108 protein-coding genes and 1 pseudogene (2 of these 109 running past the window's edge) are annotated in these 113,332 nt (G+C 71.9%); 69 read left to right on the top strand and 40 right to left on the bottom strand.

What is annotated here, in order from left to right; genetic code table 11:
• On the bottom strand, window positions 1-502 hold the 5' portion of the coding sequence (locus ACFE7W_RS01570; RefSeq protein WP_375423011.1) for an APC family permease. Its footprint begins 1,151 nt before the window's first position; 502 of the gene's 1,653 nt are visible here — the first part of the coding sequence; the start codon lies at window positions 500-502; its stop codon lies off the left edge, out of view.
• A 258-nt stretch (window positions 503-760) separates the two neighbouring features.
• Between ACFE7W_RS01570 and ACFE7W_RS01565 the strand changes: the two genes are divergently transcribed.
• Window positions 761-2,254, top strand: a complete 1,494-nt coding sequence (locus ACFE7W_RS01565; RefSeq protein ID WP_375423010.1) for a hypothetical protein — start codon at window positions 761-763, stop codon at window positions 2,252-2,254.
• A gap of 30 nt (window positions 2,255-2,284) precedes the next feature.
• On the opposite strand, the gene ACFE7W_RS01560 is transcribed toward ACFE7W_RS01565, so the two are convergent.
• Together ACFE7W_RS01560 and ACFE7W_RS01555 are read right to left on the bottom strand one after the other, a co-directional pair.
• A complete protein-coding gene (locus ACFE7W_RS01560) occupies window positions 2,285-2,947 on the bottom strand; it encodes an MBL fold metallo-hydrolase (protein WP_375423009.1) in 663 nt (220 codons plus the stop codon).
• A 36-nt stretch (window positions 2,948-2,983) separates the two neighbouring features.
• Window positions 2,984-3,742 (bottom strand): maleylpyruvate isomerase family mycothiol-dependent enzyme, encoded by a 759-nt coding sequence (locus ACFE7W_RS01555; protein WP_375423008.1) that lies wholly within the window; start codon window positions 3,740-3,742, stop codon window positions 2,984-2,986.
• A 27-nt stretch (window positions 3,743-3,769) separates the two neighbouring features.
• Between ACFE7W_RS01555 and ACFE7W_RS01550 the strand changes: the two genes are divergently transcribed.
• Window positions 3,770-4,600 carry a class I SAM-dependent methyltransferase gene (locus ACFE7W_RS01550; RefSeq protein WP_375423007.1) on the top strand — a complete coding sequence of 277 codons (831 nt, stop codon included), beginning with the start codon at window positions 3,770-3,772 and terminating at the stop codon, window positions 4,598-4,600.
• 51 nt (window positions 4,601-4,651) lie between these two features.
• A complete protein-coding gene (gene uvrA / locus ACFE7W_RS01545) occupies window positions 4,652-7,660 on the top strand; it encodes an excinuclease ABC subunit UvrA (RefSeq protein WP_375423521.1) in 3,009 nt (1,002 codons plus the stop codon).
• An 88-nt stretch (window positions 7,661-7,748) separates the two neighbouring features.
• Here uvrA and ACFE7W_RS01540 read toward each other — a convergent pair whose 3' ends face one another.
• Window positions 7,749-9,206: a hypothetical protein gene (locus ACFE7W_RS01540; protein ID WP_375423006.1), complete on the bottom strand. Its 1,458-nt coding sequence runs from the start codon at window positions 9,204-9,206 to the stop codon at window positions 7,749-7,751.
• 145 nt (window positions 9,207-9,351) lie between these two features.
• Here ACFE7W_RS01540 and ACFE7W_RS01535 point away from each other — a divergent pair, with 145 nt between their 5' ends.
• The 10 genes from ACFE7W_RS01535 (at window position 9,352) to ACFE7W_RS01490 (ending at window position 19,583) form a co-directional block, all read left to right on the top strand.
• The gene (locus ACFE7W_RS01535) at window positions 9,352-10,290 is read left to right on the top strand and encodes an EamA family transporter (RefSeq protein WP_375423005.1); all 939 of its coding nucleotides are present in this window, start codon (window positions 9,352-9,354) and stop codon (window positions 10,288-10,290) included.
• 94 nt (window positions 10,291-10,384) lie between these two features.
• On the top strand, window positions 10,385-12,406 hold the full coding sequence (gene uvrC, locus ACFE7W_RS01530; protein WP_375423004.1) for an excinuclease ABC subunit UvrC: 2,022 nt from the start codon (window positions 10,385-10,387) through the stop codon (window positions 12,404-12,406).
• A gap of 85 nt (window positions 12,407-12,491) precedes the next feature.
• Window positions 12,492-13,376 (top strand): RNase adapter RapZ, encoded by an 885-nt coding sequence (gene rapZ / locus ACFE7W_RS01525; RefSeq protein WP_375423520.1) that lies wholly within the window; start codon window positions 12,492-12,494, stop codon window positions 13,374-13,376.
• Complete coding sequence (gene yvcK / locus ACFE7W_RS01520) at window positions 13,373-14,338, top strand: uridine diphosphate-N-acetylglucosamine-binding protein YvcK (RefSeq protein WP_375423003.1); 966 nt, start codon at window positions 13,373-13,375, stop codon at window positions 14,336-14,338. Before rapZ ends, yvcK begins: the two co-directional genes overlap by 4 nt.
• Window positions 14,339-14,543: 205 nt before the next feature.
• Entirely contained in the window at window positions 14,544-15,530 is a 987-nt protein-coding gene (whiA, locus tag ACFE7W_RS01515; RefSeq protein WP_375423002.1) for a DNA-binding protein WhiA, read from the top strand.
• 160 nt (window positions 15,531-15,690) lie between these two features.
• Entirely contained in the window at window positions 15,691-16,695 is a 1,005-nt protein-coding gene (gene gap / locus ACFE7W_RS01510; protein WP_375423001.1) for a type I glyceraldehyde-3-phosphate dehydrogenase, read from the top strand.
• Window positions 16,696-16,779: 84 nt separating this feature from the next.
• Window positions 16,780-17,979 (top strand): phosphoglycerate kinase, encoded by a 1,200-nt coding sequence (locus tag ACFE7W_RS01505; protein WP_375423000.1) that lies wholly within the window; start codon window positions 16,780-16,782, stop codon window positions 17,977-17,979.
• 3 nt (window positions 17,980-17,982) lie between these two features.
• The gene (gene tpiA, locus ACFE7W_RS01500) at window positions 17,983-18,771 is read left to right on the top strand and encodes a triose-phosphate isomerase (protein ID WP_375422999.1); all 789 of its coding nucleotides are present in this window, start codon (window positions 17,983-17,985) and stop codon (window positions 18,769-18,771) included.
• Between the two features lie 113 nt (window positions 18,772-18,884).
• Complete coding sequence (gene secG / locus ACFE7W_RS01495; RefSeq protein WP_375423519.1) at window positions 18,885-19,130, top strand: preprotein translocase subunit SecG; 246 nt, start codon at window positions 18,885-18,887, stop codon at window positions 19,128-19,130.
• 96 nt (window positions 19,131-19,226) lie between these two features.
• Complete coding sequence (locus ACFE7W_RS01490) at window positions 19,227-19,583, top strand: RNA polymerase-binding protein RbpA (protein WP_375422998.1); 357 nt, start codon at window positions 19,227-19,229, stop codon at window positions 19,581-19,583.
• On the opposite strand, the gene ACFE7W_RS01485 is transcribed toward ACFE7W_RS01490, so the two are convergent.
• From ACFE7W_RS01485 to uidA, 5 genes are read right to left on the bottom strand one after another with little or no spacing between them, the layout of a single operon-like run.
• Window positions 19,577-20,290 (bottom strand): trimeric intracellular cation channel family protein, encoded by a 714-nt coding sequence (locus tag ACFE7W_RS01485; protein WP_375422997.1) that lies wholly within the window; start codon window positions 20,288-20,290, stop codon window positions 19,577-19,579. The two genes, ACFE7W_RS01490 and ACFE7W_RS01485, sit on opposite strands and share 7 nt — an antisense overlap.
• A gap of 13 nt (window positions 20,291-20,303) precedes the next feature.
• Window positions 20,304-20,894, bottom strand: a complete 591-nt coding sequence (locus tag ACFE7W_RS01480; RefSeq protein WP_375422996.1) for a gluconokinase — start codon at window positions 20,892-20,894, stop codon at window positions 20,304-20,306.
• The gene (locus tag ACFE7W_RS01475) at window positions 20,881-21,792 is read right to left on the bottom strand and encodes a sugar phosphate isomerase/epimerase family protein (protein ID WP_375422995.1); all 912 of its coding nucleotides are present in this window, start codon (window positions 21,790-21,792) and stop codon (window positions 20,881-20,883) included. Before ACFE7W_RS01475 ends, ACFE7W_RS01480 begins: the two co-directional genes overlap by 14 nt.
• Window positions 21,785-22,612, bottom strand: a complete 828-nt coding sequence (locus ACFE7W_RS01470) for a sugar phosphate isomerase/epimerase family protein (RefSeq protein ID WP_375422994.1) — start codon at window positions 22,610-22,612, stop codon at window positions 21,785-21,787. Before ACFE7W_RS01470 ends, ACFE7W_RS01475 begins: the two co-directional genes overlap by 8 nt.
• Before the next feature lie 43 nt (window positions 22,613-22,655).
• Window positions 22,656-24,452: a beta-glucuronidase gene (gene uidA / locus ACFE7W_RS01465; RefSeq protein WP_375422993.1), complete on the bottom strand. Its 1,797-nt coding sequence runs from the start codon at window positions 24,450-24,452 to the stop codon at window positions 22,656-22,658.
• Window positions 24,453-24,595: 143 nt separating this feature from the next.
• Here uidA and ACFE7W_RS01460 point away from each other — a divergent pair, with 143 nt between their 5' ends.
• From ACFE7W_RS01460 to ACFE7W_RS01425, 8 genes are all read left to right on the top strand, one after another.
• Window positions 24,596-25,615: a LacI family DNA-binding transcriptional regulator gene (locus ACFE7W_RS01460; RefSeq protein WP_375422992.1), complete on the top strand. Its 1,020-nt coding sequence runs from the start codon at window positions 24,596-24,598 to the stop codon at window positions 25,613-25,615.
• A gap of 64 nt (window positions 25,616-25,679) precedes the next feature.
• A complete protein-coding gene (uxaC, locus tag ACFE7W_RS01455; protein WP_375422991.1) occupies window positions 25,680-27,095 on the top strand; it encodes a glucuronate isomerase in 1,416 nt (471 codons plus the stop codon).
• Entirely contained in the window at window positions 27,092-28,480 is a 1,389-nt protein-coding gene (locus ACFE7W_RS01450; RefSeq protein WP_375422990.1) for a mannitol dehydrogenase family protein, read from the top strand. Before uxaC ends, ACFE7W_RS01450 begins: the two co-directional genes overlap by 4 nt.
• Window positions 28,477-29,676, top strand: a complete 1,200-nt coding sequence (locus ACFE7W_RS01445) for a Gfo/Idh/MocA family protein (protein WP_375422989.1) — start codon at window positions 28,477-28,479, stop codon at window positions 29,674-29,676. The genes ACFE7W_RS01450 and ACFE7W_RS01445 overlap by 4 nt, the downstream gene beginning before the upstream one ends.
• Window positions 29,673-30,680, top strand: coding sequence for a Gfo/Idh/MocA family protein (locus ACFE7W_RS01440; protein ID WP_375422988.1), 1,008 nt, complete (start codon window positions 29,673-29,675; stop codon window positions 30,678-30,680). The genes ACFE7W_RS01445 and ACFE7W_RS01440 overlap by 4 nt, the downstream gene beginning before the upstream one ends.
• A 129-nt stretch (window positions 30,681-30,809) precedes the next feature.
• Complete coding sequence (locus ACFE7W_RS01435) at window positions 30,810-32,309, top strand: glycoside-pentoside-hexuronide (GPH):cation symporter (protein ID WP_375422987.1); 1,500 nt, start codon at window positions 30,810-30,812, stop codon at window positions 32,307-32,309.
• Between the two features lie 13 nt (window positions 32,310-32,322).
• Window positions 32,323-34,068: a glycoside hydrolase family 3 protein gene (locus ACFE7W_RS01430; RefSeq protein WP_375422986.1), complete on the top strand. Its 1,746-nt coding sequence runs from the start codon at window positions 32,323-32,325 to the stop codon at window positions 34,066-34,068.
• Between the two features lie 22 nt (window positions 34,069-34,090).
• Window positions 34,091-35,404, top strand: coding sequence for a lactate racemase domain-containing protein (locus ACFE7W_RS01425; RefSeq protein WP_375422985.1), 1,314 nt, complete (start codon window positions 34,091-34,093; stop codon window positions 35,402-35,404).
• Window positions 35,405-35,503: 99 nt separating this feature from the next.
• Here ACFE7W_RS01425 and pgl read toward each other — a convergent pair whose 3' ends face one another.
• Genes pgl through tkt form a run of 3 tightly spaced genes read right to left on the bottom strand, consistent with a single transcriptional unit; the run spans window position 35,504 to window position 39,683 of the window.
• Window positions 35,504-36,244, bottom strand: coding sequence for a 6-phosphogluconolactonase (gene pgl, locus ACFE7W_RS01420; RefSeq protein WP_375422984.1), 741 nt, complete (start codon window positions 36,242-36,244; stop codon window positions 35,504-35,506).
• A 12-nt stretch (window positions 36,245-36,256) separates the two neighbouring features.
• Window positions 36,257-37,417: a transaldolase gene (tal, locus tag ACFE7W_RS01415; protein WP_375422983.1), complete on the bottom strand. Its 1,161-nt coding sequence runs from the start codon at window positions 37,415-37,417 to the stop codon at window positions 36,257-36,259.
• Window positions 37,418-37,445: 28 nt separating this feature from the next.
• Entirely contained in the window at window positions 37,446-39,683 is a 2,238-nt protein-coding gene (tkt, locus tag ACFE7W_RS01410) for a transketolase (RefSeq protein WP_375422982.1), read from the bottom strand.
• 160 nt (window positions 39,684-39,843) lie between these two features.
• Between tkt and ACFE7W_RS01405 the strand changes: the two genes are divergently transcribed.
• The 3 genes from ACFE7W_RS01405 to ACFE7W_RS01395 all read left to right on the top strand — a co-directional run bounded on the left by ACFE7W_RS01405 (window position 39,844) and on the right by ACFE7W_RS01395 (window position 42,431).
• Window positions 39,844-40,812 (top strand): heme o synthase, encoded by a 969-nt coding sequence (locus tag ACFE7W_RS01405; RefSeq protein WP_375422981.1) that lies wholly within the window; start codon window positions 39,844-39,846, stop codon window positions 40,810-40,812.
• Window positions 40,813-40,825: 13 nt separating this feature from the next.
• Entirely contained in the window at window positions 40,826-41,341 is a 516-nt protein-coding gene (locus ACFE7W_RS01400) for a 2'-5' RNA ligase family protein (RefSeq protein WP_375422980.1), read from the top strand.
• An 82-nt stretch (window positions 41,342-41,423) separates the two neighbouring features.
• Window positions 41,424-42,431, top strand: coding sequence for a LacI family DNA-binding transcriptional regulator (locus tag ACFE7W_RS01395; protein WP_375422979.1), 1,008 nt, complete (start codon window positions 41,424-41,426; stop codon window positions 42,429-42,431).
• Here the strand turns inward: ACFE7W_RS01395 and ACFE7W_RS01390 are convergent.
• Entirely contained in the window at window positions 42,422-43,024 is a 603-nt protein-coding gene (locus ACFE7W_RS01390; RefSeq protein ID WP_375422978.1) for a hypothetical protein, read from the bottom strand. The genes ACFE7W_RS01395 and ACFE7W_RS01390 overlap by 10 nt on opposite strands.
• 72 nt (window positions 43,025-43,096) lie before the next feature.
• On the opposite strand from ACFE7W_RS01390, the gene ACFE7W_RS01385 reads away from it, so the two are divergent.
• The gene (locus ACFE7W_RS01385; protein ID WP_375423518.1) at window positions 43,097-43,798 is read left to right on the top strand and encodes an L-ribulose-5-phosphate 4-epimerase; all 702 of its coding nucleotides are present in this window, start codon (window positions 43,097-43,099) and stop codon (window positions 43,796-43,798) included.
• Complete coding sequence (araA, locus tag ACFE7W_RS01380) at window positions 43,795-45,297, top strand: L-arabinose isomerase (RefSeq protein ID WP_375422977.1); 1,503 nt, start codon at window positions 43,795-43,797, stop codon at window positions 45,295-45,297. The genes ACFE7W_RS01385 and araA overlap by 4 nt, the downstream gene beginning before the upstream one ends.
• A gap of 73 nt (window positions 45,298-45,370) precedes the next feature.
• Here the strand turns inward: araA and ACFE7W_RS01375 are convergent, their stop codons facing one another.
• Entirely contained in the window at window positions 45,371-46,342 is a 972-nt protein-coding gene (locus tag ACFE7W_RS01375) for an epimerase (RefSeq protein ID WP_375422976.1), read from the bottom strand.
• A gap of 34 nt (window positions 46,343-46,376) precedes the next feature.
• Window positions 46,377-47,240 carry an alpha/beta fold hydrolase gene (locus ACFE7W_RS01370; protein ID WP_375422975.1) on the bottom strand — a complete coding sequence of 288 codons (864 nt, stop codon included), beginning with the start codon at window positions 47,238-47,240 and terminating at the stop codon, window positions 46,377-46,379.
• A gap of 42 nt (window positions 47,241-47,282) precedes the next feature.
• On the opposite strand from ACFE7W_RS01370, the gene ACFE7W_RS01365 reads away from it, so the two are divergent.
• Window positions 47,283-48,533: a kynureninase gene (locus ACFE7W_RS01365; RefSeq protein WP_375422974.1), complete on the top strand. Its 1,251-nt coding sequence runs from the start codon at window positions 47,283-47,285 to the stop codon at window positions 48,531-48,533.
• A gap of 6 nt (window positions 48,534-48,539) precedes the next feature.
• Here ACFE7W_RS01365 and ACFE7W_RS01360 read toward each other — a convergent pair whose 3' ends face one another.
• Window positions 48,540-48,803: a peptide methionine sulfoxide reductase gene (locus ACFE7W_RS01360; RefSeq protein ID WP_375422973.1), complete on the bottom strand. Its 264-nt coding sequence runs from the start codon at window positions 48,801-48,803 to the stop codon at window positions 48,540-48,542.
• The gene (locus ACFE7W_RS01355) at window positions 48,796-50,073 is read right to left on the bottom strand and encodes a serpin family protein (RefSeq protein WP_375422972.1); all 1,278 of its coding nucleotides are present in this window, start codon (window positions 50,071-50,073) and stop codon (window positions 48,796-48,798) included. The genes ACFE7W_RS01360 and ACFE7W_RS01355 overlap by 8 nt, the downstream gene beginning before the upstream one ends.
• Window positions 50,074-50,263: 190 nt before the next feature.
• Here ACFE7W_RS01355 and ACFE7W_RS01350 point away from each other — a divergent pair, with 190 nt between their 5' ends.
• Entirely contained in the window at window positions 50,264-50,764 is a 501-nt protein-coding gene (locus tag ACFE7W_RS01350; RefSeq protein WP_375422971.1) for a hypothetical protein, read from the top strand.
• Between the two features lie 82 nt (window positions 50,765-50,846).
• Here ACFE7W_RS01350 and ACFE7W_RS01345 read toward each other — a convergent pair whose 3' ends face one another.
• From ACFE7W_RS01345 to ACFE7W_RS01335, 3 genes are read right to left on the bottom strand one after another with little or no spacing between them, the layout of a single operon-like run.
• A complete protein-coding gene (locus tag ACFE7W_RS01345) occupies window positions 50,847-51,803 on the bottom strand; it encodes a heme A synthase (protein ID WP_375422970.1) in 957 nt (318 codons plus the stop codon).
• The gene (locus ACFE7W_RS01340) at window positions 51,791-52,552 is read right to left on the bottom strand and encodes an ABC transporter permease (protein ID WP_375422969.1); all 762 of its coding nucleotides are present in this window, start codon (window positions 52,550-52,552) and stop codon (window positions 51,791-51,793) included. The genes ACFE7W_RS01345 and ACFE7W_RS01340 overlap by 13 nt, the downstream gene beginning before the upstream one ends.
• Window positions 52,552-53,268 (bottom strand): ABC transporter ATP-binding protein, encoded by a 717-nt coding sequence (locus ACFE7W_RS01335; RefSeq protein WP_375422968.1) that lies wholly within the window; start codon window positions 53,266-53,268, stop codon window positions 52,552-52,554. Before ACFE7W_RS01335 ends, ACFE7W_RS01340 begins: the two co-directional genes overlap by 1 nt.
• 269 nt (window positions 53,269-53,537) lie before the next feature.
• On the opposite strand from ACFE7W_RS01335, the gene ACFE7W_RS01330 reads away from it, so the two are divergent.
• The 4 genes from ACFE7W_RS01330 (at window position 53,538) to ACFE7W_RS01315 (ending at window position 58,658) form a co-directional block, all read left to right on the top strand.
• A complete protein-coding gene (locus tag ACFE7W_RS01330; protein WP_375422967.1) occupies window positions 53,538-54,074 on the top strand; it encodes an RNA polymerase sigma factor in 537 nt (178 codons plus the stop codon).
• Window positions 54,071-55,771: a hypothetical protein gene (locus ACFE7W_RS01325; protein WP_375422966.1), complete on the top strand. Its 1,701-nt coding sequence runs from the start codon at window positions 54,071-54,073 to the stop codon at window positions 55,769-55,771. Before ACFE7W_RS01330 ends, ACFE7W_RS01325 begins: the two co-directional genes overlap by 4 nt.
• 199 nt (window positions 55,772-55,970) lie before the next feature.
• Window positions 55,971-57,491 (top strand): DEAD/DEAH box helicase, encoded by a 1,521-nt coding sequence (locus ACFE7W_RS01320; protein ID WP_375422965.1) that lies wholly within the window; start codon window positions 55,971-55,973, stop codon window positions 57,489-57,491.
• A gap of 81 nt (window positions 57,492-57,572) precedes the next feature.
• Window positions 57,573-58,658, top strand: coding sequence for an ATP-dependent DNA ligase (locus ACFE7W_RS01315; RefSeq protein ID WP_375422964.1), 1,086 nt, complete (start codon window positions 57,573-57,575; stop codon window positions 58,656-58,658).
• Between the two features lie 4 nt (window positions 58,659-58,662).
• On the opposite strand, the gene ACFE7W_RS01310 is transcribed toward ACFE7W_RS01315, so the two are convergent.
• Window positions 58,663-59,724, bottom strand: a complete 1,062-nt coding sequence (locus tag ACFE7W_RS01310) for an alpha/beta hydrolase family esterase (RefSeq protein WP_375422963.1) — start codon at window positions 59,722-59,724, stop codon at window positions 58,663-58,665.
• 175 nt (window positions 59,725-59,899) lie between these two features.
• On the opposite strand from ACFE7W_RS01310, the gene ACFE7W_RS01305 reads away from it, so the two are divergent.
• From ACFE7W_RS01305 to ACFE7W_RS01245, 13 genes and pseudogenes are all read left to right on the top strand, one after another.
• Entirely contained in the window at window positions 59,900-60,598 is a 699-nt protein-coding gene (locus ACFE7W_RS01305; protein WP_375422962.1) for a helix-turn-helix transcriptional regulator, read from the top strand.
• The gene (gene sufB / locus ACFE7W_RS01300) at window positions 60,595-62,088 is read left to right on the top strand and encodes a Fe-S cluster assembly protein SufB (RefSeq protein ID WP_375422961.1); all 1,494 of its coding nucleotides are present in this window, start codon (window positions 60,595-60,597) and stop codon (window positions 62,086-62,088) included. Before ACFE7W_RS01305 ends, sufB begins: the two co-directional genes overlap by 4 nt.
• A 67-nt stretch (window positions 62,089-62,155) precedes the next feature.
• The gene (sufD, locus tag ACFE7W_RS01295) at window positions 62,156-63,406 is read left to right on the top strand and encodes a Fe-S cluster assembly protein SufD (protein ID WP_375422960.1); all 1,251 of its coding nucleotides are present in this window, start codon (window positions 62,156-62,158) and stop codon (window positions 63,404-63,406) included.
• Window positions 63,403-63,756 (top strand): non-heme iron oxygenase ferredoxin subunit, encoded by a 354-nt coding sequence (locus ACFE7W_RS01290; RefSeq protein WP_375422959.1) that lies wholly within the window; start codon window positions 63,403-63,405, stop codon window positions 63,754-63,756. The genes sufD and ACFE7W_RS01290 overlap by 4 nt, the downstream gene beginning before the upstream one ends.
• A gap of 4 nt (window positions 63,757-63,760) precedes the next feature.
• Window positions 63,761-64,567, top strand: a complete 807-nt coding sequence (gene sufC / locus ACFE7W_RS01285; protein ID WP_375422958.1) for a Fe-S cluster assembly ATPase SufC — start codon at window positions 63,761-63,763, stop codon at window positions 64,565-64,567.
• Between the two features lie 104 nt (window positions 64,568-64,671).
• The gene (locus ACFE7W_RS01280; RefSeq protein WP_375423517.1) at window positions 64,672-65,928 is read left to right on the top strand and encodes a SufS family cysteine desulfurase; all 1,257 of its coding nucleotides are present in this window, start codon (window positions 64,672-64,674) and stop codon (window positions 65,926-65,928) included.
• A gap of 10 nt (window positions 65,929-65,938) precedes the next feature.
• On the top strand, window positions 65,939-66,406 hold the full coding sequence (sufU, locus tag ACFE7W_RS01275; protein ID WP_375422957.1) for a Fe-S cluster assembly sulfur transfer protein SufU: 468 nt from the start codon (window positions 65,939-65,941) through the stop codon (window positions 66,404-66,406).
• On the top strand, window positions 66,403-66,777 hold the full coding sequence (locus tag ACFE7W_RS01270) for a metal-sulfur cluster assembly factor (protein WP_375422956.1): 375 nt from the start codon (window positions 66,403-66,405) through the stop codon (window positions 66,775-66,777). Before sufU ends, ACFE7W_RS01270 begins: the two co-directional genes overlap by 4 nt.
• Window positions 66,778-67,110: 333 nt before the next feature.
• Entirely contained in the window at window positions 67,111-68,100 is a 990-nt protein-coding gene (locus ACFE7W_RS01265) for a Gfo/Idh/MocA family protein (protein WP_375422955.1), read from the top strand.
• Window positions 68,097-69,110, top strand: coding sequence for a Gfo/Idh/MocA family protein (locus ACFE7W_RS01260; protein WP_375422954.1), 1,014 nt, complete (start codon window positions 68,097-68,099; stop codon window positions 69,108-69,110). Before ACFE7W_RS01265 ends, ACFE7W_RS01260 begins: the two co-directional genes overlap by 4 nt.
• A 303-nt stretch (window positions 69,111-69,413) precedes the next feature.
• Complete coding sequence (abc-f, locus tag ACFE7W_RS01255) at window positions 69,414-71,012, top strand: ribosomal protection-like ABC-F family protein (RefSeq protein ID WP_375422953.1); 1,599 nt, start codon at window positions 69,414-69,416, stop codon at window positions 71,010-71,012.
• Window positions 71,013-71,117: 105 nt separating this feature from the next.
• Window positions 71,118-71,330 (top strand): annotated as a pseudogene (locus tag ACFE7W_RS01250) (helix-turn-helix domain-containing protein); the annotation flags it as partial.
• Window positions 71,331-71,611: 281 nt separating this feature from the next.
• Window positions 71,612-72,382: an enoyl-CoA hydratase/isomerase family protein gene (locus ACFE7W_RS01245; RefSeq protein WP_375422952.1), complete on the top strand. Its 771-nt coding sequence runs from the start codon at window positions 71,612-71,614 to the stop codon at window positions 72,380-72,382.
• Here the strand turns inward: ACFE7W_RS01245 and ACFE7W_RS01240 are convergent.
• From ACFE7W_RS01240 to ACFE7W_RS01225, 4 genes are read right to left on the bottom strand one after another with little or no spacing between them, the layout of a single operon-like run.
• Entirely contained in the window at window positions 72,348-73,211 is an 864-nt protein-coding gene (locus ACFE7W_RS01240; protein ID WP_375422951.1) for a putative RNA methyltransferase, read from the bottom strand. The genes ACFE7W_RS01245 and ACFE7W_RS01240 overlap by 35 nt on opposite strands.
• Window positions 73,208-73,975 carry an SDR family oxidoreductase gene (locus ACFE7W_RS01235; RefSeq protein ID WP_375422950.1) on the bottom strand — a complete coding sequence of 256 codons (768 nt, stop codon included), beginning with the start codon at window positions 73,973-73,975 and terminating at the stop codon, window positions 73,208-73,210. Before ACFE7W_RS01235 ends, ACFE7W_RS01240 begins: the two co-directional genes overlap by 4 nt.
• Window positions 73,976-74,023: 48 nt before the next feature.
• A complete protein-coding gene (locus tag ACFE7W_RS01230) occupies window positions 74,024-74,797 on the bottom strand; it encodes an SURF1 family protein (protein WP_375422949.1) in 774 nt (257 codons plus the stop codon).
• 9 nt (window positions 74,798-74,806) lie between these two features.
• Window positions 74,807-75,058: a DUF6457 domain-containing protein gene (locus ACFE7W_RS01225; protein WP_375422948.1), complete on the bottom strand. Its 252-nt coding sequence runs from the start codon at window positions 75,056-75,058 to the stop codon at window positions 74,807-74,809.
• Between the two features lie 14 nt (window positions 75,059-75,072).
• On the opposite strand from ACFE7W_RS01225, the gene fdhD reads away from it, so the two are divergent.
• Together fdhD and ACFE7W_RS01215 are read left to right on the top strand one after the other, a co-directional pair.
• Window positions 75,073-75,924 carry a formate dehydrogenase accessory sulfurtransferase FdhD gene (fdhD, locus tag ACFE7W_RS01220; RefSeq protein WP_375422947.1) on the top strand — a complete coding sequence of 284 codons (852 nt, stop codon included), beginning with the start codon at window positions 75,073-75,075 and terminating at the stop codon, window positions 75,922-75,924.
• Window positions 75,925-75,959: 35 nt separating this feature from the next.
• Complete coding sequence (locus ACFE7W_RS01215; RefSeq protein ID WP_375422946.1) at window positions 75,960-76,511, top strand: DoxX family protein; 552 nt, start codon at window positions 75,960-75,962, stop codon at window positions 76,509-76,511.
• Window positions 76,512-76,538: 27 nt separating this feature from the next.
• On the opposite strand, the gene ACFE7W_RS01210 is transcribed toward ACFE7W_RS01215, so the two are convergent.
• The 3 genes from ACFE7W_RS01210 to ACFE7W_RS01200 form a co-directional block, all read right to left on the bottom strand.
• Complete coding sequence (locus tag ACFE7W_RS01210; RefSeq protein WP_375422945.1) at window positions 76,539-77,213, bottom strand: response regulator; 675 nt, start codon at window positions 77,211-77,213, stop codon at window positions 76,539-76,541.
• Window positions 77,210-78,943, bottom strand: coding sequence for a GAF domain-containing protein (locus ACFE7W_RS01205; RefSeq protein ID WP_375422944.1), 1,734 nt, complete (start codon window positions 78,941-78,943; stop codon window positions 77,210-77,212). The genes ACFE7W_RS01210 and ACFE7W_RS01205 overlap by 4 nt, the downstream gene beginning before the upstream one ends.
• Window positions 78,944-79,202: 259 nt before the next feature.
• The gene (locus ACFE7W_RS01200) at window positions 79,203-81,758 is read right to left on the bottom strand and encodes a right-handed parallel beta-helix repeat-containing protein (RefSeq protein WP_375422943.1); all 2,556 of its coding nucleotides are present in this window, start codon (window positions 81,756-81,758) and stop codon (window positions 79,203-79,205) included.
• A gap of 330 nt (window positions 81,759-82,088) precedes the next feature.
• Here ACFE7W_RS01200 and moaA point away from each other — a divergent pair, with 330 nt between their 5' ends.
• The 3 genes from moaA to ACFE7W_RS01185 are packed head-to-tail and all read left to right on the top strand — an operon-like array spanning window position 82,089 to window position 83,813.
• The gene (gene moaA / locus ACFE7W_RS01195) at window positions 82,089-83,123 is read left to right on the top strand and encodes a GTP 3',8-cyclase MoaA (protein WP_375423516.1); all 1,035 of its coding nucleotides are present in this window, start codon (window positions 82,089-82,091) and stop codon (window positions 83,121-83,123) included.
• A gap of 33 nt (window positions 83,124-83,156) precedes the next feature.
• On the top strand, window positions 83,157-83,387 hold the full coding sequence (locus ACFE7W_RS01190; protein ID WP_375422942.1) for a ribbon-helix-helix domain-containing protein: 231 nt from the start codon (window positions 83,157-83,159) through the stop codon (window positions 83,385-83,387).
• Window positions 83,388-83,405: 18 nt separating this feature from the next.
• The gene (locus tag ACFE7W_RS01185; RefSeq protein WP_375422941.1) at window positions 83,406-83,813 is read left to right on the top strand and encodes a TA system VapC family ribonuclease toxin; all 408 of its coding nucleotides are present in this window, start codon (window positions 83,406-83,408) and stop codon (window positions 83,811-83,813) included.
• A gap of 18 nt (window positions 83,814-83,831) precedes the next feature.
• Here the strand turns inward: ACFE7W_RS01185 and ACFE7W_RS01180 are convergent, their stop codons facing one another.
• Window positions 83,832-84,056, bottom strand: a complete 225-nt coding sequence (locus ACFE7W_RS01180) for an acetone carboxylase (protein WP_375422940.1) — start codon at window positions 84,054-84,056, stop codon at window positions 83,832-83,834.
• A complete protein-coding gene (locus ACFE7W_RS01175) occupies window positions 84,049-84,513 on the bottom strand; it encodes a DUF3099 domain-containing protein (RefSeq protein ID WP_375422939.1) in 465 nt (154 codons plus the stop codon). Before ACFE7W_RS01175 ends, ACFE7W_RS01180 begins: the two co-directional genes overlap by 8 nt.
• A gap of 55 nt (window positions 84,514-84,568) precedes the next feature.
• Between ACFE7W_RS01175 and fabG the strand changes: the two genes are divergently transcribed.
• The 3 genes from fabG to ACFE7W_RS01160 all read left to right on the top strand — a co-directional run bounded on the left by fabG (window position 84,569) and on the right by ACFE7W_RS01160 (window position 87,953).
• Window positions 84,569-85,327, top strand: a complete 759-nt coding sequence (gene fabG / locus ACFE7W_RS01170; protein ID WP_375422938.1) for a 3-oxoacyl-ACP reductase FabG — start codon at window positions 84,569-84,571, stop codon at window positions 85,325-85,327.
• A gap of 72 nt (window positions 85,328-85,399) precedes the next feature.
• Window positions 85,400-86,170: an enoyl-ACP reductase FabI gene (fabI, locus tag ACFE7W_RS01165; protein ID WP_375422937.1), complete on the top strand. Its 771-nt coding sequence runs from the start codon at window positions 85,400-85,402 to the stop codon at window positions 86,168-86,170.
• A 4-nt stretch (window positions 86,171-86,174) separates the two neighbouring features.
• Window positions 86,175-87,953, top strand: coding sequence for a Mur ligase family protein (locus ACFE7W_RS01160; protein ID WP_375422936.1), 1,779 nt, complete (start codon window positions 86,175-86,177; stop codon window positions 87,951-87,953).
• Between the two features lie 69 nt (window positions 87,954-88,022).
• On the opposite strand, the gene ACFE7W_RS01155 is transcribed toward ACFE7W_RS01160, so the two are convergent.
• Entirely contained in the window at window positions 88,023-88,241 is a 219-nt protein-coding gene (locus ACFE7W_RS01155) for a hypothetical protein (RefSeq protein WP_375422935.1), read from the bottom strand.
• A gap of 209 nt (window positions 88,242-88,450) precedes the next feature.
• Between ACFE7W_RS01155 and ACFE7W_RS01150 the strand changes: the two genes are divergently transcribed.
• From ACFE7W_RS01150 to ACFE7W_RS01135, 4 genes are read left to right on the top strand one after another with little or no spacing between them, the layout of a single operon-like run.
• The gene (locus tag ACFE7W_RS01150) at window positions 88,451-89,464 is read left to right on the top strand and encodes a YihY/virulence factor BrkB family protein (RefSeq protein ID WP_375422934.1); all 1,014 of its coding nucleotides are present in this window, start codon (window positions 88,451-88,453) and stop codon (window positions 89,462-89,464) included.
• Window positions 89,465-89,524: 60 nt separating this feature from the next.
• Window positions 89,525-89,968, top strand: coding sequence for a phage holin family protein (locus tag ACFE7W_RS01145; protein ID WP_375422933.1), 444 nt, complete (start codon window positions 89,525-89,527; stop codon window positions 89,966-89,968).
• The gene (locus ACFE7W_RS01140) at window positions 89,965-90,351 is read left to right on the top strand and encodes a DUF3618 domain-containing protein (protein WP_375422932.1); all 387 of its coding nucleotides are present in this window, start codon (window positions 89,965-89,967) and stop codon (window positions 90,349-90,351) included. Before ACFE7W_RS01145 ends, ACFE7W_RS01140 begins: the two co-directional genes overlap by 4 nt.
• Window positions 90,348-90,623, top strand: coding sequence for a DUF4235 domain-containing protein (locus tag ACFE7W_RS01135; RefSeq protein ID WP_375422931.1), 276 nt, complete (start codon window positions 90,348-90,350; stop codon window positions 90,621-90,623). The genes ACFE7W_RS01140 and ACFE7W_RS01135 overlap by 4 nt, the downstream gene beginning before the upstream one ends.
• A 204-nt stretch (window positions 90,624-90,827) precedes the next feature.
• Here ACFE7W_RS01135 and cphA read toward each other — a convergent pair whose 3' ends face one another.
• Window positions 90,828-93,617, bottom strand: a complete 2,790-nt coding sequence (gene cphA / locus ACFE7W_RS01130; protein ID WP_375422930.1) for a cyanophycin synthetase — start codon at window positions 93,615-93,617, stop codon at window positions 90,828-90,830.
• 104 nt (window positions 93,618-93,721) lie between these two features.
• On the opposite strand from cphA, the gene ACFE7W_RS01125 reads away from it, so the two are divergent.
• Both ACFE7W_RS01125 and ACFE7W_RS01120 read left to right on the top strand, forming a co-directional pair.
• Window positions 93,722-94,105 carry an ArsR/SmtB family transcription factor gene (locus tag ACFE7W_RS01125; protein ID WP_375422929.1) on the top strand — a complete coding sequence of 128 codons (384 nt, stop codon included), beginning with the start codon at window positions 93,722-93,724 and terminating at the stop codon, window positions 94,103-94,105.
• Window positions 94,102-95,025, top strand: coding sequence for an SRPBCC domain-containing protein (locus tag ACFE7W_RS01120; protein ID WP_375422928.1), 924 nt, complete (start codon window positions 94,102-94,104; stop codon window positions 95,023-95,025). The genes ACFE7W_RS01125 and ACFE7W_RS01120 overlap by 4 nt, the downstream gene beginning before the upstream one ends.
• Window positions 95,026-95,104: 79 nt before the next feature.
• On the opposite strand, the gene ACFE7W_RS01115 is transcribed toward ACFE7W_RS01120, so the two are convergent.
• A complete protein-coding gene (locus ACFE7W_RS01115) occupies window positions 95,105-96,067 on the bottom strand; it encodes a cyanophycinase (RefSeq protein ID WP_375422927.1) in 963 nt (320 codons plus the stop codon).
• Between the two features lie 67 nt (window positions 96,068-96,134).
• Entirely contained in the window at window positions 96,135-96,845 is a 711-nt protein-coding gene (locus ACFE7W_RS01110; RefSeq protein WP_375422926.1) for a hypothetical protein, read from the bottom strand.
• Between the two features lie 97 nt (window positions 96,846-96,942).
• Between ACFE7W_RS01110 and ACFE7W_RS01105 the strand changes: the two genes are divergently transcribed.
• From ACFE7W_RS01105 to ACFE7W_RS01090, 4 genes are all read left to right on the top strand, one after another.
• Window positions 96,943-97,725: an ABC transporter ATP-binding protein gene (locus ACFE7W_RS01105; protein ID WP_375422925.1), complete on the top strand. Its 783-nt coding sequence runs from the start codon at window positions 96,943-96,945 to the stop codon at window positions 97,723-97,725.
• Between the two features lie 111 nt (window positions 97,726-97,836).
• Window positions 97,837-98,313, top strand: a complete 477-nt coding sequence (locus ACFE7W_RS01100; protein ID WP_375422924.1) for an NfeD family protein — start codon at window positions 97,837-97,839, stop codon at window positions 98,311-98,313.
• 70 nt (window positions 98,314-98,383) lie between these two features.
• The gene (locus ACFE7W_RS01095) at window positions 98,384-99,583 is read left to right on the top strand and encodes an SPFH domain-containing protein (RefSeq protein WP_375423515.1); all 1,200 of its coding nucleotides are present in this window, start codon (window positions 98,384-98,386) and stop codon (window positions 99,581-99,583) included.
• Window positions 99,583-100,356: a sulfite exporter TauE/SafE family protein gene (locus ACFE7W_RS01090; RefSeq protein ID WP_375422923.1), complete on the top strand. Its 774-nt coding sequence runs from the start codon at window positions 99,583-99,585 to the stop codon at window positions 100,354-100,356. Before ACFE7W_RS01095 ends, ACFE7W_RS01090 begins: the two co-directional genes overlap by 1 nt.
• 26 nt (window positions 100,357-100,382) lie before the next feature.
• Here the strand turns inward: ACFE7W_RS01090 and ACFE7W_RS01085 are convergent, their stop codons facing one another.
• Window positions 100,383-100,925 (bottom strand): YbaK/EbsC family protein, encoded by a 543-nt coding sequence (locus ACFE7W_RS01085; protein WP_375422922.1) that lies wholly within the window; start codon window positions 100,923-100,925, stop codon window positions 100,383-100,385.
• A gap of 66 nt (window positions 100,926-100,991) precedes the next feature.
• Between ACFE7W_RS01085 and ACFE7W_RS01080 the strand changes: the two genes are divergently transcribed.
• Complete coding sequence (locus ACFE7W_RS01080) at window positions 100,992-101,870, top strand: TrmH family RNA methyltransferase (protein ID WP_375422921.1); 879 nt, start codon at window positions 100,992-100,994, stop codon at window positions 101,868-101,870.
• Here ACFE7W_RS01080 and def read toward each other — a convergent pair.
• A complete protein-coding gene (gene def, locus ACFE7W_RS01075) occupies window positions 101,843-102,445 on the bottom strand; it encodes a peptide deformylase (RefSeq protein ID WP_375422920.1) in 603 nt (200 codons plus the stop codon). The two genes, ACFE7W_RS01080 and def, sit on opposite strands and share 28 nt — an antisense overlap.
• 63 nt (window positions 102,446-102,508) lie before the next feature.
• Here def and ACFE7W_RS01070 point away from each other — a divergent pair, with 63 nt between their 5' ends.
• Window positions 102,509-103,504, top strand: a complete 996-nt coding sequence (locus ACFE7W_RS01070) for a tyrosine recombinase XerC (protein ID WP_375422919.1) — start codon at window positions 102,509-102,511, stop codon at window positions 103,502-103,504.
• 23 nt (window positions 103,505-103,527) lie between these two features.
• Here ACFE7W_RS01070 and ACFE7W_RS01065 read toward each other — a convergent pair whose 3' ends face one another.
• From ACFE7W_RS01065 to ACFE7W_RS01050, 4 genes are all read right to left on the bottom strand, one after another.
• Window positions 103,528-104,547: a peptidoglycan DD-metalloendopeptidase family protein gene (locus ACFE7W_RS01065; RefSeq protein WP_375422918.1), complete on the bottom strand. Its 1,020-nt coding sequence runs from the start codon at window positions 104,545-104,547 to the stop codon at window positions 103,528-103,530.
• Window positions 104,548-104,803: 256 nt separating this feature from the next.
• On the bottom strand, window positions 104,804-105,781 hold the full coding sequence (locus ACFE7W_RS01060) for a glycoside hydrolase family 43 protein (RefSeq protein ID WP_375422917.1): 978 nt from the start codon (window positions 105,779-105,781) through the stop codon (window positions 104,804-104,806).
• Entirely contained in the window at window positions 105,778-108,093 is a 2,316-nt protein-coding gene (locus ACFE7W_RS01055) for a family 43 glycosylhydrolase (RefSeq protein ID WP_375422916.1), read from the bottom strand. The genes ACFE7W_RS01060 and ACFE7W_RS01055 overlap by 4 nt, the downstream gene beginning before the upstream one ends.
• A gap of 94 nt (window positions 108,094-108,187) precedes the next feature.
• A complete protein-coding gene (locus tag ACFE7W_RS01050; protein WP_375422915.1) occupies window positions 108,188-109,216 on the bottom strand; it encodes a LacI family DNA-binding transcriptional regulator in 1,029 nt (342 codons plus the stop codon).
• Window positions 109,217-109,353: 137 nt separating this feature from the next.
• On the opposite strand from ACFE7W_RS01050, the gene ACFE7W_RS01045 reads away from it, so the two are divergent.
• The 4 genes in view from ACFE7W_RS01045 to ACFE7W_RS01030 are tightly spaced (at most 2 nt apart) and all read left to right on the top strand, a layout consistent with a single transcriptional unit that may run on beyond the window.
• Complete coding sequence (locus ACFE7W_RS01045; RefSeq protein WP_375422914.1) at window positions 109,354-110,700, top strand: extracellular solute-binding protein; 1,347 nt, start codon at window positions 109,354-109,356, stop codon at window positions 110,698-110,700.
• Between the two features lie 2 nt (window positions 110,701-110,702).
• Window positions 110,703-111,647: a carbohydrate ABC transporter permease gene (locus ACFE7W_RS01040; RefSeq protein WP_375422913.1), complete on the top strand. Its 945-nt coding sequence runs from the start codon at window positions 110,703-110,705 to the stop codon at window positions 111,645-111,647.
• Window positions 111,644-112,552: a carbohydrate ABC transporter permease gene (locus ACFE7W_RS01035; protein WP_375422912.1), complete on the top strand. Its 909-nt coding sequence runs from the start codon at window positions 111,644-111,646 to the stop codon at window positions 112,550-112,552. Before ACFE7W_RS01040 ends, ACFE7W_RS01035 begins: the two co-directional genes overlap by 4 nt.
• Window positions 112,549-113,332: the 5' portion of a family 43 glycosylhydrolase gene (locus tag ACFE7W_RS01030; RefSeq protein WP_375422911.1), read on the top strand. The gene runs 302 nt beyond the window's last position; 784 of the gene's 1,086 nt are visible here — the first part of the coding sequence; the start codon lies at window positions 112,549-112,551; its stop codon lies off the right edge, out of view. Before ACFE7W_RS01035 ends, ACFE7W_RS01030 begins: the two co-directional genes overlap by 4 nt.

Below are 113,332 nucleotides of genomic sequence, written 5' to 3'. Positions count from 1 at the left end.
TCGCGCCGCCCAGGTTGATGAACGAGAACAGGGCCATCGCGAGCACCCCGATCACGATGCCCCGGAGGGTGAGCGTGCCGTCCACGTTGACCAGGGGGAAGTTGTTCTTGACCGCGTCCACCGAGTTCACGTAGCTGAGCGACGCCTCGACCTCGAGCGGGGCGATGGCCACCGCCTGCAGGTAGGTCGTCCAGCCGGCGGTGAAGCCGGCGAAGCTGCCGAACGCGTAGTTGGGGTAGCGCGACGTGCCGCCGGCCACCGGGTAGGCGGCGCCGAGGTCGGCGTGGATCAGCGCTAGCACCATCAGCATGATCGCGGCCAGCACCCACGAGATCAGCGAGCCGCCACCACCGGCGTAGCCGGCCGCGGTCAGGGCTCCCAGCAGCCAACCGGAGCCGATGATGGAGCCGAGCGAGACGAAGCTCAGGCCCCAGAAACCGACGGTACGGCTGAGCCGCCGCGGTTCGGTGGACGTGGGGACAGCATCAAGGGTCTTGGACACCGAGGACCTCCAGGGGCACAGCGGACCGTCCCCCGACGGGGCAGCCGAATCTGACCATAGGCTTACTATGTGTGCTTGTCACGGCCTCGACACGCGGAGTTCACGTCGTACTCACGGTTGTAACACGACGGTCCTACGAGCCCGGCTGGCAGCCACCACCGCTCCCAGCAGCGCACCCGGCCGACCATCCGGCAACGGTCCGGTCACTGTGTCGGTGATCGGACCCGCCCGGCGGCGGCGACTGTCAGGATCCACACCGTGAGCCACCGACGACGTTGGGCCCTCGCCGCGGGCCTTGCCCTCTGCCTGACCGCCATCCTTCCCCGCCCCGCCGGAGCAGCTCCTGCCCCGGCACCAGCGGCTCGTCAGACGCAGCTGCGGTGCGGCCTGCCTGGCCTCAGGGACGAGCCCTCCGACAGCTCGGCCAGCTTCACCGGGACCCCGGACGGCAACGACGTGGCCGTGGGGGCACCGGGCACGCCGCGGGGGAGGCTGACCCAGGCCGGGATGGTGGAGGTGCGCTACTCCTGTGCCGCCCGGTCGGGGGTGCAGAACCTGCGGTTGCCCACGTCGCACCGCGGCGACCGGTTCGGGGCCGCCATCACGGCGGCCCACCTCAACGGGGACGTCTACACCGACCTCGTGGTGGGCGTGCCCGGCCTCGACGTCGGGAAGGCCAAGGACGCCGGCGGCATCGCCATGTTCCTCGGTTCGCCCGCGGGGCTGGTCTACGCCCGGACCCTCACCCAGGCGTCGCCGGGGATGCCGGGAGGGGTCCAGGCGGGCGCCCACTTCGGTGCCGTCCTCAGCTTCGAGGCTGAGCGCTGGTGGGACGACGAACCTGACGGCGTGCTCGGGATCGGGGCCCCGGACAAGGACGTCGGCGGCGTGGTGGACGCCGGAGCGGTGGTCGAGATCAACACCCTGTCCTCGTCCGAGGGCGTGGTGCGGCAGGAGCTGACGCTGGACAGCCCTCGGGTCCCAGGGGCTCCGGGCGTCGGGGACCACCTGGGCGCGGCCATCGACCTCTCGACGGGCACGTTCGGCATCGGACTCCCGGGCCGCAAGGTCAACGGTCACCACCAGGCCGGCGCGGTCCTCGTGGCGCGTCGCGACGACGACTCCCCCTACGGCCTCCAGCTGGTCACCCAGGACACCCGCGGTTTCGCCGGCACCGCCGAGACGGGCGACCGGTTCGGCGCGGCCCTCGCCGGCGGCTGGATCGGCGTCCCCGGCGAAGACGTGCGCGGCGTCCGCGACGCCGGCCTGCTCCAGTCCCAACAAGGGGACTCCGTCCACCAGGAGACCGACCGGTTCCCTGGTCGCGCCCGCGCCGGGGACCAGCTGGGCGCTGCTCTCTCGGTCTGGGTCCCGCCGACGGAGAACGGCACGCAGACGGTCAAGATCCTGGCCGGCATGCCCGGCAAGGACGTGGCCGGGGTCGAGGACGCAGGCGCGGTGCTGTCCTTCCGCTTCGCCCGGTCGACCTACCCGAGGATCTTCGCCGTCTCGGTCGCGCCGGCACCCGACCCGGAACCGAACGGTCACTTCGGCTCCGCCATGCTCCGGGCCGGCACCCAGGTGCTCGTCGGGGCGCCAGGAGCAGCGGCCGGTCGAGGGCGGGTCGCCGTGTACGACTGCCTGTACGAGAATGTCCCGCTGGCTCTCCGCGGCCAGTGGACCCAGGCCACCGCCGCAGCCCGGACCAACCGCTACGGCACCGCCCTCGGCGGCATCCCGAACCTCACCTGACAGCGTGACTGCTACCTCCCCACGGGGGGCCTACCAGCCGCGGGCGCGCCACTCCGGGAGATGGGGCCGCTCGGCGCCGAGGGTGGTGTCGTCGCCGTGGCCGGGGTGGACCACCGTCCGGTCGTCGAAGCGGGCGAAGACACCTCGCTCCAGGTCGTCCAGCAGGGACGTGAAGTCGGCCGGGCCGGAGGTCTTGCCCGGGCCTCCGGGGAAGAGGCTGTCGCCGGTGAAGAGGTGGGCCACGCCGTCGGCACCCTCGTAGGCGAGGGCGATGGAGCCGGGGGTGTGGCCGACCAGGCCGATCACGTCCAGCACCTGGTCGCCGACGGTGACCGTGTCCCCGTCCCAGAGGCCGGTCAGGTTCTCGACCCAGGCGCCGGTGGCGATGGCGTGCACGTCGGGACGGCCGCAGTGCAGTGCGGCGCCGGTGGCCTCGGCGACGTCGCTCAGCGCCTGCCAGTGGTCAGCGTGCCGGTGGGTGGTGACGATGGTGTCCAGCGAGCTGGCGGTGACGGCCAGCAGGCGCGGGGTGTCCGCCGCGGCGTCCACCAGCAGCCGGCCACCGTCGGCGCTGGTCAGCAGGTAGGCGTTGTTGTCCATCGGTCCGACGCTCAGCTTGGTCATCGTCAGACTGGGGGAGAGCGGCAGGATCAGCGGTTCGCCGCCGGGGTCGACGTGGTTCAGTCCGGACATCGTGGTGTCCTCTCGGGTGGGGGTCGAGGAAGGTCCTCAGAAGGCGGGCAGCCGCAGCCCGTCCCCGCCGGTCAGGGCGGAGTCGTCGCAGCGTCCGGTCAGCCAGCCCAGCAGGTCGGCGCTGCGGCCGCGGACCGTACGGGTCTCCCCGGAGCTGCCCACGGTGAGCGACGTGGTGTCCGACACCAGCTCCAACCGCGGGAACTCATCGCGCTCCCGCAGCCGGAACGCCGACAGCTCCAGGAGCCAGTCGGCGGTGGCGGGCCTGACGTCGTCCAGCGTGAAGCCGGTGTCCAGGTCGACGTGGTGCAGCACCACCTCGAGCAGCCGGGCCAGCGGCAGCATCCGGGCCGGCGTCTGGAGGCCCCCGCGCAGGGTCACCACGGCGTCCCAGCCGCCGTCGGTGTCCAGCTGGTCGAACCCGCCGTCGAGCCGGCCCGCCGTCGCGTCCAGGTCCTCCTGCAGCTCGAGGCCCGAACGCAGCGCACCCGCCTCGATCTCGCTCTCGCGCTGCTCGGGAGAGCCGTACATCTCCTGCCGCCGGCCGGTCCGGGCCCAGTCGACGAGCCGGCTCAGCCCGTCGGCCTGTCGGGCGATGTGGGTGGCGACGTGGCCGCGGCTCCAGCCCGGCAACCGGCTCGGCCCCCGCCAGTCCTCGTCGGTGACGGTGATGGTGTCGCCGAGCAGACGGCCGGTGGCCTCGACGAGCTCGGCGCGCAGGCCGGCGAGCTGACCCTGCTGGTCCGGCCGCCCCTCCTGGTCCGGTGGCTGGTCGGCGGTCGGGGCGTCGGGCACGGTCTCACCGTAGAGGATGCTGGCGGCGTGAGCGATCTCCGCACGGGCGCCGTCGCCCGGCTCTTCGACGACCTCAGCCCGACCTACGACCAGAGTGGGGTGGCCTTCTTCTCACCCGTCGCGGAGCGGCTGGTCGCGCTGGTCCGGCCGGTGCCGGGCGAGCAGGTGGCCGACTTCGGCTGCGGCCGGGGTGCCGTCGCCCTGCGGATCGCGAGCGCCGTCGGGCCGGACGGCTCGGTGACCGCGATGGACCTGGCTCCGGGGATGGTCGCCGCGACCGCGGAGGAGGCGGAGCGCCGCGGCCTGACGTGGCTCCGGGCCGTAACCGGCGATGCGGGCGGTCCCGACCTGCCGGCCGCTTCGCTCGATCTCCTCACCGCGTCCCTGGTGCTGTTCTTCCTGCCCGACCCGCTCGCCGCGGTGCGCTGCTGGCTCGACCTGCTGGGGCCCGGAGGCCGGATCGGCATCACCACCTTCGGCGAGCAGGACGAGGTGTGGCGAGCCGTGGACGACCTCTTCGACCCGTACCTGCCGCCCGGGATGCTCGACCCCCGCACCGCCGGCCGCCGGGGCCCGTTCAGCAGCGAGTCGGCCCTGGCCGCCCTGGTCAGCGAGGCCGGGGGGCAGGTGACGGCCTCGGTCGAGGAGCCGTTGCCGGTCCGGTTCGCCGACGTCGAGCAGTGGGAGCGGTTCAGCCTGAGCACGGGTCAGCGGCAGATGTGGCAGCTCGTGCCCGAGCCCGAGCGGGCGGGTCTGCGGGCCGCTGCCGGACGGTTGCTGGAGTCCGCCCGGCCGGTGCCGGGGGGCGCGATCGAGGTCCGTCAGGTCATCCGCTGCACCCTCGTCGAGCGGCTCTGACCCGCGGTCTGAGGAAACTGTCGGAGCCCCCACCTACAGTGGTGCCTCGTGATGGACCGACTGATCGTCCGGGGTGCCCGCGAGCACAACCTGCGCAACATCTCCCTCGACCTGCCGCGCGACGCACTGATCGTGTTCACCGGCCTGTCCGGGTCGGGCAAGTCCAGCCTGGCCTTCGACACCATCTTCGCCGAGGGCCAGCGCCGCTACGTGGAGTCACTCTCGGCGTACGCGCGGCAGTTCCTCGGCCAGATGGACAAGCCCGACGTCGACTTCATCGAGGGCCTGTCGCCGGCGGTCTCGATCGACCAGAAGTCGACCAGCCGCAACCCCCGCTCGACCGTCGGCACCATCACCGAGGTCTATGACTACCTGCGCCTGCTCTACGCGCGCGCCGGCCGTCCGCACTGCCCGGTCTGCGGCGAGCCGATCAGCCGGCAGTCGCCGCAGCAGATCGTCGACCGGCTGATGGCCCTACCCGACGGCACCCGCTTCCAGGTGCTGGCCCCGGTGGTCCGCGGCCGCAAGGGCGAGTACGTCGAGGTCTTCCGGCAGCTGGCCAGCGACGGCTTCAGCCGCGTCCGGGTGGACGGCGAGGTCGTCCAGCTGATCGAGCCGCCGACGCTGGACAAGCAGAAGAAGCACTCCATCGACGTCATCGTCGACCGGCTCGTGGTCAAGCCCAGCTCCAAGCAGCGGGTGACCGACTCCGTGGAGACCGCCCTCGGCCTGGCCCAGGGCGTGGTGGCGATCGACTTCGTCGACCTGGAGGAGAAGGATCCGCAGCGCGAGCGCCGGTACTCCGAGAAGATGGCCTGCCCGAACGACCACGACATCGCGATCGAAGAGCTCGAGCCGCGCCAGTTCTCGTTCAACGGGCCCTGGGGCGCCTGCCCGGAGTGCAGCGGCCTGGGCACCCGGATGGAGGTCGACCCCGAGCTGGTCGTCCCCGACGACGAGCTCAGCCTCTCCGAGGGGGCGATCGCGCCCTGGGCCTCCGCGCACGTGGCCGACTACTTCCTGCGACTGATCGAGTCGCTGGCCGACAGCGTCGGCTTCAGCACCAAGGTGCCGTGGCACCGGCTGCCCGCGGCGGCGCAGAAGGTGCTGCTGCACGGCGTCCCCAACCAGGTGCACGTCACCTACAAGAACCGCTACGGCCGCGAGCGCTCCTACAACGCCAAGTACGAGGGCGTCATCTCCTACATCGAGCGCCGGCACGCCGAGGCCGAGACCGACACCTCGCGCGAGCGCTTCGCCGGCTACATGCGCGAGGTGCCCTGCAAGACCTGTCACGGAGCCCGGCTCAAGCCGACCTCGCTGGCCGTCACCCTGGGCGGCAGGAACATCGCCGAGATCTCCTCGATGTCCATCGACGAGGCGGCCGCGTTCCTGCTGCAGCTGGAGCTCACCGACCGTGAGCGGCAGATCGCCGAGCGGGTGCTCAAGGAGATCAACGAGCGGCTGCGGTTCCTGCTCGACGTCGGCCTGGACTACCTGTCGCTCAGCCGGCCGACCGCCAGCCTGTCCGGCGGCGAGGCGCAGCGGATCCGGCTCGCCACCCAGATCGGCTCCGGCCTGGTGGGGGTGCTCTACGTCCTGGACGAGCCGAGCATCGGCCTGCACCAGCGCGACAACCGTCGGCTGATCGACACCTTGATCCGGCTGCGGGACATGGGCAACACGCTGATCGTGGTCGAGCACGACGAGGACACGATCAAGGTGGCGGACTGGGCCGTGGACATCGGTCCGGGCGCGGGCGAGCACGGTGGGCACGTGGTGCACTCCGGCAGCGTCCAGGAGCTCCTGGACCACCCGACGTCGCTGACGGGGCAGTACCTCTCCGGCCGGCGCGAGATCCCGCTGCCGGTGGTCCGCCGCCCCCGCACCAGGGGCCGCGAGATCAGTGTGAACCACGCCGTCGAGCACAACCTGCGTGACGTCAGCGTCTCGTTCCCGCTCGGCCAGCTGATCGCGGTCACCGGCGTCTCGGGCTCCGGCAAGTCGACGCTGGTCAACGACATCCTCTACACCGCGCTCGCCAAGCGGATCTACAACGCCCGGGACGTCCCCGGCCGGCACCGCTCGATCACCGGCGCCGACGAGGTGGACAAGATCATCCATGTCGACCAGTCCCCGATCGGCCGCACGCCGCGCTCCAACCCGGCCACCTACACCGGCGTCTTCGACCACGTCCGGCGGCTGTTCTCCGAGACGCAGGAGGCGAAGGTCCGCGGCTACCAGCAGGGCCGGTTCTCGTTCAACGTCAAGGGCGGCCGGTGCGAGAACTGCACCGGCGACGGCACGATCAAGATCGAGATGAACTTCCTGCCCGACGTGTACGTGCCCTGCGAGGTCTGCCACGGGGCCCGGTACAACCGGGAGACCCTCGAGGTGCACTACAAGGGCAAGTCGATCTCCGAGGTGCTCGACATGAGCATCGAGGAGGGTCTGGACTTCTTCGCCGCCCTGCCTTCGATCGCCCGGCACCTGAAGACCCTCGTCGACGTGGGGCTGGGCTACGTCCGGCTGGGTCAGCCGGCCACCACGCTCTCGGGCGGCGAGGCCCAGCGCGTCAAGCTGGCCAGCGAGCTGCAGAAGCGCTCGACCGGACGCACCCTCTACGTCCTGGACGAGCCGACGACCGGGCTGCATTTCGAGGACATCCGCAAGCTGCTGCTGGTCCTCGGCAAGCTGGTGGACGCCGGCAACACCGTGGTGGTGATCGAGCACAACCTGGACGTGATCAAGACCGCCGACTGGCTGATCGACATGGGCCCCGAAGGCGGATCACGCGGCGGGACGGTGATCGCCGAGGGCACGCCGGAGCAGATCGCCCGCTGCCCTGAGTCCTACACCGGGGAGTTCCTGCGGCCACTGCTCGAGGGTCGACCGGTGCCGGTCGGCAAGGCGCAGCCCGCCCTGATCCCCAGCCGCCCGCTGACCAAGAAGGCGCAGAAGGCCATCGCCGCTGACGAGCGTGCGGCCCGCGCCGAGGCGAAGAAGAAGGCCGCCGCCGACAAGGCCGCGGCCCGGGTGCCGGCGGCGCGGGCCAGCTGAGGCACCTTCTGCAGCTCGCCGTGCTCTGATCGCCATCCCGGATGCCCGACGAGAGCGGTCAGCGCACTCTGGGGCTGCGCTCGCGCACTCAGACCGGACCGAGGGCTACGGCGCCGCCGTAGCGGTCACCGGTCTCCGGCTTGCCCGCCCGCTGGGCGTAGGTGGTCACCAGTCCCGGCAGGCTCTGGGAGTCCTCCGGTGCGCCGTAGAGGCTGAGCCGGCCGCCGAGGGCGTCGGGTGCCCCGACCTGCACCGTGCCCAGTCCGACACGCGCCAGGACGGCGCCGAAGTGCCCGCCGGTGACCGCGTCGCGTCCGCCCAGCTCACCGAAGCGGGCCCCGAGGACGAACGGGTCGCCGTCGGGATCGTAGGACTCGCCCACCACACTGACCGTGCCGACGTCGGCGTGCCCCGCGACATCCTGGCCGGGCGCGCCGATGTACAGCTGGCGGCCGCGCCACTCGGTGTCGTCGACCAGGAAGCCGGTCTCGGTGAGGGCAGCGCCGAAACGGTCGCCGGCCTCGACCACCTGCGAGGGGTCGGCGTCGTGCTGGGTGAGGGAGACGCGCTCGCTGGGGTCCGAGCTGGGACGCTCGACGACGCCGGCGTTGGCGATGCTGCCGACCGACTCCCCGGGGGCGCCGAACCAGTCCTGAGCCAGTGATGCGCCGAAGTGGTCTCCCGGTTCCGGTGTTCCCGGCATCCCGGGACTGGCCTGGGTGAGGAGGGTCGCCCGACCGAGGGTGGTGGTGATCAGCACCGCTCCCGCCCCGGCCGCACCCCGCACGGTCCGGTTCGGGATGCCGACCTCGTAGTCGGAGTAGAGCGCCGCTCCCATCGCGTCGCCGGTGTGCGGGCTCCCCGGGATCCCGGGGGTGTCGAGGGTGATCTGCCGGGAGGTCTTCGTCAGGACGCGGCCGTGGCGCAGGTCGTAGTCGACGACCCCGCCTGCTCCCTCCTGGCCGGCGACCGTACGCCCGGGTTCGCCCACCCGGAGCGTGGCCGTGCGATCAGGGGCGTAGGTCTCGATCGCGATCGTCTGGCCGAAGCGGGCGTGCGCCTGGACCGAACCCGCCACGTGGGCGCTGTTCTGCGTGAGCGTCTTCGCGTACCGCAGTCCCTTGGCCGAGCCGTAGAACACCGCCACCCCGCCGGCGTCGCGCTGGCCCGCGACGTCCAGTCCGGGGACGCCGACGGCGAGGTCGAGGTAGGAGTCGTCGTTCAGGCTGCCGAACCCCAGGGCAGAGCCGAAGCCGTCGTGAGCGTGGGCCACGGGCAGCACGAGCGCTTGCGTCGGGTGGTTGTTGCAGGGGTGCCGGATCTCCACGGCGCCAGCCCCGGCAGTCTTGCCGCGGTCCTCGCTCGGCACGCCGATGGCGAGGTCGAGCGCGCCGTCGCCGTCGAAGTCGCTCGCGGAGTCATCGACGCACGTCACGGCCACGTTGCGTGGTGTGGCCGGTGCCGCCGCTGCGGTACCGCCTGGACCCAGAGCCGCCGCCCCCACGACCACGCCCGCCAACAACCAGGACCCGCAGCGTCTCGTCATCGAGCTCCTCCCGCTGCCGGTCAGCGTAGCCACGGTTCCCATGCTCCGCTACCTTTTCTGACCGCCCGGGGCCCGGCCTCACTCGCGGTCGGGCGCTGGCGCGGACCCGGTGTACGTAATGCCGGGTTCGATGCTCTCCACCTCCGTGACCCGCTCCGCTGCCGGCCTGGTGACCCGGCCGTCCCGTCGGGCCGCCTCCCGTCCCTGGCTGCCGCCGGTCGCCCTCGCCGGGGTCGCGGTGGTCTGGGGCGTCACCTTCACGGTGGTGGACGGGGCGGTCGATGCCGTGCCCGTCGTCGACCTCGTCGGCTGGCGCTTCGGCCTGGCCACCCTGCTGCTGCTCCTGCTCCGCCGCTCGGGCCCCACGCTGCCCCGCCGGCTGCTGGGGCGGACCGTGCTGCTGGGTCTGCTGCTCGGCTCGGGCTTCCTGCTGCAGGCCTGGGCGCTGACCTACACCGACGCCCTCGTCTCGGGGTTCCTGACCGGGATGCTGGTGGTGGTCGCACCCCTCGCGGGCTGGCTGATGTTCCGCCAGCGGCCGGCCGCCGGGGTCGGCGCGGGCGTGGTGCTGGCGGTCGGCGGTGTCCTCCTGCTGGGAGGGCCGGGCGGCGGACTCGGGCCGGGTGAGTGGCTGACCCTGGCGGCCGCGGTGGTCTGGGGCTTGCACCTGGTGCTGATGTCGCGGTGGGCCGAGGCGCCGTACGCGCTGGCACTGGCCCGCACGCAGACAGGCACCGTCGCGGCGACCGCGGTGCTCGCCGGCCTTCTCCGCGCGCTGGTCACCGGCTCCTCGCCACTGCCGGCCCTCCCGGCCGGCGCCTCCACCTGGTGCTCGGTGGGCTACCTGTCCGTGGCGGCGACGGCCGGCGCGCTGGTCCTGCTGAGCTGGTCGCAGGCCCGGGTGGACGCCACCCGGGCCGCGGTCATCCTCACCCTCGAACCGGCCGTCTCGGGCCTGACCGCGGCCGTGACCGGACGGGCCCTGGACGCGCGGGTCGTGGTCGGTTCCGCGCTGCTGCTCGTGGCGATGTTGCTGGTCGAGCTCGGCCGCCGGCCGCCTAGCCCCTCGCGCCGGCCCTCGTGAGGGGAACGGGTCGGAGCTCAGCTGACGGTTGTCGGGCTGGGATCGACCCGCAGCGCGGAAGTCCTTGTCAGTCCCGCCGCCTAGAGTTGAACCCGTGGCTGTCCCCTCCGTCCGACCCTCCTCGCGCCACCCGTTGGCGTACCGGCCGGCACCGGGTTCCATCCCGGACCAGCCCGGGGTCTACCGCTTCTCCGACCCCGAGGGCCGGGTCATCTACGTGGGCAAGGCGAAGAGTCTCCGGTCGCGGCTGAACTCCTACTTCGCCGACCTCAGCTCGTTGCACAGCCGGACCCAGTCGATGGTGCTGACGGCCGCCCGGGTCGACTGGACGGTCGTGCAGACCGAGGTCGAGGCGCTCCAGCTGGAGTACTCCTGGATCAAGGAGTTCGACCCCCGGTTCAACATCAAGTACCGCGACGACAAGTCCTACCCGTGGATGGCGGTCACCCTCAGCGAGGAGTTCCCACGGGTGACGGTGGGCCGCGGACCCAAGCGCAAGGGCACCCGCTACTTCGGGCCCTACTCACACGCCTGGGCCATCCGCGAGACCGTCGACCTGGTGCTGCGGGTGTTCCCGATGCGCTCCTGCCGTCCGGGAGTGTTCAAGAACCATCGCCAGCTGGGCCGGCCCTGCCTGCTCGGCTACATCGGCAAGTGCTCGGCGCCCTGCATCGGCCGGGTGACGCCCGAGGAGCACCGCGAGATCGTCGACGACTTCTGCACGTTCATGGCCGGCCAGTCCGGCCCGATGGTCAAGCAGCTCGAACGCGACATGCGCCGGGCCAGCGACGAGCTCGAGTTCGAGCGGGCGGCCCGGATCCGCGACGACATCGGCGCCTTGCAGCGCGCGACCGAGCAGAACGCCATCGTCTTCCGCGACGGCACCGACGCCGACGTGGTGGCGGTGGCCGAGGACCCGCTGGAGGTCGCCGTCCAGATCTTCCACGTCCGCGGCGGCCGGGTCCGGGGCGAGCGCGGCTGGGTGGCCGACCGGTTCGACGAGGAGGGCACCGGCGAGCTGGTCGAGTCGTTCCTGCTGCAGCTCTACGCCGAGTCCGACTCCTCCACGACCGACCGGGACGCGGTCCCGCGGGAGATCCTCGTACCGGCCCTGCCGCCGTCGCTGGAGCCCCTGACCGAGCTGCTGAGCGAGCGTCGCGGGTCGCACGTGGACATCCGGGTGCCGCAGCGGGGGGACAAGCGGCAGCTGATGGAGACGGTCGCACGCAACGCCCAGCAGGCGCTGATCAGGCACAAGACCACCCGGGCCGGCGACCTCTCGACCCGTAACCGGGCTCTGGAAGAGATCCAGGAGGCCCTCGAGCTGCCGACGGTACCGCTGCGGATGGAGTGCTTCGACATCTCCAACCTGCAAGGCACCGAGGTGGTCGCCTCGATGGTCGTGTTCGAGGACGGGCTGCCGCGCAAGAGCGAGTACCGGCGCTTCGTCATCCGCGGCGTCGACGGCCAGAACGACGTGGCGGCGATGCACGAGGTCATCACCCGCCGCTTCCGCCGGCTGATCGACGACCGCGCGGCCATGGCCACGGCCGAGGCGGACGGGAGCAACGAGGGCCCGCTGCTGGTCGACCCGACGACCGGGGCGCCGCGTCGTTTCGCGTACGCGCCGGCGCTGGTGGTGGTCGACGGCGGCCCGCCGCAGGTGGCCGCCGCCGCGCAGGCTCTGGACGAGCTGGGCATCTCCGACGTGGCGCTCTGCGGGCTGGCCAAGCGGCTGGAGGAGGTCTGGCTGCCGGATCTGGACGAGCCCGTGATCCTGCCCCGGACCAGCGAGGGCCTGTACCTGCTGCAGCGGCTCCGCGACGAGGCGCACCGCTTCGCCATCACCCACCACCGCTCCCGCCGCAGCAAGTCGATGGTCGAGTCGCTGCTCGACCAGGTGCCCGGCCTCGGTGAGGTCCGCCGCAAGGCGCTGATGACCCACTTCGGCTCGCTGAGGAAGCTGCGCCTGGCCAGCGTCGAGGAGATCGCCGCCGTACCCGGCTTCGGACCCAAGCTCGCCCAGTCGATCCTCGACGCCTTGGCCGCCGCCCCGCAGCCCGAGGCCGTCAACACCGCCACCGGTGAGATCCTGACCGGCGCCGAGCCGGGATAATGACCAGGTGAGCACCGAGATCGACGAGCCCGACGCCTCGCCCGACCCCTCGCCTGACGCCTCGCCCGACGCCCTGTCCGATCCGGTGCCGGCCGCGGCCGAGGAGGCCGAGGAGGCCGAGCTGCGGCTGGTCGTGGTGACGGGCATGTCCGGGGCCGGTCGTTCGACGGCGGCGGACAACCTCGAGGACCTCGGCTGGTACGTCGTCGACAACCTGCCGCCGAACGTGCTGCCGGAGGTCTGCCGGCAGGCTCGGCAGAACGGGATCGCCCGGCTGGCCGTCGTGCTCGACGTGCGGACGCGGTCCTTCTTCGAACAGCTGGCGACGATGTTCGCCGACCTCGCCAAGGTGGGCACGCTGCCCGAGATCTTGTACCTGGAGGCCTCCGACGACGTGATCGTGCGCCGGCAGGAGTCGGTCCGGCGGCCGCACCCGCTGCAGGGCGACGGCCGGCTGCTGGACGGCATCACCCGCGAGCGCGAGCTGCTCGCCACCCTCCGGGCTGCGGCCGACCTGGTCATCGACACCTCCTCGCTGAACGTGCACCAGCTGGGTGCGCGCGTCCGGCACGCGTACGGGGGCGAGGGGTTCGACCAGCTGCGGGTGACGCTGCTGTCCTTCGGCTTCAAGAACGGTGTCCCCGTCGACGCCGACATGGTGGTCGACGTCCGCTTCCTGCCCAACCCGCACTGGGTCCCGGAGCTGCGGCCGCAGACCGGGCTGAGCAGACCCGTCAGCGAATACGTCCTCGGACAGGACGGCGCGGAGCCGTTCCTGCAGCACCTGCAGGGGCTGCTCGAGGTGGTCTCCGTCGGCTACCTCCGCGAGGGCAAGCGGTTCGCGACCATCGCGGTCGGGTGCACCGGCGGCAAGCACCGCAGCACCGCGATCTCCGAGGAGTTCGCCCGTCGGCTGCGGGCGTCCGGACGGCCGGCGACGGTGCTGCACCGCGACCTGGGCCGGGAGTGAGGCCGGCGCAGCCCAGCCGTCCCACCCTGCGGCCGGCCGTGGTGGCGTTCGGTGGCGGGCACGGGCTGTCCGCCTCGCTCAGCGCGTTGCGCCGCGTCACCGACCGGCTGACTGCCGTGGTCACGGTCGCGGACGACGGCGGTTCGTCGGGCCGGTTGCGGGCCGAGCTGAACTGCCTGCCCCCGGGTGACCTGCGGATGGCCCTGGCCGCGCTCTGCGACGACGACCAGTCCGGTCGCACCTGGGCCGACGTGCTGCAGTACCGCTTCACCGGCTCCGGTCCGCTGCGCGACCACGCCATCGGCAACCTGCTGATCGCCGGTCTCTGGGAACGGCTGGGCGACCCGGTCGCCGGCCTCGACATGGTCGCCAGGCTGCTCGGTGCCAAGGGGCGGGTGCTGCCGATGGCCGCCGTCCCGCTCGAGATCGTCGCCGAGGTGATCGGCCTCGACCCGGCGCGTCCGGACGAGCAGGCGACCGTCCGCGGCCAGGCGGCCGTGGCCAAGACCAGTGCCGAGGTGCTGGCCGTTCGGCTGGAGCCGGTCAACCCGCCCGGCTGCCCCGAGTCGGTCGAGGTGGTACAGGCGGCGGACTGGGTCGTGCTGGGTCCGGGGTCGTGGTTCACCTCGGTGATCCCGCACCTACTGGTCCCCACCCTCGCCCGCGCCATCGAGAGCACGCCCGCGCGACGCGTCCTCACCCTCAACCTGGAACCGGCGGGGGAGACCGCCGGCTTCTCCCCGGCCAAGCACATCGAGCTGCTGGCCGAGCACGCCCCGAACCTGCGGCTGGACGTCGTGCTGGCCGACGCCACCTTTGCCGGCGACGATCCCCACCTGCACCGTTGGGCGAAGTCGCTCGGCGCCGAGCTGGTGGTGGCCGACCTCGCCGCCCGTGACGGCTCGCCCCGCCACGACACCCTGCGGCTGGCCTCGGCCTACGCCGAGATCATGGGCGTCTGACGCTGTTCCCTGAGCGCGTCGACACCGCCAGTTGCCTCACGGCAGCCCAGCGCCGCGTGGGCTCGGTACGGTGCGCCTTGCGCCCGTTTCCCACCGTTGCGCCTTCCGTGGAGGGCGCAACGGTCGATATCAGGCGCATCGTTGCCGGCTGAGCTCCGTCGCTGAGGAGTCCGGCGGTGCTCGACGAGCGTGACATCATTCCGGCATGGCTATGACCGCGCAGGTGAAGGCGGAGCTGGCGACCATCAAGGTCACCAAGCCCTGCTGCCGCAAGTCCGAGGTCGCAGCGACGCTGAGGTTCGCCGGAGGGCTTCACATCGTCAGTGGGCGGATCGTGATCGAGGCGGAGCTGGACACCGGGGCGGCGGCCCGCCGGCTGCGCACCGACATCAGCGAGGTGTTCGGGCACGGCAGCGACCTCGTGGTCGTCAACGGTGCCGGCCTCCGCCGCGGCACGCGCTACGTGGTCCGGGTGGTCAAGGACGGCGACGCCCTGGCCCGGCAGACCGGTCTGGTCGACTCGCGCGGACGCCCGGCCCGTGGGCTGCCGGCCCAGGTGGTCAGCGGTGGGCTCTGCGACTGCGTCGCGGCGTGGCGGGGCGCCTTCCTCGCGCACGGCTCGCTCACCGAGCCCGGACGGTCGATGGCGCTCGAGGTTACCTGCCCCGGACCCGAGGCGGCCCTCGCCCTCGTCGGCGCGGCGCGTCGGCTGGGCATCTCGGCGAAGGCGCGCGAGGTGCGGATGGTGGACCGGGTGGTGATCCGGGACGGCGACGCGATCGGCGCCCTGCTGACCCACCTCGGCGCGCACGAGTCCTTGATGGCCTGGGAGGAGCGTCGGATGCGTCGCGAGGTCCGCGCCTCGGCCAACCGGCTGGCGAACTTCGACGACGCGAACCTGCGTCGGTCCGCCCGCGCGGCCGTCGCGGCCGGGGCCCGGGTGGAGCGGGCGCTGGAGATCCTCGGCGACGACGTGCCCGAGCACCTCAAGGCCGCCGGAATGCTGCGGGTGCAGAACAAGCAGGCGTCGCTGGAGGAGCTGGGACAGCTGCACGACCCGCAGCTCACCAAGGATGCCGTCGCCGGGCGGATCCGGCGGCTGCTGGCCACGGCCGACAAGCTGGCCGCCGAGCTCGGCATCCCCTCGACCGAGGCCAACCTCAGCGCCGACATGCTGGACGACGCCGACTGAGGCTTTCCGGGCGCCGTGGGCAGGTGTAACGCGGACGTAACACCACTGCCCAACAGGTATCAGACCAGTCGTCACCCGGTCGGTACGGGGGCCAGCCGGGTTGGCTAGGGTGGGCGGGTCCCGATCGTGGGGCTCGTCGCACTCCAAGGAGAACGCTTTCATGACCGTACGCGTGGGCATCAACGGCTTCGGCCGCATCGGCCGCAACTTCTTCCGGGCGGTGCAGGCCTCAGGCGCCGACATCGAGGTCGTGGCGTTCAACGACCTCGGCTCGGACGACACCCAGGCTCACCTGCTCAAGTACGACTCGATCCTCGGCCGTCTCGGCCAGCCCGTCTCGGTCGTCGACGGCGGCATCCAGGTGGGCGACCACCTGATCAAGTCCTACGCCGAGCGCGACCCGGCGAACCTGCCCTGGGGCGAGATCGGCGCCGACATCGTCGTGGAGTCCACCGGGTTCTTCACCGACGGGACCAAGGCCAAGGCGCACCTCGACGGCGGCGCCAAGAAGGTCATCATCTCCGCGCCGGCCAAGAACGACGACTTCACCGTGGTGATGGGCGTCAACGACTCCGACTACGACCCGGCCGCGCACCACATCATCTCCAACGCCTCCTGCACCACGAACTGCCTGGCCCCGATGGCGAAGGTCCTCAACGACGAGTTCGGCATCGTCAAGGGCCTGATGACCACCATCCACGCCTACACCCAGGACCAGAACCTGCAGGACGGCCCGCACGCCGACCTGCGTCGCGCCCGGGCGGCGGCGCTGAACATCGTCCCGACCTCGACCGGTGCGGCCAAGGCCATCGGCCTGGTGCTGCCGGAGCTCAAGGGCAAGCTCGACGGCTACGCGCTGCGCGTGCCGGTGCCGACCGGCTCGGCCACCGACCTGACTTTCGAGGCCGGTCGGGAGACGACCGCCGCCGAGGTCAACGCCGCCCTCAAGGCCGCCGCCGAGGGGCCGCTCAAGGGCTACCTGCTCTACACCGAGGACCCGATCGTCTCCAGCGACATCGTGACCGACCCGCACTCCTGCATCTTCGACTCCGGCCTGACCAAGGTCATCGGCAACCAGGTCAAGGTCGTGGGCTGGTACGACAACGAGTGGGGCTACTCCAACCGCCTCGTCGACCTGGTCGGCCTGGTCGGCAGCCACCTCTGACCTGCTGCACCAACGGACACCTCGCTCCTGAGCCTGTCGAAGGGCAGCCCTTCGACAGGCTCAGGGCACGTGAAGGGACTTCTCATGCGCTCGGTTTCTGAACTCGGCGACCTCACCGGCAAGAGAGTGCTGGTCCGCTGCGACCTCAACGTCCCACTGGACGGCACCACCATCACCGACGACGGCCGGATCCGGGCCTCCGTCCCCACGCTGACCAAGCTGCGGGAGGCGGGCGCGAAGGTCGTCGTGCTGGCGCACCTCGGTCGGCCCAAGGGCGAGGTGAACACGAAGTACTCCCTCGCCCCGGCGGCCGCGCGTCTCGGCCAGCTGCTCGGCACCGAGGTGACGCTCGCGACCGACGTCGTCGGGGAGTCGGCCCAGGCCACCGTGGCCGCGCTCGCGGACGGCGAGGTCGCGATGCTGGAGAACGTCCGGTACGAGCCGGGCGAGGAGTCCAAGGACGACGCCGTCCGCGGCCAGCTCGCCGAGCGCTACGCCGCCCTGGGTGACGTCTTCGTCTCCGACGGCTTCGGCGTCGTGCACCGCAAGCAGGCCTCGGTCTACGACCTGGCGTCGCGGCTGCCGAACGCCGCCGGCGGCCTCGTCCTGGCCGAGGTCGAGGTGCTCAAGCAGCTGACCGAGGACCCGGCCCGGCCGTACGTGGTCGTCCTGGGAGGGGCGAAGGTCTCCGACAAGCTCGCCGTGATCGCCAACCTGCTCAAGACCGCGGACACGCTGGTGGTCGGCGGCGGCATGGTCTTCACGTTCCTGGCCGCGCAGGGCCACGAGGTCGGCACCTCCCTGCTCGAGGCCGACCAGATCGAGACCGTCCGCGGCTACCTGAACGAGGCGGCCTCGACCGGCAAGCAGATCGTGCTGCCCTCCGACATCGTGGTGGCCCCGGCCTTCGCGGCGGACGCGACCCCCACCACGGTGCCCGCCGACGCGATGCCCGCCGACCAGATCGGCCTGGACATCGGCCCCGAGTCGTCCCGGGTCTTCGCGTCGGTCATCTCCTCGGCCAGGACGGTGTTCTGGAACGGCCCAATGGGTGTCGCGGAGTGGGAGAGCTTCGCCGGCGGCACCCGCGCGGTGGCGCAGGCGCTGACCGAGGTCGACGGGCTGTCCGTGGTCGGCGGTGGCGACTCCGCCGCTGCGGTCCGCGACCTCGGCTTCGCCGACGACGACTTCGGTCACATCTCCACCGGCGGCGGCGCCAGCCTGGAATACCTGGAAGGTCGCACCCTGCCGGGTCTGGCCGTGCTCGAGTCGAGAGAGGCGTAGCCGATGGCCCGCATGCCGTTGATGGTCGGTAACTGGAAGATGAACCTCAACCACGTCGAGGCCGTCGGCCTGGTGCAGAAGCTGGCCTGGACACTGGAGGACAAGAAGTACGACCGGACGCGCTCGGAGGTGGTCGTGCTGCCGCCGTTCACCGACATCCGGACGGTGCAGACCCTGGTCGAGGGGGACCGGCTCACCCTCGGCTTCGGCGCCCAGGACGTCTCGGCGCACAAGAGCGGCGCTTTCACCGGCGAGGTCTCGGTGGAGATGCTGGCCAAGCTCAACTGTGGCTACGTCACCATCGGCCACTCCGAGCGGCGCAAGAACCACGGTGAGAGCGACGACCTCGTCAGCCGGAAGGTCCAGCGCGCGGTCAACGGGGGGGTGACGCCGATCATCTGCGTCGGCGAGGACGTCGAGGTCCGCGAGGCCCGGCACCACGTCGCGTACTGCCTCGGTCAGGTGAACGCCGCCCTGACGGACCTGAGCAACGAGCAGATCGCCACGGTGGTGATCGCCTACGAGCCGGTCTGGGCCATCGGCACCGGAGCGGTCGCCACCCCCGAGGACGCACAGGAGGTGTGCGCCGCCATCCGACGGCTGATCGGGTCGCGGTTCACCGAGCCGGTCGCCGAGCAGGTCCGGATCCTCTACGGGGGCTCGGTTAAGGCCAACAACGTCGCCGCGATCATGTCCCAGCCCGACGTCGACGGCTGTCTGGTCGGAGGGTCGAGCCTGATCGTGGACGAGTTCGCGGCCATTGCACGCTTCTACGACCTGCCCGCTCTCTGAGGGCCGCTCCGGCCGTCTCCCCGAGCCCGGCCCAGCCGTCTCCTCGAGCCCGTCGAAGGTACAGAATCCGTCACAGTGTGAGTTAGGCTACGTCCGTGTTTTTCGTGCCCATGATGACCACCCCGATCCTGATCTTCTCGATCGTCCTGGTCATCACCAGTGTCGTCCTGGCGCTCTTCGTGCTCATGCACAAGGGACGCGGCGGCGGCTTGTCCGACCTCTTCGGCGGCGGTATCTCGTCCTCGATGGGCGGGTCGTCGGTCGCTGAGCGCAACCTCGACCGGCTCACGGTGGTCGTCGGCGTCGTCTGGCTGGCGGCGATCGTGGCGCTGGGCCTGCTGTACAAGCTCGGCGCCTGACGCCGTTCTGCACGACGCCGGGGGCCGGGCGGAGCGGGCGGCCCCACGCAGGGACGACATCAGTCGGTCGGGTTGACGCAGCGAGGGGGAACGAACGTGGCTGGTGGTAGTGCCATTCGTGGCAGCCGGGTCGGAGCAGGGCCGATGGGCGAAGCCGAGCGTGGGGACGCCGCGCCGCGCCTCTACGTCTCGTACTTCTGCTCCCACGGCCACGAGACCCGGCCGGCCTTCGCGGCCGAAGCGATCGTCCCCGAGAGCTGGGACTGCCCGCGCTGCGGACTGCCGGCGAACCTCGACTCGGCCAACCCGCCGCCGCCGCCGAAGATCGAGCCCTACAAGACCCACCTCGCCTACGTCAAGGAACGCCGCAGCGAGACCGAGGCCGCCGACATCCTGAGCGAGGCCCTGCAGGCGCTGCGCGACCGTCGCGCCCGCGGCGACGTCATCTACTGAACCGGGTCGTTCCTGCCGCGGTCACCGCGACGTCCGCGACGTGATGCCGAGTAGCGGCGCATGACCGACGCGGGCTGCCAGCCCGGTGGCTCCGGCAGCTGCCAGCCGCGCCAACGGGCGAGCAGGGTCAGCCCGGCTCCCGTCGCGGTCGTGGCCACCAGGCCGGCCGAGGGGTGGCCGAGCTGGTCCAGCAGCACCATCACGCCGCTGGCCACCAGGGCGCAGGTCGCGTAGAGCGGCCCGCCGAAGATGCCGGGGCGACGACCCAGCACCAGGTCGCGCACCGTGCCGCCGCCGACGGCGGTGATGGCGCCGAGCAGGACCGCAGGCAGCCAGCCGAGACCGGCGTCGAGCGTCTTCTGCGCCCCGGCCGCGGCCCAGCAGCCGAGGGCGAGTGCGTCCACCACCAGGTAGGTGCGGTGCCACCCCCGCCCCTCGACCTCCAGCAGGAACGCGATCCCGGCCCCGGCGAGGGCGGTGGCGATGTAGGCGTAGTCGGTCAGGGCGACCGGCGTCCCCTGCTGCAGGAGCGTGTCCCGGATCAGACCGCCTCCGAGCCCGGACAGGATCGCCAGCGTGCCGAGGCCCACGAGGTCCAGCCGGGCCCGGCGCGCCAGGGCGCCGCCGAGCACCGCATTGCCGAGCACCCCCAGCAGGTCGATCAGCCGGAACAGGGCGTCGAGGGCCTCGGGCGGTTGAGGCGTCATCGGCGGCGCCGGCTCACGGCAGGCCGAGAGCGGCGGCGGCCCGAGCGGCGACCTGGTCGGGCGACCCGTCGATGTCCACGACCACCCCGTCCTCGTCCGGCTCCAACGGCTCCAGCGTCTCGAGCTGCGACGACAGCAGGGTCGTCGGCATGAAGTGTCCCGACCGTACGGCCATCCGACCGGCCAGCGTCGCCGGGGTGCCGTCCAGGTGCACGAAGCGGACCCGCGCGTCGGCTCTGCGCAGGACGTCGCGGTAGCACCGCCGCAGCGCCGAGCAGGTCAGGACCACGTCGCCGTCCACAGCGTTGATCCAGCTCCGCAACGAGGCCAGCCAGGGAGCCCGGTCGGCGTCGGTGAGCGGTGTCCCGGCGGCCATCCTCGCCACGTTGGCGGCGCTGTGGAACTCGTCCGCCTCGGCCAGGGTCCAGCCGAGGCTCCCCGCCAGCAGCTCGGCCACGGTGGTCTTCCCCGACCCGGCGACGCCCATCACCACGAGCGCGGTGCGACCGGTCGCCTCACCCGACGCCCCCTCACCCAGCGACCCCTCACCCAGCGACCCCTCACTCAGCGACCCCTCACTCAGCGACCCCTCACTCAGCGACATGGCGCAACGCCTCCTGGGCCCAGGCGTAGGAGATCGCGTGCGACTCGTAGCGGGAGTCCGTGCTGGGCTCGTCGACCTCGATCATGTAGTCGCCGTCGTAGTCGGCGGGCATCGCCGCGACGACGGCGTCGAGGTCGACCACGCCCCGGCCGGGCTCGGCCCAGAGCCGCTTGGAGCCGGAGACCTGGTGGTAGGTCATCCCGGTACGGGCCGCGGGTTCGAGGTAGTCGGGGAAGCAGTCCTTCAGGTGGATGCCGCCGACCCGGTCGGCGTACCGCCGGATCATCGTGGCCGGGTCGATGCCGGCCCACCGCAGGTGGCCGGTGTCCGGGCCGAAGCCGATGAGGTCGGGACCGAGGGTGTCCAGCAGCTCGGTGATCTCGGACTCGGTCTCGAAGACCCCGCCGACGTGGGAGTGGTGCAGCGGGCGCAGTCCCTGGCTAGCGAGGACCTGGCAGATGATGCCGCAGTTCTCGATGGCCAGAGCGAGCCGGTCGGCGTCGAAGTCGGCGCCGACGCCGGGCTCGGCCATCCGCGCCGGCACCGACATCGAGGAGACCATGGTGCGGTCCAGGCCCAGCTCGACCTGGTCGGCGGCGAACCGCCTGGCCCGCTCCATCTCGTCGACGATGTCGATGGTCTCGTCGAAGGGCGAGCTGAAGAGACTGAGCGCCGGGGCCAGCCCGTACCCGCCGATCCAGTCGGCGTACGCGCCGGCGGTCATCCCCTCGGGTACGTCGGCCTTGACGGCAGTGAAGCCGATCTCGGCGAAGTCGCGGAACGCCTGGTCGAACACCGCGGGCGACTTGTCGACCCGGCCGTCCCGGGCCCAGTAGGGGATGGGGTTCGCCGCGACCCGTGGCCGCGGCCGGCTCAGCTCCGAGGACGGCTCAGACATGGTCGATCCCTTCCGCTGTGAGGATGTCGGTGAGCGCCTGCCAGGCCTGCGTGAACAGCTCCGGTCCGGAGAACCCGCCCAGCGCGTGGGTGGTGCTCAGGTGCGGCTCGAGGGAGAAGAAGCCGTCGAAGCCGTCCTCACGGAGGGCCCGCAGCGTGGCCACCATCTCACCGTCGCCCAGCCCGGACGGCACCACCTCGCCGTCCGCCAGCAGCGCGTCCTTGATCTGCATGTACGCCAGGTGCGGCCGCAGCAGGTGGTAACCCTCGCTGTAGGGGCGGACCCCCACCTGGACGAAGTTGGCCGCGTCCCAGGCCAGCCGTAGCCGCGGCGAGCCGACCGACCCGACGATGTCGAGGCAGCGGCGGGGGATGTCGCCGTAGATCTCCTTCTCGTTCTCGTGCAGCAGGGTGACGTCCGCCAGCTCCGCGATGTCGGCCAGCTGCCGCATCCGGGCCAGCACCTCGTCGCGGTGGGAGTCGGGGTCCTCACCTGCCGGGATGAAGAAGGAGAAGATCCGGACGTACGGGGCTCGCAGCAGCCGGGCCACCTCGGCCGCGTGCCGCATCCGGTCCAGATGGAGGGGCATCGGGTCGGTGACCGCGATCTTGCCGATCGGCGAGCCGATGCTGGACACCCGGAGCTCGTAGGCGGCCAGCAGCCGGCGGACCTCAGCGAGCTGGGTGTCGTCGAGGTCCAGGACGTTGGTGCCCCAGGCGCTGCGGAGCTCCAGGTACCGCAGGCCCAGCTGCCTCAGGTGGCGGCACTGCTCCTCGAAGTCGGGCGAGATCTCGTCGGCGAAACCGGAGAGCGTCCACATGGGAACTCCTTCTGCAGGTGGGGGGCGGGGGGCTGGGGGTCGGTCAGAGCTCGCCGCGCCACCGGCGACGGAGGTGGTGCGCGGCGGCCTTGGGCTGCCGGTCGCGGGTGAACGCGCCCTTCTTGTTGCCGCCGACGCGCATGATGCCGGAGGTGGTGGCGAAGTCGGCGAAGTTCCACATCTGCTCGCCCACGACCGCGTCGATGCGGTCGAAGACCCGGTGGTTGGTCTCGAGGTAGGCGATCTGGTACTCCTCCGACCACGGGCTACCGGCCACCACGCTGTGCAGGCCGGGGTAGGTGTCGGCACCGTACTCGGTGATGATGATCGGCTTGCCGTCGCCCGCCCAGGCGGTCAGCTCGGTCTCGGCGCTGATCTCGGCGGCGGCCAGGTCACCGGTGTCGACGTACCAGCCGTAGTAGCGGTTGAGCATCAACACATCGGCGAACTGGGAGACCCGGCACTTCCCGTGGGGGGCCAGCATCACGTTGACGAAGCCGACGGGCCGGGTCGGGTCGGCCGCGCGGGCCACGTCGAACAGCGGCCGGAAGTAGTCCTCGGCGGCCTCGGTGTCGGACTCGGGCTCGTTGGCGATGCTCCACAGCACGACGCTGGGGTGGTTCTTGTCGCGTGCGACCAGCTCCCGGATGGCCTGGGCGTGCACCTCCTGGGTGGCGTCGTTGGCCGTCTCCGGGGAGAAGGTCCGGTAACCCTGGCCGCCGAAGATGCCACCGCCGAGGCCCATGTTCAGGCCGACCGCCGCGGTCTCGTCGATCAGCACGATGCCCTGTCGGTCGGCGTAGTCGATCACCTCTTCGGAGTACGGGTAGTGCGAGGTGCGGAACGAGTTGGCCCCGATCCAGTGCAGCAGCTCGAAGTCGTGCAGCAGGTAGGCGTCGTTGTGCCCCTTGCCGATCACGGGCACGTCCTCGTGCTTGCCGAAGCCGGTGAAGTGGAACGGCTCGCCGTTGATCAGGAAGCGGATGCCGTCGACCTTGACGGTCCGGACGCCGACGCTCTGGTGGTAGCTGTCGACGACCCGCTCGCCTGCGCCCCCGGAACGTTCAACCAGCTGCAGTTCGAGGTCGTAGAGGTAGCCGTCGCCGGGCGCCCAGCGGTGGACGGCTGGGACGGTGAGGCGGCCCTCGGTGCCGTCGGCGCGGGTGACCTCGATCCCGTCGGCGTCGCGGAGGACGACCCGGGTGGTCAGGCCCTCGGCGTCGGCCGCCGCGGTCCGGTAACCGACGACGCCGGTGTCGCCGTCCAGGTCGGTGGTCACGGTGACGTCGGTCAGGTGGGCCGGGCTGGTGGTGTAGAGCCAGACGTGACGGTGCAGTCCGGCGTAGTTGAAGAAGTCGTGCCAGTAGCGCTGACGGGGTCCGGCGGGGGTGTCCTCGACCACGCCCGGCGGGATCGACTGCCAGGTCAGCGTGTTGTCGACCAGCACGGTGATCCGGGCCTGTCGGCCGGGGGTGACGTGCTCGGTGATGTCGGCCTCGAAGGGGGTGTAACCACCCTCGTGGAACAGCACTTCGACGTCGTCGACCCAGACGGTCGCCCGGTGGGTGGCGGACTCAAGATGCAGGACGACGCGGGAGCCCTCCCAGCCGCGCGGCACCCACACGGTGCGCTGGTACCAGACGTCGCCGATGTGGTCCCGGACGGCCGCGTCGGCGGCGATGTCGTTGTAGCTCGCCGGCACCGCCATCTCGCGGGCGTCGGCCAGTGGCCCGGACTGCCAGCCGGCCGAGCGGCCCTCGCGGGCCGGATCGAGGGCGAACTGCCACAGCCCGCTGAGGCTCTTGCGTTCGCGGGTGCAGGTGTCCTGGGGTCGAAGCACGACGTCTCTCCTGGGCGATCGAGGGTGGGTTCCCCGGGCCGGATCGGGGGGGTGATCTGGGGGTGGTCCCATTCAGTCAGCCGGCCGCGGAGGGCTGCCAGTTGTTGCCAGTTGTTGCTACGGTGACGGCCGGAGGGGGTCCAGTGTCGGACGACTCGTACGCATCAGGGCAGGGCGGATCAGGTCGGGTCACCATCTACGACGTGGCCCGTGCGGCCGGGGTCGCCGCCTCGACCGTGTCCCGGGCGCTCTCCCAGCCCGGCCGGGTCAGCTACGAGACGGCCGAGCGCGTCCGCGCCGCTGCCGCCTCGACGGGCTACCGGTCGGCCACCATCCGGCGTCAGCCGCCTCCAACTCGGACGTCGCTGCTTGCCATGGTGGTGGCGGATATCGGCAATCCGGTGTTCATCGGCATGATCCGGGGTGCCGAACGCACGGCCGCCCACGCCGGCTACACGCTGATGATCATCGAGACCCAGGAGTCCGAGCAAGCCGAGCGCGACGCCCTGACGCGGGTGCTGCCGGCGGCGGACGGCACCATCCTGACGTCGTCGCGGATGACGGACGGCGCGATTCGGGACGTGGCCAAGCAGAAGCCGCTGGTCGTGCTGAACCGGACGGTCAGCCAGGTGCCCTCGGTGACCAGCGACAACGTGCGCGCGGTCAAAAGGGCCAGCGAGCACCTGGCCGCGGCGGGAATCGAGTCCATCAGCTACCTGGCCGGGCCGGAGGCGTCCTGGGCGGACGGGATGCGCTGGCGCGGCCTACGCGAGGCGTCCCTCGAGCTGGACCTGCGGGTGCACCGGCTCGGCCCGCACCTGCCCACCTTGCAGGGCGGGGCGGCTGCCGCGCAGGCCTGGCTCCGCCGGCCGACGCCGGGGGTCATCGCCTACAACGACCTGGTGGCGATCGGGTTTCTCCGCGCCGTCGTCACCGCAGGCTGCCGGGTGCCCGAGGACGTGAGCGTGATCGGCTTCGACAACATCGTCGACTCCGAGCTGGTCACCCCCTCGCTCACCACCATCGCCGCGCCCCTGGTGAGCCTGGGCTCCGCCGCGGTCAACCACCTGCTCAAGCGCGCCTGGCGCGGCGGCATCCAGGACCTCGAGCCGATGCAGCTGCCGGCCCGCCTGGTCGTCCGCGGCTCGACCCGCCACGGCTGAGCCCGACCCGGCAACTAACGGCAACCAGTTGTCGCCTCCAGAGGGTGCTGCCGAGGATGGGGCCATGACCTCACCTGCCCTGGATCTGCACCCGGACCGCCTGCTGCCGTCGGAGCCAGGGCTGCGGCAGGTCGCCCGCGACCTGTACGACTCGGTCGCTCGTCTGCCGATCGTCTCCCCGCACGGACACGTGCCGGCCGCCTGGCTGGCCGAGAACCGCCCGTTCGCCGACCCCACGTCGTTGCTGGTCACCCCCGACCACTACGTCACCCGGCTGCTGCACGCCCAGGGGGTGCCGCTGTCGGCGCTCGGCGTCGGCCAGGGTGAACTGACGGAGGCGCAGTCCCGAGCCGCGTTCCGTCTGGTCTGCGAGCACTGGAGCGGCTACCGGGGCACGCCCGTCCGGTTCTGGCTGGACGCGCAGCTGGGCGACATCTTCGGCGTCAAGGTCCGGCCGAGCGCGGGGACCGCCGACGAGATCTATGACCAGGTGGCCGACCGCCTCGCGTCCGAGGCGTACCGCCCGCGGGCGCTCTACCGGCAGTTCGACATCGAGGTGCTGGCCACCACCGACGACCCCTGCGACGACCTGGCCGCACACCGATCCCTGGCCGCAGACCCCTCCTGGAGCGGTCGGGTGACCCCCACCTTCCGGCCTGACCGCTACCTGGAGCCGGCCTCGCCCACCTGGGTCGCCGATGTCGACCGGCTCGGTCAAGCCGCCGGTGTCGGCACCGGGTCCTACGACGGCTTCCTCGCCGCCCTCGAGGCCCGGCGTCGCCACTTCCTCGAGCACGGGGCCGTCTCGACCGACCACAGCCACGTCGATGCGCGAACCGATCCGCTCGAGCACGCCGAGGCGTCCCGCATCTTCGACCTGGCCCGCGCCGGTCGGGCCACGGCCACCGAGGCCATCGCCCTGCGGCGCCACCTGGTCTTCGAGATGGGACGGATGTCGTGTGAGGACGGATTGGTGATGACCATCCACCCGGGTGTCCGGCGCAACCACCACGGCCCCACGGCGGAGACCTACGGCGCTGACGTCGGCACCGACATCCCGCTCGCGGTCGAGCTCACCGACGCCCTGCGCCCCCTGCTGAACGCCTTCGGCACCCACCCGAACTTCCAGCTGGTGATCTTCACCCTGGACGAGACCGTCTTCTCCCGCGAGGTCGCGCCGCTCGCCGGCTTCTACCCGTCCGTGTACGCCGGGGCGCCGTGGTGGTTCCTCGACGCCCCGGCGGCCATCGGGCGCTACCGCTCGGCGGTGACCGAGACAGCCGGCTTCACCAAGACGTCGGGCTTCATCGACGACACCCGCGCCTTCTGCTCCATCCCCGCCCGGCACGACATGTCGCGACGGCTGGATGCGGGGCACCTCGCCCGGCTGGTCGCCGAGCACCAGCTCGACGAGGACGAGGCGTTCGAGACGATCACCGACCTGGTGGCCGTCGCCCCCCGACGGGCGTTCCGGCTGTGAGCCGGCTCTCGCGGGCCACCCAGCCGCAGCTGCCGCCTGCGGCGCCGGTGCGCATCGTCCACCTCGGACTGGGCAACTTCTGCCGCGCCCACCAGGCCTGGTACACCGCGCACGCCGGCGACGCGGACCGGTGGGGGATCGCCGGCTTCACGGGCCGTCGGCCCGACACCGCCGACGCCCTCCGGCCCCAGGACGGGCTCTACACGCTGGTCACCCGCAGCGCGACCGGTGACAGCCTGGAGGTCGTGCCCTCCCTGGTGGGGGTGCACGCCGCCGACGAGCACGGGGCCTACCTCGGCTACCTGGCCCGGCCCGAGGTCGCCCTGGTCACCGTCACGGTCACCGAGGCCGGCTACCTGCTCGGCCCCGACGGCCGGCTGGACACCGACCGCGACGTCGTCGTCGCCGACCTGGCCGCCCTGAGCGCCGACGTCGAGTCGCCCGTGGCGTCCCTGCCGGCCAAGTTGGTCGCCGGCCTCGCGGCCCGCCGCGCCGCCGGCTCGGGCGCCATCACCGTCCTGTCCTGCGACAACCTGCCCGAGAACGGGCCGGTCACCCACTCCGTGGTCACCGACCTGGCCGTCCTGCTCGACCCGACGCTGCGGGACTGGATCGAGCAGTACGTCGACTTCGCCACCTCGATGGTGGACCGGATCACCCCCGCCGCGACCGACGACGACCGCGCCCTGGTCGAGCGCGAGACCGGGTACGAGGACGCGTCCCCGGTGACCACCGAGCCGTTCAGCGAGTGGGTCGTCTCCGGCACCTTCCCGGCGGGCCGCCCCCGCTGGGAGGACGCCGGCGTCCAGCTCGTCGACAACGTGACCCCCTACGAGCAGCGCAAGCTCTGGCTGCTCAACGGCGCCCACTCGATGCTCGCCTACGCCGGCAGCATCCGCGGTCACGAGACCATCGACGAGGCCATCGCCGACCCGGACTGCCGCTCGTGGGTCGAGGCGTTCTGGACCGAGGCCACCCGGCACCTCTCCTTCCCGGCCGGGCAGGTCACGGCCTACCGCGAGGCGCTGCTGGAGCGCTTCGCGAACCCCAGGACGCGCGACCAGCTGGCCCGGATCGCCGCGGACGGGTCGAGCAAGCTCCCCGTCCGGACCCTGCCGACCCTGCGCGCCGAACGGGCCGCGGGCCGGATGCCGCTGGGCTGCGCCACCACGGTCGCCGCCTGGGTGCTGCACCTGCGCGGCCGCGGAGCCCCTGTCCGCGATCCCGGTGCCGCCCCCGTCCTCGAGGCCGCGAACGTTCCGGACCTGCCGGCGGCCGTCGCGGCCGTGCTCGACAGCTGGGCTCCGGGTCTCGGCGCCGACGAGGACCTGGTCGCCACTGTGCTCGACCGAGCCGGGGTCGTCCTCGGAGACGAGCAGTCATGAGCCCCGCCCCGCCGTCCCCTCACCGTCAGGCCGGGCCCGTCCGGCTCGGCATCATCGGTCTCGGCGCGCAGGGTTCGATGTACGCGAAGCTGATCGCCGACGGGGTGGTCGCGAACATGTCCCTGGGGGCCTTCGCCGAGACTGACCCGGCCGCCCTGGCGAGGGCGTCGGAGCGCTTCCCGGGCGTGCCCGGCTACGCCGACCACCTGGTGATGCTGGACAGCGGGGACGTGGACGCCGTCGTCACCTGCGTCCCGCACTACCTGCACCCGCAGCTGGGCATCGACGCGCTGCAGCGCGGGGTGCACGCCCTGGTCGAGAAGCCCGCCGGCGTCTACACCCGTCAGGTCCGCGAGCTGAACGCGTACGCCGCGACGAGGCCCGAGCTGACGTTCGCGATCATGTTCAACCAGCGGCTGAACCCGCTCTACCAGCGGATCAAGCAGGTGGTGGACGACGGCGAGATCGGCGCGATCCGGCACACCAGCTGGATCATCACCACCTGGTGGCGGCCGCAGGGCTACTACGACCAGAGCGCGTGGCGGGCCACCTGGGGTGGCGAGGGCGGTGGCGTCCTGGTCAACCAGGCGCCGCACCAGCTGGACCTGTGGCAGTGGATCTGCGGGGTGCCGCAGTCGGTCTACGCCAAGGTCGCCTACGGCTTCCGCCGAGACATCGCCGTCGAGGACGAGGTGAGCGTGCTGGTCGACTACGGGGACGGCGCCACCGGCGTCTTCGTCACCGCCACCCACGACCTGGTGGGCACCGACCGGTTCGAGATCCTCGGCGACCGAGGCAAGATCGTGGTCGAGGGCAGCGCCACCGCCACCATCACCCGGCTGCACGAGCCGGAACAGGACCTCAGCGCCAGTCTCGACGCGGCGAGCGCGTCCAGCATCTTCACCGGTGGTTTCGACCCCGCCGAGCACTACAGCACCGAGGTCGTCGACCTGACCTCGGCGTGGGGGGCGCAGCACGCAGGCGTCCTGGCGAACTTCGCCGCGAACATCCTCGACGGCACGCCGCTGGTCGCCCCCGGCTCGGACGGCATCCTCGGTGTCCGGCTGGCCAACGCCATCCACCTGTCCAGCTTCCTCGGCCGCGAGGTCCCGCTCGAGCACGACGAGGACCTCTACCTGGCGGAGCTGAACCGGCGGATCGCCGCCGAGGGCCTCTTCCCCGAACGGACCTCGTGACCACCGCGGCGCTCGTCGGCTGCGGCGACGTCTCCGTCGTCCACGCCGAAGCCCTGGCGGCCCTGCCCGACGTCGAGCTGGTCGCCGTCTGCGATACCGACCCCGGCCGGCGCGAGGCGGCGGCCGAGGCCTACGGCGTCCCGGGTTTCGCCGACCACCGGGCGCTGCTGGACCGAGGGCGACCCGACGTCGTCCACCTCGCCACCCCGCACCACACCCACGCTTCGCTCGCCGTCGACGCCCTGCGCGCGGGCGTGCACGTCGTGCTGGAGAAGCCCGTCGCCGCCACCCTCGCCGAGGCGGACCGGCTGATCGCCGAGGCCCAGCGGTCCCCGGCCAAGATCGCCGTCTGCTTCCAGAACCGCTACAACACTGCCGTCGCGGCGATGCACCGCCTGCTGACCTCGGGCGAGCTGGGTCCGGTGCTCGGGGCAGCCGCGACCGTGATGTGGCACCGGCCCCCGGACTACTACCGCCGTCGGCCCTGGCGGGCCACCTGGGCCGGCTCCGGCGGCGGCCTGCTGATGAACCAGGCCATCCACACCGTCGACCTGCTGCCGTGGCTGCTCGGCGAGGTCACCGCGGTCAGCGGCCACGCCGCCACCCGGGCGCTGGGTGGCGTGATCGAGGTCGAGGACACCGCCGAGCTGGCGCTGACCCACCGTGGCGGGGCGCGCAGCCTGCTCTACGCAACCCTCGCCCACGCGGTGGACGCCCCGGTCGGCGTCGAGGTGGTCACCGAGCGGGCCACCTTGAGCCTGAGCGGCGACCTGACCGTCCGCCACGCCGACGGTCGGGTGGAGACGGTCGTCGAGCGGCGTGGGACCTCGGGTGGCCGGTCGTACTGGGGGCTGTCCCACCAGCTGCTGATCGCTGACTTCTACGCCCGCCTCGGCGATACCGAGCCGTTCTGGATCGGTCCGCGCGAGGCCAAGACGTCGTTGGCCATCGTCAAAGAGGTGTACCGGCAGTCCTTTCCCGGGGCCGACGAGCTGATCCGCTAGACCTCTCTCGGGGCCCGCCTGGCAACTACTGGCAACGCTTGGACCGGCCGGGGCGGGAGGCAATTCAATGAGGTCAGCGAATTTCCGCCGGCCCGTACCAGGGCCCTCAACGAGGAGTGTTCACCCCACATGTCGCACACCGCCACGCTCGACAAGTCGTTGCTCAGATCCCTGGATCGGCTGCCTTTCCGGACCATTGCTGGTTACGGGGCCGGCGACTTCGCCTTCAACCTGGCCTTCAGCCTCAGCACCGCATTCCTGCTCTACTACTACACCGACGTGGCCGGCATCTCCGCCGCAGCCGTGGGCACGATGTTCCTCGTCGTCCGGCTCTGGGACGCGTTCGCGGACCTGCTCGCCGGCCGGCTGGTCGACCGCACGATGACCCGCTGGGGCAAGTTCCGCCCGTTCCTGATGTTCGGGGCGGTCCCGCTGCTGTTCATGAGCTTCCTGGTCTTCCACGTGCCCACCAGCCTGGGTGGCGGCGAAAAGCTCCTCTACGCCTACGGCACCTACGCGGTGCTCGGCCTGGTGTACTCCCTGGTCAACATCCCCTACGGCTCGCTCGCCTCCGCGGTGACCCAGTCCGTGCACGAGCGGGCCAAGCTGGTCGCGGCCCGGGCCTTCGGCTCGGCCGTGGGCGGCGTCATCCTGACCTTCGTCATCGGGGCCCAGATCAACGGGCTCAAGGCGCAGAAGAAGACCATCGCCTCCCCGGCGGACCTGGTCGCCTACCAGGCCGCCGTGCAGGGCGTCTTCACCAAGATCACCCTCACGTTCATCGTGGTCGGCACGATCGCCTTCCTCTTCACCGCATGGGCCTGCCGGGAGCGGGTCATCCGTACCCAGCCCAGGATCACCATCGCCGAGACCGTCGCCACCCTGCGGTCGAACAAGCCGCTGGCCTACCTGTGCGGTTCCAGCTTCTTCTACCTGATCGGCGTCTTCGCCGTCGGCGGTACCACCGCTTTCTACGCCCAGTACGTCCTCGGCAACATCGGCTTGGTCGGCATCATCACGTTGGTGAATGTCGGCATCTCGCTCCTGATCACTCCGTTGATCCCCACGATCATCGACCGTTTCGGCAAGAAGAACGTCTTCCAGTACTGCGGTCTTTTCACCGTCGTGGGTGGAGTCGGCCTTTTCCTCGCTCCGGCGAACATGTTCTGGCTCGTTCTGCTCACCCTGGCCGTCAAGGGGATCGGCGCCAGCCTGATCAACACCGTGATGTTCGGCCTGGAGGCCGACACCGTCGAGTACGGCGAGTGGCGGACGGGCCAGCGCAGCGAGGGTGCCACCTACGCGATCTTCTCCTTCACCCGCAAGGTGACCCAGTCCCTCGGTGGCGCCGCCGGTGCGTGGGCCCTCGCCGTGGGCGGCTACGTCGCCGCCGGCCAGGCCAACCCCAACCCGGTCCAGCCCGACAGCGCCATCTTCGCGATCAAGGCCACCATCGGGCTGCTGCCGGCTGCCGCGGCCCTGGTCGCCATGTTGATCTTCACCCGGTACCCGCTGAACGACACCAGGTTCAAGCAGATCCGCGACGAGACCGAGGCCCGCAAGCTGGCGGCGATCACCGCTCAGGACGAGGACCCCGAGTCCTTCATCACCCCCGACCGCGCGGTCTGACGCGGAGCTGACGATGAGCCGACCTGACCTGACCGCAGCACCCTACGAGCTGGACGCCGAGGCGATCGCCTGGGTGCGGGACACCATCGAGACGATGGATCTCGACTCCCGGATCGGCCAGCTCTTCATCAACCTCAACAACCGCTTCGACGACACGTTCGTGAACCACATCGTCGACCGCTACCACCCGGGTGGGATGCGCTACAACCACACCGACTCAGCCTCGGTCCAGGCCCACATCCGGCAGGCCCAGCAGCGGTCGACGGTGCCGCTGCTGGTGGCCTCGAACATCGAGGCCGGGGGCAGCGGGGCCTGCACGGACGGGACGCTGGTGGCCACGCCGCTGCAGACCGCGTCGACGCCGGACACCGACGCGGCGTACGAGATGGGCCTGGTCGGTGGCCGGGAGTCGCGGGCGCTCGGCTGCAACTGGGCCTTCACGCCGATCGTCGACATCCACCACAACTGGCGCAACACCGTGGTCGCGACCCGCGCCTTCGGCAACGACCACGAGACGGTGATCACCTACGCCGACGCGTTCAGCCGGGGCGTGCGGGACGGTGCGGGCGACCGTCCGGTCGCGCTGTGCATGAAGCACTTCCCCGGCGACGGCCGCGACGAACGCGACCAGCACGTCGTCACCTCCTACAACGACTGCACGGTGAGCGAGTGGGACTCCTCCTACCGCAAGATCTGGGAGTGGGGGATCGACGCCGGAATCGAGTCGATCATGGTCGGCCACATCATGCTGCCGGCCTACTCGCGCCATCTCCGACCGGGCATCCCCGACGCTGACATCCTGCCGGCGACGCTCGCCCCCGAGCTGCTGACCGACCTGCTGCGTGACGACCTGGGCTTCAACGGGGTGATCCTGACCGACGCCTCCCTGATGGTCGGCCTCACCTCGGCCCTGCCCCGCGAGCGTCAGATGGTGCAGGCGATCACGGCCGGCTGCGACATGATCCTGTTCTTCCGCAACCACGACGAGGACTTCGGCTACGTCCGGGACGCCGTACTTTCCGGTGAGATCACCGCCGAGCGTCTCGACGACGCCCTGACCCGGATCCTCGGACTCAAGGCCCGGCTCGGGCTGCACCGCCGGACGCCGGAGGACCTCGTACCCCCGGCGAGCGAGCTGGCGGTGGTCGGCTCCGACGAGCACCACCGGATCGCCACCCGGATCGCCGAGCGCACCATCGCGTTGCTGAAGGACACCGCCGCAACCCTGCCCCTGGACCCTCGCCGGCACCGCCGGCTCCGGCTCTACTGCCTGGAGAGCGCGCCCGACTTCACCGGGGTCGTGCCCGAGTTCAAGCGGGTGGCCATCGAGGAGCTCAGCGCCGCCGGGTTCGAGGTCAGCGTCTACCGCACCCTGCAGGAACGGGCCGCCGACGGAGACCCGCTGGACTTCCAGTCCTTCATCGCGGCCGAGACCGAGGGGTACACCGAGCGCTTCGACGCCGCGCTCATCCTGGCCAACATCTCCGACTTCGCCCAGCAGGGAGCGCTGCGGATCAGGTGGTCGATGCCGATGGCACCAGAGATGCCGTGGTACGCCGCCGAGGTGCCGACGGTCTTCGTCTCGCTCAACCTGCCCAACCACCTGATCGACGTCCCGATGGTCAAGACGGCCATCAACGCCCACAACCCGACGCCGGACACTATCCGGGTCCTGGTGGACCTCCTGGTCGGGCGTCTCCCGTTCACCGGCACCCACAACGAGAACGTCTGGTGCGACTCCTGGGACACCCGCCGGTGACCGGGAGTGGGAGGGTGGCGAGATGACGAACGCAGCCCAGGGGACGAGCAGCTACGGCACCGATCCGGGGACGCCCGAGCGCGCCCTCCGCGTCGGCGGGATCGGGGAGCACCTGGCGCCGGAGCAGGTGCGCGCCTTCGTGGGAAAAGCCCTGGCTCGCGCCGACGTCGACGGCCGCCGGGTCTGCCTGGTGGTCCCCGACGGCACCCGGACGTGCCCGCTGCCACTGCTGCTCGCCGCCGCCCGCGACGAGCTGGCCGGCCGGGCCGCCGAGGTCACGGTGGTCATCGCCCTGGGCACCCACCAGGGGATGGGGGAGGAGCAGCTGGCCCGACACCTGGGCTACCAGCCCGGGCGGGCGGAGCAGACGTTCCCCGGCTGGCGGATCCTCAACCACGAGTCCTGGCTGTCGGAGACCTTCACCACCCTGGGCACGATCGGGGCCGAGCGGCTGAGCGAGCTGACCGGCGGCCTGCTGAGCGACGAGTCGGTCGAGGTCAGGATCAACCGGCACGTCGCCGAGGCGGACGTGGCCATCGTCGTCGGCCCGGTCTTCCCGCACGAGGTGGTGGGCTTCTCCGGCGGCAACAAGTACTTCTTCCCGGGGGTGTCGGGGCAGGAGCTGATCGACCTGTCGCACTGGGTGGGCGCCCTGATCACCAGCGCGGAGATGATCGGCACCCGCGGGATCACCCCGGTCCGGGCGCTGGTCAACGAGGCGGCCAGCATGATCCCGGCCGAGCGGCTGGCGCTCTGCCTGGTGGTCGCCTCCGGGACGGATACTCTGCACGCTGCGGCGTTCGGTACGCCGGAGGACGCGTGGGCGGCCTGCGCCGAGATCTCGGCCGAGACCCACATCAGCTACCGCGACCGGCCCGTCCGGCGGGTGCTGTCGGTCATGCCGAGGAAGTACGAGGACATCTGGACCGCGGCCAAGGGCTTCTACAAGCTGGAGCCGATCGTCGCCGACGGTGGCGAGGTGATCATCTACGCCCCGCACATCACCCAGGTCTCGGTGATGCACCCGCACATCGCGGAGATCGGCTACCACAACCGGGACTACTTCCTCGGCCAGTGGGACCGCTTCCGCGACCTGCCCTGGGGCGATCTCGCCCACTCCACCCACCTGCGCGGCCAGGGCACCTGGAGCGAGACCGAGGGAGAGCGCAACCGGGTGACGGTGACCCTGGCCACCGGGATCCCGGAGGAGGTCGTGCGCGCCGTCAACCTGAACTACCTGGACCCGGCCTCGGTGGACGTCGCCGCCTACGAGGCCGACCCCGACACCTTCGTCGAGCCCCACGCCGGCGAGGTCCTCTACCGCCTCCGCAGCTGAGCAACCGAGGCCCTTCGACCGGATCGGGTCGACCTGGGCCGCGACTGACCGGCACACGTCTACCCAGTCGTCCGCGAGTCCCGGTCAGCTCCCGGAAAGCTACGGGCCAGGGGGCAGCCGGGAGGCGGCGGCGTCGTCGATCAGCCAAACGGTGCGGTCCGTCCCGTGGGCGAGGGCGCCCGGCACCGGGTCGGCCTCGCCGCCCGTCAGGGCCTTGGCTGCACCCTCGGCCTTGTCCTCGCCGCTGACCAGGAACCAGACCTCGGACGAGCGGTTGATCACCGACAGGGTCAGGCTGATCCGGTCCGGCGGCGGCTTGGGGGAGTGGCGGACGGCGATCACCTCACCGGACGCCTTCGAGGACGGGTGGTCCGGAAACAGCGAGGCCACGTGCCCGTCCGGACCGAGCCCGAGCAGGCAGATGTCGAACGTCGTCGACCCCAGCTCGGCCGCGTAGTCGGCGGCCGCCCGATCGAGATCGACCCCGCCGTCGCTGGCCGGCATCTGGTGCACCAGCTCCGCCGGCAGGCCCAGCGGCTCCCGGAGAACCTCGAGCGTCGACTTGTCGTTGCGGTCCTCGTCGTCGGCGGGAACGAATCGCTCGTCACCCCACCACAGCCCGACCCGCGTCCAGTCCACGTCGGAGTGCGGTCCGTCGTCCGCCAGCCGGGCGTAGGCCCGGCTGGCGATCCGACCTCCGGTCAGGCAGAGCTGCACGGTGCCGCCGTCGGCCTGCAGCTCGGTCAGCCGCGCCAGCAGCCGGACCGCCAGGGCCTCGGCCACCTCGGTGGCGTCGGCGTACTGGAGGATCTCGGGCGGGCTGGCGTCGCTGACCGTCATCTCCGTCAGGTCCTACTGCGAGTCGTGGGTGACGTCCGGGTCGGCGGACTCGCCCGGAGACTTGCCCTTCTTCGCGTCGTCGAGCGCGGTCTGCACCGTCTCGACCAGCTCGCCCCACGACTTGTCGAACTTCTCCACGCCCTCACGCTCGAGCACGTCGACCACGTCGTCGAAGTCGATCCCGACCGCAGCCAGGTTGTCGAGGACCTGCTGCGCGTCGGCCTCGGTGCCGCTGACCCTGTCGCCCTGGACCTCGCCGTGGTCGGCGAAGGCCTGCATCGTCTTCTCGGGCATGGTGTTGACCGTGTTGGCCACCACCAGCTCCGACACGTAGAGCGTGTCCGGCAGATTCGGGTCCTTGACGCCCGTGGACGCCCACAGCGGCCGCTGCCGGTTGGCGCCCTTGGCCTCCAGGGCGGCGAACCGCTCGGAGCTGAACTCCTCCTCGTACAGCGCGTAGGCCAGCCGTGCGTTGGCCAGCGCTGCCTGGCTCTTGAGCGCCAGCGCCTCGTCGGTGCCGACGGCGTCGAGACGCTTGTCGACCTCGCTGTCCACGCGGGAGACGAAGAACGACGCGACCGAGTGGATCGTGCTCAGGTCGTGGCCGTTCGCCGCGGCCTGCTCGAGCCCGCTCAGGTAGGCGTCGATGACCCCGCGGTAGCGCTCGAGGGCGAAGATCAGCGTGACGTTGACGCTGATCCCCTCGGCGATGGTCGACGTGATCGCCGGCAGTCCCGGCTTGGTGGCCGGGATCTTGATCAGCACGTTGGGCCGGTCGACGATCTTGAACAGGTCGGCCGCCTCGGCTGAGGTGCCGTCGGTGTCCATGGCGAGCCCGGGCTCGACCTCGATCGAGACCCGGCCGTCGTAGCCGTTGCTCGAGGTGTAGACGTCGGAGAACAGGTCGCAGGCGTTGCGGACGTCGTCGGTGGTGATGGCCTTGATGGCGTCGCCGACGTTGGAGTCGACGGCGGCCAGCTCACGCACCTGGTCGTCGTACTGCTCGCCCTTGGCCAGGGCCGAGGCGAAGATCGTCGGGTTGGTCGTGACGCCGACGACCGACGAGCCGTCGATCAGCTGCTGGAGGTTGCCGGTCTTGATCCGCTCGCGGGACAGGTCGTCCAGCCAGATCGAGACGCCGGCTTCGGAGAGTTCTTTCAGGTGGTCACTCATGGTTTTCCTCGCTGGTGGGGAGGGGATGTCAGCTGATGGTGGCGCCGGCGTCAGGCTCCTGGTCGCCGGTCGTCTTCGGGCCGCTGGCGGCCGTGTGGGTCGGAGCCTCGTCGGAGCCCGCGGCCTGGATGCTCTCCTTGACCGCGGCCACGACGGTGGCCGGGGTGAAGCCGAACTCCTCGAACAGCTTCGGTCCCGAGGCGCTGGCGCCGTAGTGGTTGATGCTGATGATCCGGCCGGCGTCGCCGACCAGGTCGCGCCAGCCGAGGCTCACGCCGGCCTCGATGCTGACCCGGGCCTTGACGGTCGGCGGGATCACCGAGTCGCGGTAGTCGGAGTCCTGCTCGTCGAACCACTCCCGGCACGGCATCGAGACCACCCGGGCGGCGATGCCTTCGCCGGCCAGCTGCTCGGCTGCGGCGACGGCCAGCTGCACCTCGGACCCGGTCGCGATCAGGATGACGATGTCGTCCTCGGCGCTGCCGAAGTCCTTGAGCACGTAGCCGCCCTTGGCGACGCCCGAGGTGTCGGCGTACCCGTCGGTGCCGCGCGGCACGATCGGCAGGTTCTGCCGGCTCAGGATCAGGCCGGCGGGACGGTCGCCGTTGCGCAGGATCTGCGCCCAGACGGCCGCCGTCTCGTTGGCGTCGGACGGGCGGACGACGTCCAGGCCGGGGATGGCCCGCAGTGCCGCCACGTGCTCGATCGGCTGGTGGGTCGGGCCGTCCTCGCCGAGGCCGATGGAGTCGTGGGTCCACACGTAGGTGACCGGGACTCGCATCAGGGCCGACAGCCGGACGGCGCCGCGCATGTAGTCGCTGAAGGTCAAGAACGTGCCGCCGTACGGGCGGGTGCCGCCGTGCACCTTGATGCCGTTCATGATCGCGCCCATGGCGTGCTCGCGGATGCCGAAGTGCAGGGTGCGGCCGTACGGGCTGCCGGCGAACGCCTTGGTCTGGCGGTCGGTGGGCAGGAAGCTCGGCTCACCCTCCATCGTCGTGTTGTTCGACTCGGCCAGGTCGGCCGAGCCGCCCCAGAGCTCGGGCAGCTTGGGGGCCAGCGCGGTGAGCACCTTGCCCGAGGCCGCGCGGGTGGCGATGCCCTTCGGGTCGGCGTCCCAGGTGGGCAGCGCTTCCTCCCAGCCGGGGCTCAGCTCGTCGGCCACGAACCGGTCGTAGAGCGCCTTGGCGTCGGGGTTGGCCGTGGCCCAGGTGTCGAAGGCCTGCTGCCACTCCGCCTGGGCCGCCGTGCCCCGCTCGAGCAGCTCACGGGTGTGGCCGATGACGTCGTCGGCCACCTCGAAGGTCTGGTCGGGGTCGAAGCCCAGGACCTCCTTCGTGGCCCGGATCTCGTCGTCGCCCAGCGCGGACCCGTGGGCCTTGCCCGTGCCCTGCTTCTTGGGCGCCGGGTAGCCGATGACGGTGCGCAGGCTGATGAAGCTCGGCCGGTCGGTGACGCCGCGGGCGGTCTCGAGCGCGTCGTTGAGCGCGGCGAGGTTCTCTTCGTACCTCGTCTCGCCGTTGGTCCAGTCGATGCTCTGCACGTGCCAGCCGTACGCCTCGTAGCGGGCGGCGGTGTCCTCGGTCAGGGCGATGTTGGTGTCGTCCTCGATCGAGATGTGGTTGTGGTCGTAGATCAACGTCAGGTTGCCCAGCCGCTGGGTGCCGGCGAGGGAGGACGCCTCGGAGGTGATGCCCTCCTCGATGTCGCCGTCGGAGGCCAGGCAGTAGATCTGGTGGTCGAACGGGGACGTGCCGGGCGCGGCGTCCGGGTCGAGCAGCCCGCGCTCGCGACGGGCGGCCATGGCCATCCCGACGGCGTTGGCGATGCCCTGGCCCAGGGGGCCGGTGGTGATCTCGACGCCCTTGGTGTGGCCGTACTCGGGGTGGCCCGGGGTCTTGGATCCCCAGGTGCGCAGCGCCTTGAGGTCGTCGAGCTCGAGTCCCCAGCCGCCGAGGTAGAGCTGGATGTAGAGCGTGAGGCTGGAGTGGCCGCAGGACAGCACGAACCGGTCCCGGCCCGGCCAGTGCGGTTCGGCCGGGTTGTGTCGCATCACCTTCTGGAAGAGGAGGTAGGCGACCGGGGCCAGGCTCATCGCGGTGCCCGGGTGGCCGTTGCCGACCTTCTGGACGGCGTCGGCGGCGAGCAGGCGGACGGTGTCGACCGCACGGCTGTCGAGGTCGGTCCAACCTTCGGGCACGACGGCGGTGGATGCTGCGGTGTCGGTCACAGGCGGAGGATCCCTTCCGAGAGTGCGGCAGCCCATCGGTGAGCCGCGAACGTCTGGAGCCTATCGGGGGCGGCTCCGGCGGGGAACGGGGCATGGGACCGGGGTCACACCGGGCGTGGTGGATTTCGTCGGGGCGCGTCATAGACTCGCCCCGGCAGTGGCCGACGGGTCGGTCCCCAGTGGATGAAGAGGGCGTGTGGCGAGTATCGACGTGTCGGGGCGGCTCACGTCCGCGGAGTCGACCGCGACCGACGTCGAGTCCCACGGGGCGACGGCCAGCCTGCGCGACGTGCTGGGGGCCTACGTCGGCCTGACCAAGCCGCGCATCATCGAGCTGCTGCTCGTCACCACCGTCCCCGCCATGTTCCTGGCCGCCCGCGGCGTGCCCCAGCTGTCCCTCGTCCTGGCCACGATGGTCGGCGGCTGCCTGGCTGCGGCGAGTGCCAACGTCTTCAACTGCGTGCTGGACCGCGACATCGACGAGCGGATGCGCCGGACGCGTCGGCGTCCGCTGCCCCGGCACGCCGTCGGACCGACGGCGGCGGCCGTGTTCGGTGCCGTTCTCGGGGTCGCCGCCACGCTCGTCCTCGGGCTGACGGTCAACTGGCTCTCGGCCGGGCTGGCCCTCGGCGCCAACGCCTTCTACATCGTGGTCTACACCCTCTGGCTCAAGCGCCGGACCGCCCAGAACATCGTCTGGGGCGGGATCGCGGGCTGCTTCCCGCCGCTGATCGGCTGGACCGCCGTGACCGGCCAGCTGGCCTGGGCCCCGTTCGTGCTGTTCGCCATCGTCTTCTGCTGGACCCCGCCGCACACCTGGGCGCTGGCCTTCCGCTACCGCGAGGACTACGCCGCCGCCGACGTGCCGATGCTGCCGGTCGTGATGGCCGCGCCGGCCGTGGCCGCGCGGATCCTGGTCTACTCCGTGGTCACGGTCGGGGTCTCCCTGGCGCTGTGGCCGGTGGCCGGCACGGGCTGGCTCTACCCGACCGTCGCCCTGGTCACCGGGGTCGCCCTGATCTGGGAGTCCGTGCAGCTGCTCGTCCGGGCCCGCCAGGGGCTGACCGACGCGGCCCTCAAGCCGATGCGGCTCTTCCACTGGAGCAACTCCTACCTCGCCCTGGTCTTCGTCGCCGCCGCGGTCGACCCGCTGCTGCGCCGCTGACCCTCGTACCACCGTGACCCAGTCCGTCGAGCTGACCCTCGACGACGAGACCGACCGGGCCGTCCGCGAGCAGTGGGCCGCGCTCGCCGAGGCCGGTCTGCCGACCGAGCAGCGGGTGCTGCCCAGCCCTTCGCACCGCCCGCACATCACCCTCTACGCCGGCCCGACGCTTGACTCCGAGGCAGACGAGCGATTGCCGGGGCTCTTCGCCGGGTTGCGGCTGCGGTTCCGGATCGGCGCGGTGCTGCTCTTCGGGCCGCGACGGGGCCAGGTGGTGCTGGTCCGGCAGGTCGTCGTCGGCCGGGAGCTGCTGGCGTTGCAGGAGGCGGTCGCGACGCTGTGTGGGGCGAGCCCCGAGGGCCAGTTCGGTCCGGGCCGCTGGACCCCGCACGTGACGCTGGCCCGGCGGGTGCCGACGGGTCAGGTCGGTGCCGTGCTGACGGCGCTGGGTGAGGTTCCCGAGCTGGACGCCGTCAGCCGCGACGGTCGCCGCTGGGACAGCGACCGCCGCGAGACCTGGTCCCTCTGACCACCGACTTTGTCAGACTCTGGAAGGGCTGGAGCCCGCTGAGAGTCTGACAACTCGGCGGTCCGGGCCCTAGGCTCACGGCATGTCGCGGGCTCCCGGGATGCAGGACGTGGCCCAGCTGGCCGGGGTCTCCCACCAGACCGTCTCCCGGGTGCTGAACGGCCACCCGAGCGTGCGGCCCGAGACCCGGGCACGGGTGCAGGCGGCGATCGGCAGCCTGGGCTACCGGCGCAACTCGGCCGCACGGGCGCTGGCCACCAACCGCAGCAGCACGCTCGGCCTGCTGGCCGCCAGCTCGAGCCGCAGCGGCCCGGTCTCCACGCTGGTGGCGGTGGAGGAGGCCTCCCGCGCGGCCGGTCTGTACGTCAACGTGACCAGCCTGAGCGTCTACGACCCCGCCTCGGTCCGCGCGGCGCTGGACCACTTCCTGGACCAGGCGGTGGAGGGCATCATCGCGATCGCACCCGTCCAGGCGGCCGTGGACGCGGCGGCCGCCGGGGCGCGCGACCTGCCGACGGTCGTCCTCGCCCCGCCCGGACCCGCGGGCGACGCGTCCCTGCACGTCGCCGTCGACCAGCGTCAGGGCGCCCGGTCGGCCGTCCGGCACCTGCTCGGCCTCGGGCACCGCCGGATCGCGCACCTCGGCGGACCCTCCGCCTGGCTGGACGCCGCCGAACGGGCCGCTGGCTGGCGGGACGAGCTGGCCGCCGTGGGCCTGCCGGTCACCGAGATCCTCCCGGGCGACTGGACCGCGGCCAGCGGGTTCGCCGCCGCCCAGACCTGGCCGGCGGACGGGCCGACGGCCGTCTTCGCCGCCAACGACCTGATGGCCCTGGGGTTGGTCCGCGGCCTCACCGAGCGGGGGCTGCGGGTACCGGCGGACGTCTCGGTGGTCGGCTTCGACGACATCGAGGTCTCGGGCTACTCGCGACCACCGCTCACCACCGTCCGCCAGGACTTCGGCGACCTCGGCCGCGCCGCCGTCCGGGTGCTGCTGGCCCGGCTGGCGGGGGAGTGGCCGACGGCGCCGACGCTGATCGAGCCCGAGCTCGTGGTCCGCGCCAGCACCGCCGGGCCGCGTCAGCCCTGAGTCGCGACCCCGGGCCGCTCGACGACGGTCCGGCTGGGTGGTCGGCCCGTCAACCAGCTCCAGACGAAGCGGCCGCGGCTGTCGATGACCCCGTCGGGCGCCTCAATAGTCCACTCCACGAAGACGGGACCCGAATCGGCGGCCAGCAACAGGGTGGACAGACCCGCCTCCGGTCGGTCCCACTCACGACGGACGACGCGGCGGCTCAGCTGCCGCTCGAACCAGGCGGCCGCCCAGAGGCTGCACTGCTCCGGCGTGGCGTCGACTCCGCTCACCCAGAGCTCGGTCTCCTCGTCCGGTGGCTCGTAGGGGTCGTCGAACCGCGCGTACCTCGACCAGGCTGACTGCAGGACAGGCCGACCTTCGACGTCTGCGCGATAGCAGACCTGCAGGTGCTGCGGGCGACTGGTGAGTCCGGGCACCTCGATCGACACCACCAGCCGGCCGTCTGGAAACTCCACGTCCGTCGAAGTCGTCTCGGGGCCGAGGCCGTCGAAGGTCCACTGCTCGGCCGCGGCACGCAGCGTGCGGAGAAAGGCGATCTTGTGATCGTCCGGCGTCGACTCGACACGGAACCAGTTGGACGTCGTCACCGCCTCATCGTCGGTGCTGCCGCCGTCGAGCGCATCCCAGTTCCTTGCCTCGTGCCTCCTGTGAACGCTAACATCGAGCTCGTGACCTTCCCCGCCACTGCTGCCGAGGCCGTGGCGCTCGTGCGCCGCGAGGTGGCCGCCCTGCACGCCGAGCTACCCCGGAACGGCCTGGTCGTCTGGACCGCCGGCAACGTCTCCGCCCGGGTCCCCGGCCACGACCTGCTGGTGATCAAGCCGTCCGGGGTGTCCTACGACGAGCTGACGCCGGAGAACATGGTGGTCTGCGACCTCGAGGGCACGCTCGTCGAGGGCGAGCACGCGCCCTCCTCCGACACCGCCGCCCACGCGTACGTCTACGCGCACCTCCCGGAGGTCAACGGCGTCGTGCACACCCACTCGACCTACGCCACCGCCTGGGCCGCACGCGGTGAGGCCATCCCGTGCGTGCTGACCATGATGGGCGACGAGTTCGGCGGAGAGATCCCGATCGGGCCGTTCGCGCTGATCGGGGACGACTCCATCGGCCAGGGTCTGGTGGCGACGCTGCAGCAGCACCGCTCGCGGGCGGTGCTGATGCAGAACCACGGCCCGTTCACCGTCGGCGCCAGCGCGAAGGCGGCGGTCAAGACGGCCGTGCTGTGCGAGGAGGTCGCCCGGACGGTGCACCTCTCGCGACAGCTCGGCGAGCCCGTCCCCATCCCTCAGGCCGACATCGACCGGCTCTACGACCGCTACCAGAACGCCTACGGCCAGCACACGAAGGATCGTCCATGACCGCTTCCACGCCGACGGTGTGGTTCCTCACCGGCAGCCAGGGGCTCTACGGCCCCGAGACCGTTGCCCAGGTCGAGCAGCAGTCCCAGCAGATCGTCGAGCAGCTGAACGTGGGCGGCGACCTGAGCCTGCCGGTGGAGTGGCTCCCGGTGCTGACCGACGCCGAGTCGATCCGGGCCACCGTGCTGGCCGCGAACGCCGACCCGGACGTCGTCGGGCTGATCGCCTGGATGCACACGTTCTCACCGGCCAAGATGTGGATCGCCGGGATGGACGCCTTGCGGACGCCGTTCCTGCACCTGCACACGCAGGCGAACGTGTCGCTGCCGTGGGGCGAGATCGACATGGACTTCATGAACCTGAACCAGGCCGCGCACGGCGACCGCGAGTTCGGTTACGTCCAGACCCGCCTCGGCGTGCCGCGGACCACGGTCGTCGGCCACGTGTCCGACCCGGCGGTGCGCGCCCGGGTCGCCGCCTGGCAGCGCTCCGCCGTCGGCGTGGCCGCCGTCCGCTCGCTCAGGCTCGCGAGGTTCGGGGACAACATGCGCGACGTCGCCGTCACCGAGGGCGACAAGGTCGAGGCGCAGATCCGCTTCGGGGTCTCCGTCCAGGCCTACGGGGTGAACGACCTGGTCGCCTCGGTCGACGCCGCCTCGGACGCCGAGGTCGACGAGCTGGTCGAAGCGTACGGCGACCTCTACGACGTGGCGCCCGAGCTCGCGGTCGGCGGCGAGCGGCACGAGTCGCTGCGTGACGGTGCCCGCATCGAGGCCGGGCTGCGGTCCTTCCTCACCGCGGGCGGTTTCGGCGCGTTCACGACGAACTTCGAGGACCTGGGCGGGCTTCGGCAGCTGCCGGGACTGGCCGTGCAGCGGCTGATGGCCGAGGGCTACGGCTTCGGCGGCGAGGGAGACTGGAAGACCTCGGTGATGCTGCACACGATCAAGGCCATGGCCGCCGGCCAGCCGGGCGGCACGTCCTTCATGGAGGACTACACCTACCACCTCGGGCCGGGCACGCCTAAGATCCTGGGCGCCCACATGCTCGAGGTCTGTCCCACCATCGCGGCCGACCGGCCGCGCGTCGAGGTACATCCGCTGGGCATCGGGGACCGCGAGGACCCCGTACGCCTTGTCTTCGACGCCACGCCCGGTCCGGCCGCGGTGGTCGGCATCTGCGACCTCGGTGACCGCTTCCGGCTGGTCCTCAACGAGGTCGACGTCGTCACCCCGGACGAGCCGCTGCCGAAGCTCCCGGTGGCCCGCGCCGTCTGGGAGCCCCGCCCCGACCTCGCCACCTCGGCCGAGTCGTGGCTGCAGGCGGGGGGCCCGCACCACACGGTCCTCTCGACGGCGGTCGGCACCGAGGAGCTCACCTCCTTCGCCGCCACCATCGGCGTCGAGCTGCTGGTCATCGACGAGGGCACCCGTCGCCGCGACTTCCTCAACGAGCTCCGCTGGAACCAGGCCGCCTACCGCCTCGGCATGGGCTTCTGAGGCACGTCAGGCCCTAGCCCGGGTCCGCGCCCGGAGCCTGTCGAAGGCGCCGAGGAGGTTGCGGTCGCTGGATCTACCGACCGACCAGGTCAGCCACGGCTGCAGGCAGCTCGGGCCAGCGAAAGGTGAAGCCGGCGTCGAGCAGCTTCTCCGGCACCGCCCACCGGCTCTTCAGCACCAGCTCGGACTCCTGGCGCAGCACCAGCATTCCCGGCTCGAGCAGCCACCGCGGTGCGGGCAGGCCGAAGGGCGCGTGCACGGCCCGGCGCAGCTCGCGCATCAGCTCGACGTTCGTGCTGGTGCCGGGCGCGGCCAGGTTCACCGGGCCGGACAGCTCGTCGTGCTCGTCCAGGAACGCCACGGCCGCCACCAGGTCGTCGACGTGGATCCAGCTGAACTTCTGCTCACCGTGCGTCGCTCCGTGCGGGGGCGCGGCCGGTGTGGCGTCCGGCCCGATGCCTCGGTAGCGGCGGTGGGGAAACCAGCGACCGTCGAGCTGAGCGCCGCCGAGCCCGAACCGTGCCGCCCGCGCCAGCATCTGCAGGGCTGGGCCGTTGCCCAGCACGATGGCCATCCGCATCGCCACCCGGCGGGTCCGCGGCAGTCCGCCGGAGATGAAGGCGTGCTCCCAGGCCCGGGCCACGTCGACCGAGAACCCCGAGCCGAGCTCGCCGTCCTCCTCGGTCTGCGGGCGGTCCGTCGCGTGCCGGTAGATCGTCGCCGTGCTGGCGTTCAGCCAGAGCCGAGGCGGGTCCGCGGCTGCGGCCACCGCGCCGTGCAGGGCCTGGGTCGTGTCGACGCGCGAGGCGTAGATCTCGTCCCGGTTGCGGTCGGTGTAGCGGCAGCCGACGCTCCGCCCGGCCAGGTTGACCAGCAGGTCGGCACCGTCGACCAGCGCCCGGACGCGCTCGGGCTGCGTCCACCGGGCGTCGGGCCCGCGCCGCCCGAGAACGGCGACCTCGTACCCGCGGCTGGTGAGGTCGGCGATCAACGGCGGTCCGAGGAAGCCGGACGCGCCGGCGACGACGGCGCGGGGAGAGGTCATGCGCTACGGTCGCACACCGGCGCGGCCACGCGACTCAGGCGTCGCGGAAGAACTCGACCAACGCGCCGGCGAGCTCGGCGGGAGCCTCCTCGGCCATGTGGTGGCCCGAGTCGATGCCGTGGCCGGAGACCTCCCGGGCCCACGGTCGCCAGACCGCCAGTAGGTCGCCGTAGAGCTCTTCCAGGTCGTCGCGCAGCGACCAGAGCACCAGCAGCGGGGGCTCGACCCGCCGGCCCGCCGCCCGGTCGGCCTCCTCATCGGCCCGGTCGACCGTGAGGCCGGCACGATAGTCCTCGAGCATGCCGCGGACCACTTCCGGGTCGCGGGTGGCCGCGCGGAACTCTGCGTGGTTCTCCCTTCCCATCGCCTCGGCCTCGCCGCGGTACCACGCGTCCGGGTCGGCGGTGATCACCCGTTCGGGGATCTCGGGCTGGGCGAAGAAGAACCAGTGCCACCAACGGGTGGCGAAGGTGGCGTCGGCGCGGGCCAGGTGCTCGCTGATCGGGATGCCGTCCAGCAGGGCCAGCCGGCTGACTCGCTCAGGATGGTCCAGGCTCAGCCGCAGCGCGACGCAGCTGCCCCGGTCGTGGCCGGCCAAGGCGAACCGGTCGTGTCCCAGCGCCGTCATCAGCGCGAGCAGGTCACCGGCGGCCGCACGTTTGCTGTGCGGCCGGTGGTCCGGCGCCGGCGTCGGCTTGGCGGACCGGCCGTAGCCGCGCAGGTCGGGGCAGACCACGGAGAAGCCGGCCTCCACGAGCCGCGGCGCGACCCGGTGCCAGGTCGCCGAGGTGCGCGGGTGGCCGTGCAGCAGCAGCACCGGCGGGCCCTCGCCGCCGTGGCGTAGGAAGACCGACGAGCCGTCGACCTCGACGGTCCTGGTGGTGAAGCCCTCGAACATGGGCCCATCCTCACCTGCCGCCCGGCACGTACGGTGGCGGGCGTGACCGTTCAGCAGCAGGACTGGAGCCGACGAGCGGCCGAGCTGGACACGGCTGACCCGTTGCGCGGCTACCGCGACCACTTCCTCACCGGCCCGGACGACGACGTGCTCGCCTACTTGGACGGCAACTCCCTGGGCCGGCCGCTGCGGGCGTCGGCGGACCGGCTCAGCCGCTTCGTCACCGAGCGGTGGGCGGGCCGGCTGATCCGCGGCTGGGACGAGGAGTGGTTCGCGCTGCCGCTCACCCTCGGCGACCGGATCGGGGCCGTCGTCCTGGGAGCGGCGCCGGGCCAGACGGTCGTCGCCGACTCGACCACCGTCCTGCTCTACAAGCTCGCCCGCGGCGGGGTGGCGATCAGTCGTCGGACACGGGGACCCGGTCGCGACGAGGTCGTCGTCGACACCGACAACTTCCCGACCGACCGGTACGTGATGGAGGGCGTCGCCGACGAGCTGAGCCTGACCGTCCGCTGGGTCGAGTCGGACCGGCGTTCCGGCGTCGAGGTGGCTGACCTGGCGCCGGCGCTCAGCGAGCGGACCGCGCTGGTGCTGCTCAGCCACGTCGCGTACCGCTCGGGCCACCTCGCGCCGGCTGCCGAGCTGACGACGCTGGTGCACGACGCGGGTGCGCTGGTGCTCTGGGACCTCTCGCACTCGGTCGGCTCGGTGCCGCTGCGGCTGGACGACTGGCAGGTCGACCTGGCGGTGGGCTGCACGTACAAGTACCTGAACGGCGGGCCTGGTTCGCCCGCGTTCGGCTACGTCGCCGCGCGGCACCAGGAGGACTTCCGCCAGCCGGTCCAGGGCTGGATGGGTCGGGCCGACGCGTTCGAGATGGCGGCCGGCTACACCCCGGCCGCCGGCATCCGCCGGCTGGTCAGCGGCACCCCGCCCGTGCTCGGGATGCTGGCCATGCAGGACATGCTCGACCTGGTCGCCGAGGTGGGCATGGACGCCGTCCGCGCCAAGTCGGTCGGGCTGGTCGCCTTCGCCGAGGAGCTGTGCCGGGCGCGGCTGCTGCCGCTCGGCGCCGAGCTCGCCACCCCGGCCGAACCCGGCCGTCGGGGCTCGCACCTGACCCTGGACCATCCCGGCTTCCGTGCGCTGTTGCCGGAGCTCTGGGAAGCCGGCGTGGTCCCGGACTTCCGGGCGCCGCAGGGCCTGAGGCTGGGACTCAGCCCGCTCAGCACCTCCTACGCCGAGGTGCTCGCCGGCCTGACCGTGGTCGCCGACCGGCTGCGCGCCGCCTGACCCGGCTCAGCGGTCCGGCGTCCAGCCACGCAGGAAGTCGAGCACCTTCTCGGCCGGCATCTCGCACGGCCGGAGCACGTCCCCGGCTGCGGTCCGGTAGACGTTGGTGCTGACGACGTCCGCACCGCCCAGCTCCTCGGCGTAGACGCTGACCGCCCCGCCGTCGGCGTGGTCGCGGCGGCTCAACCCGTACGGCCGGCTCTCGTAGCGGACCAGCGTCCAGCCGAGCGGCACCCGGGCGAGCAGGGTCGCGAGGTCGACCTCAGTCACCGACGGCCGTGGGATCGGCCACGATCCCCAGCAGCAGAGGCAGCTGCAACGTGATGTCGTGGACGCAGATCAGGAACGGCCGGTCGAGCACCAGCTTGAGCGCCGGGGGGGCCTGCGCACTCGTGGCTATCGCCGTCGCCGCCGTCGCCGCGGCTGCCTCGAGACCATGCTCGTCCACCGCGATCCAGCCCTGGTGCTCGACGTGGTCCAAGATCAGCTGCTGGGTGGTGGTCAGGCCGTCGAACTCGGCCTCGGTGCTGAAGGCGCGTGCCATGCCCAGCTTCTCGAGCACCTCGGGCAGGGCGACCTTCGTCCGGAAGGTGAACCCCGGCATGGTCACCGACACCGCTTCCCCGCCCGGCCCGAGCATCTCGAGCAGCTTAGGACCGGTGAGCTCGGCGAGCAGCTCGGCCGGGCTCCGGTCGGGCAGCACCACGGTCAGGGCCAGCTCCTGCCCGGCCAGCGGCACCCGCGCCGCGGTCCAGCCGTGGCCGCGGCGGCCGCCGGTCGGCAGCGTCACCTGCAGCATCCCGGCCGGCACGGTTCCGGAGGGGGCTGCGAACGATCTGGTCCCGGCCGGCTCGAACTGCTCGTGCCAGGGCGCCTTCACGTAGAGCGCGTTGGCCAGGATCAGCCGGGTGTCGGTGGTCACGACGCCCGGAGCCAGCAGGTCCTTGATCCGGTCCGAGGTGGCGTCGGCCACCCAGTCGTTGACGGTGTCGGTGGCGCCGCTGGGGTCCCGCGCGATGTCCATCTCGCGTACGCCGGTGCCGTAGGAGGCGGCCAGGACGTCGAGAAAAGCCGGCTGCCAGACCAGGCCGCGCTGACCCCAGACCTGCTGGGCGACGTCCAGCCGCACCTTCGCCTTGGCACCGTCGCCCGTCCGGCGGGTGCCGGTGCGCCCGGTCAAGGTCTGCTCGACCGCGTTCAGGCCGGCGTTCAGCTTCGCGGTGGCGGGCAGGCTCAGGGCCTGGTCCATCTCGCGAGCGGTCGCGCCGGTCGCGCCGTTGCGCACCATGGCCAGGACGGCGAGGACGGAGAACGGGGAGCAGATCAGGTTCGTCCTGCCGCCCTGGGCGACTGCCGCCACGAGGTCCCGGCTGAACGCAGCCACCGCTGAGACAGCCGCTGCGGCGCTCGCGTTGTCGACCGGCTGCCTCGCGACGTCGGCCCGGATCACCCTGGGGCCAGCGCAGGCGGTCAGCCCGGCGCCCGCGAGCAGGCTCCAGGCGAGCACAGCCCTCCGGCTCAGCAGCGTCGCGTCGGCCATCAGCCGAACCTAGCGCCGGATCGCGCCCGCGCACCCGACGATCAGGTCACAGTTCTCGGATCGTCCAACCGTCGAAGATCGAGTAGTGATCTGCCGCGTACTCGCGGCAGATCACTACTCGCTCTCTCGTTGTCCACAGGCGGACCAGATTTTTCGAGGGTGTCGACCCGTCCGGCTCCAGAATCGTCAGATGCAGGAACGTGTCGACCCGAGTCCGGAGCTCCTCCAGCTCGCGCGGGCGCAGGGCGGGGTCATCCCTGTGGCGCAGGCGGAGCTTCTCGGGTTCGGCCGGCATCCCCGTCAACGGCTTCTCGGCACCGGGCAGTGGCATCGGGTCGAGTGCTCGGTGCTGGCCGTCCAGTCCTTCCCCGTGCTCTGGGACGGCCGAGCCTGGGCCGGTGTGCTGCTCGGCGGCCGGGACGCCCGGCTCGCCGGCCCTGCGGCAGCTCACCTGCACGGACGGCGCCACCGGCGCGACGTGCGCTACTCGGCGTACGGGGTCGTGGTCGAGCTCGACGGCCGGCTCGGCCACGAAGGACTGGGGCGGTTCCGCGACATGGCCCGCGACAACGGGGCCGTGCTGGACGGTGAGGTCACGCTCCGCTACGGCTCGGCCGAGGTCTTCGGCGAAGCGTGCCTGGTGGCTCGGCAGGTGGGCGCCGTCCTCGGCGGCCCCGGCTGGCGAGGATAGCTGCACCGGTGCTCCCACTGCTTCGCGGTTCCCGAGCAGGACGTCTGGATCGCGTAGCGATCTGCCGCGTACTCGCGGCAGATCACGACGCGATCGTGGCGCGAGCGGTCGACCGAACCGACAAGAACAGGTTGGTGCTGGCTGCGGTGGCCAGGGAAGCGCCCAGCAGGTGCAGCATCACCAGTCCGACGGGCAGTCCGAGCTCGTACTGGGTGATCCCGATCGCCCCCTGGACCACGACCACCGCGAGCACCAGCACGGCCGCCCGCGTACGCAGCAGCCAGAGCGCGACCAGCGTGGTCGCGACCACGACGTAGACGACCGAGGCGTGCAGATGGGTGACCAGGGCCCCGTCGAAGCCGGTCCGGGCGGCGTTCTCGTCCCCGGCGTGTGGTCCGGTACCGGTTACGATCGTGCCCAGCCAGACCGCGACCCACATGGCGACGAACGTCGCCCGGACGGCCAGGGACGCCGGCCGCCCGACCGGCTGCGGGCCCAGTCCGCGCGTCCGCCGGACCAGCCAGACGCTGAGCGCGATCAGCACCATGGAGACCAGAAGGTGCAGCCCGACCACGAACGGGTTGAGCTGGGTGAGGACGGAGATGCCGCCGATGACGGCCTGGGCCGGGATGCCGAGAGCCAGCCCGGCGGCGATCCAGCGCAGGTCGCGTCGATTCCGGCCGCCGTCGCGGTACAGCAGGGCCGCCACCCAGGTGCTCACGGCGACGACGACCAGGACGAAGGTGAGCAGCCGGTTGCCGAACTCGATCGCGCCGTGGATACCGAGGGCCGGGTGGGTGGTGTAGGAGTCGACGGTGCAGCGCGGCCACGTGGGGCAGCCCAGCCCCGACGACGTGAGCCGGACCAGCGCGCCGGTCACCACGATGACGATGTTGACCACCAGCGACGCCACGGCCCAGCGCGCCAGGGCCCGCGGGCCGCCGACGACCCGCAGCACCCCGCGGAACCTCGGCAGGGTGGCCAGGGTCGCCTCGGCCCGGGCCAGGTCGGCCGCGGCCCGCTCGGTCACGCTGTCCATCGAAAACCCTTCCACGCGGCCAGACCGGCGACGAGCAGCCAGGTCGAGGTGGTGATCAGCGGCCAGCCCAGCAGCTGGCCCGCGGTGGCGGCCCGAAGCCCCTCGCCGAGCGCGGCGGTGGGCAGCACCTCCAGCACCGGGCGGACGGCGGCCGGGTAGCGGCTCAGCGGCAGCACCAGCCCGCCGCCCACCAGCAACACGACGTAGACCAGGTTCGCCAGGGCGAGGGTGACCTCGGCCCGTAGCCGACCGGCGATCAGTAGCGCCAGGCAGACGAAGCCGGCGGTGCTGAGCAGGACCAGCAGCACGGCCAGGCCCAGCGACCCGGCCGTGAAGTGCGGCCGCCACCCGAGCAGCAGCGCGGCGACCGTCAGCAGCAGCAGCTGCCCGAGCAGGACGAGGAAGACGGCGAGCGCCTTGCCGGCCAGCAGTCCGGAGCGACCCAGCGGGGTCGCGGCCAGCCGTTCCAGCACGCCGTAGCGGCGCTCGAAGCCGGTCGCGATAGCCACCGAGGTGAACGCCGAGGACCACACCGCCAGGCCCAGGACCGAGGGAGCGAGGGTGTCCAGCGACCCGAAGCGACCGCCCAACACCCGTCCCGCGACCAGGATGGCCAGCGGGATGACCAGGGCCAGCAGCAGCTGCTCACCGTTGCGGAGCAGCAGCCTGGACTCGACCAGCGCGTGCCGGACCACCCGCCGCGAGGCCGGAGCCGCTCCGGGAGCGGGCGCGAAGCTGAGGGTGGTCATCAGGCGGCCGGCATCGAGGTGTGGGAGAGGAAGACGTCCTCGAGGCTGGAGCCGCCGCGGGTCAGCTCGGCGACCGTGCCCGCGATCGCGACGCGGCCCCGGTCGAGGATGAAGACCTGGTCGGCCAGCGCCTCGGCCTCCTCCATCGAGTGCGTGGTCAACACAATGCTGACGCCCTCGGCGCGCAGCTCGCGCAGCAGCTGCCAGGTGGCGCGGCGGGCGTGCGGGTCCATCCCGGCCGTCGGCTCGTCCAGGAAGACCAGCTCGGGTCGGCCCACCAGCGCCGCGGCCAGGTTGACCGCCTGCTGCTGGCCCCCCGAGAGCCGCCGGTACGGCGTCCGCCAGAAGCCGCGCAGAGTGAGCCGGGCGGCCAGGGCGTCGACGTCCTGCGGGTGCGCGTACAGGCCGGCGAGGTAGCGCAGCAGCTCGCCCGCGCGGATGCCCGACCAGGCGCCGGTGCTCTGCGGCATCAGCCCGACCCGGGACGCTGCGTCGGGTCCGCCGGCCCGCCCGCCGAGCACGGTGACCGTGCCCGCATCCGGAGCGACCAGACCGGTGCAGCAGCGGATAAGGGTGGTCTTTCCGGCCCCGTTGGGACCGAGCACCGCGGTCAGCCGACCGGCCTCGGCGGCGAGCGAGAGCCCGTCCAGGACGGCCCGGCCCATGAACGCCACCCGGAGGTCGGTGACCACCAGGGCGGCAGGGCGGACGGTCACAGCTGTGAGTCTAGGTCGGAGTGCAGGAGCCGCTCAGGTCGAGTCTCGGAGCACCCGATCCGAGACGTCGGAGCGCCCCCCGAAGGCGACGGGCCAGCACGTCGTCGGAGGCGCAGGCGCGTCCACCGGCACGTCCTCGCCCGGAACGGCTTCGCTCAGCAGCCAGCTAGCGGCGTCCGCCATGACGACGTGCCCGGTCCGGTCAACCGGATCGGGCACTGGCGCGTGGAGGATGCGTGCAGACACCCATCCGCGGAGGAGGTCCAGCAGTGCAGCTGGGACCGGCCGACGCGCCTGCCGCCCGTTCAGGCGACGGGGCGGACGAGGCCCTGGTCGAGCTGTTCGGTGAGCACTACCGGACCCTGGTCCGGGTCGCGTTTCTGCTGGTCCGTGACGCCGGCCGGGCCGAGGAGCTGGTCCAGGACGCCTTCGTGGACCTGCACGGGCGTTGGTCGCGGCTCGAAGATCCCGCCGCGGCCGCCGGCTACCTGCGGCGGTCGGTGGTGAACCGCTCCCGGTCGGCCCTGCGGCACCTGTCGGTGGTCCGCGCCCAGGACGCCCGCACCGTCCTGCGCGACGTGGTCAGTGCCGAGAGCAGTGCCCTCGAGCAGATCCAGAGCGAGGAGATCCTCGCCTGCCTCGGGCGGCTGCCGCAGCGGCAGCGCGAGGTGCTGGTGCTGCGCTACTACGGCCAGCTGCGCGAGGCCGAGATCGCGTCCGCGCTCGGCATCAGCGCCGGCTCGGTCAAGACCCACAGCTCGCGCGGGCTCAAAGCCCTACGACCCCTCCTGGGAGAGCAGTCATGAGCAGCCCGACCACCGACCAGACGCCGACCACGCCGGAGGAGCGGCTCGAGGCGGTGCTGCGGACGGACTCGGAGCGGGTCGCCCTTACCGCGGACGCCCTCACGGTGGTCCAGCGGCGGATCGCCGGCGGCCCCGCCGCACCCCGAGCGGTCGCCGGGCGGCCGCGCAGGGTCGTCGCGCTCGCCGGGGTCCTGGCGCTGGCTGCGGCCGTGACGGTCGTCGTGGGTCTCGGTCTGCGTCCCACGTCGGACCCCCGCCCGGTCGAGCACCCGACCGTGGCTCCGACCTACGGGGGCCAGGGGCCGCGCTCGCAGGTCGACATCTTCCGGGTCCGGCTGCGGAGCGGCTCGCCGGTGCTGTCGGTGGAGGCCGTCTCGACCAGCACGCCGTTCCAGCCCCGGGCGGCCTTGGACGCCCTGTTCGGGCTGGCTCCGCTGTCCCCAGCGGACAACTCGCCGCTCAACAACGGGCGCAACGTCGTCGACTCGACCAGCGAGACGATGGACGCGCTGGTGGTGGACCTGAGCGCGGCCGACCAGACCTCCCGCCCGGCCACCCCTGCCCTCGGGCGGGCCTGGCTGCAGGCCTGGGTGCAGACCACCCAGTCCGCCTACAACAGCGGGCTGCCGGTGCTGATCCGGCTGCAGGGGCGGCCAATCACCCTCTACGGGTTCGACACCACCAAGGCCATCGCCGCCACGCACCTGCCCGAGGTGCACGACATCGGGATCGAGATGCCGCGGCCGGGGCAGTCGCTGACCTCGCCGGTGCTGCTGGCCGCGAACCTGCCGGACGGGCAGTACCAGTGGAAGGTGGTCGACAGCCGGGGCAAGACGGTGTTCAGCGACGGCCTCAGCGGCTCCGCCGGCCTCGGGACCTTCACCGCCACGCTCGTGCCCGGCGCGTACCGGGCCGTGGTCGCCTCCGGCCCGGACTCCGGCACGCCGCGGTTCCGACGCGAGGTCGCCTTCACGGTGGCCGGCACCGCCGGCGCGACCGTGGTCGTCCCCGTGAGCGACCCGCCGACCACGCCGCTGACGGCTGTCGCCGTCTACTGGGCGACGACCGGTTCCCGACCGCTGGTCCGCGAGCTTCGGACCTCCCGGGACCCCGCCGAGATGCTCAACGACTACTTCCGCCTGCCGTCGACCGCCGACGGGATCAAGCCCACCGACGCCGGCAACCGGGTCCGCTCCGTGACCGCCGCCAACGACGGCATCGTGGTGGACTTCAGCCGGCTGCAGCCCGACCCGGCCGACTGGACCGTCGACCTGCCCTACCGCCAGGCCCAGGCCTTCGCGGCCACGGTGCGCAGCGTGGTCGGTCGCGACCTGCCGGTCCGGGTGACGCGCGACGGGAGGCCGACCAGCTTCCTGACCCAGCGGACGCTGCCCGGACCGTCAGCGGAGAAGCAGGTCGACGCCGAGACCGACGCCTACCCGCAGCCGGTGCATGAGCCCGGGCGCGCCGAGATCGTCGGCGTCACCCGGAACCCGGCCGCTCCCACGACCTACGTCCTCTACGACGCCGTGACCCAGGAGCCCCGCTACCAGGGCACCATCGCGGACCCCGACCCCCACACCGGGGCCTACGCGTTCGCCGTCGCGGTACCGGCGGGCCGCTACCTGCTGGAGATCAACAGCAGCGACGTCCACGACGAGCACTACAGCACCTTGTCCGACCTGACTGTCGGGTGAGGGCAGCCGGTGAGGTATCCTTTGACGAAGTGCCTCGCTGAGTCTCGCCGCGAAGCACCGGTGAAGTTGAGCATTCTGCTCCTCCCTCGCTGCTGTGCACTGCCGCACCGTGCCCCGGACCAGCCGTCCCGGGTATGACCCTGAACTGGTGAGACGCCGAAGAAAAGTGATCCCTCTCTTGTCTGTCGACACGACGACCGTGCCTGCCTCCACTACCTTCTCCGCGCTCGGCGTCCCCGCCGACCTGGTCAAGGTCCTCTCCGGTCTCGGTATCGAGACCCCGACTCCCATCCAGGCCGCCACCCTGGCCGACTCCCTCGCCGGGCGCGACGTGCTCGGCCGGGGCCGGACGGGCTCCGGCAAGACGTACGCGTTCCTGCTGCCCCTCGTGGCCCGGCTGACCGCCTCGCGCAACCGCCGGACCTCGAAGGCTCCCCGGGCGCTGATCCTGGCCCCGACCCGTGAGCTGGTCGGTCAGATCGAGGCGGCGCTCAAGCCGCTCGCCGCCAGCGCCGGGCTCACCACGATGACCGTCTTCGGCGGCGTCAGCCAGGGTCCGCAGGTGACCGGGCTTCGGAACGGTGTGGACATCGTCCTCGCCTGCCCCGGACGCCTCGAGGACCTGATCAAGCAGCGGGCCTGCACCCTGGCGTCGGTCGAGGTCACCGTCCTCGACGAGGCCGACCACATGGCTGACCTGGGCTTCCTGCCCGCCGTCACCCGGCTCCTGGCGGCGACGCCGGCCAACGGTCAGCGGATGCTCTTCTCCGCCACCCTCGACGGCGCGATCAACGGCCTGGTGCGCAAGTTCCTGCACCACCCGGCGACTCACGAGGCCGACTCGGCCCAGTCGCCGGTCTCGACGATGGAGCACCACGTGCTGCACGTCGCCCGCGACCAGCGGATCCCCGTGCTCGCCGACCTGACCAGCGCTCCCGGCCGCACGATGGTGTTCACCCGCACCAAGCACGGGGCCAAGGCCCTGGCCAAGCAGCTGAACGCCCGCGGCATCCCCGCGGTCGAGCTGCACGGCAACCTGAGCCAGAACGCCCGGACCCGGAACATGGACGCCTTCCACTCAGGCGCGGCCAGCACCATGGTGGCCACCGACATCGCGGCCCGCGGCATCCACGTCGACGACGTGGCCCTGGTCGTGCACGCCGACCCGCCCGTCGAGCACAAGGCGTACCTGCACCGTTCCGGTCGCACCGCCCGTGCCGGCAACGACGGCACGGTCATCACCTTGATGACCGACGACCAGGTCTCCGACGTCCGCGCGCTGACTCGCGCCGCCGGCATCAAGCCGACGACCACCCGGGTCTCCGGGATCGACCACCCCGTGCTGCAGTCCCTCGCGCCCGGCGAGCGGGTGCTGGTGCCCGGCGGGCTCGTCCCGGCGCACACCCCGGAGCCGCAGGGCCCGGGGCGTCGCAGCTCCGGCTCGGCCCCTCGCAGCTCCGGCTCCGCCCCGCGATCCGGCGGTGGCGGCTCGCCCGGCGGCAGCGGTGGCGGCCGCGGTCGTCGCGGTCCGGGTCAGCCCCGGCGTACCGAGGGCCAGACCGGCGGGCGGGGCACCGCCCCGGCCAAGGGTCGCGGCGGTCGCGGCGGTTCCGGCGGCGCGCCGTCGGTCTACACCACCTCCAGCCCGGGGCTGAGCTCGTCTGGCTCCTCCCGTCCGCACAGCGCCGCCGGCTTCAGCGGGCGCTCGCGTCGCGGCTGACCTCCCGTCATCGTCCTCACTTTCGCGGCGACTACGCCGCGAAAGTGAGAACACTGTCCGGGTCGAGGCCACAATGAGGCCATGCAGCTGCCTGTGATGCCGCCGGTGAAGCCGATGCTGGCCAAGTCCGTGCCCACGATCCCCACCGGCGAGCTGTCGTATGAGCCGAAGTGGGACGGGTTCCGCTCGATTGTCTTCCGCGACGGGGACGAGGTCGAGATCGGCTCCCGCAACGAGAAGCCGATGACCCGTTACTTCCCCGAGGTCGTCGAGGCCGTGCTGGCCAACACGCCCGAGCGCTGCGTGCTCGACGGCGAGATCGTGGTGGCGGCCAACGGTCGGTTGGAGTTCGAGGTGCTGCAGCAGCGGATCCACCCCGCCGTCAGCCGGATCACCCGGCTGTCCCAGGAGACGCCGGCCCGCTTCGTGGCCTTCGACCTGCTGGCGCTGGGTGAGGACGACCTGACCGGCCAGCCGTTCGCCGCCAGGCGGGCCGCGCTGGAGAAGGCCCTCGCCGGGGCGCAGGCGCCCGTGCACCTCACCCCGGCCACCCGGGACGCCGCTCTGGCCCAGGACTGGTTCTCCCAGTTCGAAGGCGCCGGCCTCGACGGCGTGGTGGCCAAGCCGCTCGCCGGTACCTACACCCCGGACAAGCGGACGATGTTCAAGATCAAGCACCAGCGCACTGCGGACTGCGTCGTTGCCGGCTACCGGGTGCACAAGAGCGGCCCGGACAGCATCGGCTCGCTGCTGCTCGGGCTCTACAACGACGACGGCCGGCTGGCCAGCGTCGGCGTGATCGGGGCCTTTCCCGCGGCTCGACGCAAGGAGCTGTTCAGCGAGCTCCAGCCGCTGGTCACCACCTTCGAGGGCCATCCCTGGGCCTGGGGCGGCCAGGACCAACCCAGCCAGGAGGAAACCAGCCGGACGCCGCGGAGCTCGGAGTACAGCCGCTGGAACGTCGGCAAGGACCTGTCCTTCGTCCCGCTCGAGCCCGACCTGGTCGTCGAGGTCCGCTACGAGCACATGGAGGGCGACCGGTTCCGCCACACCGCGCAGTTCAACCGCTGGCGCCCCGACCGAGACCCTCGCTCCTGCACCTACGAGCAGCTGGAGGAGCCCGTCTCGTTCGACCTCGCCGACATCCTGGGCCAGGGGACGCCCTGAGCGCTCAGCCCCGCCGAGGGTGGCCGGCGAAGAAGTCCCAGGCCAGGTCGGTGGCCCTGATCTCCTGGGTGGTCACCCCCAGCGGGCTGAGGTCGACCTTGGTCCCCGGCCAGGTGTGGCCGCCTCCGTCCACCTGGTAGAGCACGACCTCGGCGTCGCCCCGGCACGCGCGGTAGCTGAAGCGCGTGACGTGCTCGCTGACCCGGGTGAGCGCCGGGCCCACCTGGCAGCCGTCCAGTCGTGCCCAGGTCTGCAGGGCGACCGACACCGCGTAGCCCCAGCGAAGGTCCGTGCTGCCGGGGTACGGGTTCACCAGGTCGGCCGTGCCGTGGAAGGTGATCACCGGCACCGGACGATCCGGGGAGCAGCTCTGCACCTCCGGGACGCTGGTGTCGACCGGCGACGGACGTCCGGCTCGCAGCCCCGAGATCGGCGCGATGGCCGCCACCAGGTCAGGTCGCGCGCACGCCGGGGCCGAGGCCATCCGGCCGCCGCCGGAGTAGCCGGCGGCGTAGACCCGACGGTCGTCGACACAGCCGGCCCGGTCCACCGCCTTGACCACGGCAGCCAGGTAGGCGACGTCGTTGCGGGCGTCGGCCGGCGGGAACTGGCCCGCAGTGGTGGGGACATCGGGCACGTTCCAGGCGAACGAGCCATCCGGCAGGGCCGGTGTGGGCTGGGGCAACGCGATGGCCCCAGACGGGTTGGCCACGAGGAAGCCCTCGCGGTCGGCCAGTGCCGAGAAGTCGCTGATGCCCGCCTGCACCACCCCGTTGGAGCTGCTGCCATGCAGGTCGAGGACCAGCGGCAGTGCGCGCCGGGCGGGGACCCCGGCAGGCACATGCACCCGGACGGGATAGCTCTGGCCCCCGAAACGGACCTGCAGCGTCGAGGTTCCGGTCGGCAGAGTCCGGGCGCACCGAGCCTGGTGGTCGCGGCGGGTCGCCGCGCCGGGCTCGGCCGGCGCGAGCTGCGGGGTCAGCGTGAGCGCCAGGCCGGCGGCAGCCAGGGTGGCCAGCCCCCGTCGTAGGGACCGGGACATCAGGGTGGAGGGTCGGGCGGGCACAGGGACTCCTTCGTCTCCTCGGCCGCGGCGAGGCGAGGGGCGCCACCCGTCGACCCGGTGCCAGGATCGTCCCCAGCGCGGTCATACCTGTCAACCAGGGCCGGACCGTGGTCCCGGCCGTGGGTAAGGCCCGCCTTGCTTGAACGGGCTATGCGAATAAGCGCACACTTGCGTAGTGAAAACCGCTCAGGACGTCGCCGTGCGCGCGCCTGGCGCCCCCGACCCGGACGCCTCGACGCGACACCGTGTCACCCAGTCCATCCTGGAGCACGGCCCTTCGACCGCAGCGGCTCTGGGCGAACGGCTCGGGCTGACCGCCGCCGCCGTCCGGCGCCACCTCGACGTCCTGCTCGAGCGCGGTCTGGTCGTGGCCCGTGAACAGCGGGTCTACGGCTCCCGGGGCCGGGGCCGGCCCGCCAAGGTCTTCGCCCTCACCGACGCCGGTCGCGCCGACTTCTACTCCGCCTACGACGAGGTGGCCATCGCCGCCCTGGAATTCCTGGCTGAGGAGGCTGGTTCTGACTCCGTGCGCAAGTTCGCCGTCAGCCGGGCCACCCCGACCGAGGCGCGCTACGCCGACCTGATGGCGACCGGTGCTTCGGGAACTCCGGCCCAGGCCCTCGCGGGTGCGCTGACCCGCGATGGGTACGTAGCCTCCGTCCGCCCCTCCGCACTGGGGGAGCAGCTCTGCCAGCACCACTGCCCGGTCGCCCACGTCGCGGAGCGCTTCCCCCAGCTCTGCGAGGTGGAGACCGAGATGTTCTCCCGACTGCTGGGCGTCCACGTCCAGCGGCTCGCCACCATCGCCCACGGCGACGGTGTCTGCACGACTCACGTACCGCGTACCACCCCTCAGGAGAGGCCAGTCCTATGACCCAGACCACCGACCCCACCGTCAGCCAGCCCGCCGTCGCCGGTCCGCAGGACAACGCGAAGGCCGGCTTCGTCGGCACCGGTGAGAGCCAGGACCAGCACCTCGAGGCTCTTGGCCGGTACCGCTTCGGCTGGTCGGACTCCGACGTGGCCGGGTCGACGGCCAAGCGGGGCCTGACCCCGGAGGTCGTCGCCAACATCTCCGCGCTGAAGAGCGAGCCGCAGTGGATGCTCGACCTGCGGATGAAGGGTCTTCGCCTGTTCGGCCGCAAGCCGATGCCCACCTGGGGCGCCGAGCTCGACGGCATCGACTTCGACAACATCAAGTACTTCGTGCGCTCGACCGAGAAGCAGGCCCAGACCTGGGAGGACCTGCCCGCCGACATCAAGGCCACCTACGACAAGCTCGGCATCCCCGAGGCCGAGAAGGCCCGGCTGGTCTCCGGTGTCGCGGCCCAGTACGAGTCCGAGGTCGTCTACCACAAGATCAACTCCGAGCTCGAGCGCCAGGGCGTGATCTTCCTCGACACCGACACCGCGCTGAAGGAGTACCCGGACCTGTTCCGCGAGTACTTCGCCACGGTGATCCCGGTGGGGGACAACAAGTTCTCCGCGCTCAACTCCGCCGTCTGGTCGGGCGGCTCGTTCATCTACGTCCCCAAGGGCGTGCACGTCGAGATCCCGCTGCAGGCCTACTTCCGGATCAACACCGAGAACATGGGCCAGTTCGAGCGGACCCTGATCATCGTCGACGAGGACGCCTACGTGCACTACGTCGAGGGCTGCACCGCGCCGATCTACTCCTCCGACTCGCTGCACTCCGCGGTCGTCGAGATCGTGGTCAAGAAGGGCGGCCGCTGCCGCTACACGACCATCCAGAACTGGTCGAACAACGTCTACAACCTGGTGACCAAGCGCGCGACCTGCGAGGCCGGCGCCACCATGGAGTGGATCGACGGCAACATCGGCTCCAAGGTGACCATGAAGTACCCGGCCGTCTACCTGATGGGCGAGCACGCCAAGGGCGAGACGCTCTCCATCGCCTTCGCCGGCGAGGGCCAGCACCAGGACGCGGGCTCGAAGATGGTGCACTGCGCCCCGCACACCTCGAGCTCGATCATCTCCAAGTCCGTCGCCCGCGGCGGTGGCCGTACGTCCTACCGCGGCCTGGTCGAGGTGCAGGAGGGTGCGTCGCACTCCAAGTCCGTGGTCAAGTGCGACGCGCTGCTGGTCGACCAGGTCAGCCGCTCGGACACCTACCCCTACGTGGACGTGCGCGAGGACGACGTGTCGATGGCCCACGAGGCCACCGTCTCGAAGGTCTCCGACGACCAGCTCTTCTACCTGATGAGCCGGGGGATGGGCGAGGACGAGGCGATGGCCATGATCGTCCGCGGCTTCGTGGAGCCCATCGCCCGCGAGCTGCCGATGGAGTACGCCCTCGAGCTCAACCGCCTGATCGAGCTGCAGATGGAGGGCGCGGTCGGCTGAGGCCTCCGCTCCCTGAGCCCGTCGAAGGGCTGCAACCCGCACCACCTCAGGAAGAGAACAGAACATCGTGACGATCGTTGACCAGACCGCCGAGGAGGCGCGCTCCGCCGTGGCCGCGGCGGTGGAGAGCCCAGACCCGGCGGCCTCGACCGACCGGGTGGCCAGCCATCTGCACCCGCGGCCCTCGTTCGCCGTCGAGGACCACCCGCTGCCCACCGGCCGTGAGGAGATCTGGCGGTTCACGCCGCTGAAGCGCCTCCGGGGCGTCCTGGAGCCGGCCGCCTCCGACCCGGACGCCGTGTCCGTCGAGGTCTCGGCCCCGGCCGGCGTGCAGGTCGGCCGACTGGCGCAGGATCAGGCTCCTCGGGGCGCGGCTCTGGTCCCGGGTGACCGGGCCGCCGCCGTGGCCAGCGCGGGGACCGAGCAGGCGCTGCACCTGCGGGTGCCGGCCGAGCTGCTCCTCGACGAGCCCGTCCGGGTGTCGGTGACGGGCACCGGCGGGCGCAGCAACGCGCACACCGTGCTCGAGGCCGGCGCCTTCTCCCGGGTCACCTTCGTGCTGGAGCACCACGGCTCCGGGGTGCACGCCGGCAACCTCGAGGTCATCGTCGGTGAGGGCGCGACCGTCAAGGTCGTCTCGATCCAGGACTGGGCCGACGACGCCGTGCACGTCGGCCAGCACGAGGCCGCGGTCGGGCGTGACGCCCACTACTCCCACACCGCCGTCAGCTTCGGCGGCAACGTCGTCCGGCTGAACGCCAACGCGCACTACGACGGCCCGGGCGGTGAGGCCGTGCTACTCGGCCTCTACTTCGCCGACGCCGGCCAGCACCTCGAGCACCGGCTCTTCGTCGACCACAACGCGCCGCGAACGGTCAGCAACGTGGACTACAAGGGTGCGTTGCAGGGCGTCGACGCGCACACCGTCTGGATCGGCGACGTGTTGATCCGCAAGGTCGCCGAGGGCATCGAGACGTATGAGTCCAACCGCAACCTGGTGCTGACCGACGGCTGCCGGGCGTGGTCGGTGCCCAACCTGGAGATCGAGACCGGCGAGATCGCCGGTGCCGGGCACGCCTCGACCACCGGTCGCTTCGACGACGAGCAGCTGTTCTACCTGCGCAGCCGGGGCATCGACGAGGGCGAGGCCCGCCGCCTGGTGGTGCACGGCTTCTTCGCCGACATCATCCGCAAGATCGGCATCCCTTCGGTCGAAGGGCAGCTGCTGGAGGCCGTCGAGGCCGAGCTCGCCGTCAACGTCGGCATCCCGCTCGGGACGGGCAGCACGCGGACCGGCAGCTCGGACCGGTCCTCGTGAGCAGCTGGGTACGCGCCTGCGCGCTCGCCGAGCTGGCCGATGAGTCCGCGCTGGCCATCGACATCGACGGCACCGAGGTCGCCGTCGTGCGCAGCGGCGACGACTACTACGCCATCGCCGACCAGTGCTCGCACGCCGCGATCCCGCTCTCGGAGGGGGACGTGCTCGACGGCACGATCGAGTGCTACCTGCACAGCTCGCTCTTCGACCTGCGGACCGGCAAGCCGCTGGGCCTGCCGGCCACGCAGCCGGTGCCGGTCTACCGCACCCGGGTGGACGGGGACGACCTGCTGGTCGACCTGACCGCCGCCCCTGAACTTGTCTCTACCCCGAATGCACAGGAGTCCTGAAACCATGTCCTCACTCGTCATCCGCGACCTGCACGTCTCCGTCGACACCGAGTCCGGGCCCAAGGAGATCCTCCGCGGCGTCGACCTCACCATCAACAGCGGCGAGGTGCACGCGATCATGGGGCCGAACGGCTCCGGCAAGTCGACGCTGGCCTACTCCATCGCCGGCCACCCGAAGTACAAGGTCACCTCGGGCAGCGTGACCCTGGACGGCGAGGACATCCTCTCCCTGTCGGTCGACGAGCGGGCGCGGGCCGGGCTGTTCCTGGCCATGCAGTATCCGGTCGAGGTCCCCGGCGTCTCGGTGTCGAACTTCCTGCGGACCGCGAAGACCGCCGTCGACGGTCAGCCCCCGAAGCTGCGGACGTGGGTGAAGGACGTCAACGCCGCCATGTCCAAGGTCCAGATGGACCCGGAGTTCGCCAACCGCAGCGTCAACGAGGGCTTCTCCGGTGGGGAGAAGAAGCGGCACGAGATCGTCCAGCTCGAACTGCTCAACCCGCGCTTCGCCGTCCTCGACGAGACCGACTCCGGCCTCGACATCGACGCCCTGCGGATCGTCTCCGAGGGCGTCAACCGCTTCTCCGCCCAGGGGGATCCTTCGACCGGAGGGAGCGGCCGCTCCAAGGGTGTGCTGCTGATCACGCACTACACGCGGATCCTGCGTTACATCAAGCCCGACTTCGTGCACGTCTTCGTCGCCGGCCGGGTGGCCGAGCAGGGCGGCCAGGAGCTGGCCGAGCAGCTCGAGGCCGAGGGCTACGACCGTTACGTCAAGGCTGCCGCCGCGGCGACCGCCGGAGCGGAGTGAGGTAGATGTCCACCGATCTCGGGGCGGCCCGCAAGCTGCCCGAGTACCCGTTGACCGTCCCGGTCGAGGACGTGAGCCCGACCGATCCGGTCGCCGACGAGGCCATCCCGTTCGACGTCGAGGCGATCCGGGCGGACTTCCCGATCCTCGAGCGCACCACGCCTGACGGACTGCCGCTGGTCTACCTCGACAGCGCCAACAGCTCGCAGAAGCCGCGGGTGGTGGTTGAGGCGATGGAGGACCACTACCTCAACCACAACGCCAACGTGGCCCGGGCCATGCACCTGCTGGGCGCCGAGGCGACGGAGGCCTTCGAGGGTGCGCGCGCGACCCTGGCCGCCTTCCTCGGAGCAGCCCGCTCCGAGGAGATCGTCTTCACCAAGAACGCGTCGGAGGCGTTGAACCTCTGTGCTCACACGCTCGGGGCCGCGTTGCAGCCGGGCGACGAGATCGTCATCTCGGTGATGGAGCACCACTCCAACATCGTCCCGTGGCAGCTGCTGGCGGCCCGGACCGGCGCCGTGCTGCGCTGGTACGACGTCACCGCCGACGGTCGGCTCGACCTCGAGGCCGCGGTCCACGACGGGCTGCTCAACGAGCGGACCAAGATCGTCTCGGTCGCCTACGTCTCCAACGTGCTGGGCACGGTCAACCCGGTCCGCGAGGTCGCGGCCGCGGCCCACGCCGTCGGTGCGGTCGTGGTGGTGGACGCGTCCCAGGCCGTGCCGCAGCTACCCGTGGACGTGTCCACCCTCGGGGCGGACCTGCTGGTCTTCACCGGTCACAAGATGGTCGGCCCGACGGGCATCGGCGTCCTCTGGGGCCGCTACGACCTGCTGGCTGAGCTGCCGCCGTTCCTCGGTGGGGGCGAGATGATCGAGGTGGTCACGATGACCGGCTCGACGTACGCAGCCCCGCCGCACCGCTTCGAGGCAGGGACGCCCCCGATCGCCCAGGCCGTCGGCCTGGCCACCGCGGCCAGCTACCTGACCGACCTCGGGATGGCCCAGATCGCTGCGCACGAGCAGGAGATCACCGCGTACGCGCTGCAGGGCCTGGCCACGATTCCCGGCCTGCGGGTCCTCGGACCGGACACCATGCAGGACCGCGGCGGGGCGGTCTCCTTCACGCTGACCGACGCCGGTGGTGACCAGGTGCACCCCCATGACGTCAGCCAGCTGCTCGACTCCCGCGGGATCGCCGTCCGCGGCGGCCACCACTGCGCGCGGCCGCTGCACGAACGGTTCGGGGTGCAGTCCTCGACCCGGGCCTCCTTCTACCTCTACACGACCCGGGGCGAAATAGACGCGCTCGTGGACGGGTTGGGCTACACGATGAGATTCTTCGGAGCGCGATCGTGAGGGCGGCAGCATGAAGGTCGAGGACCTGTACCAGGAGATCATCCTGGATCACTACCGCGCCAAGCACCACAGCGGTCTGCGCGACCCGTACGAGGTCGAGGTGCACCACGTCAACCCCAGCTGCGGCGACGAGGTGACCCTGCGCGTCCACGTCGACGGCGGCACGGTCACCGACGTGTCGTACGAGGGCCAGGGCTGCTCCATCTCCCAGGCCTCGACCTCGGTGATGACCGACCTGGTCATCGGCCGGCCCGTCGCCGACGGGCTCGAGCTGCACCAGGAGTTCCTCACCCTGATGCAGAGCAAGGGTGCCCTGGAGCCAGACGAAGAGCGGTTGGAGGACGCCATCGCCTTCGCCGGCGTCTCCAAGTTCCCGGCTCGCGTCAAGTGCGCGCTCCTCGGCTGGTCCGCCTTCAAGGACGCCGCCCTGCAGGCCTCCGCCTCTCCCGCCGACAACCAACAAGGAGTCAGCCGATGACCGACATCCGGCCGTCCGACCTCGTCACCGACGAGCTGCCCACTGCCGACGCCTGGAGCTCACGGGCCAGCGTCGAGGACCTCACCGAGGCCCTCAAGGACGTCGTCGACCCCGAGCTGGGCATCAACGTCGTCGATCTCGGCCTGATCTACGGCCTGACCCTCGAGGACGACCACAGCCTGACCATCGACATGACGCTGACCTCGGCCGCCTGCCCGTTGACCGACGTGATCGAGGACCAGACGGCGACCGCGCTGGAGGGCCTGGTCGAGAACCACGTCATCAACTGGGTGTGGATGCCCCCGTGGGGCATGGAGAAGATCACCGAGGACGGTCGCGACCAGCTGCGCGCGCTTGGTTTCAACGTCTGAGGTCTCCTGCTGTGGTTGCGCCGGGGGTGGTGGGGACGAAGGGGCCGGCCGTGAAAACCTGCCCCTCGTGATGCCGCCTGTCTTCGACCCAGCCGCTCGATACTCAGGCATCTCAGGTTTTACCGGACGGCCCCTTCGTCCCCACCACCCCCGGCTCCGTTGGGGGTGCTCGCGTTGGGCGGCCAGCGCAGCTGGTGGCGACCGTCCTCGGCGATCTCTCCTCAGGTGTGGTCGCGGCCGAGCGCTGGGGCGCGCTGAGCTTGTCGAAGGCCTCGACGAGGTTGCGCCGGGTCGGTGACGTGTACGGTCGGCCGGGTCGGGATGGGGAGGGTCGTGGGGGCTGACACCGTGGGTCTGGTCGGGGCCGGTGGGATCGCCGGCGTCCATCTTGCTGCGTGGTTGCGGCTCGGCGTCGATGTCGCCGTCTTCTCACTCGGTGGGGCGCCTGAGCTCGTTGCGGGGCACGGCGGGCGGGTGGTGAGCTCGGTCGAGGAGCTGTGGGCCGTGAGCGATGCCGTGGACGTCTGCACGCCGACGCCCAGCCACCGCGAGCTGGTGCTGGCGGCCGCGGCGCACGGCAAGTATGTGGTCTGCGAGAAGCCGCTCGCGCTCACCGTCGACGACGTCACGGCCATGATCGACGGGTGCGCGGCGGCCGGGGTGGCCCTGTATCCCGGCCACGTGGTGCGCTACTTCCCGGCCTACGCGGCGATGCACGAGGCGGTGGCCGCCGGGACGCTCGGGGCGCTGGCGGTGCAGCGCTTCCAGCGGGTCGGGACGGCCCCGGCGATGCCGTGGTTCCACGACGACCGGCTCTCCGGTGGGATCGCGATGGACCAGATGATCCACGACCTCGATTTCGCGCGCTGGAACGCGGGCGAGGTGGTGAAGGTCTACGCCACCCGGGCGGTCGGCGACGCCAGCGGCCCGGGGCCCGCGCTGCCGGTGACGGCGCAGGCCGTCCTGACCCACGCCTCGGGGGCGATCAGCTACGTGAACGGGGTCTGGGGCCGCGTCGGCGTCAGCTTCCAGACCCGCTTCGAGGTCGTCGGTGACCAGGGGCTGCTGCAGCACGACTCGGACGACCACCAGCCACTTCTCGTTCACGGGCCGTCGCCGGTGGCCGGGTCCGGCTACCGGCCGACGGTGCCGTACGGGGAGGACCCGTACCTCAGCGAGCTCCGCGACTTCTACCGCGCGTTCCGCGAGGGCGTGCGGCCGCGAGTGTCGGCCCACGACGGTCGGGCGGCCGTGGCCATCGCGGTCGCGGCGAACGAGTCCATCCGCTCGGGTAGGGCCGTCGAGCCGGAGGTCTGGCCGTGAGGGTCGGTCTGGTCTCGTTCGCGCACGTCCACGCGGCGAGCTACGCCACCCTGCTGTCGCGAACCCCGGACGTCGAGCTGCTGGCCGCCGACCCCGGCCACACAACCCGCCCGCCGAGTGAGAGCGGTGGCCGGCCGCTGGCCGCCGAGCTGGGCGTGGCGTACGTCGACAGCTACGACGACCTCTACGCCTGGCGCCCGGACGCCGTCGTGATCTGTTCTGAGAACGTCGACCACCGCAACGACGTCGTCCGGGCCGCTGCGGCCCGGGTGCATGTCCTGTGCGAGAAGCCCCTGGCCACGACGTCGGTCGACGCCGCGGCCATGACGGCGGCGTGTGAGCAGGCCGGCGTCTTCCTGATGGTCGCCCACCCCGTCCGGTTCGCCCCGGCCTTCGCCGCCCTGAGGGCCGGCGTCGCCGCCGGGGACCTGGGAGCGGTGCGGGCCGTCAGCGGCACGAACAACGGGCAGGTTCCCACCGCTCGTGCCTGGTTCACCGACCCGGCCCGCTCCGGCGGCGGGGCCGTGACCGACCACGTGGTCCACCTCGCCGACCTGCTCGACGCACTCCTCGACGGCCAGCGGGTGACCTCGGTCTACGCCGTCGCCAACCGGGTCCTGCAACCCGACCGCGACCTCGAGACCGCCGCCCTGGTGTCGCTCACCTACGCCAACGGGGTGACGGCGGTGATCGACTGCAGCTGGTCCAGGCCCGCCCATTACCCGACCTGGGGCGGCCTCACCCTGAACCTCGTCACGGACGCGGGCCTGGTCGACCTCGACCCCTTCGGCCAGCGCGTCGACGGGTACTCCGAGTCCACCCGTGGCCCCCTCTGGCTCGGGTACGGCACCGACCTCGACCAGCTCCTGCTGACCGCGTTCCTCGACTCCGTCCGGACCGGCGTCCCACCCCAGCCCGACGGTCACGTCGGCTACCGCACCGTGAGAACCGTCGAAGCCGCCTACGAGTCCCTCCGCCTCGGCCAACCCGTCGACCTCACCTGGGACTGACGCCACCGGCACCACCCCGGCGGGAAGGGGGGCGTTCCGTGGTAGCCGGCAGCAAGACGACGCCGCGACCACCAACTGGAGCCGGCGGACTTTCTCGTGGCCGACGCGCGTTAGGGCACGAGGCGGGCCGAAAGGTTCGAGGGGCCGGCGTAGAGAACTTAAGATGGGTGTATCCCGAGCATCGGCATCGCGGCCGTGGGCACCGAGGTGAGGCAGGTTCTCCTAGCCGGCTCTTCGAAGCTTTCGGCCCGCCGGACCCAGCCATGACGAGCAAACCGAGCACGAAGAAAGTCAGACAGAACCATGTTGGTCGCGAAGGATGTCGAGGTGCGCGCGGGTGCGCGGTTGCTGCTCGAGGGGGTGTCGTTCCAGGTCGCGGCGGGCGACAAGATCGGTCTCGTCGGACGCAACGGGGCCGGCAAGACGACGCTGACCAAGATCCTGTCGGGCGAGGCGGCTCCGGCGGCGGGGACGATCACCCGCGGCGGCGAGGTGGGCTACCTGCCGCAGGACCCGCGGACGGGGGACCTGGACACCCTGGCCAAGGACCGCATCCTCTCCGCGCGCGGCCTGGACACGGTCATCGAGCGGCTGAACCGGGCCGGGCTGGCGATGGGGGACGACTCCGACGAGGTCCGGGACAAGGCGATGGCCGCGTACGCGCGGGCCGAGGCCGAGCTGGCGGCGGCGGGCGGCTACGCGGCCGAGGCGGAGGCGGCGCGGATCGCCAGCAACCTGGGCCTGCCGGACCGAGTCCTGCACCAGCCGCTGCACACCCTCTCCGGCGGCCAGCGCCGCCGGGTCGAGCTGGCCCGGATCCTGTTCTCCGGGGCGCAGACGATGCTGCTGGACGAGCCGACCAACCACCTGGACGCCGACTCGATCCTGTGGCTGCGCAGCTTTCTGCAGGGCCACTCCGGTGGTCTGCTGATCATCAGCCACGACGTCGGCCTGCTCGAGCAGACGGTCAACAAGGTCTTCCACCTGGACGCGAACCGCTCCGAGCTCGACGTGTACGCGATGAACTGGAAGCGCTACCTGCAGCAGCGCGAGACCGACGAGAAGCGTCGTCGCCGCGAGCGGCAGAACGCCGAGAAGCAGGCCGGGCACCTGATGGCGCAGGCCGACAAGATGCGGGCGAAGGCCACGAAGGCCGTCGCGGCGCAGAACATGGCCAAGCGGGCCGAGAAGCTGATCTCCGGCCTGGACGCCGTCCGGGCGCAGGACAAGGTCGCCAAGATCAGGTTCCCCGAGCCCGCGCCGTGCGGCAAGACGCCCTTGATGGCGGAGGACCTGAGCAAGAGCTACGGCTCGCTGGAGATCTTCACCGGAGTTGATCTTGCCATCGACAAGGGCAGCCAGGTGGTGATCCTCGGGCTGAACGGGGCCGGGAAGACCACGCTGCTGCGGATCCTGGCCGGCGTCGAGGCCTCCGACACCGGCGGTGTCGTGCCCGGCCACGGGCTGCGGCTGGGCTACTACGCCCAGGAGCACGAGACGCTGGACACGTCCCGTTCGGTGCTGGAGAACATGAGGTCGGCGGCCCCGAACCTCAACGACACCGACGTGCGCAAGGTGCTCGGCTCGTTCTTGTTCTCCGGTGATGACGTCGAGAAGCCGGCCGCCGTGCTGTCCGGCGGGGAGAAGACGCGACTGGCCTTGGCGGCGCTGGTGGTCTCCAGCGCCAACGTGCTGCTGCTCGACGAGCCGACGAACAACCTCGACCCTGCCTCGCGCGCCGAGGTGCTCGCCGCGATCAAGACCTACGCAGGAGCGGTCGTCCTGGTCACCCACGACGAGGGCGCGGTGGACGCGCTCGACCCCGACCGGGTGCTGCTGCTGCCCGACGGCGTCGAGGACCTGTGGAACCCGCAGTACGCGGAGCTGGTCTCGCTCGCCTGAGATCGGCTCCGGGCTTGCCGTACCAGGGCCTTGCCTGTTGATCATGAAAAGTTGATCATGGAGTCGGACGTCGCCGCGCCAGGCGACCGCACTCCAGGAGGCAACGTGGCCAGGACATCCAGCGGAGCAGGGCTGGTGAAGGGTGCACGGATCACCGGCCCGGACCGGCAGGCGCTCGGCGCCCAGCTGGCCGAGCGCTACCGGGCGGGGGAGAGCATCCGCAGCCTCGCGCAGGACACCGGGCGCTCGTTCGGCTTTGTGCACGGGGTGATCAAGGAGTCGGGCGTCCCGCTCCGCGGCCGCGGCGGGGCGACCCGACGGGGTACGCCGGCAGCCGCGGCTGCGCCAGGGACGTCGGAGGCCGCCGCGGTCACCGCTGAGGACGCCGGCGCGGCTCCCAAGGCGGGCAAGGCGAAGAAGGCGGTCGCCAAGAAGGGCGAGGGGAAGAAGGGGGCCCCCGAGAAGGAGAAGGCCGAGGGCAAGAAGAGCGCCCCGAAGAGAGAGAAGGGCGCGGGCAAGAAGAAGGGCCGGAGCTGACCGAGCCGGCGGCTCTCGGGGTCGACGCGGCGACCGCCCGGCGACTGCCCGGGGGCGTCACGGTGGTCGCCGGCGACCACGTCACCGCCGTCTGGCTGGACCGTCCCGAGGTGCGCAACGCGCAGACCTTCCGGACCTGGGCCTCCTTGGCCGAGGTCAGCCGGACACTGCCCGACTCGTGCCGGCTGGTGCTGCTACGCGCGACCGGACCCGACTTCAGTGCCGGTCTCGACCTGCGTCAGCTGCGTCCGGACGGGACGGACGAGGGCTCGGTCGACACCCTGCTCGGAGCCGACGATGCCGGGGTCGAGGCGGCGATCGAGGGCTTCCAGGCCGGTTTCGCGGCCTGGCGCGAGCTACCCGTGGTCGTGGTCGCCGTGGTCCAGGGGCGGGCCATCGGTGCCGGCTTCCAGCTCGCGCTGGCCGCCGACCTGCGGCTGCTCGCGGCCGACGCCGAGCTGATGATGGCCGAGTCCCGGCTGGGGCTGGTCCCTGACCTGGGCGGGACGGCGCGGCTGGTCGAGCTGGTGGGCTACGCCGCCGCACTGGAGCTGTGCCTGACCGCGCGCAGCGTCGGGGCCGACGAGGCGCTACGGCTGGGCCTGGCCAACCGGACGGCCGCCCCCGGACAGCTGGAGGCCGAGCTCCAGAGGCTGGTGACCGAGCTGCTGACCGTGCCGCCCTCGGTCAGCCGAGCCACCAAGCAGCTGCTCGCCTCAGCGACGGACCGCGACGACGACGACCAACGCGCCGCCGAACGCCGGACGCAGGTGAGCCTGCTGCGGGCCGCGGTAGGGCTCAGCCGGACGCGAGGTGCCACGTCCGGACCGTGACGGCCACCTCGACCGGCACCGGGTCCGGCAGGGCCGCGATCCGCGCGGTGAGTGCCGCGGCGTCGGTGTGGAAGGCGTTCGGACCCATCGTGACCAGGTCGCGGACCGCGTCCGGCGAGCAGGGCACCTGCGCGCGGACGGGCTCCTCGCCGAGCGGGGTGAACCAGGGCTCCAGGGCCGCCGAGAGCCGTTCCTGCTTGTCCTCCTGCACCGCGAGCAGGCCGAGCGGCCGCCGCAGGGCGGCCAGGTGCTCTGGCAGCGGCGCGACCACCGCCAGGATGCCGTCCGGTCGGAGCACCCGCGCGAACTCGGCCGCGTTCCGGGGCGCGAAGACGCAGGTCACCGCGTCCAGGCTCCCGTCGGGTACCGGCAGCGGCTGCCAGGTGTCGGCCACGACGGCGGCCACGTGGGGGTGCACCCGGGCCGCCCGGCGTGCCGCGGCCACCGAGATGTCCAGGGCCAGGCCCCGGCCGGGCAGCGCGTCCAGCAGCTGCCGCAGGTAGTAGCCGGTGCCGGCACCCACCTCCAGTACGTCCAGCCGGGGCAGTGGGGCGGTGCCGCGGACGGCGAGCAGCCCGTCCCGGACGGAGGCGGCGAGCCGGGCGGCGATCGGCGCGTAGTGCCCGGCGCCCAGGAAGCGCTCCCGGGCCGCGACCATGTCCGCGGTGTCGGCGTGCCGTGGCGGCCGGCCCTGCAGCAGGTTGAGGTAGCCCTGACGGGCCAGGTCGAAGGTGTGGCCGGCGGCGCAGCGGACGGCACCGGCGGCCGGGGTGAGGGGCAGCGTGCAGACCGGGCAGCGGAGCAGGTCGAGCAGCTCGAGGACGCTCACAACGTCCGCAGTGCGCCGCCCTCGACGGGCAGGACGCATCCGGTGAGGTACGACGCGGCCGGTGAGAGGGCGAAGGCGGCCACCCGGCCGAACTCCTCGGGCCGGCCGTAGCGACGCAGCGGGATCCCTGCCTCGGCGGCCGCCCGCGCGGCCGCCGGGTCACCACCGAGGGAGTCCAGGTGCTGCACCCGTTCGGTGTCGATCCGGCCCGGCATCAGCCCGAAGACACGGGTGCCCTCAGGCCCGAGCTCATCAGCCAGCTGCTTGACCAGCATCCCCAGACCGGGGCGGAGCCCGTTCGAGGCCGCGAGGCCGCCGACGGGCGACTTCACCGAGGTCGAGAGCACCCAGCCGATGGCCAGGTCCGCCGCGGTGCCGGCGTCGACCACCGCCCGCGTCAGCCGCAGCGCGGGCAGGAAGACCGACTCGAGAGCGCCCCGCCACTGCTCCTCCGTGGTGCCGAGGGCCGAGCCTGCCGGTGGTCCGCCGACGCTGACCAGGGCCCCGTCCAGCCGTCCGAACGCGTCCAGAGCGGTCTGGGCGGCGGTCGCTGCCGTGTCGGGCCCGGTGAGGTCGGCGGTCAGCGGCTGGACCCGGTCGTCACCGGGATCGAGCTCGGCCGCCACCTCGGCGAGGACGGCGGCCCGCCGGGCGACCACGACGACGCGGGCACCCTCGGCCACCAGGGCGGCCGCACTGGCCCGGCCGAGACCACCACTCGCGGCGGTGACCACGAAGACGCGGTCCCGCAGCCCCAGATCCATGACGTGATCCTGGCACATGCGCTCCCTCGGGCTGCCGGGCTGCCGGGCTCAGGGAGCGGCGGACACCGTGGGCTGCGGCACGACCGGCGCGGCGGCCGCCTCCTGCTCCGCACGCCGCGCGCGGATGTCGCCGCGGATGAACACCACGACGCCGGCCAAGCCGATGCCGGCGAACATGAACCACTGGACGGCGTACCAGAAGTGCGGGCCATCGGAGATCTCGGGCAGCACGATGGGGACGAAGCCGCCGGTCTGCGCCGGGTCGACGCTCAGCAGGCCCAGGTAGCCGTTGACCACCGGGTAGGGCAGCGTGGGGGCGATCGCGTCGGAGCTGATCAGCCGCATCTGGCCGTCGACCGGCCGGGTCGCGGAGCTCCGGCCCTTCTCGTTGCGGCGGACGTGACCGACCACGGTGACCTGGCCGGCGGGCGGCGCCGGAGCCGCGTCCGGGATCGCCTGACCCTGGTCGAGCTCCACGAAGCCGCGGTCGACGAGCACGTTGCCCGCCGGCGTCTGCAGCGGGGTCACCACCTCGTAGCCGTCGGCGCCGTCGTTGCTGCGGTAGCGCAGGACGAACTGGTGGGCGGCGTCGAAGGTGCCGGTGGCGCTGGCCCGCTGCCACTGGTCGGCGTCGACGATGGTGTGGGTGAAGACCCGGTCGAACGCCACCACCGGGTCCTGCTCGTTGGCGACGGTCGAGACGTTGCGCTGCTGCCGCTGGTGCAGTCGCCGCAGCTGCCAGTCGCCCAGGTTGACGAAGGCGGTGCCGAGGACGGCCACGAAGAGGATCAGACAGGTCCAGCGGACCCACAGGCGACGCACCAGGCCAGGCTAACCCTCGGCCCACCGAGCCGGTGGGCTCTCCAGCAGGGCGACGGTGGCGGCGGCGGTGGGGGCCAGCTCGGCCCCTCGGCCCACGGCGACGCCGGCCAGGAAGGTGGTCAGCGGGGCCGCGATCCGCTCCACCCCGTGGGCGGCGTCCCCGGCGAGCGCGAGCAGCGTCGCGACGGCCACGTCGTCGAGCGGGACGTCCTCGATCCCGAGCTCCTCCGCGACGGCGAGCAGCCAGCCCTGGAGGTCCATGCCAGGATGATGGCATGGGACGCGTCACCCGCCGGCACCCGGTCCTGCGGCTGGGGCCGGAGCTCGCCGTGCAGCGCAGCGACACCCTCGCCGTGGAGGAGCCGCTGGAGATCCGGCTCGACGGCGAGGCCTTCCTGGTGACCATGCGGACCCCGGGCGACGACGTCGACCTGGTGCACGGCCTGCTGCACAGCGAGGGGATCATCGCCACTGTCGAGGACGTCGTCGCGGCCCGGTACTGCGAGGGCGCGGGTCCGGACGGGCTGAACACCTACAACGTCCTCGACGTGGCGTTGGCCCCGAGCGCCACCCCTCCGTCGGTGGAGCAGCGCCGCCAGGTGGTCACCACGAGCGCCTGCGGGGTCTGCGGTACCACCAGCATCGACCAGGTCGTCCGCCAGTCCGGCCACCCCCTGGACGCCGGGTTACGGGTGTCGACCGACGTCATCTCCGCCGCCCCGGACCGGCTGCGCGAGCAGCAGAAGGCGTTCGCCAAGACCGGCGGCCTGCACGCCGCCGGGCTGATGACCGCCGACGGCGCCCTGCTAGCCGTCCGCGAGGACGTCGGCCGGCACAACGCCGTCGACAAGGTGGTGGGCTGGGCCCTCCGGCAGCGGATGCTGCCGCTCGGCCGGCTGGTGCTGGTCGTGTCCGGACGCGCCTCGTTCGAGCTCACCCAGAAGGCCGTGCTCGCCGGTCTGCCGATGATGGTCGCGGTGTCCGCCCCGAGCTCGCTGGCGGCCGAGCTGGCGACCGAGGCCGGGCTCACCCTGGTCGGCTTCGTCCGGGGCCAGACGATGAACGTCTACTCCCATCCCGGACGGGTGGCGACCCCGGTCGGCGTGGTGGCCGCGGCGCTCGGCTAGCCTCGGGACTCACGACGAGGAAGGGCGGCCCCACCATGGGCAAGGCGAGCGATTTCGGTCTGTTGGTCATCCGGCTTGGAGTGGGTGGCGCGTGCGTGGCCCACGGGGCGCAGAAGCTGTTCGGTGCGTTCGGCGGCGGGGGGATCAAGGGCACCGGAGCCTTCTTCGACTCCGCGGGCTTCGTCCCGGGCGAGCGCAACGCCCTGCTGGCCGGCCTCTGCGAGGCGGGCGGCGGCGCGCTGCTGGCGCTGGGACTGGCCGCCGGTCCGGCCGGGGCGGCGGTGGCCGGGAACATGATCGTGGCCAGCTCCACCCACGTCTCCAACGGCTTCTTCGCCATGGGCGGCGGCTACGAGCTACCCGCGACCTTCGGCCTGGTCGGAGCCGCGATCGCCGTCGGCGGGCCCGGTCGCTACTCCATCGACGCCCTCAGCGGGCACGCCCTGGACAAGCCGTGGATGCGCGGTGTGGCCCTCGCCTCCGCGGTGGCCGCCGCGTCCTACCTGATCGGCGAGCGCGCCAAGGTGCTGGCCGACCGGGCCGCGGCCGCGCCCCCCGAAGCCCCCGAGACGCCCGACGCGGCCTGAGCCCCCCGGCTCAGACCGCGCGTCCGCTCAGACGCCGGGACGCAGGGACGCCCCGTACACGGCGGCCTGGGTCCGACGCTGCATGCCCAGCTTGGTCAGCAGGATCGAGACATAGTTCTTCACCGTCTTCTCGGCGAGGAAGAGCTTGTCGCCGATCTGACGGTTGGTGTAGCCGTCGGTGATCAGGTCGAGGATCTCCCGTTCCCGCGGGGTGAGGGCATCCACCTTGGACACCTCCCGGATCGGGTTGCGCAGCCGGTCCAGCAGCTTCTGCGTGACGGCCGGGTCGATCAGCGAGCGACCCTCGGCCACCTGCCGGATACCGGCGACCAGGCTCGAGCCGCCGACCTCCTTCAGGAGGTAGCCCGAGGCGCCGGCCATGATCGCGGAGAACAGGGCCTCGTCGTCGTCGAACGACGTCAGGATCACGCACCGGATCTCGGGATGGCCGGAGCGGATCTCGCGGCAGACGTCGATGCCGCTGCCGTCGGGCAGCCGCCCGTCGAGCAGGGCCACGTCGGGACGCGACGTCGGGATCCGACGCAGCGCCTCGGCCGCGGTGCCCGCCTCGCCCACGACGGTGATGTTGGGTTCGGACTTCAGCAGGTCGACGAGACCACGCCGGACGAGCTCGTGGTCGTCCATCAGGAACACCCGGATGTCGTCGGGGCCGCTGACGGCCTCGTTCTCGCTCGTGGTCATAGGGGAATTGCCCATCGCAGTCTCAGACCGCCTTCTGGTTGGTTGTCGATGCTGAGCCGGCCCCCGTACCGCTCAGCCCGGCGACTCAGGTTGTCCAAGCCGCTTCGTCGTGTGCTCGCCTGGATCCCGACCCCGTTGTCGGCGACGGTGATCTCGAGCAGGTTGCCGTCGGTCTCGACCCGCACCTGCACGTGCGAGGCGTGGGCGTACTTGTTCACGTTGGTCAGGGATTCCCGGATCACGGCCTCGACGTCCCCGCCGAGCTCGGCGGTGGCCGGCAGGTCCAGCGGACCGTCCAGCTCCAGCGCGAGCTCGAGGTTGAGCGCCGGGGCCACCTCGTCCACGACCTCGAGGGCGACCTCCTGGAGGGTGCGCATGGTGGGAGTGGACGGCACCAGGCTGAAGATCGAGGACCGGATCTGCCGGACCGTCTCGTCGATGTCCTCGACGTTCTGCAGCAGCCGACGGCGTACCGGGTCCTCCATCGCGCGCTGGGCGGTGGCCTCCACGTTCAGCCCGATGGCGAAGAGCCGTTGCACCACGTGCTCGTTCAGCTCGCGAGCGATCTGGTCCCGCTGCTCCATCCCGCTCAGCCGCTGCTGGTCGGCGCGAGCCTCCACCAGCTGGACGGCCACGGCCACCTGGCCGGCGAAGGTCTCCGCCATGTCCAGCTCGGCCTGGGTGAACGGGGCGAGGCCCGGCCGCCGGATGGTCAGGATCGCGCCCTGACCACGCGCCTCACCCCGCAGCGGCAAGGTGAGCATCGGCCCCATCGGCACCAGCGAGCGCAGCTCGGCTTCGGGGCCGGAGTGCACCCGCTCCATGTCGTCGTGCAGACCGCGGCCGAGCTCCATCGCCCGCCAGGCGATGCTGTTGCCGGCCGGGAGCCGGAGGCCCAGCAGATCCCGGTCGCCCTGGCCCGCCGCAGCGACGACGGCCATGCCGGTCCCGCTCTCGTCGGGAACCACCAGGGCCACCGTGTCCGCTGCGAGCAGCTGGTGGACGATCTTCACGGTCCGGTCCAGCACGGTCAGCGCGTCCTGCTCGCTGCCCAGCAGGTCCTGGCTGAGATGGGCTGCGGCCCGCAGCCACTCCTGGCGGCGGCGGGACTCCTCGTACAGCTGGGCGTTCCCGATCGCGATGCTCGCGGTGGACACCAGAGCCTCGGCGAGCTCCTGGTCGGCGGCGTTGAAGGGGCGGCCCGCGATCTGGTCGGTGAGGTAGAGGACGGCATACAGGCTGTCCCGGCCGAAGATCGGCACGCCGAGGAAGCTCGTCATCGGCGGGTGTCCTTCGGGCAGCCCGCACGAGCTGGGGTCGGCGCCGATGTTGCCGAGCCGGGTGGTCCGAGGGTTCTCGATCATCATGCCCAGCACTCCGCGGCCCTTCGGCAGCTCGCCGATGCCGGCGGCCGTCGCGGCGTCCAGCCCGCTGTGCAGGAACTTGTCGAAGTGGCCGTCGGCCCCGACCACGCCCAGGGCGGCGAACCGGGCGCCGACGACCTCGCGGGAGACGTCGACGATCCGCTGCAGCAGGGTGTCGAGCACCAGCTCGCCGACGATCAGGCCGTAGGCCTCGTGAAAGCGCCGCAGTCGGTGGTGGGAGTCGGCCACCTCGGAGGCATGCTCCACCAGCTGCTCGATCAACGTCTCGATCGGCAGGTGCGGCAAGTCTGGCTGGCCCCCGTCAGCGAGCATGCCGATGCGCGGAAAGCCATCGGGGGAACTCATCCTGCGCCCGAGAGTATGACGGAAACGGCTTCGCCGCTAATCAATGCGCCGATGGGAGTCGATTGTTCCCGCATCGAAACGAGTCGTGAGCGCGTTCGCCGGGCGAGGAGGTGATTCGCGCATCTCGACGACGAAGTCGTGCAAACCGCGTGTCCTCCACGCACACGACTCCGGCACCGAGGGAATTCCTCGGTGCCGGAGCGTGGTGTCGAAAGTCGGTGTTGACTCCCGGGTCCTGGTGGGTGACCCGGCCGGGTGCTCAGCCCACCGAGGTGCGGCTCCAGGCTCCGAGGTTCTTGGCCCCGGTCGGCTGGCCGGTCTTGGTGGCCAGGTCGGCCGTGAGCCCCAGGGCCACGGTGGACGCCTTGGCGGCGATCGTGCTCTTCGGGGCGTAGGCCCCGTCGACCGGGCTGGTCATCAGCGGGTTGATGCTGGTCGACTCCTGGCCGGTGGTGCCGCGGAAGTCGTCGAGGAGGACGAAGGCGTAGGGCTGAGCGCTCTTGCGGGCCCAGACCGCGGCGGAGTTCGGGACCCCGAGGGCCGGCTGGGAGTAGACGTTGCCGTTGGAGGCGATGTTGAGGTTCGAGGCGTCGAAGGCCAGCTCGTAGGACTCGACGGCGAGGACGGCGGTGGCGTCGGGGCCGGCGGCCATGATGTTGTTCACGACGGTGCTGCCGCCGATCACCCAGGGCATCGTCAGGTCGGGCTGCGACCGGCGGGGGTCGTGGCCGGCGACGTTCAGCTGCTGGATCCGGCGGGAGTCCTGAGCCATGGCCACGGCGCGACGGTTGTTGACGATGGTGTTGTTCCAGATGTTGACCTTGTCGCTGTCGGCGATCATCACACCGTCGTAGGCGTTGTTGGCGACGATGTTGTTCACGATGGTGGCGGTCGAGGAGATCTCGATGAAGATCCCGTAGCGGCTGCCGTCCATGATCTCGTTGTTGGCGACCGTGATGTTGTAGGCGGACTCGTCAGCCCAGAACGAGTTGCCGGTGGTACGCAGGATCTCGCTGTTCTTGAAGGTCACGGTCCGGGTGGTGGTGACCTTGATACCGCCGGCCGAGGGACCCGGGTTGAAGTGCTCGTCGTTGCTGTCGGTGACCGAGACGTTGTCGAGGACCAGGTTGTCGGCCTTGCTGGCCTGGATGCCGATCTGGCCGCTGCCGTCGACGGTCGTGTTCTTGATGGTGGAGTTCGGCTTGTAGATCCCGACTCCGCCGGTGGCGCTGTCGAGGATCGTCATGTTGTCGAGGGTCTGGTTCTCGTAGTAGGAGGTGACCGCACCCTGCTGCCAGACCGAGTCGGCGAAGCGACGGATGCCGAAGCCGCGGAGAACCGTGCCGGGCGCCCGGAGCGAGAAGGCCCACTGCAGGTCGGAGGCGACCACCGTCTTGGTGCCCGGGTCGCTCCCCAGGTAGAGCTTGGAGCTGGCGGTGTCGACGTAGAAGCTGCCGGCGACGAGCTTGGCGAGGCTGGCGACCTCCTTCTGCTCCACGTTGTTCACCCAGATCATGTCGGGGTGGGCGGCCATCGGGTAGTCCGGGTTGACGAACTGCCAGCCGGCGGCGGTGCCGTCCGGGGCTCCCTGGGTGTAGGTCGGGCTGGAGTCGAGCTTGAGGTCGTAGGGGGCGGCGAAGGCGCCGCCGACCGCGGTGAAGCCGCTGACGGGCTTGGTGCCGTCGAACCAGACCGCCTCGTTGGGGTAGGGCTGGATGGTGGCCGCGTGGTTCGGGGGCACGATGACCTGCTCGTGGTAGGTGCCGCCCCGCAGCACGATCGTCTGCCCGTTGGTGTTCTTGCTGAGCGCCTTGGTGAGGGTCTTGTAGGGGCTGGTCAGGCTGCCGTTGCCGGTGTCGCTGCCCGAGGGGGAGACGAAGAGGGCGTTGGACGGCACCGGGTAGGTGGCGCTGCCGACCGGGTCGGCGCCGTGCTTGACGTTCAGGGTGGCGCCGGTGTCGGTGTCGGAGCCCGAGCCCGGGTCGACCGGGGCCGGGGTGACGTCGGTGACGGTGAAGTTCTGCGTGGCGACGTCGACGGTGGTGCTGGCCGGGCCGTTGTAGGTCATCAGGCCGGTGTAGCCCGGCTTGGTGACGGCCGTGGCCGCGCTGTCGAGGGTGGTGACCTGCCAGGCCGGCTCGGTGCCGCCGGCGACGTAGACCTTGGCCTTGACCACGACCGGGGCCTCACCCACCGTGGAGAGCTTCATCGTGAGCTTCTGGCCGACGACGACGGGGACGTCGATGACCGGGCCGCGGAGGAAGACGACCTTGCCGGCGTCGTTGCGCATGATCTCCAGGTAGAGCTTGCCGGCCCCGTCGACGCGGATCCGGCTCTGGTAGGAGGAGCCGTCGGCCTGCTTGCGGGACTCGATCGTGTACTGGAAGTCCTTGATGGAGGGGAGCGTGAAGTCCGCACGGACCTCGGCGTCCTCGGCGGAGACGGTGCTCTGGTAGGCGCGGAAGCTGAGACCGGGAGCGAGCTTGCTGACCTTGGCCTCGCTGTTGCCGACCGAGGTGGTCGAGTACTTCGTCAGGTTGTCCCAGGCGCCGCCCGTGCTCGCCGTGCCCCAGCCGGAGGCGACGGTGCGGTCGAAGCCGTCGACCACCACGGCGGTGTCCGCGGCGGCGTTCGTCGGGATCATGAGCGGCGCGGCGCCGGCAGCCAGGGCCAGGGCGGCGGTGAGGAGGATCTTGGCGGAGCGGCGGAACGCGGTCATGGTGGCCTTCTCGGGGGAGGTGGTGGTCTCAGAGGCGGAGGCGGAGGCGGAGGCGGGGGCGGGGGCGGTGACGGCGGTGGTGGCGGTGACAGACATGGCGGACTCCTGGGTCTGGGCGTGCGGCAGCACTTCGAGGGGGGTGTTCGGTGCGGCCGGCTGTGGCCTGGGGAGCGGCGCCTCGTGGGGCGCTGGAAGCTGATACCTCAATACTGTCGAGACGGCGGCCTGCCGCTCAGGGGACAAAGAACCGTCCCCGGTCGTCTTAGGTCCTGTTCTGGTCGGGCCCTCCGGGACCCGAGGTCCCGGGACTTACGGGACCGGGCGGGCCGAGGGTCCCGGGACCTTCGCGCCCCGGACGGCCGGGACCGGTCCGGGTCCTCGGGCGACGCGGGCCACTAGACTGACGCGGTGACGACCGAGCTGGGGATGCCTGTCCTGCGGCCGCTCCCTACTCAGGGCGCGGGGCGGCTGGCCGACCGCTACGGCCGGGTCGCGACCGACCTCAGGCTCTCCCTGACCGATCGGTGCAACCTCCGCTGCACGTACTGCATGCCCGCGGAGGGTCTGGACTGGATGCCCTCGGCGCAGCTGCTGAGCGACGAGGAGGTCGTCCGGCTCGTCCGGGTCGGGGTGGAACGCCTGGGCATCACCACGGTCCGGTTGACGGGCGGGGAACCGTTGCTGCGGCGCAACCTGGAAGGTCTCGTCGCCGCCCTCGCCGGGCTCGAACCCAGGCCGGTGCTCGCCCTGACCACCAACGGCATCGGGCTGGCCGGCCGGGCTGAGGGACTGGCGGCGGCCGGCCTGGACCGCATCAACATCTCCCTGGACACGTTGGAGGACGACACCTTCGCGCGGCTGACCCGCCGTCGGCGACTGGCCGACGTGCTGGCCGGGGTCCGCGCCGCCCGGAGCGCCGGGCTGAACCCGGTCAAGATCAACACCGTCCTGATGCGCGGGGTCAACGACCACGAAGCCGTGTCCCTGCTGGAATGGGCGATGGCCGAGGGCGTCCAGCTGCGCTTCATCGAGCAGATGCCGCTGGACGCCCAGCACGCCTGGCAGCGCCAGACCATGGTCGCCGCCGCGGAGATCTGGGCCCGGCTCGACGCCCGGCACCCGCTCGTGGAGGACCCCGCAGACGCGCTGGCCCGCGGCAGTGCTCCTGCCGAGCTCTTCCGGGTCGCTGGGACGACCCACACCGTGGGCATCATCGCCGCGGTGTCCAAGCCCTTCTGCGGCAGCTGCGACCGGGTACGGCTGACCGCGGACGGGCAGATCCGCACCTGCCTGTTCTCCCGGTCCGAGACCGACCTGCGGTCTGCCCTGCGGTCCGGGGTCGAGGACGCCGAGCTCGCCGGAATCTGGATCGCGGCGATCACGGGCAAGCAGGCGGGCCACGGGATCGACGACCCCTCGTTCCTGCAGCCCGACCGCCCGATGTCGGCGATCGGTGGCTGACATATCCGCATCAGCCCCGGGTATGCTCAGCTGGTGCGCACGACGATCCGGTTGCCTGACGACCTCTACGGGCAGGTGCGCCACCGCGCCCTGGAGACCTCCACCACCGTGACCTCGGTCATCGAGAACGCCCTGCGGGCCGCGCTGGCCCACCCGGAGAGCCCCGGGCAGACCTTCGTCGTCGAGCCCTTCGCGGGTAACGGCACCCAGCCTGGGATCGACCTGACCGGCTCGGCCGCGCTGCTCGAGGCGATGGAGGGCTGACCGATCTGGATGCCGGACGTGAACGTCCTGGTCGCGGCCTACCGGTCAGACGCGCCGCAGCACGAGCAGGCACGCTCGTGGCTGGAGGAGGCCGTCAACGCAGGTGAACCGGTGGGGCTGAGCGACGCGGTCGTGACCGGGTACGTCCGCGTGGTGACCCATCCGCGGGTCTTCGACCAGCCGACGCCCCTGGCCACCGCGCTCGGTCACGTACGGACCCTGCTCGGCTCCGCCGGCACCCTCCGGGTCCTGCCCGGACGGCGGCACTGGGAGGTGGTCGAGGAGCTGTGCACCGCCGGCGACGCCCGCGGCAACCTCGTGGCCGACGCCGCCCACGCCGCCACCGCGCTGGAGGCCGGTGCCACCTGGGTGACCTTCGACCGGGACTTCGCGCGCTTCCCCGGGCTCAGCTGGCGGAGCCCGTAGGCGGCCCGGCCCGAGCGGTCAGAGCGGCAGCGTGTCGCGCAGGAAGGCGCGGCTCGAGAGGAAGGCGCCGAGGGAGTCCCGGTGCTGGTCGCAGGCCAGCCAGTGCTTACGCCGGTCGGGGGTGTGGATCTTCGGGTTCTGCCACTGCAGGTCGGTGGTCGCCTCGGCGCGGCAGCCCTTGGCCGAGCAGATGAGCCCGTCGGGCCCCACCGGCAACGGGTCGACGCCGCGCAGCTCAGGCAACCCGACCCTCGGGCTCGTCCTCGACCACGCCGTCCTCGACCACCGTGCCCTCGACCACCGTGCCCTCGACCACCGTGCCCTCGACCACCGTGCCGGGAGCGAGGTCCACCGGGGCGCCGGCGGTGAGCTGCGGCGCGTCGGCCGGAGCGCCGCGTTCGAACGGGGAGGCGTTGCTGCGCTGGTCGGCCTGGTTGGCCAGCACGACCGCGATGTAGGGCAGGAACACCGCGCAGGCCAGCAGCACCCACCGCAGCCAACCGTGCACGAACAGCATGCTGAGGAAGCAGGCCATCCGGAACGCCATGGTGATCGTGTAGCGCCGGATGCGGCCGTTCATCTCCTCGCTGGTGGACGATCGGGCGTTGGTGATCACCACCGGGGCGGTCCGCTGCGGCTGCGGACCGGGGCTGTCGCGGCCTCGTGGAGCAGGCTCCGGGCCGCGCGTCGGGTCTACCACCGCGCCAGGGTACGCCTGCACACCAGACTCACAGGGGACCACTAGCGTGAGGTCCGTGACGACCGAAACAGCCCCCGTCGACGCGGCTGAGGCCGCTCCGCCATCCGCGACCCCGCGTACCGTCCTGGTCACCGGCGGCAGCAAGGGGATCGGTGCCGGCATCGCCGTCCGCCTGGCCCGGTCCGGCCACCGGGTGGCGGCCACCTACCGCAGCGGGTCCGTGCCCGACGGCGTGCTCGGGGTGCGCTGCGACGTCACCGACGCCGGGCAGGTGGACGCGGCGTTCACCGAGGTCGAGGCCGCCCTCGGCCCCGTCGAGGTGCTGGTGGCCAACGCCGGGATCACCCGGGACACCCTGGTCATGCGGATGTCGGAGGAGGACTGGGATGCCGTGCTGGCCACCAACCTGAGCGGCGCCTTCCGGGTGGCGAAGCGGGCGGTCCGGCCGATGGTCCGGCAGCGTTTCGGCCGGCTCGTCTTCATCTCCTCCGTGGTCGGGCAGCTCGGCTCCGCCGGGCAGGTCAACTACGCGGCGTCCAAGGCCGGTCTGGTCGGGATGGCACGCTCGCTGGCCCGGGAGCTGGGCTCGCGCGGGATCACCGCCAACGTGCTGGCGCCTGGGTTCATCGAGACCGACATGACGGCGGGGCTGCCGGCGGAGACCGTCACGTCCTACGCGGCCTCGATCCCGCTCGGCCGGCTCGGTGCGGTCGACGACGTCGCCGCGGCCGTGGAGTTTCTCGCCTCCGACGCGGCCGGCTACATCACCGGGGCGCTGCTCCCGGTCGACGGCGGGCTGGGCATGGGACACTGACCGGCGCCCGAGCGCCGTCACACCCCGACCTTGACCGATCCCTTCACCCCAGAACTACGCCCAGGAGCAGCCGTGGGAATCCTCGAAGGCAAGACCATCCTCGTCGCCGGGGTCACCCTCGACACCTCGATCGCGTTCCACGTGGCCCGGGTCGCCCAGGCCGAAGGCGCCACGGTGGTGGTGTCGAACTTCGGTCGCGCGATGAGCCTGACCGGACGGGTGATCAAGAAGCTCGACCCGGTTCCGCCGCTGCTGGAGGTCGACGTCACCAACGCCGACCACCTCGCCGGCCTCGCCGGCGCGCTCGGTGAGCACGTGGACCACCTCGACGGCCTGGTGCACTCCCTCGCCTTCGCCAACCCTGAGACCGCACTGGGCGGCAAGTTCCTCTCCACCCCGTGGGCGGACGTGGCCACCGCACTGCAGGTCTCGGCCTACTCCCTCGCCTCGCTGACGATGGCGTGTCGGCCACTGCTCACCACACCCTCATCGGTGGTCGGGCTGACCTTCGACGCGCAGGTGTCCTGGCCGGTGTACGACTGGATGGGTGTCTCCAAGTCGGCGCTGGAGAGCACCAGCCGCTACCTGGCCCGCTACCTCGGGCCGGAGGGTGTGCGGGTGAACCTGGTGGCCGCCGGGCCGCTGGAGACCCTGGCCAAGCGGGCCATCGGCGGTGCGGACACGTTCAACGAGGTCTGGGGGACCCGCGCGCCGCTGGGCTGGGACCCGCGTGACATGGACCCGACGGCCCGGGCCGTCGTCGCGCTGCTCAGCGACTGGTTCCCCAAGACCACGGGCGAGATGCTGCACGTCGACGGCGGCCTGCACTCCACGGGCGCCTGAGCCGGTGACGGCGGAGCCGCCGGCCGGGGCCGCACCCGGCGCGCTGGTCGAGCTCCGGCTGCTGACCGGTCCGAACATCTACTTCCCCCGTCCCGCCGTGAAGCTGACGCTGGACGTCGGTGCCCTGCTCGCGCTGCCCGCCGAGCCGGCGCAGGTACTGGCCGCGGGTCTCGGGCTGGACGCTGCGCGGCCCGGAGCGCCGGGCTCGGCGTTCCGGCAGCGGTTCGCCGCCCGCTGGGTGGGCCGGCTGGTCCGTCGGCTGGCCGCCGCCGCCGGGGTCTCCCGGCTCGCGGTCCGCTCCCGGCCGGGCAGCTCGACCACCGAGCTGGTCGTGGCCTTCCCGTGGCGGAGCTCCGGCCGGGCCGAAGCGCTGGGGGAGTCGGTCGCCCAGGTGCTGGACGCCCTCGCCTCTCGGCCCGAGGATCTCGGGGGTGCCCTGGGTGCGGCGGTGGCGGCGGCCGGAGACCGGGTCCGGACCGCCCCGCGCGGCCGTGCACCGGCGCTGCTGCGGCCGAGCGTGCCGGTGGCCGCGGTCACCGGCACCAACGGCAAGACCACCACCTCCCGGATGCTGGGCCACGTCGCCCGTCGGGCGGGCCGGCTGGTGGGCTGGTCCTCGACCGACGGCGTCTACCTGGACGGCGAGCTGGTCGAGGCGGGGGACTACTCCGGTCCGAGCGGCGCCGCCCAGGTGCTGCGGCACCCCGGGGTCCAGCTGGCGGTCACCGAGACGGCCCGCGGCGGGATCCTTCGGCGAGGGGTCGGGGTGGCCTGGAACGACGTCTCGGTGGTGACGAACATCAGCGCCGACCACCTGGGTCAGGACGGCATCGACACCCTCGACCAGCTGGCCGAGGTCAAGGCGGTGATCACCCGGATCACCAAACCCACCGGCTGGTGCGTGCTCAACGCCGACGACCCGCGGACCTTCGCCATGCGGCTCAGCACGCCGGCCCAGATCTGGGTCTTCACCCGCGCCCCGGACTCACCTTCTGGACGGACGGTGCTGGACGCAGGCGGCCGCGTCACCACGGTGCTGGACGGCTGGGTCACGGTGCTGCGGCCGGGCGCCGACCCGCTGGCCGTCGTCGAGGTGGTCGACGTGCCGATGACCCTGGCCGGCCTGAGCCGGGTGAACGTCGAGAACGTGCTGGCCGTCACCTCGGCCGCCCTCGCCCTCGGCTTCACCGCCGCCGAGGTGGCCGAGGGCCTGACCTCGTTCCTGCCGGGTGAGGACAACCCCGGACGGATGAACGTCTGGACGCTGCCGGTTCCGGGTGCTGCGGGCTCGTCGGGCTCGGTCGCTCCGTCCGGCACGGTCAGCGTGGCGATTGACCTGGCCCACAACGAGGCGGGGCTCGAGGCGTTGCTCGAGGTGCTGCACGGCATCCGGCCGCCCGGCCGGCGGGTGCTGATCGGCGTCGGTACGGCCGGCGACCGGGGCGACGACGTCTTCGTCCGGCTGGGCGAGCTGGCGGCGGTCGGGGCGGACGTGGTCGAGGTCGCCCGGAAGAGCGCCTACCTTCGTGGCCGTCCGCCCGAGCAGATGGGCGCCCTGCTGAGCGAGGGCGCCGCGCACGCCGGCCTGGGCCCCCTGGCTGAGCACCCCGACGAGCTCAGCTGCCTGCGGTCGCTGGTGGGTCAGGCCCGTCCCGGCGATGTGCTGGCCCTGATGACCCACCAGGACCGGGAAGCGGTCGACGCGTGGCTGCTGGCGGCCGGCGGCACCCGAAACGACGCCGCCACGCTGCGGGCCAAGGTCCGGGCCGCCGCCGCTCTCTGAGCCGAGCGCCGTTCCCTGAGCCTGGACGGAGGAGCTCAGCGCTCGTCGACAGCCCAGGGAACGGAGAGCTCAGGCTCCCGAGGCGCCGCCCTCGAGCTGCTCCTCGGGGTCGGAGGTCTCGTCCAGGACGTCGTCCAGGGCCTCGCGGACGGCCTGGCGGGTGGCCAGGCGCACCGAGGCCGCCTGCTGCAGGTCCGCGTTGTCGGCCTCGGCCAGGCGCTTGCGCTCGGTCCGCTCGGCCGCCAGGGCCTGGTCGCGGGCGTAGCGGATCCGTTCGAAGATCTCCATCAGCTGTCCTCTTTCCGTCGGGTGTGTCGATCGTGCGTCAGTCCCCTTACCCAGGTTTGACCGCGCTCAGATGCGGATAGGCCTACTGCTCAGAGGCCCAGCGACACCCCAAGTCAGCGCTCGGGTCTGACGGCGGCGTCGTTTACGCTGTAAAGGCTCGGCAGGACCTCCTGCACGGGCCGGGTGGTCCCAGCTAGGAAGATGAACGCATGACACAAGCAGCCACACAGACCGAGAAGAAGGCGTCGGGGGTTCCCGGCGGCGAGGCGGAGAAGCCGACCCAGGTGCCCGCGAAGGGCTGGCTGCAGATCGCCAAGCGCGGCTGGGCCGAGGCCAAGGCCGACAACGTACCGTTGATGGCTGCGGGCATGGCCTACTACGCCTTCCTGGCGATCTTTCCCGCGCTGATCGCGGCGGTGCTGCTCTACGGGCTGTTCGCCGACCCGGCGACCATCACCCAGCAGATCGACAGCCTCGGGTCGGCGTTGCCCGGTCCGGTCAAGGACCTCATCACCCAGCAGCTGACGATGGCCTCCGGCAGCGGCAAGGCCGGGTTGGGCGCCATCGTCGCCATCCTGCTGGCGCTGTTCAGCGCCTCGGGCGGGATGGGCAACCTGATGACGGCCATCAACACCGCCTACGACGAGGAGGAGACCCGCGGCTTCATCAAGAAGCGGGCCATCGCCCTCGCGCTCACCCTCGGGGCGATCGTCTTCCTGCTGCTCGTCATCGCCCTGGTAGCGGTGCTGCCGGCTGTGCTCGGCTTCCTCGGCACCAGTACCGCCGTCACGATCCTGGTCCAAGTCGTCCGCTGGGTGCTGATCGTCGCGGTGATCACCGTCGCCCTGGCCGTGCTCTACCGTGTGGCGCCCGACCGGGACGCCCCGAAGATGCGCTGGGTCTCGGTCGGCGCCGGCATCGCGACCCTGCTGTGGATCATCGCCTCGGTCGGCTTCTCGCTCTACGTCTCCCAGTTCGGCAGCAGCGGCTACGCCAAGACCTACGGCGCCCTCGCGGGCATCGTGATTCTGCTGCTGTGGCTGTTCATCACCTCCTACGCGATCCTGCTCGGTGCCGAGATCAACGCCGAGTCCGAGCAGCAGACGATCGCCGACACCACCAAGGGCCCCGCCCAGCCCGTCGGGCAGCGGGACGCCGTCAAGGCTGACAGCGTGCCGGAGCCCGAGGACGGGTCCGGCGCCGAGCAGAAGACCAAGCACTGAACCCGAGCCACGACACAGACGCCTGAGCACGAGCTGCGGCGCTGCCGAAGGAGCACTCCCATGACCTCGACCTCCGAACCCACCACGGGCGCCACCGCGCTGGGCTCCGCCAACTCGACCGTCCAGCCGTCGCTGGGTGAGCTCGTCGGCTCGATCTCCACCGACCTGACCCGGCTCGTCCGCGACGAGATGCGGCTGGCCCAGGCCGAGGTCGCCGACAAGGCCAAGAAGGCCGGTGTCGGTGTCGGCGCCTTCGGTGCCGCCGGCGTGCTGGCGCTGTACGGCATCGGCGTCCTGCTGGCCGCCGCGGTACTCGCCCTGGCCCTCGTGCTGCCGGGCTGGCTGGCCGCGCTGATCGTCGGTGTCGTCGTGCTGCTGGTGGCGGGGGTGGCCGCCCTGGTAGGAAAGAAGAAGGTGAACGAGGCAGCGCCGCCCGTGCCCACCCGTACCGTGGCGAGCGTCAAGACCGACGTGGCCGAGATCAAGGAGTCGATCCACCGATGACCGAACACGTCACCCCGCCCCCGGGCGCCGACGCCACCCCCGAGGAGCTGGAGGCCGACCTGGCCGCCACCCGTGCCCGGATCGTCGGCAACGTCGACGCCCTGGCGGAGAAGGTCGACGTCAAGGCCCAGGCCCAGCACAAGGTCGACGACGTCAAGGCCCAGGCCGCCGCCAAGGTGTCGGAGGTGAAGGCGACCGCTCAGGAGAAGGTCGCCGGGGCCCAGGAGAAGGTCGCCGGCGCGCAGGCCAAGGTCACCGCGACCACCCAGGAGCAGGTGGTCGAGCGGGTCAAGGCGCTGCCGCGTCCGGCGCAGCTGGGGCTGGCCGCCGCGCCGGTGCTGCTGGTCGTGCTGTGGCTGGTGCAGCGGGCGAGGAAGTCGTGAGCAACAAGACGGCGCAGCTCGCCTACCGTCCGGTCGGGCTGCTGACCGGCCTGGCCGCCGGGTCGATCGCCGGCGCGCTCTTCAAGCAGATTTGGAAGCGGGTTGCCGACGAGGAGGACGCGCCCGACGCCCTGCAGTCGGAGTACTCCCTGGGCAGCGTGCTGCTGGCGGCGTGCATCCAGGGTGCGATCTTCGCCGTGGTCAAGGCCCTGATCGACCGCGCCGGAGCCAAGGGCTTCGAGCGGCTGACCGGGGAGTGGCCCGGTAGCTGAGGCTCGCCCAGCGCGCCAACCCCAGGGCGCGCCCCAGCACTCAGCCGTCCTCGCACCCTCTCCCGGGCCGAATGGGGACGGTCACTTCACAGCCCTCCGGAACTCGTTGCGCCCTCTGCACAGGGCGCAACGAGGTCCGCGGGCCTGTGAAGTGACCGTCAGATCCGCCCTCCGGGTGGGGGTGGGCCGGGCGAAGGCAGCGCGTCAGGGCGCCGGGGGGACGAAGTCGGGATCGGCCACAGCGTAGCCGGTCCCCTCGCTCTCGCGGTTGACTCCGGGCTGGGCCTGGCGTCCGTAGGACTCGAGCTCGGCCATCACCGCGGCGTGCCGGTCAACGCAGATGATGATCAGGTCGCCCGAGTTGGAGCGCGCGATGGCGTGCCGGGTGGCGTCGATCTCGTCCAGCACCGTCTCCAGCTGGCGGCAGCGCGCCCCCTCGGCCATCGCGGTCCGGGCACCCTCGGTCACCAGACCGGCGACCTCACCGCGGGTCCGCCCCCGTAGCGCGTCGTCCTCGCGGACCACCACCACGTCGAAGTGCTGGGCCGCGATGTGCCCGAGCTCGCGCATGTCGTCGTCGCGGCGGTCGCCGGCGGTCGAGATCACACCGATCCGGGTGACCCGCCCGAGGTCGCTGGCCGCGGCCAGCTGGTCGGCGGTCTTGTCCACGAAGTCGCCCAGCATCCGCATCCCGGGTGCGTTGTGGCAGTAGTCGACGATGACGGTCCGACCCTCCACCGTCACCTCGTTCAGCCGGCCGGGGGAGAGGTAGTAGCTGGTCGAGAAGGTGCGCAGCCCCTGCCGGATGTCGTGCAGCGAGGCGCCGGCGGCGAACGCGGCGGCCGCCGCGGCCATGGCGTTCTGCACGTTCATGGTGGCCCGGCCGCCGAAGGTGGCCGGCAGCAGGTGCGTCCAGGCCAGCTGCATCTTCCGCTGGCCCTCCAGGACGACGATCATGTCGCCGAGGTCGCTGTGCTCCAGGACCACCGCCCGTCCGCCGCGGCGGCAGTGGTCGTCGACCGACTCGCGGATCTCACTGCCCGGCTCCGCCAGGGTGAACCAGACCACCCGGCCGGAACACTTGCGACGCATCGCCCGTACCAACGGGTCGTCGGCGTTGAGGACCGCAAAGCCGTTCCGTGGCACCGCCTCGACGACCACGGCCTTGACGTCGGCCAGCTGCTCCACGGTGTCGATGCCGCGCAGGCCGAGGTGGTCGGGCTGCACGTTGAGCACCACGCCGACGTCGTTCCGCTCGTACCCGAGGCCCTCGCGCAGGATGCCGCCGCGGGCGACCTCGAAGACGGCGAAGTCGACGCGCGGGTTCTGCAGCACCATCTTGGCCGAGCGGGGTCCGGACGCGTCGGAGCGGATCAGCAGCCGCTCGTCGACCACCACGCCGTCGGTGGAGGTCATCCCGACCTTGCGCCCGATGCCCTTGAAGATGTGCGCGATCATCCGCGACGTCGTGGTCTTGCCGTTGGTCCCGGTGACGGCGATGATCGGGATCCGGCTGGGCGTGCCCGGCGGGAACAGCATGTCGATCACCGGTTTGGCCACGTACTGCGGGTCGCCCTCGGTCGGGTGGGTGTGCATCCGGAAGCCGGGCGCGGCGTTGACCTCGCAGATCGCGCCGCCGGTCTCGCGGACCGGCTGGGTGATGTCGGGGGCGATGAAGTCGATGCCCGCGATGTCCAGCCCCACCACGCGAGCCGCCTCCTCGGCGATCTCCACGTTCTCTGGGTGCGCCTCGAAGGTGCGGTCGATCGAGATGCCGCCGGTCGACATGTTGCCGGTCAGCGTCAGCTGCACGGTCTGGCCGGCGGCGGGGACCTCGTCCATGGCCAGACCCTGCTCGGCGACCAGGGCCACCGCCGCGTCGTCCACCGTGATCCGGGTCAGCACCTTCTCGTGGCCGACGCCGCGGCGGGGGTCGGCGTTGGTCCGCTCGACCAGCTCGGTGACCGTCGAGCTCCCGTCGCCGACGACGTGGGCCGGTACCCGCTCGGCGATCGCGGCGATCCTGCCGCCGATGACCAGGCACCGGTAGTCGCGGCCGGTGATGAAGCTCTCCACCATCACCCAGCCGCCGCGGGACTCCTCGTACGCGACCGCGAATGCCGCCCGCACCTCGTCCTCGTCGGCCAGGTCGAGCATCACCCCACGGCCGTGGTTCCCGTCGAGCGGTTTGAGCACGACGGGAAAGCCGGTGCGGCTGGCCAGCCGGACCGCATCCTCCACCGTGCGGACGGCCTTGGAGCGAGGCACCGGCAGGCCAGCGGCGGCCAGCAGGGTGAGGGTGAGCTCCTTGTTGCCGGCGATGTCCACGGCCACCGACGGCGTCTTCGAGGTCATCGTGGCCCGGATCCGCTGGGCGTGCACGCCCTGGCCCAGCTGCACGAGCGAGGAGGTGTTCAGCCGGATCCAGGGGATGTCCCGGCTCACCGCCTCGTCCACGATGGCCTGGGTCGACGGACCGAACGCGGTCCGCTCCCCTCTGACGATGAAGCTCTCGAGCTCGGCCGCGAAGTCGAACGCCGGGTCGGGGGCGACCAGGTCGTTGACCAGGGCGACGGCCAGCTCGCCCGCCGCCAGCCCCACCGACTCGTCGTAGTAGGCGTAGATGAGGTTGTAGCGGCCGCGCTCGCCCTTCACCTGACGGGTCTTGCCCCGGCGCATGTCGTGGCCGACCGCCTGCTGCAGCTGCAGCGCGACGTGCTCGGCCACGTGTCCCAGCCAGGTGCCCTCGTGCAGCCGCTCGACGAAGCCGCCGCGCCTGCCCCGGCTGCAGCTGTGCGCCGCGAGCCCGGGCAGCCGCTCGACCAGCGCGTCGGCGAAGCCGGGCAGCAGGTTGGTCGGGAAGTCTTCGAGCACCCCGAGGTCGACGACGAGGTGGATCGCCTTCTCGTAGTGCCAGACGTTCGGTCCCCGGTAGACCCGGCTGGAGAGGATGCGGAGGTCGGGCTGCGGGGCGGGGCTGGCGGGGTCGCTCACGTGGGTCTCCTCCGAGGTCGGCTGCGCTGATCCTTTCACTTCCGACGCCCCGCCCGGACCGGCGGCTCTCGACATGTGACTATATGGTCACCTATAGTGGCCGCGTGCTCGAGCTGACGGGAACGAGGCAGTCGCCGGGCGACGACGCCGTCTTCCGGGCTCTGGCCGACCCGACCCGTCGTTCGGTGCTCGACGCCCTCTTCGCCGTCGACGGCCAGACGCTCGCCGAGCTGTGTGCGGTGGCCCCGCAGCTGAGCCGCTACGGCGTGATGAAGCACCTCCGGGTGCTCGAGGAGGCCGGACTGCTCACGCGGGTGAGCGCCGGCCGCAGCACCCGGCACCACCTCAACCCCGTCCCCATCGCCCAGATCGCCGAACGCTGGATCGACAAGTACGCCGCTCCGTACGCGAGTGCCCTGCTCGACCTCCGCCGCCAGCTCGACCGACCCGACCCACCCGAACCACCGCCAGACCAGGAGAACCCATGAGCCTCACCGCGCACGTCTACCAGATCTACCTCGCTGCCTCGCCCGAGCAGGTCTGGACGGCGATCACCGACTCGGAGTGGACCCGCCGCTGGTTCCACGGCACCGCATTCGCCGCGCCTCCGGAGCAGGGCCAGACGTACCGGGCCCTCCTGCCGGACGGCAGCCCAGCCGTCGAGGGCGTGGTGGTGGAGCTCCAGCCACCGGCCCCAGGAGTGCCGGGACGATTCGTCCAGACCTGGCACGTCTGCTACGACGAGGACCTGGCCGCCGAGCCGCCCGGACGGGTGGAGTGGACCGTCGAGGAGGCCGGGGACCACCTGACCCGGCTCCGGCTGGTGCACGGCGACCTGCACGAGAGCCCGCAGACGTGGGCGCACGTGCGTGACGGCTGGGTGTGGGTGCTGGACAGCCTCAAGACCGTGCTCGAGACGGGACGGCCGTTGCCTGCGGCGGTGAACGAGCCGGCGCCGGTCGCCGACGGAGACGCCGCGTGGCACCGCCGGCAGGGGGTGACCGCGAACAACGCCACCCGGGACCTGCTGGCGCGTTCCGGACGGGACGCCGAGGCCGACGAGCGGCTGCTGCGGGCGGCCTACACCGCCGCCTACCACTGGGAGCGCGCCGCCGGTGCCGGACCGGAGAACGAGGCGCGCGCCAGCTACATGATCGCCAGGGCCCTGCTGGCCACGGGCCAGGCCGCGGCCGCACTGGCCTCCGCCGAGCGCATCCTGGCACTGTGCCGCCGCTACGACCTGGTCGACTTCGACCTCGCGTACGGCCACGAGGCCCGCGCCCGGGCGTTGGCGGCGCTGAACCGTAGCGCCGAGGCCGCGACCGAGTGGACAGCCGCCCGCGCCGTACCGGTGGCCGACCCCGAGGACCGGGCGATCGTGGAGCGGGACTTCGCCGACCACCCCTGAGGCTGACGACAGGGTCAGGGCCCGTTGCTGGTGCTCACCGCGCGCGGCCCCGTCAGCTTCCGCGGCCCCGCCAGACCCGTCAGCCCCGGCGGCCGCGTCGCAGGTGGCGCGCGTAGTTGGTCGGGGACACGCCCTCGGCGGCGATGTCGAGCGCGAGCTTGCGCAGGTCGGCCTCGGCCGCCCGGGTCTCCGCGATCTCGGCGTCGGCGACCGGTTCGGCGTGGGCGACCAGGGTGCGGGTCTCCAGGTCGAAGACGCTGCCCGCGGGCAGGACATGCAGCACCGCGCCGGACATCAGCAGCGGTGCCGTCCGCTGCGCGCTGAAGGCGTTGGAGACCAGCGAGCGGCCGTCGACCACCGTCACGGCACCGCGCCCGACCACCTCCAGCTGGCTGCCCCCGCGGACGACCGCGGCGGTGTCCTCGTCCACGCCCATCCCCAGCAGCGAGGGCGACTGGGCCACCAGCGACAGCAGCCGGCCGTAGCGGTTGCGCTGCTCGAAATGCTGGTCGATCACCACCCCGCCGATCAGCCCGAGCCCCACCGAGAGCTGGCTCATCCGCTGTCGGGGGGTCGAGCCGCCGACGCCGAAGGCGATCATGTGCTCGGCCAGGATGCTGGCGCCGGCCGACGTGCCGCCGACGACGGCGCCCCGCCGGTAGGCCGCGATGATGGCGTCGCCGAAGGTGGTGCCGGTGATGAACGAGCTCAGCTTGAGCTGGTTGCCGCCGGTCATGAAGACCGCGTCGACGTCGGCGAGCTGGGCGGCGAGCCCAGCGTCCTGCGCCTCGGCCCGGCTCTGGGGCCGCACCGGGACGACCTCGGCCGCGCCCAGGCTGGTGAAGACAGCCTGGTAGACCTCGATCACCTCGGGGCCGAGCGAGGACGCCGTGGGAACCACCGCGATCCGGGCCTCGCTGCCGCCGGCGGCGGCCACGAACGAGCGCAGCACGCTCCGACGGCGCAGCTTCGCCTCAGCGCCGCCGATCGCGTAGAGGGTGCCCAGGGGAGGCGCTGCTGCAGAAGGATGGGGGTCGGGCATGGCATACAGGCTACGGAAGCGCACCGACAGTTCCCGCCGACCCGGCTGAGCGCCGGCGGCCGACCGCTCAGCCCATCCAGCTCGCGGCGGCGCAGAGAGCGTCGGCAGCGGCCCGGTGCAGCCGCCGGAGCTCGACCGCGCGGACGCTGGCCTCGTACGCGCTGACGGCGGCGCCGTCGGAACTCAACGCGGTCTCACAGGCCAGCAGCAGTCGTGCGGCCCGGTCCGCCGCGAGCCGCTGCCGCGAGCTGTAGCCGGGGGCCAGATCGGCCGTCGGGTCGCTGGCAGGCCGGCTGCCGGCGGCCACGTCGAGCCGCGCCAGGGTGGCGGCCGCGCTGATCACGGTCTCGCTCAGCGCCCGCTCCGCGTCGTAGGAGGTGAGCGGGGTGAACGGCCGCTCGGCCGGGTGCACCCGCCACTGGACGCCGCGGCCGACGGCGTGCGGCACCAGGGCGATCCCGCCGCTGCCGGCCAGCACCACCTCACCGGCCTCCAACGCCGCCCGGTTGAGTCCGACGGGGCCGCGAAGCGCACCCGGCGCGCCCGGCTGCGGCAGGGCCAGCACCCACATCTCCTGCTCCCGACCGGCGATCACGGCGATGGCGTCGGCCAGCGCCGTGGCCCGGAGCGGGTCGATGCCGAGCAGGTCCTCGGGGTCGACCACGTGGTGGGCGACGTCGTCGCCGACCACGGCCGCGGCGGCCTGGGCGGGACTGCGCCGGAACCGCAGCACGGCGTTCAGGTTGACCGTCAACCGCAGCGAGGGGAGCGCCTGCACCCGACCACGATAGGCGGCCCGCGAAGAGCGGGGCCGGGAACGTCGACGCCGCACCGGCTGCCCGGTCGGGTCGTGGCCGGACGATAGGTTGACCCGCATGGCCGCAGTCGTCGATCTCGCCGGAGTCAGCATCGTCCGCGGAGGTGCCACCCTGCTGGACGACGTCGACTGGAGTGTCGACGAGGCGGACCGCTGGGTGGTCGTCGGCCCCAACGGCGCCGGAAAGACGACGCTGCTGCAGCTGCTGGCAGCCCAGATCCACCCCTCGAGCGGGGTGATTGGGCTGCTGGGGGAGGTGCTGGGCACCGTCGACGTCTTCGAGCTGCGACCCCGGATCGGCATCACCTCGGCCGCGCTGGCCGAGAGGATCCCGCGAGGCGAGCGGGTGCACGACGTCGTCGTGTCCGCCTCCTACGCCGTGCTCGGACGCTGGCGCGAGGACTACGACGAGCTCGACCACCAGCGCGCCGCGGAGCTGCTGACGTCACTGCGGATCGCGCACCTCGCCGACCGCACCTTCGGCACCCTCAGCGAGGGCGAGCGCAAGCGGGTACAAATCGCTCGGGCCCTGATGACCGACCCCGAGCTGCTGCTGCTCGACGAGCCGGCCGCCGGGCTCGACCTTGCGGGTCGGGAGTCGCTGGTCCGCACGCTCAGTGACCTGGCCACCGACGCGTACGCGCCGGCCTCGGTGCTGGTCACCCACCACGTGGAGGAGATCCCGGCCGGCATCACGCACGCGCTGCTGCTCAAGCGTGGCCGGGTGGTGGCGGCCGGGCCGCTGCGCGAGACGCTCACGGCCGACAACCTCACCGCCACCTTCGAGCTGCCGCTGACCCTCACCGAGACCGACGGCCGGTGGGCCGCGCGTGCCGGCTGAGGACGGCCGGGTGAGGAGCGGCGACCGGTCCGGTGCGGCTGCGGTCTTCGAGCGGTCTGGCACGATGGAGGCAGGTCCGGCGGACGCCGTCCCGACACGCAGGAGCCGACGATGCCTGAGAACCTGACCGACTGGCTGGGCGACCATGCCTGGGCGATCTGGATGAGCATCGCCTTCCTGCTGGCGGTGGCCGAGATCGTCTCACTCGACCTGGTGCTGATCATGCTGGCCGTCGGAGCGTTCGCCGGAGGCATCGTCGCCGTGGCGGCCCCCAGCCTGTGGTGGCTGCAGGTGCTGACGGCGGCGGGCGTGAGCGTCGGCATGCTGGCCCTGCTGCGCCCGACGCTGCTGGCCCGGGTGCGCAACATGCCGGGTTACCGCTCCTCGACCGCCAAGCTCGTGGGCAGTACCGGGCTCGCGATCTCCCAGGTCGACCGGGCCGGCGGCGAGATCAAGATCGACGGGCAGAGCTGGTCGGCTCGTCCGTACTCGACCGACGTCGTCATCGATGCCGGCACCGAGATCGAGGTCTACGAGATCGACGGCGCCATCGCGGTCGTCTACCCCAAGTACGGCCAGTTGCCCTGACCGCGCCCGCCCTCCGCGGGCCGTCGTCCCGCGTCGTGCCCTGAGCAGGGAGCACACTGGAGACGTGGACATCGCCAATCTCATCGTCGTGTTGGCCGTCGTGGTGGCTCTGATCGTGTTCCTGGGCAACGCCGTGCGCGTGGTCAGGCAGCAGCGGGTCGCCATCGTCGAACGGCTCGGAAAGTTCAACCGCACCCTGGAGCCCGGGCCGCACCTGCTGGTGCCGGTGCTGGACAAGGTGCGGCACAACCTGGACATGCGGGAGAACGTGGTCCCGTTCCCGCCCCAGGGGGTGATCACCGAGGACAACCTGATGGTCAGCATCGACTCGGTCATCTACTTCCAGATCATCGACCCGGTCCGCGCTGCCTACGAGGCGCAGGACTACATCAAGGCCATCGAGCAGCTGACGATGACCACGCTCCGCAACATCATCGGCGGGCTCGATCTCGAGCAGACCCTGACCAGCCGCGAGGAGATCAACCAGAAGCTGCGGATCGTGCTGGACGAGGCCACCGGCAAGTGGGGGATCAAGGTCAACCGCGTCGAGCTGCGCGCCATCGAGCCGCCGGCCACGATCCGCGACGCGATGGAGAAGGGCGCCCGCGCCGAGCGCGACAAGCGGGCCTCGATCCTGATCGCCGAAGGGCAGCGGCAGTCCCAGATCCTGTCCGCCGGCGGTGAGAAGGAGTCCGCGATCCTCCGGGCGCAGGGTGACCGGGAGGCCGCCGTGCTGCGCGCCCAGGCCGACCGGCAGGCCCAGATGCTGCGGGCCGAGGGTGAGGCGCAGGCGATCAGCACCGTGTTCGGGGCCATCCACGCGGGCCAGCCGGATCAGGCCCTGCTGGCCTACCAGTACATGCAGATGCTGCCGTCACTGGCCAAGGGCGACGCCAACAAGGTCTGGATCGTGCCGAGTGAGCTGAACAAGGCCCTCGAGGGCCTGGGGAGCGCCGTCGGCTCGATCACCTCGGGCATCCCGGCGCAGGCGAGCGGGCAGTTCACCGCGCCGCCCAAGATCGATGTCCAGGGCGAGATCGAGAAGCAGAACGCGGCCGAGGCAGCCGCCTCCGAACGCACCATGCAGGAGGCGATCGCCGCCGCCCAGCAGCTGGAGAGGCCCGCGGTCAGCGCTCACGTCGAGCGGCCCGCCGCGCTGGAAGCCGCCTCGTCGGGAACGTCAGAACCGGCCGCCCAGGGTGGCGACCCAGCGACGAACGGGTCCACCGCAGCGGCTGGGCCCGAGCACGCGGAGCCTGAGCGCGGGTAGTGCCCTGGGACCAGCTGCTCCTCGTCGGGCTGGCCGGCGGAGCAGCCGGGCTGATCAACACGGTCGTGGGCAGCGGCACGCTGATCACCTTCCCGACCCTGGTCGCGCTCGGCGTCCCGCCCGTGCTCGCGAACGTCTCGAACACGGTCGGGCTGGCGCCCGGGTCGCTCTCCGGAGCGCTGTCCATGCGACCCGAGCTGGCCGGCCAGGCCCCTCGACTGCGACGGCTCGGGCTGGCCTCTCTCCCGGGCGGCATCGTCGGGGCGCTGCTGCTGCTCCGGCTGCCCTCGGCGGCTTTCGACGCCATCGTCCCCGTGCTGATCGGTCTGGGCTGCGTCCTGGTGCTGGCCCAGCCGACGTTGTCGCGGCGGGTGGCCACCCGACGCCAGCGGCTCGGCATCACGAACACCGCCGGCTCCGCGCGCGGTGGGCCGGCGCTGTGGGTGGGAGTGCTGCTCACCGGCGTCTACGGCGGCTACTTCGGTGCCGCCCAGGGCGTGCTGCTGATCGGGCTGCTGGGCATCGCCCTGGGCGAGACACTGACGCGCGTCAACGCAGCGAAGAACGTGCTGGCCATGATCGTCAACGGCGTGGCGGGGGTGGTCTTCATCGTGGTGAGCGACGTGGACTGGCCGGTGGCGGTGACGATCGCCGTCGGCTCGGTGCTCGGGGCGCAGGTCGGCGGCCGGGCGGGACGACGGCTGCCCGCGGTGGCCTACCGGGTGCTGATCATCGCCGTGGGCGTGGTGGCCATCGTCGCCCTGCTGGGCTGAGCCCGTCCGGTCCCGGGCGCCCGGGCTCAGCCGGGCGGTTGGCGCAGCTCGAGGACCTCGGCGCCGGGCAAGCGTGCGCAGTCGGCGCCGCGTAGAGCCAGCTTGCTGCCCCGGATCCCGCTGCCCACGACCACCCAGTCCGTGCTCGCCACCGCCTGGTCGACCAGCAGGGGCCAGCCTGCAGGCAGCCCGACCGGGGTGATCCCGCCGTACTCCATGGCGGTCTGGCTGACGGCGTCGGCCATGCTGGCGAACGAGAGCTTGCGTACGTCCAGATGGCGGCGGACGACCCGGTTGACGTCGGCGCGGTCGGTGGCCAGCACCAGGCAGGCGGCGGTCGTGGTGACCTCACCGCGCCGTCCCGTCACGACCACACAGTTGGCCGAGACGTCGAGCGTCACCCCGTACGCGTCGCAGAAGGCGGCGGTGTCGGCGAGGTCGGGATCGATCGGGGCCGCGAAGCACGGCACGTCGGCCAGCGCCAGCGCGTGACGGACCGGCGAAGCCAGCAGCTCCGGACGGCTGCGCGCCGGTTGCCAGTCGAGGGTGCCGAGGCGGGGCGGGTTCACCTGCCCAGCCTAGGGAGGAGCGTCGCCGAAGGTGTGACAGACAGGCTCGACGGCGAGAATGGGGCGATGACCTCGCCGCGGCTAGCCCCTGCACCACGAGCGGCGGTCGTCGAGGTCACCCAGGCCGACGACGACCGGCTGGCCGACTACGTCCGGCTGCGGGAGACCTCGCTGCGCCGCTCCCTGGAGTCCGAGCGCGGGCTGTTCATCGCCGAAGGGGACAAGGTCATCCGGAGGGCGGTGGAGGCCGGCTACCGGCCACGCTCCTTCCTGCTCGCGGAGCGGTGGCTGGCCGGCCTGGACGACGTCCTGGATCGCTGGCCCGAGGTGCCGGTGTACCTGGTCACCGAGGACCTCGCCGAGCAGGTCACCGGCTTCCACGTGCACCGCGGTGCCCTCGCGTCGCTGCACCGCGAGCAGCGTCATCGGGTCGCCGACCTGCTCCAGCTCCAGCGGCTCGTGGTCTGTGAGGACATCGTCGACCACACCAACGTCGGCGCGCTGCTGCGGAACGCCGCCGCGCTGGGCTGGGACGGGGTGCTGCTGTCCCCACGCTCGGCCGACCCGCTCTACCGGCGGTCGATCAAGGTCAGCATGGGCTCGGTGTTCTCGCTGCCCTGGGCGCGGTTGACCGACTGGCACGCTGCACCCGAGCAGCTCCGCGAGGCCGGTTTCGTCACCGTGGCGCTGACTCTCACCGACGACAGCGTCGACCTGGCCCACGTGTCGGCGGTGACCGCCGGCCAGGACGGGCGTCCCGGCAAGGTGGCGCTGCTGGTCGGCACCGAGGGCGCCGGTCTGTCGACGCGCTGGACGGCCGCTGCCACCGTCCGGGCCAGGATCCCGATGGCCGCGGGCATCGACTCCCTGAACGTGGCCGCCGCGACCGCGGTCGCCTGCTACGTCCTGGGACCGGCTCAGTCCTCCTCGTCCTCGTCGTCGTAGCGCTGGTCACGCGGCGAGACCGGCCAGTCCTCGGGGTAGGTGTCGGAGAGGTCCTCGTGCAGGGCGTAGAGCTTCTTCCGGGCGCGTCCGGAGAGCCGGTCGCCGAAGACCGTTCCGTTGAGGTGGTCCGTCTCGTGCTGGAGGCAGCGGGCGAGCAGGCCCGTCCCCGTCACCTCGACCGGACGGCCCTCGACGTCCTGACCGCGGCAGACCGCGTGGTCGGGCCGCGCCAGCTCGATGTAGGCCCCGGGCAGGGACAGGCAGCCCTCGTCGATGGTCTCGAGGTGACGCTCCTTGCCCTCGGGCAGCTCGACCACCGGGTTGCAGACCACACCCCGATGCCGGACGTGGTCGTCATCGGGGCAGTCGAAGACGAAGACGGCCAGGTCCAGGCCGACCTGGGTGGCCGCCAGGCCGACGCCCTCGGCCGCGTACATCGTGGCGAACATGTCGTCGACCAGGGCGCTCAGGCTCTCGTCGAAGTCGGTCACGGGCCGGGTCCGGGCGTGCATGACCGGCGCGCCCCACCGGGTGATCGGCAGGATCTGGCCGCCGGTCTTCTGCTCGGTTGTCACAGACGTCACGTTAGCGCGGAGTGGCAGCGCCCCGACCCGCCTGCCGGGGCGCAGCCTGGTGCGGTGACCGTGGAGGGGGCCGACGAGCTGACCGAGGGCTACGCCGCCGTGCTGGCGGAGTACACCCGATACCTCCGGCTGCAGCGCGAGCTGTCCGAGCACACGGTCCGCGCCTACCGCTCCGACGTCGGCGGTCTGCTCCGGCACCTGCAGCGGCTCCGCGTGCTCGAGCTGGGCGAGGTGTCGGTGCGCTCGCTGCGCAGCTGGCTGGCCCACGAGCAGACGCGGGGGCAGGCGCGGACCACCCTGCAGCGCCGCTCCGCCGCGGCCCGCGTCTTCTTCGACTGGGCCCACCGGACCGGTCGGGTGCCGGCCGACCCGGCCCGCAGCCTGCGCTCGCCCCGCTCGGTGCGGTCGCTCCCGGCGACCCTGGCCCGAGACGAGGCCGTCCGGATGATCGAGGGCCGTCGGGCCGCAGGCGTACCCGACGACCCGTCCGGCGACGGCGACGACCCGTCCGGCGATGGCCCGGAGCAAGCGACGGAGCAGCCGGCGTTGGAGCTGCGAGACGTCGCGATGCTCGAGACGCTGTACGCCACCGGCATCCGGGTGGCCGAGCTCTGCGGCCTCGACCTCGCCGATGTGGACGTGGAGCGGCGGCTGCTACGGGTGCTGGGCAAGGGCCGCAAGGAACGCTCCGTGCCGATCGGCCGCCCCGCCCTGCGGGCCCTCGACGCCTGGCTGGCGGACGGTCGTCCGCGGCTCGCGGAACCGGCCGCCGGACCGGCCGTCTTCGTCGGGGCGCGCGGTCAGCGGGTGGACCAGCGGGTGGTGCGACGGGTGGTCCACGAGGCGCTGAGCCGCGTCGACGGCGCTCCCGATCTCGGTCCGCACGGGCTGCGGCACGCCATGGCCACCCACCTGCTCGAGGGCGGGGCCGACCTGCGCAGCGTCCAGGAGATGTTGGGCCACGCGTCGCTGGCCACCACGCAGATCTACACCCACGTCACCGACGAGCGGCTGCGTCAGGCCTACCAGCAGGCCCATCCCCGGGCCTGAGCGGTCCGGCTCCCGCAGCGGCGTCACGGGGCGAACCAGGTCATCGGGTTGGCCAGGTCGGCGTCGAGCCAGACCATCAGGTGCAGGTGGCAGCCCGTGGCGTAGCCGGTCTCTCCGACGTAGCCCAGCAGCTGGCCCTTCGCGACGTGCTGCCCGGCGTGGACCACGTAGCGTTCCGCGTGGTTGTAGCCCGTTACCACCGAGAGGCCGTCGACCCGGCCGTGGTCGAGGAACAGCCGGTTCCCGTAGGCAGAGCTGTGGCTGACCCGGCTCACCCGACCGGCCGCCGGCGCCCGGATGGGCGTTCCGCACCCGGCGCCGAAGTCGGTGCCGTCATGCAGCTTCCAGACGCGCAGAATCGGGTGCAGGCGGACCCCGAAAGGCGAGGTGATGGCGCCGGGAACGGGATGGCCGAACCCGTGCTGACCGCCCGTACCCATCACCCAGCCGGTTCCCGGCCCGGCCAGCAGCGAAGCGTTCACCAGAGCGGCCTCGTGCACCCGGCGGGCGGCGTCACGCTCCACGACAGCTCGTTCGGTCGCCGCGACCAGCCGGACATCCCCGCCGGCGTCGAGCAGGAGCAGCGGGTTCAGGTACTCCTCACCCGCCCGCAGGCCCCAGTGCAGGCAGCTGCGAGCGCAGTGGGAGCCGCCGCTCAGCACGCCGAGCGGCGCGCCGGCCCGGACCCGCTGACCGACCGACACCTGGGCCGCGACCGGCTCGTACGTGGTGCGCACGGCGCCGTGGTCGACCACCACGACGCCCCGGCCGGCGACCGGCCCCGCGAAGGTGACGGTCCCGTCGGCGGCGGCCAGCACGGGCGTGCCGCGGGCCGCGGCGAGGTCGACGCCTCGGTGCCCGGCTCCGTACCGGGTGAGCGGCGGCTCGAAGCCGCGGAGCACCTGCGGGGACGCGGACAGGGGCCACCGGCCCCGCGGTAGCCGGAGTGCCGCCGATGCGGGCGCGGCCGTCCCGAGCAGGGCCACGAGCACGAGCGCGAAGGCGAGGACGCAGCACCAGCCGCCGGAGGAGAACCGTCTCACGTGAGCAGTCTCCGGACGCAGGTCCTGTTCGTGCGCGACCGAGCCGGGCCTGTGGACGACGCCCGTGCACGCCGCTGCCTGTGGACAGCGCGCGGCGTCCTCGTTCCGGCGAGTGGTCGCTCCCGTCGTCGTCTCCGACGTCCACGGCATGCGCGACCTCTTCGAGGCCTTTGACTGGCTCAGCGCGCGGGGGCTGGCCCCTCCCGACAGGCTCAGGGCGCGGGGGACTGGCTGTTCGACGGGGGCCCCGGCGGAGTCAGACCGGTCGACGCTGCTCGGTCCAGGTGGGGCCGGGGGTGGTGGGGCCGTCCTCGGTCCAGTGCAGCGGGTCGATGCACATCCAGCGGCGGGTCATCTCCGCGTCCCAGGCGTGGTACACCAGCACGTCGGTGCCGCCGAAACTCGTGACCACACAGTTGTGGCCGGGCCCGCGGACGTGGCCGGGCACGGTGGCCAGCAGCCGTTCGGCCCCGGAGGGCTCGGTCCAGGGTCCGAGGGGGTGCGGCGCCGACGCCCAGGCGACGCCGTAGCCCTCGCCGAGGTAGGAGCCACCCGAGTAGAGGCAGTAGTAGCGCCCGTCGTGCTCGCGGACGGTGGGCCCCTCGAGGGTGTGCCAGTCGACGACCCGGCCGTAGATCGACCGCTGGCGCTCGAAGATCTGCCAGTCCGCGCTCGGCGCGAGCACCGGCCGCGCCGGCCCGGCCGTCGACGTCATGCCGGCCAACGGGACCACGGCGAGCGACGTGCCGACCCGCTCGGCGTCCAGCATGTCGCGGGCGTAGTAGAGGTACCAGGACCCGTCGGCGTCGCGGAACGGGTGCGGGTCGATGGCGAAGGTCTCCTCAGGGGTGAGGTTGACTCCGGTATCGGTGAAGGGTCCGAGCGGCCCCGTGGCGTGCGCCACCCGGAGGTGGTGTCCGACGTCGCCGTGCCCGACGGAGTAGTACAGCCACCAGGCGCCGTCGGCGTGCACGACCTCGGGTGCCCAGAAGTCCGCACCGAGCTCGGCGGAGGGCAGCTCGAGCGCCCCGCCGGCCGGCGTCCACTCCACCAGGTCCGAGGACGAGAGCACCCGGAAAGCCCGACCGTCCACCTGGTCGCCGGTGCCGTACGCGACGTAGCGGTCCTCCCAGCGCAGCACGAAGGGGTCGGCGAAGTAGCCGTCGTAGACCGGGTTGCGGTAGTGCCGGCGGGACGACCCCGGAGCGTCGGGGCGGCGGGGAGCGGCCGTCATCGGTACACCCGGAGGTAGTCGAACCGCGCGGTCGCGCCGGCGCCACCCTGGGAGACCAGCCCGACCCGGACGTCCGAGCCGGCAGGTAGCGTCCAGACGCCACCCTTGACCCAGCTCCGGCCGTCGCGGCTGGTCCAGGCGCGGAGCTCGTGCTCCCCGTTGCGCGGGTCGAGCCGGTGGGTCAGCCGCAGCCAGGTGGTGGCGGCCGGCGGACCGACGATGGTGCCACCGTAGGACAACCGGCCCGCGTAGGACGTCTCGTGGCCGAACTCGGTCTGCCGGGTGTCCCAGATGGCGACGGCCGACAGCCGGGCGAACTCGTCGTCGTCCACGTAGGCGACCAGACCGGCCTGGGAGAAGTTACGGACGGTGTCGACGCCGAGGTCGACCGACACCTTGGTCTGCACGGTCCAACGACCCTCGCCGGGGGACGAGCGCAGCAGCACCCCGGCGTTGTTGGCCGTGCCGCCGAGGTCGGCCGCCTCGGTGGGCCAGCGGAGCCGGCCGCCGGTCACCGTCGCCGCCGCGTCGGGCCGGACCCAGCTCCAGCCCGGGGCCAGCGTGTCCCCGGAGAACTCGTCGCCGGCCGTCCGGTCGAGCCGGTTCGCCACCCGGTCGGCCACGAGCTGCCGCACCGGCCGGGCCGCCGGTAGGGCACTCAGGTTGTCGACGTCGACGCCGGCTCCACCGGCGTACGCGCCGCCGGACCTGGTGCGGCCGACGGAGCCGCGCAGGCTAAGGGTCGCGACGGCCACCGGGTCACCGAGCCGCGCCGAGGACACGTCCGCGACCGCGTGGCCCGCGCGGACCGTCAGCGACACGACGTGCCAGCTCGCAGTCGTTCCCGCCGGCAGCCGGCGGCTGACCGAGGCCAGGACCTGGCCACCCAGGGTCTGCGTGAGGGTCAACCGGCGGCGCACCGGGTCGAGAACCGCACGTACCCGGGTAGCGCCGGCGTCGGCCTGAAGTCCGAACCGGGCGCCGGTCGAGCGCAGGTCGGCCTCGACCCGGACGCCGGCGCCGGCCGGGGTGGTCGACCGCAGCGCGCCGGCCGCGCTCGAGCGGGCCAGCGACCCGGACTGGGCGTCGGTCGCGGTGGTCCACGACCCCGTCCGGGCGTAGCTGCCGGGCAGGCCGGCGGCGAAGGTCGTGACGCTGCGCCCGCCGGTGGCCGGCCCGGTCCGGACCCCGGCGCTGGGCCCGCGACCGGCCCGGACCGCGGGCCACCCGTGCACCCAGTCCAGCCGGTCCATCAGCATCGGGCGCCGGTTGATGCCGTCGGTCCCGTCCAGGTAGGGGTCGGCGCGGTCGATGGCGTGGTAGACGAACCAGTCCTGCCCGGCGAGGTCGGTCAGCACGGCGTTGTGGCCGGCGCCCACCCAGCGGTTCCCGTTCTGCACCAGCGTCGGCGTGCCGCCGGCCCGGGAGGCGGTGAGCGACACGCCCTGGGCGTCGACGTAGGGGCCGTCCACGCGCCGCGAGCGGCCGACCTGGACGCTGTAGCCGGTGGTGGGGCCGGCGCAGCAGTTGGCCGTCGAGGCGAAGAGGTACCACCAGTCGCCGCGGTGCACGGGGTAGGCGCCCTCGAACTTGTTGTCGATCGCGACCCGGGTGGGAGTGCCGACCGTCCGGGTGCCGTCCGCGCTCAGCCGGACCGTCGAGATCCCGCCGTTGTAGGAGCCGTAGAAGAGCCACTGGCTGCCGTCGGTGTCGGTGACCGCCGAGGGGTCGAAGCTCCAGAGGAAGTCGCCGGGGTTCCCGCTGGGGCCGCGACGCGGACCGAGCACGGGTGCCCCGCTGTCGGTCCACGGCCCGGTCGGGCTGGGTGCGGTGGCCAGGCCGACCGCGTTGTCGTTCGGCTCGTCGGTCACCGTGGTCTCGGTGACGACGTAGTACATCCGGTACTGGCCGTCCACGTAGCGGATGTCCGGCGCCCAGAGGGCCGCACCGTGGCTGGTGTCGGCCCACGACGGCAGGGTCGCGTCGCTGAACGCGTCCGCCACCGAGGCCCAGTGCACGAGGTCGGCCGACCGCGCGACCGGGATCCGGTGCGGGGTCTCCTCGCCCTCCCGCAGCGGGTCGGAGGTGCCGTAGGCGTACCAGGCCCCGTCCAGGCCACGGAGCAGCGACGGGTCCGCGAACGTGTCGGCGATCGGGCTCGAGACAGGGTTCGTGAACGCGGCACGGGTCACCGCGGCCGACCCGGTCCGGGTCACCGGTCCCGCGGACGCGGTCGGGGTGAGAGCCGGGGAGACCAGGGCGAGAGCGGTGGTGGCCGCGGCGGCGACCAGCAGGGCGGGAGGGGTGCGCATCGAGATCCTGTCGTCGGTGACGGAGCGATGTCCCTCGTTATATCCCGGACCTTCCAACGATGGAAACCCGGGTCCCTGATCGCGGGTCTCGCGGTCAGCCGCTGGTGCTGCCCCGGACCAGCAGCCGGTGGCCGACCGTCACCTCCTCGGGTGGCGCCTGGGAGTCCGGGCCAGGGCTCAGCCGCTGGGCGAGGCGGGCGACGGCCTGCCGCGCGATCTCGGCCTTGTCCGGGGCGACCGTGGTCAGCGCCGGCCGATGGTAACGGCCCTCCTCGATGTCGTCGAAGCCCACGACCGCGATCTGATCCGGCACCGAGATGCCCTCCTCGGCCAGGGCGAAGAGCGCGCCAACGGCCAGCAGGTCGTTGAGGCAGAAGATGGCGTCGGGCGGGTCGTCGCGACGGACCAGGGCCCGGACCGCCTCCGCCCCGGGTCCGCGCCGCCACTGGACCACGGGCATCACCAGTCCGGGGTCGTAGGGCAGTCCGGCGGCCGCCAGAGCTGCGCGGTAGCCAGCCATCCGGAGCTGACCGGTGTGCCCGTACGGAGGTCGCTGCGACCCGACGACGGCGATCCGGGTCCGGCCCGAGCTGATCAGGTGCTCGGTCAGCTCGCGGGCCGCCGCCTCGTTGTCGATCGCGACGTGGTCGGCCAGACCCGGGCCGAGCCGTTCCCCGAGCAGCACCAGGGGGACCGCCGACGCGCCCTGCTGCAGATCGGACTCGCGCAGCGCGAGCGGGCTCAGCAGCACGCCGTCGATGAGCTGGCCCCGGATCCCGGCCACGACGGCACGCTCCCGCTCGCGGTCACCGCCGGTCTCATCGATCAGCACCGTCCAGCCCACGTCGATGGCCGCTCGCACGACCTGGGATGCCAGCTCGGCGAAGTAGGGCGCCTCCAGCTCGGGGACGGCGAGCGCGATCACCCCGGTCCGGCCGCTGCGGAGGTTACGGGCGCTGAGGTTGGGCCGGTAGCCGAGCTCGTCGAGCACGCTCTGAACCTTGGCCCTCGTCGCCGGCCGGACGTAGGGGAAGTCGTTGACGACGTTCGAGACGGTCTTGACCGACACACCGGCCAACGCGGCCACGTCCTTCAACCGCGTCGCCGGTCGGGGTGGGCTCACGCTGTGCACGCTAGCAGCGCGGGCTGTGTTGGGGGCTCGGTCCCTGGGTAGCAGACACCTCGTGCGCGACCGTTCTTTTCATCGTTGTAAGGTCACGGCAGGATAGGCAGCAAACCCTCTCAGAAAGTGAGTTCGAGATGACGACGACGTCCTCCAGCGCCCTGACCCGGCGATCGTTCATGGCCCTGACCGGACTGGCCGGCTCGGGTCTGGCCCTGTCGGCGTGCGGTGGCGGCAAGAAGATGGGGGCCGGCCAGGCCGCTGCCCCCGACACCGGCTCCGGCGGCGCCGACTACACCGGTCCTGCGGTCGAGCTGGCCTTCTGGAACGGCTTCACCGGTGGCGACGGTGACGTGATCAAGAAGATCGTGAGCGACTTCAACGCGCAGGCGAAGAACGTCAAGGTCACGATGAACATCTACCAGTGGGCCGACCTGTTCCAGAAGCTCCCGGCGGCGGTGACCACGGGCAAGGGCCCGGACGTGGGTGCTCTGCACATCGACGACATCCCGACCAACGCGGCCCGCAACATCATCACCCCGATCGACCAGGTGGCGACCGCCCTCAAGCTGCAGGAGTCCGACTTCTCCCCGGCGGTCTGGCAGGGCGGGGTCTACAAGGGCCAGCGCTACGGCATCCCGCTGGACATCCACCCGCTGGCCTTCTACTGGAACAAGGACGTGGTCAGCAAGGCCGGTCTCGACCCCGAGAAGCCGCCGGCCAACAAGGACGACTACGAGGCCGCGCTGGAGCAGATGAAGGGCAAGGGGATCCAGGGCTTCTGGGTCTCGCCCTTCCAGTTCACGGGCGGCTTCACGTTCCAGTCCCTGATGTGGCAGTACGGAGCGGACTCCTTCGACGCCGACCTGACCAAGGCGACCTTCGACTCCGACGGTGCCGTCCAGGCCCTGCAGTGGCTGGTCGACATGATCAACAAGGGCTACAGCCCCAAGAACGTCGGCCAGGACGCGGACTACATCTCCTTCAAGAACAGCAAGAACGCGTTCAACTGGAACGGCATCTGGCAGATCAACGACCTCAAGGCCCAGGACAAGATCGAGTGGGGCGTCGGCCCGGTGCCGCAGATCGGCAGCCAGAAGGGCGTCTGGGGCAACTCGCACCAGTTCGTCCAGCTCCGTCAGCTCAAGCCGGACCAGAACAAGCTCGACGCGTCGCGCTACTTCATCAACTGGGTCAGCCAGCAGTCGGCCCAGTGGGCCACCAGCGGCAAGATCCCGGCCAAGAAGTCGATCGCCGAGAGCGCGGAGTTCAAGGCGCTCACGGAGGAGTACTCGCTGGCGCCCGAGGCCGAGTACGTGCACTTCCCGCCGGCCGTGCCCGGTATCGGTGACGCCCTGGCCGAGCTCTACACCGCGGTCAACTCCGCCGTCCTGCTCAAGGCCACTCCGCAGCAGGCCCTGAGCGCCGGTGCCCAGAAGGCGACGCAGATCCTGCAGAGCAACCAGAAGAAGTACGGGGCCTGACTGTGGCCGTCCAGTCCGACGCGCGGGTCGCACCCGCGCCTGCCGTCGCCGCGCTGAGCCGGCGACGGCAGGGCGCGCGGCGCAAGCAGGGCCTTGCCGCCTACCTCTTCCTCGCGCCCTACCTGATCCTGTTCGTCGGCTTCATCGTGCTGCCGGCGGTCTTCGGGATCTGGATCAGCCTGCACGACTACGACTTCGCGCTGTTCGAGAAGCCGTGGGTGGGCCTGACCAACTATGTCGACCTGTTCACGCCGGGCTCGCGCGACTTCAGCGACTTCTGGCAGAGCATGGGGGCCACGGGCATCTTCACCCTCTTCAGCGTCCCCTGCCTGGTGGTCATCCCGCTGGGCATGGCGCTGCTGCTGAACCGCACGTTTCCCGGCCGGACGTTCTTCCGGGCGATCTTCTTCCTGCCCTACGTGCTGGGCGTCGCCGTCATCGGGCTGCTGTTCCGCTACATGCTCGACCCGAACATCGGCGTCGTGAACTACTTCCTCCGCAGCAACATCCCGTGGACCACCGACCTGCCGTGGGCCTGGATCAGCCTGGTCGGCATGACGGTGTGGTGGACCCTCGGCTTCAACGCCCTCATCTACCTCGCCGGCCTGACCGACATCTCACCCGAGCTCTACGAGGCGGCGGACATGGACGGGGCCAACCGCTGGCAGCAGTTCCGCAACGTCACCCTGCCGGGTCTCAGCCAGGTCGCGGTCTTCGTGGTCACCACGACGATCCTGGCCTCGGCCAACATGTTCGGCCAGTCCTACATCCTCACCAAGGGCGCCCCGGGCACGGCCACCCGGACGATCATCGGCTACATCGCCGACGAGGGCCTGCGCAGCTTCCGGATGGGTTCGGCGGCCGCCATGAGCTACGTGCTGGCGATCATCCTGCTGCTGGTCAGCTTGATCAACTTCCGCCTCTTCCGCGACCGGGACGCCTCGTGAGCACCGCGGTCGCCGGTACCGGACGCCCGACCGAGGTCGCGTCGTCGCCTGCCGGCCGGGCCCGGGGAGGCCGCAACGGCACTCCGATGTCACGGTTCGCGTTCGCCGTCGTCCTGGGCCTGCTGACGCTGGTCTTCCTCGGTCCGCTGCTGTGGATGTTCCTGACCTCGTTCAAGACCCCGGACGGGGCCACCTCGATCCCGCCGCAGTGGCTCCCCGACCCCGCCACCCTGCACGGCTACCGCCCGCTGCTGAACACCTCCAGCGAGACCCCGGTCATCCGCTGGTTCATCAACAGCCTGGTGGCGGGCGCCGCCAACGCCGTCCTGGTCACCGCGACGTCGGCGTTGGCCGCGTACGCGCTGGCCCGGCTGGACTTCCCGGGCAAGAAGGTGGTCTTCGGGGCGGTGATCAGCACCCTGTTCATCCCGGGCTTCCTGTTCCTGATCCCGAACTACATCATCGTCAACTCCCTCGGCTGGCTGGACACCCTGTGGGCGGTGATCGTGCCCAGCGCCGGCGGGGCGTTCGGCGTGTTCTTCCTGCGGCAGTTCTTCCTGTCACTGCCCCAGGAGCTCGAGGAGGCGGCCGCCATCGACGGCGCCAACCTCTGGCGGACCTTCACCCGGGTGGTGCTGCCGCTGTCCAAGCCCGGTCTGGCGACGCTGCTCGTGCTGTCGTTCCTCACCAACTACAACGACTTCCTGTGGCCGGTGTTCGTCCTCTTCAGCCCGAGCAACCTGACGCTGCCGGCCGGGCTGTCGATCCTGCAGGGTGCGTTCACCATCGACTACCCGGTGGTCATGGCGGGTGCCGCGATCGCCAGCGTCCCGGCGATCGTGCTGTTCATCCTGGCCCAGCGCTCCATCGTCGAGGGTGTCTCCCGCAGCGGCCTCAAGGGATGAGGGCGCGCGCCCTGCTGGCTGCGCTCGCCCTGCTGCCCCTCGCGGCCTGCTCTCCGGCCGGTCAGTCGGCGGCTGGGGGGTCGAGCCCGACCAGCCCGGCGGGCTCCGGCGCGGCGGAGGCCACCTTCGCCAACCCCGTGCTCGGCCGCGGCGCCGACCCGTTCCTCACCGTGGTCGACGGCCGTTACTACTACGTGCAGTCGACCAGCGACGGGAAGGGCGTCTCCCTGCGCTCGTCCACCTCGCTGGCCACGCTGGGCGACGCGACCCGGAAACGGGTGTTCAGCGGCGGCAAGGACGGGGCGCCGTGCTGTGAGTGGTGGGCACCGGAACTGCACAAGATCGGCAGTCGCTGGTACATCTACGTGGCCGCCGACGACGGCGACAACAACCACCACCGCAGCTACGTGCTGGAGTCCGACACCGTCGACGGGCCTTACCGGTTCGCCGGCCGGCTGGAGCTTCCGGGGGACCGGTGGGCCATCGACGCGACCGTCTTCAGCGTGGCGGACGGCACGTCCTACGTGGTCTGGTCGGGGTGGCCCGGTGACGACAACGGCCAGCAGAACCTCTACCTGGCCGAGCTCGCGTCACCCACCCGGACCCGCGGTCCGGCGCTGCTGCTGTCAGAGCCCCGGCTGGACTGGGAGACCAGCGCCGGGACCGTCGGGGTGCTGGTCAACGAGGGGCCGGCCGCCCTGGTCCGCGACGGCAAGGTCTACCTCAGCTACTCCGGATCCGGCTGCTGGACCCCCGACTACGCGCTCGGGCTGCTGACCG

The organism is uncultured Friedmanniella sp. (assembly GCF_964244285.1).
In the GTDB taxonomy this organism is placed as follows: Bacteria; Actinomycetota; Actinomycetes; order Propionibacteriales; family Propionibacteriaceae; genus Microlunatus.
This window is presented reverse-complemented; position numbering and strand designations above follow the sequence as displayed.

Coding starts and splice junctions, on each gene's coding strand:
- ACFE7W_RS01560 (WP_375423009.1), bottom strand. CDS start 2,947: ATGTCCGGACTGAACCACGTCGACCCCGGCGGCGAACCGCTGATCCTG.
- uvrA (WP_375423521.1), top strand. CDS start 4,652: ATGGACCGACTGATCGTCCGGGGTGCCCGCGAGCACAACCTGCGCAAC.
- ACFE7W_RS01540 (WP_375423006.1), bottom strand. CDS start 9,206: ATGACGAGACGCTGCGGGTCCTGGTTGTTGGCGGGCGTGGTCGTGGGG.
- whiA (WP_375423002.1), top strand. CDS start 14,544: ATGGCTATGACCGCGCAGGTGAAGGCGGAGCTGGCGACCATCAAGGTC.
- gap (WP_375423001.1), top strand. CDS start 15,691: ATGACCGTACGCGTGGGCATCAACGGCTTCGGCCGCATCGGCCGCAAC.
- ACFE7W_RS01505 (WP_375423000.1), top strand. CDS start 16,780: ATGCGCTCGGTTTCTGAACTCGGCGACCTCACCGGCAAGAGAGTGCTG.
- tpiA (WP_375422999.1), top strand. CDS start 17,983: ATGGCCCGCATGCCGTTGATGGTCGGTAACTGGAAGATGAACCTCAAC.
- secG (WP_375423519.1), top strand. CDS start 18,885: ATGACCACCCCGATCCTGATCTTCTCGATCGTCCTGGTCATCACCAGT.
- ACFE7W_RS01485 (WP_375422997.1), bottom strand. CDS start 20,290: ATGACGCCTCAACCGCCCGAGGCCCTCGACGCCCTGTTCCGGCTGATC.
- ACFE7W_RS01480 (WP_375422996.1), bottom strand. CDS start 20,894: ATGTCGCTGAGTGAGGGGTCGCTGAGTGAGGGGTCGCTGAGTGAGGGG.
- ACFE7W_RS01475 (WP_375422995.1), bottom strand. CDS start 21,792: ATGTCTGAGCCGTCCTCGGAGCTGAGCCGGCCGCGGCCACGGGTCGCG.
- ACFE7W_RS01470 (WP_375422994.1), bottom strand. CDS start 22,612: ATGTGGACGCTCTCCGGTTTCGCCGACGAGATCTCGCCCGACTTCGAG.
- uxaC (WP_375422991.1), top strand. CDS start 25,680: ATGACCTCACCTGCCCTGGATCTGCACCCGGACCGCCTGCTGCCGTCG.
- ACFE7W_RS01445 (WP_375422989.1), top strand. CDS start 28,477: ATGAGCCCCGCCCCGCCGTCCCCTCACCGTCAGGCCGGGCCCGTCCGG.
- ACFE7W_RS01435 (WP_375422987.1), top strand. CDS start 30,810: ATGTCGCACACCGCCACGCTCGACAAGTCGTTGCTCAGATCCCTGGAT.
- ACFE7W_RS01430 (WP_375422986.1), top strand. CDS start 32,323: ATGAGCCGACCTGACCTGACCGCAGCACCCTACGAGCTGGACGCCGAG.
- ACFE7W_RS01425 (WP_375422985.1), top strand. CDS start 34,091: ATGACGAACGCAGCCCAGGGGACGAGCAGCTACGGCACCGATCCGGGG.
- pgl (WP_375422984.1), bottom strand. CDS start 36,244: ATGACGGTCAGCGACGCCAGCCCGCCCGAGATCCTCCAGTACGCCGAC.
- tal (WP_375422983.1), bottom strand. CDS start 37,417: ATGAGTGACCACCTGAAAGAACTCTCCGAAGCCGGCGTCTCGATCTGG.
- tkt (WP_375422982.1), bottom strand. CDS start 39,683: ATGGGCTGCCGCACTCTCGGAAGGGATCCTCCGCCTGTGACCGACACC.
- ACFE7W_RS01395 (WP_375422979.1), top strand. CDS start 41,424: ATGTCGCGGGCTCCCGGGATGCAGGACGTGGCCCAGCTGGCCGGGGTC.
- araA (WP_375422977.1), top strand. CDS start 43,795: ATGACCGCTTCCACGCCGACGGTGTGGTTCCTCACCGGCAGCCAGGGG.
- ACFE7W_RS01375 (WP_375422976.1), bottom strand. CDS start 46,342: ATGACCTCTCCCCGCGCCGTCGTCGCCGGCGCGTCCGGCTTCCTCGGA.
- ACFE7W_RS01370 (WP_375422975.1), bottom strand. CDS start 47,240: ATGTTCGAGGGCTTCACCACCAGGACCGTCGAGGTCGACGGCTCGTCG.
- ACFE7W_RS01355 (WP_375422972.1), bottom strand. CDS start 50,073: ATGGCCGACGCGACGCTGCTGAGCCGGAGGGCTGTGCTCGCCTGGAGC.
- ACFE7W_RS01350 (WP_375422971.1), top strand. CDS start 50,264: ATGCAGGAACGTGTCGACCCGAGTCCGGAGCTCCTCCAGCTCGCGCGG.
- ACFE7W_RS01345 (WP_375422970.1), bottom strand. CDS start 51,803: ATGGACAGCGTGACCGAGCGGGCCGCGGCCGACCTGGCCCGGGCCGAG.
- ACFE7W_RS01340 (WP_375422969.1), bottom strand. CDS start 52,552: ATGACCACCCTCAGCTTCGCGCCCGCTCCCGGAGCGGCTCCGGCCTCG.
- ACFE7W_RS01325 (WP_375422966.1), top strand. CDS start 54,071: ATGAGCAGCCCGACCACCGACCAGACGCCGACCACGCCGGAGGAGCGG.
- ACFE7W_RS01315 (WP_375422964.1), top strand. CDS start 57,573: ATGCAGCTGCCTGTGATGCCGCCGGTGAAGCCGATGCTGGCCAAGTCC.
- sufB (WP_375422961.1), top strand. CDS start 60,595: ATGACCCAGACCACCGACCCCACCGTCAGCCAGCCCGCCGTCGCCGGT.
- sufC (WP_375422958.1), top strand. CDS start 63,761: ATGTCCTCACTCGTCATCCGCGACCTGCACGTCTCCGTCGACACCGAG.
- sufU (WP_375422957.1), top strand. CDS start 65,939: ATGAAGGTCGAGGACCTGTACCAGGAGATCATCCTGGATCACTACCGC.
- ACFE7W_RS01270 (WP_375422956.1), top strand. CDS start 66,403: ATGACCGACATCCGGCCGTCCGACCTCGTCACCGACGAGCTGCCCACT.
- abc-f (WP_375422953.1), top strand. CDS start 69,414: ATGTTGGTCGCGAAGGATGTCGAGGTGCGCGCGGGTGCGCGGTTGCTG.
- ACFE7W_RS01235 (WP_375422950.1), bottom strand. CDS start 73,975: ATGGATCTGGGGCTGCGGGACCGCGTCTTCGTGGTCACCGCCGCGAGT.
- ACFE7W_RS01225 (WP_375422948.1), bottom strand. CDS start 75,058: ATGGACCTCCAGGGCTGGCTGCTCGCCGTCGCGGAGGAGCTCGGGATC.
- fdhD (WP_375422947.1), top strand. CDS start 75,073: ATGGGACGCGTCACCCGCCGGCACCCGGTCCTGCGGCTGGGGCCGGAG.
- ACFE7W_RS01215 (WP_375422946.1), top strand. CDS start 75,960: ATGGGCAAGGCGAGCGATTTCGGTCTGTTGGTCATCCGGCTTGGAGTG.
- ACFE7W_RS01210 (WP_375422945.1), bottom strand. CDS start 77,213: ATGACCACGAGCGAGAACGAGGCCGTCAGCGGCCCCGACGACATCCGG.
- ACFE7W_RS01205 (WP_375422944.1), bottom strand. CDS start 78,943: ATGAGTTCCCCCGATGGCTTTCCGCGCATCGGCATGCTCGCTGACGGG.
- ACFE7W_RS01200 (WP_375422943.1), bottom strand. CDS start 81,758: ATGTCTGTCACCGCCACCACCGCCGTCACCGCCCCCGCCCCCGCCTCC.
- moaA (WP_375423516.1), top strand. CDS start 82,089: ATGCCTGTCCTGCGGCCGCTCCCTACTCAGGGCGCGGGGCGGCTGGCC.
- ACFE7W_RS01155 (WP_375422935.1), bottom strand. CDS start 88,241: ATGGAGATCTTCGAACGGATCCGCTACGCCCGCGACCAGGCCCTGGCG.
- ACFE7W_RS01150 (WP_375422934.1), top strand. CDS start 88,451: ATGACACAAGCAGCCACACAGACCGAGAAGAAGGCGTCGGGGGTTCCC.
- ACFE7W_RS01145 (WP_375422933.1), top strand. CDS start 89,525: ATGACCTCGACCTCCGAACCCACCACGGGCGCCACCGCGCTGGGCTCC.
- ACFE7W_RS01140 (WP_375422932.1), top strand. CDS start 89,965: ATGACCGAACACGTCACCCCGCCCCCGGGCGCCGACGCCACCCCCGAG.
- ACFE7W_RS01120 (WP_375422928.1), top strand. CDS start 94,102: ATGAGCCTCACCGCGCACGTCTACCAGATCTACCTCGCTGCCTCGCCC.
- ACFE7W_RS01115 (WP_375422927.1), bottom strand. CDS start 96,067: ATGCCCGACCCCCATCCTTCTGCAGCAGCGCCTCCCCTGGGCACCCTC.
- ACFE7W_RS01105 (WP_375422925.1), top strand. CDS start 96,943: ATGGCCGCAGTCGTCGATCTCGCCGGAGTCAGCATCGTCCGCGGAGGT.
- ACFE7W_RS01100 (WP_375422924.1), top strand. CDS start 97,837: ATGCCTGAGAACCTGACCGACTGGCTGGGCGACCATGCCTGGGCGATC.
- ACFE7W_RS01080 (WP_375422921.1), top strand. CDS start 100,992: ATGACCTCGCCGCGGCTAGCCCCTGCACCACGAGCGGCGGTCGTCGAG.
- ACFE7W_RS01060 (WP_375422917.1), bottom strand. CDS start 105,781: ATGACGGCCGCTCCCCGCCGCCCCGACGCTCCGGGGTCGTCCCGCCGG.
- ACFE7W_RS01055 (WP_375422916.1), bottom strand. CDS start 108,093: ATGCGCACCCCTCCCGCCCTGCTGGTCGCCGCCGCGGCCACCACCGCT.
- ACFE7W_RS01045 (WP_375422914.1), top strand. CDS start 109,354: ATGACGACGACGTCCTCCAGCGCCCTGACCCGGCGATCGTTCATGGCC.